The organism is Streptomyces sp. NPDC002054 (assembly GCF_040296685.1).
Taxonomy (GTDB): domain Bacteria; phylum Actinomycetota; class Actinomycetes; order Streptomycetales; family Streptomycetaceae; genus Streptomyces.
Genome location: NZ_JBEOXT010000027.1, coordinates 1 through 113,883, shown reverse-complemented (window position 1 = coordinate 113,883; position 113,883 = coordinate 1). Strand labels below are relative to the sequence as shown.

At 71.6% G+C, this 113,883-nt stretch carries 98 protein-coding genes, 1 other RNA gene and 2 pseudogenes (1 of these 101 only partly in view); 49 read left to right on the top strand and 52 right to left on the bottom strand.

Features of this window, described 5'->3' with window-relative positions; translation table 11 throughout:
- The 4 genes from cydC to ABT123_RS24210 form a co-directional block, all read right to left on the bottom strand.
- On the bottom strand, positions 1-1,068 hold the 5' portion of the coding sequence (gene cydC / locus ABT123_RS24225) for a thiol reductant ABC exporter subunit CydC (RefSeq protein WP_351318186.1). The gene continues 696 nt to the left of window position 1, outside the view; the window shows 1,068 of its 1,764 coding nt (coding positions 1-1,068); its start codon is at positions 1,066-1,068; its stop codon lies beyond the left edge, outside the window.
- Positions 1,065-2,756, bottom strand: a complete 1,692-nt coding sequence (gene cydD, locus ABT123_RS24220; RefSeq protein WP_351318184.1) for a thiol reductant ABC exporter subunit CydD — start codon at positions 2,754-2,756, stop codon at positions 1,065-1,067. Before cydD ends, cydC begins: the two co-directional genes overlap by 4 nt.
- A gap of 33 nt (positions 2,757-2,789) precedes the next feature.
- Complete coding sequence (gene cydB / locus ABT123_RS24215; RefSeq protein WP_351318182.1) at positions 2,790-3,827, bottom strand: cytochrome d ubiquinol oxidase subunit II; 1,038 nt, start codon at positions 3,825-3,827, stop codon at positions 2,790-2,792.
- A 61-nt stretch (positions 3,828-3,888) separates the two neighbouring features.
- Positions 3,889-5,181 carry a cytochrome ubiquinol oxidase subunit I gene (locus tag ABT123_RS24210; RefSeq protein WP_351318180.1) on the bottom strand — a complete coding sequence of 431 codons (1,293 nt, stop codon included), beginning with the start codon at positions 5,179-5,181 and terminating at the stop codon, positions 3,889-3,891.
- Between the two features lie 202 nt (positions 5,182-5,383).
- Between ABT123_RS24210 and ABT123_RS24205 the strand changes: the two genes are divergently transcribed.
- The 12 genes from ABT123_RS24205 (at position 5,384) to ABT123_RS24150 (ending at position 16,607) form a co-directional block, all read left to right on the top strand.
- A complete protein-coding gene (locus tag ABT123_RS24205) occupies positions 5,384-6,298 on the top strand; it encodes a LysR family transcriptional regulator (protein WP_351318178.1) in 915 nt (304 codons plus the stop codon).
- Positions 6,299-6,524: 226 nt separating this feature from the next.
- The gene (locus tag ABT123_RS24200; RefSeq protein WP_351318177.1) at positions 6,525-6,848 is read left to right on the top strand and encodes a 2Fe-2S iron-sulfur cluster-binding protein; all 324 of its coding nucleotides are present in this window, start codon (positions 6,525-6,527) and stop codon (positions 6,846-6,848) included.
- Positions 6,848-8,122, top strand: coding sequence for an NAD(P)/FAD-dependent oxidoreductase (locus ABT123_RS24195; protein ID WP_351318175.1), 1,275 nt, complete (start codon positions 6,848-6,850; stop codon positions 8,120-8,122). Before ABT123_RS24200 ends, ABT123_RS24195 begins: the two co-directional genes overlap by 1 nt.
- A 296-nt stretch (positions 8,123-8,418) precedes the next feature.
- Positions 8,419-8,907, top strand: coding sequence for a PhzA/PhzB family protein (locus ABT123_RS24190; RefSeq protein WP_351318173.1), 489 nt, complete (start codon positions 8,419-8,421; stop codon positions 8,905-8,907).
- Between the two features lie 39 nt (positions 8,908-8,946).
- Positions 8,947-10,122 (top strand): 3-deoxy-7-phosphoheptulonate synthase, encoded by a 1,176-nt coding sequence (locus tag ABT123_RS24185; protein WP_351318171.1) that lies wholly within the window; start codon positions 8,947-8,949, stop codon positions 10,120-10,122.
- 80 nt (positions 10,123-10,202) lie between these two features.
- The gene (locus tag ABT123_RS24180) at positions 10,203-10,826 is read left to right on the top strand and encodes an isochorismatase family protein (protein WP_351318170.1); all 624 of its coding nucleotides are present in this window, start codon (positions 10,203-10,205) and stop codon (positions 10,824-10,826) included.
- Entirely contained in the window at positions 10,823-12,730 is a 1,908-nt protein-coding gene (locus ABT123_RS24175; RefSeq protein WP_351318168.1) for an anthranilate synthase family protein, read from the top strand. Before ABT123_RS24180 ends, ABT123_RS24175 begins: the two co-directional genes overlap by 4 nt.
- Before the next feature lie 162 nt (positions 12,731-12,892).
- Entirely contained in the window at positions 12,893-13,729 is an 837-nt protein-coding gene (locus tag ABT123_RS24170) for a PhzF family phenazine biosynthesis protein (protein ID WP_351318167.1), read from the top strand.
- Positions 13,722-14,411, top strand: a complete 690-nt coding sequence (gene phzG, locus ABT123_RS24165) for a phenazine biosynthesis FMN-dependent oxidase PhzG (protein ID WP_351318166.1) — start codon at positions 13,722-13,724, stop codon at positions 14,409-14,411. The genes ABT123_RS24170 and phzG overlap by 8 nt, the downstream gene beginning before the upstream one ends.
- Before the next feature lie 35 nt (positions 14,412-14,446).
- Positions 14,447-14,953, top strand: coding sequence for a PhzA/PhzB family protein (locus ABT123_RS24160; protein WP_351318165.1), 507 nt, complete (start codon positions 14,447-14,449; stop codon positions 14,951-14,953).
- Between the two features lie 52 nt (positions 14,954-15,005).
- Complete coding sequence (locus ABT123_RS24155) at positions 15,006-16,037, top strand: methyltransferase (RefSeq protein WP_351318164.1); 1,032 nt, start codon at positions 15,006-15,008, stop codon at positions 16,035-16,037.
- A gap of 15 nt (positions 16,038-16,052) precedes the next feature.
- On the top strand, positions 16,053-16,607 hold the full coding sequence (locus ABT123_RS24150; protein WP_351318162.1) for a hypothetical protein: 555 nt from the start codon (positions 16,053-16,055) through the stop codon (positions 16,605-16,607).
- Between the two features lie 231 nt (positions 16,608-16,838).
- Here ABT123_RS24150 and aroC read toward each other — a convergent pair whose 3' ends face one another.
- The 11 genes from aroC to ABT123_RS24095 form a co-directional block, all read right to left on the bottom strand.
- On the bottom strand, positions 16,839-18,023 hold the full coding sequence (gene aroC, locus ABT123_RS24145; RefSeq protein ID WP_351318160.1) for a chorismate synthase: 1,185 nt from the start codon (positions 18,021-18,023) through the stop codon (positions 16,839-16,841).
- Positions 18,024-18,046: 23 nt separating this feature from the next.
- Positions 18,047-19,222 (bottom strand): hydroxymethylglutaryl-CoA synthase, encoded by a 1,176-nt coding sequence (locus ABT123_RS24140; RefSeq protein ID WP_351318158.1) that lies wholly within the window; start codon positions 19,220-19,222, stop codon positions 18,047-18,049.
- A complete protein-coding gene (locus ABT123_RS24135; protein WP_351318156.1) occupies positions 19,219-20,286 on the bottom strand; it encodes a hydroxymethylglutaryl-coenzyme A reductase family protein in 1,068 nt (355 codons plus the stop codon). Before ABT123_RS24135 ends, ABT123_RS24140 begins: the two co-directional genes overlap by 4 nt.
- Positions 20,283-21,374, bottom strand: coding sequence for a type 2 isopentenyl-diphosphate Delta-isomerase (gene fni / locus ABT123_RS24130; protein WP_351318154.1), 1,092 nt, complete (start codon positions 21,372-21,374; stop codon positions 20,283-20,285). The genes ABT123_RS24135 and fni overlap by 4 nt, the downstream gene beginning before the upstream one ends.
- Positions 21,371-22,504, bottom strand: a complete 1,134-nt coding sequence (locus ABT123_RS24125) for a phosphomevalonate kinase (protein ID WP_351318152.1) — start codon at positions 22,502-22,504, stop codon at positions 21,371-21,373. The genes fni and ABT123_RS24125 overlap by 4 nt, the downstream gene beginning before the upstream one ends.
- Entirely contained in the window at positions 22,501-23,547 is a 1,047-nt protein-coding gene (gene mvaD, locus ABT123_RS24120; protein WP_351318150.1) for a diphosphomevalonate decarboxylase, read from the bottom strand. Before mvaD ends, ABT123_RS24125 begins: the two co-directional genes overlap by 4 nt.
- Positions 23,537-24,544 (bottom strand): mevalonate kinase, encoded by a 1,008-nt coding sequence (gene mvk, locus ABT123_RS24115; RefSeq protein ID WP_351318148.1) that lies wholly within the window; start codon positions 24,542-24,544, stop codon positions 23,537-23,539. The genes mvaD and mvk overlap by 11 nt, the downstream gene beginning before the upstream one ends.
- Before the next feature lie 133 nt (positions 24,545-24,677).
- Positions 24,678-25,577 (bottom strand): aromatic prenyltransferase, encoded by a 900-nt coding sequence (locus ABT123_RS24110; RefSeq protein ID WP_351318146.1) that lies wholly within the window; start codon positions 25,575-25,577, stop codon positions 24,678-24,680.
- 438 nt (positions 25,578-26,015) lie between these two features.
- A complete protein-coding gene (locus ABT123_RS24105; protein WP_351318144.1) occupies positions 26,016-26,498 on the bottom strand; it encodes a DUF5959 family protein in 483 nt (160 codons plus the stop codon).
- Positions 26,499-26,576: 78 nt separating this feature from the next.
- Positions 26,577-27,782, bottom strand: a complete 1,206-nt coding sequence (locus tag ABT123_RS24100) for an IS110 family RNA-guided transposase (RefSeq protein WP_351318142.1) — start codon at positions 27,780-27,782, stop codon at positions 26,577-26,579.
- Between the two features lie 238 nt (positions 27,783-28,020).
- Complete coding sequence (locus tag ABT123_RS24095; RefSeq protein ID WP_351318140.1) at positions 28,021-28,548, bottom strand: GNAT family N-acetyltransferase; 528 nt, start codon at positions 28,546-28,548, stop codon at positions 28,021-28,023.
- 101 nt (positions 28,549-28,649) lie between these two features.
- Here ABT123_RS24095 and ABT123_RS24090 point away from each other — a divergent pair, with 101 nt between their 5' ends.
- Positions 28,650-29,030: a hypothetical protein gene (locus ABT123_RS24090; protein ID WP_351318138.1), complete on the top strand. Its 381-nt coding sequence runs from the start codon at positions 28,650-28,652 to the stop codon at positions 29,028-29,030.
- Here ABT123_RS24090 and ABT123_RS24085 read toward each other — a convergent pair.
- Together ABT123_RS24085 and ABT123_RS24080 are read right to left on the bottom strand one after the other, a co-directional pair.
- On the bottom strand, positions 29,027-29,668 hold the full coding sequence (locus ABT123_RS24085) for a class I SAM-dependent methyltransferase (protein ID WP_351318136.1): 642 nt from the start codon (positions 29,666-29,668) through the stop codon (positions 29,027-29,029). The genes ABT123_RS24090 and ABT123_RS24085 overlap by 4 nt on opposite strands.
- 95 nt (positions 29,669-29,763) lie before the next feature.
- Entirely contained in the window at positions 29,764-31,581 is a 1,818-nt protein-coding gene (locus ABT123_RS24080) for a serine/threonine-protein kinase (protein ID WP_351318134.1), read from the bottom strand.
- A gap of 207 nt (positions 31,582-31,788) precedes the next feature.
- Here ABT123_RS24080 and ABT123_RS24075 point away from each other — a divergent pair, with 207 nt between their 5' ends.
- The 4 genes from ABT123_RS24075 to ABT123_RS24060 all read left to right on the top strand — a co-directional run bounded on the left by ABT123_RS24075 (position 31,789) and on the right by ABT123_RS24060 (position 36,347).
- Positions 31,789-32,637, top strand: a complete 849-nt coding sequence (locus tag ABT123_RS24075) for a helix-turn-helix domain-containing protein (protein WP_351318132.1) — start codon at positions 31,789-31,791, stop codon at positions 32,635-32,637.
- The gene (locus tag ABT123_RS24070) at positions 32,597-32,863 is read left to right on the top strand and encodes a DUF397 domain-containing protein (protein WP_351318130.1); all 267 of its coding nucleotides are present in this window, start codon (positions 32,597-32,599) and stop codon (positions 32,861-32,863) included. The genes ABT123_RS24075 and ABT123_RS24070 overlap by 41 nt, the downstream gene beginning before the upstream one ends.
- Positions 32,864-32,948: 85 nt before the next feature.
- Positions 32,949-35,114, top strand: coding sequence for an acyl-CoA dehydrogenase family protein (locus ABT123_RS24065; protein ID WP_351318128.1), 2,166 nt, complete (start codon positions 32,949-32,951; stop codon positions 35,112-35,114).
- 42 nt (positions 35,115-35,156) lie between these two features.
- Complete coding sequence (locus ABT123_RS24060) at positions 35,157-36,347, top strand: lipid-transfer protein (RefSeq protein ID WP_351318126.1); 1,191 nt, start codon at positions 35,157-35,159, stop codon at positions 36,345-36,347.
- 17 nt (positions 36,348-36,364) lie between these two features.
- Here the strand turns inward: ABT123_RS24060 and ABT123_RS24055 are convergent, their stop codons facing one another.
- Positions 36,365-36,721 carry a response regulator gene (locus ABT123_RS24055; RefSeq protein WP_351318220.1) on the bottom strand — a complete coding sequence of 119 codons (357 nt, stop codon included), beginning with the start codon at positions 36,719-36,721 and terminating at the stop codon, positions 36,365-36,367.
- A 228-nt stretch (positions 36,722-36,949) separates the two neighbouring features.
- Here ABT123_RS24055 and chsH3 point away from each other — a divergent pair, with 228 nt between their 5' ends.
- The 3 genes from chsH3 (at position 36,950) to ABT123_RS24040 (ending at position 39,925) form a co-directional block, all read left to right on the top strand.
- Positions 36,950-37,804 carry an enoyl-CoA hydratase ChsH3 gene (gene chsH3 / locus ABT123_RS24050; protein ID WP_351318124.1) on the top strand — a complete coding sequence of 285 codons (855 nt, stop codon included), beginning with the start codon at positions 36,950-36,952 and terminating at the stop codon, positions 37,802-37,804.
- A 71-nt stretch (positions 37,805-37,875) separates the two neighbouring features.
- A complete protein-coding gene (locus tag ABT123_RS24045) occupies positions 37,876-38,952 on the top strand; it encodes a Zn-dependent alcohol dehydrogenase (protein WP_351318122.1) in 1,077 nt (358 codons plus the stop codon).
- 31 nt (positions 38,953-38,983) lie between these two features.
- On the top strand, positions 38,984-39,925 hold the full coding sequence (locus ABT123_RS24040; RefSeq protein WP_351318120.1) for a 3-oxoacyl-ACP reductase: 942 nt from the start codon (positions 38,984-38,986) through the stop codon (positions 39,923-39,925).
- A gap of 4 nt (positions 39,926-39,929) precedes the next feature.
- Here ABT123_RS24040 and ABT123_RS24035 read toward each other — a convergent pair whose 3' ends face one another.
- A complete protein-coding gene (locus ABT123_RS24035) occupies positions 39,930-41,030 on the bottom strand; it encodes a hypothetical protein (protein WP_351318118.1) in 1,101 nt (366 codons plus the stop codon).
- Between the two features lie 624 nt (positions 41,031-41,654).
- Between ABT123_RS24035 and ABT123_RS24030 the strand changes: the two genes are divergently transcribed.
- From ABT123_RS24030 to ABT123_RS24020, 3 genes are read left to right on the top strand one after another with little or no spacing between them, the layout of a single operon-like run.
- The gene (locus ABT123_RS24030; protein WP_351318116.1) at positions 41,655-42,512 is read left to right on the top strand and encodes a Nif3-like dinuclear metal center hexameric protein; all 858 of its coding nucleotides are present in this window, start codon (positions 41,655-41,657) and stop codon (positions 42,510-42,512) included.
- Entirely contained in the window at positions 42,509-43,252 is a 744-nt protein-coding gene (locus tag ABT123_RS24025; RefSeq protein ID WP_351318218.1) for a zinc ribbon domain-containing protein, read from the top strand. Before ABT123_RS24030 ends, ABT123_RS24025 begins: the two co-directional genes overlap by 4 nt.
- Positions 43,252-44,661 (top strand): bifunctional RNase H/acid phosphatase, encoded by a 1,410-nt coding sequence (locus tag ABT123_RS24020; protein ID WP_502971030.1) that lies wholly within the window; start codon positions 43,252-43,254, stop codon positions 44,659-44,661. Before ABT123_RS24025 ends, ABT123_RS24020 begins: the two co-directional genes overlap by 1 nt.
- 79 nt (positions 44,662-44,740) lie before the next feature.
- Here the strand turns inward: ABT123_RS24020 and rnpB are convergent.
- An RNA gene (gene rnpB, locus ABT123_RS24015) (RNase P RNA component class A) lies at positions 44,741-45,142 on the bottom strand.
- Between the two features lie 76 nt (positions 45,143-45,218).
- Here rnpB and ABT123_RS24010 point away from each other — a divergent pair.
- Positions 45,219-45,953 (top strand): MerR family transcriptional regulator, encoded by a 735-nt coding sequence (locus ABT123_RS24010; RefSeq protein WP_351318114.1) that lies wholly within the window; start codon positions 45,219-45,221, stop codon positions 45,951-45,953.
- Positions 45,950-46,615, top strand: coding sequence for a hypothetical protein (locus ABT123_RS24005; protein WP_351318112.1), 666 nt, complete (start codon positions 45,950-45,952; stop codon positions 46,613-46,615). Before ABT123_RS24010 ends, ABT123_RS24005 begins: the two co-directional genes overlap by 4 nt.
- On the opposite strand, the gene ABT123_RS24000 is transcribed toward ABT123_RS24005, so the two are convergent.
- Positions 46,602-48,050, bottom strand: coding sequence for an RNB domain-containing ribonuclease (locus ABT123_RS24000; protein WP_351318110.1), 1,449 nt, complete (start codon positions 48,048-48,050; stop codon positions 46,602-46,604). The genes ABT123_RS24005 and ABT123_RS24000 overlap by 14 nt on opposite strands.
- A 146-nt stretch (positions 48,051-48,196) precedes the next feature.
- Here ABT123_RS24000 and yaaA point away from each other — a divergent pair, with 146 nt between their 5' ends.
- The gene (yaaA, locus tag ABT123_RS23995; protein ID WP_351318108.1) at positions 48,197-48,997 is read left to right on the top strand and encodes a peroxide stress protein YaaA; all 801 of its coding nucleotides are present in this window, start codon (positions 48,197-48,199) and stop codon (positions 48,995-48,997) included.
- 52 nt (positions 48,998-49,049) lie between these two features.
- Here yaaA and ABT123_RS23990 read toward each other — a convergent pair whose 3' ends face one another.
- Complete coding sequence (locus ABT123_RS23990; RefSeq protein WP_351318106.1) at positions 49,050-49,805, bottom strand: bifunctional DNA primase/polymerase; 756 nt, start codon at positions 49,803-49,805, stop codon at positions 49,050-49,052.
- Between the two features lie 228 nt (positions 49,806-50,033).
- Entirely contained in the window at positions 50,034-50,636 is a 603-nt protein-coding gene (locus tag ABT123_RS23985) for a TetR/AcrR family transcriptional regulator (RefSeq protein WP_351318104.1), read from the bottom strand.
- Positions 50,637-50,776: 140 nt separating this feature from the next.
- Here ABT123_RS23985 and ddaH point away from each other — a divergent pair, with 140 nt between their 5' ends.
- On the top strand, positions 50,777-51,592 hold the full coding sequence (gene ddaH, locus ABT123_RS23980) for a dimethylargininase (protein ID WP_351318102.1): 816 nt from the start codon (positions 50,777-50,779) through the stop codon (positions 51,590-51,592).
- 76 nt (positions 51,593-51,668) lie between these two features.
- Here the strand turns inward: ddaH and ABT123_RS23975 are convergent, their stop codons facing one another.
- Both ABT123_RS23975 and ABT123_RS23970 read right to left on the bottom strand, forming a co-directional pair.
- Entirely contained in the window at positions 51,669-52,688 is a 1,020-nt protein-coding gene (locus ABT123_RS23975) for a small ribosomal subunit Rsm22 family protein (RefSeq protein WP_351318100.1), read from the bottom strand.
- A gap of 9 nt (positions 52,689-52,697) precedes the next feature.
- Positions 52,698-54,032 (bottom strand): Bcr/CflA family multidrug efflux MFS transporter, encoded by a 1,335-nt coding sequence (locus ABT123_RS23970; RefSeq protein ID WP_351318098.1) that lies wholly within the window; start codon positions 54,030-54,032, stop codon positions 52,698-52,700.
- A 108-nt stretch (positions 54,033-54,140) separates the two neighbouring features.
- On the opposite strand from ABT123_RS23970, the gene ABT123_RS23965 reads away from it, so the two are divergent.
- Positions 54,141-54,902, top strand: a complete 762-nt coding sequence (locus tag ABT123_RS23965; RefSeq protein WP_351318096.1) for an SDR family oxidoreductase — start codon at positions 54,141-54,143, stop codon at positions 54,900-54,902.
- 961 nt (positions 54,903-55,863) lie between these two features.
- On the opposite strand, the gene ABT123_RS23960 is transcribed toward ABT123_RS23965, so the two are convergent.
- From ABT123_RS23960 to ABT123_RS23945, 4 genes are all read right to left on the bottom strand, one after another.
- A complete protein-coding gene (locus ABT123_RS23960) occupies positions 55,864-57,300 on the bottom strand; it encodes a hypothetical protein (RefSeq protein ID WP_351318094.1) in 1,437 nt (478 codons plus the stop codon).
- Positions 57,301-58,418: 1,118 nt separating this feature from the next.
- Complete coding sequence (locus ABT123_RS23955) at positions 58,419-58,706, bottom strand: DUF6087 family protein (RefSeq protein ID WP_351318092.1); 288 nt, start codon at positions 58,704-58,706, stop codon at positions 58,419-58,421.
- 72 nt (positions 58,707-58,778) lie between these two features.
- Entirely contained in the window at positions 58,779-59,030 is a 252-nt protein-coding gene (locus ABT123_RS23950) for a transposase (RefSeq protein ID WP_502971029.1), read from the bottom strand.
- A gap of 88 nt (positions 59,031-59,118) precedes the next feature.
- Positions 59,119-59,748 carry a hypothetical protein gene (locus ABT123_RS23945; RefSeq protein ID WP_351318090.1) on the bottom strand — a complete coding sequence of 210 codons (630 nt, stop codon included), beginning with the start codon at positions 59,746-59,748 and terminating at the stop codon, positions 59,119-59,121.
- A 1,002-nt stretch (positions 59,749-60,750) separates the two neighbouring features.
- On the opposite strand from ABT123_RS23945, the gene ABT123_RS23940 reads away from it, so the two are divergent.
- Both ABT123_RS23940 and ABT123_RS23935 read left to right on the top strand, forming a co-directional pair.
- Complete coding sequence (locus tag ABT123_RS23940; RefSeq protein ID WP_351318088.1) at positions 60,751-61,608, top strand: PhzF family phenazine biosynthesis protein; 858 nt, start codon at positions 60,751-60,753, stop codon at positions 61,606-61,608.
- Positions 61,605-62,192: a GNAT family N-acetyltransferase gene (locus ABT123_RS23935; protein WP_351318086.1), complete on the top strand. Its 588-nt coding sequence runs from the start codon at positions 61,605-61,607 to the stop codon at positions 62,190-62,192. Before ABT123_RS23940 ends, ABT123_RS23935 begins: the two co-directional genes overlap by 4 nt.
- Before the next feature lie 18 nt (positions 62,193-62,210).
- On the opposite strand, the gene ABT123_RS23930 is transcribed toward ABT123_RS23935, so the two are convergent.
- The 4 genes from ABT123_RS23930 to ABT123_RS23915 all read right to left on the bottom strand — a co-directional run bounded on the left by ABT123_RS23930 (position 62,211) and on the right by ABT123_RS23915 (position 66,708).
- A complete protein-coding gene (locus ABT123_RS23930) occupies positions 62,211-63,215 on the bottom strand; it encodes an SCO2278 family lipoprotein (RefSeq protein ID WP_351318084.1) in 1,005 nt (334 codons plus the stop codon).
- A gap of 92 nt (positions 63,216-63,307) precedes the next feature.
- Positions 63,308-64,153: a heme ABC transporter ATP-binding protein gene (locus ABT123_RS23925; RefSeq protein ID WP_351318214.1), complete on the bottom strand. Its 846-nt coding sequence runs from the start codon at positions 64,151-64,153 to the stop codon at positions 63,308-63,310.
- An 11-nt stretch (positions 64,154-64,164) separates the two neighbouring features.
- Positions 64,165-65,328, bottom strand: a complete 1,164-nt coding sequence (locus tag ABT123_RS23920) for a FecCD family ABC transporter permease (RefSeq protein WP_502971031.1) — start codon at positions 65,326-65,328, stop codon at positions 64,165-64,167.
- Positions 65,329-65,667: 339 nt separating this feature from the next.
- The gene (locus ABT123_RS23915; RefSeq protein ID WP_351318080.1) at positions 65,668-66,708 is read right to left on the bottom strand and encodes a heme/hemin ABC transporter substrate-binding protein; all 1,041 of its coding nucleotides are present in this window, start codon (positions 66,706-66,708) and stop codon (positions 65,668-65,670) included.
- 116 nt (positions 66,709-66,824) lie between these two features.
- Between ABT123_RS23915 and ABT123_RS23910 the strand changes: the two genes are divergently transcribed.
- The 3 genes from ABT123_RS23910 to ABT123_RS23900 are packed head-to-tail and all read left to right on the top strand — an operon-like array spanning position 66,825 to position 70,490.
- Positions 66,825-68,288, top strand: coding sequence for an HtaA domain-containing protein (locus tag ABT123_RS23910; protein WP_351318078.1), 1,464 nt, complete (start codon positions 66,825-66,827; stop codon positions 68,286-68,288).
- Between the two features lie 58 nt (positions 68,289-68,346).
- The gene (locus ABT123_RS23905) at positions 68,347-69,810 is read left to right on the top strand and encodes an HtaA domain-containing protein (RefSeq protein WP_351318076.1); all 1,464 of its coding nucleotides are present in this window, start codon (positions 68,347-68,349) and stop codon (positions 69,808-69,810) included.
- A 29-nt stretch (positions 69,811-69,839) separates the two neighbouring features.
- Positions 69,840-70,490, top strand: coding sequence for a PhzF family phenazine biosynthesis protein (locus ABT123_RS23900; protein WP_351318074.1), 651 nt, complete (start codon positions 69,840-69,842; stop codon positions 70,488-70,490).
- Positions 70,491-70,524: 34 nt separating this feature from the next.
- Here ABT123_RS23900 and ABT123_RS23895 read toward each other — a convergent pair whose 3' ends face one another.
- Together ABT123_RS23895 and map are read right to left on the bottom strand one after the other, a co-directional pair.
- Positions 70,525-71,172, bottom strand: coding sequence for a biliverdin-producing heme oxygenase (locus ABT123_RS23895; protein ID WP_351318072.1), 648 nt, complete (start codon positions 71,170-71,172; stop codon positions 70,525-70,527).
- A 149-nt stretch (positions 71,173-71,321) separates the two neighbouring features.
- On the bottom strand, positions 71,322-72,179 hold the full coding sequence (gene map / locus ABT123_RS23890; RefSeq protein WP_351318070.1) for a type I methionyl aminopeptidase: 858 nt from the start codon (positions 72,177-72,179) through the stop codon (positions 71,322-71,324).
- A 58-nt stretch (positions 72,180-72,237) separates the two neighbouring features.
- Between map and ABT123_RS23885 the strand changes: the two genes are divergently transcribed.
- Complete coding sequence (locus ABT123_RS23885) at positions 72,238-72,480, top strand: hypothetical protein (protein ID WP_351318068.1); 243 nt, start codon at positions 72,238-72,240, stop codon at positions 72,478-72,480.
- 58 nt (positions 72,481-72,538) lie between these two features.
- Here ABT123_RS23885 and ABT123_RS23880 read toward each other — a convergent pair whose 3' ends face one another.
- Positions 72,539-73,144, bottom strand: a complete 606-nt coding sequence (locus ABT123_RS23880) for a hypothetical protein (protein ID WP_351318066.1) — start codon at positions 73,142-73,144, stop codon at positions 72,539-72,541.
- Positions 73,145-73,238: 94 nt separating this feature from the next.
- Here ABT123_RS23880 and npdG point away from each other — a divergent pair, with 94 nt between their 5' ends.
- Together npdG and ABT123_RS23870 are read left to right on the top strand one after the other, a co-directional pair.
- Entirely contained in the window at positions 73,239-73,943 is a 705-nt protein-coding gene (gene npdG / locus ABT123_RS23875) for an NADPH-dependent F420 reductase (RefSeq protein ID WP_351318064.1), read from the top strand.
- A 98-nt stretch (positions 73,944-74,041) separates the two neighbouring features.
- On the top strand, positions 74,042-74,254 hold the full coding sequence (locus tag ABT123_RS23870) for a hypothetical protein (protein WP_351318062.1): 213 nt from the start codon (positions 74,042-74,044) through the stop codon (positions 74,252-74,254).
- On the opposite strand, the gene ABT123_RS23865 is transcribed toward ABT123_RS23870, so the two are convergent.
- The gene (locus tag ABT123_RS23865) at positions 74,244-75,041 is read right to left on the bottom strand and encodes a site-2 protease family protein (protein WP_351318060.1); all 798 of its coding nucleotides are present in this window, start codon (positions 75,039-75,041) and stop codon (positions 74,244-74,246) included. The genes ABT123_RS23870 and ABT123_RS23865 overlap by 11 nt on opposite strands.
- A gap of 74 nt (positions 75,042-75,115) precedes the next feature.
- Between ABT123_RS23865 and ABT123_RS23860 the strand changes: the two genes are divergently transcribed.
- Complete coding sequence (locus ABT123_RS23860; protein WP_351318058.1) at positions 75,116-78,496, top strand: ATP-binding protein; 3,381 nt, start codon at positions 75,116-75,118, stop codon at positions 78,494-78,496.
- Positions 78,497-78,503: 7 nt separating this feature from the next.
- Here ABT123_RS23860 and ABT123_RS23855 read toward each other — a convergent pair whose 3' ends face one another.
- The 3 genes from ABT123_RS23855 to panB form a co-directional block, all read right to left on the bottom strand.
- Positions 78,504-79,361, bottom strand: coding sequence for an ABC transporter permease (locus tag ABT123_RS23855; RefSeq protein WP_351318056.1), 858 nt, complete (start codon positions 79,359-79,361; stop codon positions 78,504-78,506).
- Positions 79,358-80,386 (bottom strand): ATP-binding cassette domain-containing protein, encoded by a 1,029-nt coding sequence (locus ABT123_RS23850; RefSeq protein WP_351318054.1) that lies wholly within the window; start codon positions 80,384-80,386, stop codon positions 79,358-79,360. The genes ABT123_RS23855 and ABT123_RS23850 overlap by 4 nt, the downstream gene beginning before the upstream one ends.
- Before the next feature lie 105 nt (positions 80,387-80,491).
- A complete protein-coding gene (panB, locus tag ABT123_RS23845; RefSeq protein ID WP_351318052.1) occupies positions 80,492-81,355 on the bottom strand; it encodes a 3-methyl-2-oxobutanoate hydroxymethyltransferase in 864 nt (287 codons plus the stop codon).
- Between the two features lie 307 nt (positions 81,356-81,662).
- On the opposite strand from panB, the gene ABT123_RS23840 reads away from it, so the two are divergent.
- Positions 81,663-82,691: an endonuclease/exonuclease/phosphatase family protein gene (locus ABT123_RS23840; RefSeq protein ID WP_351318050.1), complete on the top strand. Its 1,029-nt coding sequence runs from the start codon at positions 81,663-81,665 to the stop codon at positions 82,689-82,691.
- A 12-nt stretch (positions 82,692-82,703) separates the two neighbouring features.
- Here ABT123_RS23840 and ABT123_RS23835 read toward each other — a convergent pair whose 3' ends face one another.
- From ABT123_RS23835 to ABT123_RS23820, 4 genes are all read right to left on the bottom strand, one after another.
- Entirely contained in the window at positions 82,704-84,458 is a 1,755-nt protein-coding gene (locus ABT123_RS23835) for an NAD+ synthase (protein WP_351318048.1), read from the bottom strand.
- A gap of 147 nt (positions 84,459-84,605) precedes the next feature.
- A complete protein-coding gene (locus ABT123_RS23830; RefSeq protein ID WP_351318046.1) occupies positions 84,606-86,087 on the bottom strand; it encodes a DUF4190 domain-containing protein in 1,482 nt (493 codons plus the stop codon).
- A gap of 140 nt (positions 86,088-86,227) precedes the next feature.
- Entirely contained in the window at positions 86,228-87,874 is a 1,647-nt protein-coding gene (locus ABT123_RS23825; RefSeq protein WP_351318044.1) for a multicopper oxidase family protein, read from the bottom strand.
- A gap of 93 nt (positions 87,875-87,967) precedes the next feature.
- Positions 87,968-88,450 (bottom strand): hypothetical protein, encoded by a 483-nt coding sequence (locus ABT123_RS23820; protein WP_351318042.1) that lies wholly within the window; start codon positions 88,448-88,450, stop codon positions 87,968-87,970.
- A 72-nt stretch (positions 88,451-88,522) separates the two neighbouring features.
- Between ABT123_RS23820 and ABT123_RS23815 the strand changes: the two genes are divergently transcribed.
- Positions 88,523-89,209: a DUF998 domain-containing protein gene (locus tag ABT123_RS23815; RefSeq protein WP_351318040.1), complete on the top strand. Its 687-nt coding sequence runs from the start codon at positions 88,523-88,525 to the stop codon at positions 89,207-89,209.
- A complete protein-coding gene (locus tag ABT123_RS23810; RefSeq protein ID WP_351318038.1) occupies positions 89,206-90,117 on the top strand; it encodes an alpha/beta fold hydrolase in 912 nt (303 codons plus the stop codon). The genes ABT123_RS23815 and ABT123_RS23810 overlap by 4 nt, the downstream gene beginning before the upstream one ends.
- 69 nt (positions 90,118-90,186) lie before the next feature.
- Here the strand turns inward: ABT123_RS23810 and ABT123_RS23805 are convergent, their stop codons facing one another.
- Together ABT123_RS23805 and ABT123_RS23800 are read right to left on the bottom strand one after the other, a co-directional pair.
- Positions 90,187-90,900 (bottom strand): DUF305 domain-containing protein, encoded by a 714-nt coding sequence (locus ABT123_RS23805; RefSeq protein ID WP_351318036.1) that lies wholly within the window; start codon positions 90,898-90,900, stop codon positions 90,187-90,189.
- Entirely contained in the window at positions 90,897-91,568 is a 672-nt protein-coding gene (locus tag ABT123_RS23800; protein ID WP_351318034.1) for a thioredoxin-like domain-containing protein, read from the bottom strand. Before ABT123_RS23800 ends, ABT123_RS23805 begins: the two co-directional genes overlap by 4 nt.
- A 604-nt stretch (positions 91,569-92,172) precedes the next feature.
- Between ABT123_RS23800 and glnA2 the strand changes: the two genes are divergently transcribed.
- The gene (gene glnA2, locus ABT123_RS23795) at positions 92,173-93,534 is read left to right on the top strand and encodes a gamma-glutamylpolyamine synthetase GlnA2 (RefSeq protein ID WP_150210155.1); all 1,362 of its coding nucleotides are present in this window, start codon (positions 92,173-92,175) and stop codon (positions 93,532-93,534) included.
- A 75-nt stretch (positions 93,535-93,609) separates the two neighbouring features.
- On the opposite strand, the pseudogene ABT123_RS36765 reads toward glnA2, so the two are convergent.
- A pseudogene (locus ABT123_RS36765) lies at positions 93,610-94,646 on the bottom strand (tyrosine-type recombinase/integrase); the annotation flags it as partial.
- Here ABT123_RS36765 and ABT123_RS23785 point away from each other — a divergent pair.
- Positions 94,570-96,855 (top strand): KAP family P-loop NTPase fold protein, encoded by a 2,286-nt coding sequence (locus ABT123_RS23785; RefSeq protein ID WP_351318212.1) that lies wholly within the window; start codon positions 94,570-94,572, stop codon positions 96,853-96,855. The pseudogene ABT123_RS36765 and the gene ABT123_RS23785 sit on opposite strands and share 77 nt — an antisense overlap.
- A 325-nt stretch (positions 96,856-97,180) precedes the next feature.
- Positions 97,181-97,273, top strand: a pseudogene (locus ABT123_RS36760) (glutamine synthetase); the annotation flags it as partial.
- A gap of 65 nt (positions 97,274-97,338) precedes the next feature.
- On the opposite strand, the gene ABT123_RS23780 reads toward ABT123_RS36760, so the two are convergent.
- On the bottom strand, positions 97,339-99,426 hold the full coding sequence (locus ABT123_RS23780) for a PIG-L family deacetylase (RefSeq protein WP_351318030.1): 2,088 nt from the start codon (positions 99,424-99,426) through the stop codon (positions 97,339-97,341).
- A 665-nt stretch (positions 99,427-100,091) separates the two neighbouring features.
- Here ABT123_RS23780 and ABT123_RS23775 point away from each other — a divergent pair.
- A complete protein-coding gene (locus ABT123_RS23775) occupies positions 100,092-103,103 on the top strand; it encodes a bifunctional [glutamine synthetase] adenylyltransferase/[glutamine synthetase]-adenylyl-L-tyrosine phosphorylase (protein ID WP_351318028.1) in 3,012 nt (1,003 codons plus the stop codon).
- Positions 103,104-103,140: 37 nt separating this feature from the next.
- On the opposite strand, the gene ABT123_RS23770 is transcribed toward ABT123_RS23775, so the two are convergent.
- The 4 genes from ABT123_RS23770 to ABT123_RS23755 form a co-directional block, all read right to left on the bottom strand.
- Entirely contained in the window at positions 103,141-103,725 is a 585-nt protein-coding gene (locus ABT123_RS23770) for a superoxide dismutase family protein (protein WP_351318026.1), read from the bottom strand.
- 161 nt (positions 103,726-103,886) lie between these two features.
- Positions 103,887-104,792 carry a phosphatase PAP2 family protein gene (locus tag ABT123_RS23765; protein WP_351318024.1) on the bottom strand — a complete coding sequence of 302 codons (906 nt, stop codon included), beginning with the start codon at positions 104,790-104,792 and terminating at the stop codon, positions 103,887-103,889.
- A 140-nt stretch (positions 104,793-104,932) separates the two neighbouring features.
- Positions 104,933-105,955 (bottom strand): LacI family DNA-binding transcriptional regulator, encoded by a 1,023-nt coding sequence (locus tag ABT123_RS23760; protein WP_351318022.1) that lies wholly within the window; start codon positions 105,953-105,955, stop codon positions 104,933-104,935.
- A 26-nt stretch (positions 105,956-105,981) separates the two neighbouring features.
- Positions 105,982-107,610, bottom strand: coding sequence for a glycoside hydrolase family 13 protein (locus ABT123_RS23755; RefSeq protein ID WP_351318020.1), 1,629 nt, complete (start codon positions 107,608-107,610; stop codon positions 105,982-105,984).
- Between the two features lie 159 nt (positions 107,611-107,769).
- Between ABT123_RS23755 and ABT123_RS23750 the strand changes: the two genes are divergently transcribed.
- From ABT123_RS23750 to ABT123_RS23730, 5 genes are all read left to right on the top strand, one after another.
- Positions 107,770-109,044, top strand: coding sequence for an extracellular solute-binding protein (locus tag ABT123_RS23750; protein WP_351318018.1), 1,275 nt, complete (start codon positions 107,770-107,772; stop codon positions 109,042-109,044).
- A gap of 7 nt (positions 109,045-109,051) precedes the next feature.
- On the top strand, positions 109,052-110,047 hold the full coding sequence (locus ABT123_RS23745) for a carbohydrate ABC transporter permease (RefSeq protein ID WP_351318016.1): 996 nt from the start codon (positions 109,052-109,054) through the stop codon (positions 110,045-110,047).
- Positions 110,048-110,049: 2 nt separating this feature from the next.
- Entirely contained in the window at positions 110,050-110,940 is an 891-nt protein-coding gene (locus tag ABT123_RS23740) for a sugar ABC transporter permease (RefSeq protein ID WP_351318014.1), read from the top strand.
- 118 nt (positions 110,941-111,058) lie between these two features.
- On the top strand, positions 111,059-112,696 hold the full coding sequence (locus ABT123_RS23735) for a glycoside hydrolase family 13 protein (RefSeq protein WP_351318012.1): 1,638 nt from the start codon (positions 111,059-111,061) through the stop codon (positions 112,694-112,696).
- On the top strand, positions 112,684-113,721 hold the full coding sequence (locus ABT123_RS23730; RefSeq protein ID WP_351318010.1) for a LacI family DNA-binding transcriptional regulator: 1,038 nt from the start codon (positions 112,684-112,686) through the stop codon (positions 113,719-113,721). The genes ABT123_RS23735 and ABT123_RS23730 overlap by 13 nt, the downstream gene beginning before the upstream one ends.
- Positions 113,722-113,883: the final 162 nt, after the last annotated feature.

The window sequence follows — 113,883 nt, the reverse complement described above, 5'->3', positions numbered from 1 at the left end:
GAGGGGCTCGTCGGTGGCGAGAGGGGCCGGGTCGGGTGGGTCGGTGACAGGGGGCGGCGTGTCCAGGAGGTCGGCCAGGCGGCGTGCGGAGACCCGCACCGCGGCGAGGTGGCGGGCTGCGCCGGGCAGGGGTGCGAGAGCCTCGAAGGAGACCAGTGCCAGGACCGCGAGGACGGTGAGGTGCACGGCGGGCAACGCGCCGGAGGCGTGTGCGCGCAGCGCGAGCCAGGTGACGCCGACCGTCGCCCCGCCCTGGAGCAACAGCACCGCGGCCGAGGCCAGCGAGGTGGTCAGGGCCCCCAGGCGCTCCAGCGCGGCGATCCGGGCGGTGGCGTTGCGGACTCGCCGGTGGGCGCGGTTCTGGGCACCGTACGCGGCGAGGTCGGCCGCTCCCTGGGCCAGGTCCAGGGTGGCTACGGCGAGTTCGGCGCGCGCCGCCTTCTCGGCGCGGCCGGTACGGCGGGACAGTACGAGCACCAGGGCGGGCACGAGGAGTCCCGCCACGACCAGGAGCAGCCCGAGCAGCGCGCCTGCCTGCGGCAGCAGCAGCGCGGCCGTCGCGGTGGCGGTCGCGGTGACCGCGTAGGCGGCAGCGGCCGGGATCAGGACCCGCAGCAGCAGGTCCTGGGCGGCGTCGACGTCGTCGACCAGGCGGGTCAGCAGGTCGCCGCTGCGAAAGGCGGGGGTGCCCGCCGGGGCGAGTGGTACCAGCGCCTCGTAGACCCGGGTGCGGAAGCCGGCGACGGCCCGCAGCACGCCGTCGTGGCCGAGGAGCCGGTCGATGTAGCGCAGCGTTCCGCGTCCCAGGGCGAGGGCTCGTACGGCGACGATCGCGAGGCTCACGGCGGCGAGCGGCGGCTGCTGCGCGGCGCGGGTGATCAGCCAGGCGGCGGTGGCCATCAGCGCGGCGGCGGCGAGCTCGCTGCCGGCCGCGGCCAGCGCGGCGGGCAGCAGCCTGCGCCAGTACGGCAGCAGGTGGCGCAGGAGGCGGACGGTGGGGCGGGGCCCGCGCGCGCGGACGGGGGCGTCGGCGCGGGTGTGCGCCGTCATGCGGGTGTGCGTAGTCATGAGGCCACCAGCCCTTCGGTGAAGGCCGGCCGAGGGGGCACGAGACGTCCTGCCCGCACCGTGATGATCCGGTCGGCGTGGGGCAGCAGGCTCGTGCGGTGTGCGACCACGATGGCGGTCCGACCGCGCATGAGCTCGACCGTGGCGCGCGTGACGGCAGCCTCGCTCTCGGGGTCGAGATGGGCGGTCGGTTCGTCGAGGAGCAGCACGGGAGCGTCCTTGAGGAACGCGCGGGCCAGCGCGATCCGCTGGCGCTGGCCGGCGGAGAGCCCGGCGCCGTGTTCGCCGAGCACGGTCTCGTACCCGCCCGGAAGTTCCCCGATGAAGTGGTCGGCCGAGGCGGCGCGGGCAGCCGCCCGCACCTCGGCGTCGTCGGCGCCGGGGCGGCCGAGGCGGATGTTGTCCGCGACGGACGCCGCGAACAGGTGCGGGCGCTGCGGCAGCCACGCCACCTGGGCGCGCCACTCGTCGGGGTCGAGGTCCGCGAGGTCGGTGCCGTCGGCGGTGACCCGGCCGGATTCGGCGGCCGTGAAGCCGAGGAACAGCGACAGCAGCGTGGATTTGCCCGCGCCGCTCGGCCCGACCAGGGCCACGTGTTCGCCGGGACGGACGGTGAGGGAGACGTTCCGCAGGGCCGGAGCCGGGCGGTCCGGGTAGTGGACCGTCACCCCGTCGAGGCGCAGCTGCGCCCTGCGGCCGTCGGGGGTCGGCGCGCGGTCGGCGGCGCGCTCCGTGATCGTGTCCCCGCCGTCGAGAACCGCGAAGACCCGCTCGGCCACCGCGATGCCTTCGGCGCTGTCGTGGAAGGCCGCGCCCGCGGCGCGCAGCGGCAGGTACGCCTCGGGGGCGACGAGCAGGACGGTCAGGGCCGTACGCAGGTCCAGCTCACCGCCGAGCAGCCGCAGGCCGACCGGGACGGCCACCAGTGCCACGGAGAGGGTGGCGACCGTCTCCAGGACCAAGGAGGACAGGAACGCCACCCGCAGCGTCCGCATGGTGGCCCGCCGGTGGGCGTCGGCCATCTCGTGCACCACCCGCGTCTGGTGCCGTTCGCGTCCGAACGCGCGCAGCGTCGGCAGTCCGGCCACCACGTCCAGGAAGTGGCCGCCCAGTCTGGCCAGCAACCGCCACTGCCGGGCGGTGCGCTGGGCGGTGTGCATGCCGACCAGTGCACCGAAGACGGGGATCAGCGGCAGCGTGATGACGATGATCAGCGCCGAGGGCCAGTCGGTCCACCACAGCCAGGCGACGACGGTGAGGGGGACCACTGCGGTGGCCGTCATCGTGGGCAGGTAGCTGACGACGTACGGGTCCAGGGCGTCGAGGCCGCGGGTGACCAGTGTGGCCGTCTCGCCGTGGCGGCGGGTCGTCGGACGCAGCGGGCCGGTGACCCGCAGCCGGCCGGTGATCCGGTTCCGCAGTGTTTCCTTGGCGTCGGCCGCGGCACGCTGGGCGAGGGCCGCGCGGGCCCAGGACAGCAGCGCGCGCAGCGCCATGACGGTGGCCAGCCAGGCCAAGGGCGCGACCCGTAGCGGGTGTCCGGCAAAGCCGTCCGCGAGGACCTTGGCCAGCAGGGCCGCCTGGGCGACCGCGAGGCCGGCGCCCAGCAGCGCCAGCGCCGTGGAGGACGCCATGTGCCGCCGCAGTGCCGGGACTTCCCGCAGCAGGCGGCGTTCGACCGGCTTCATCGTGGGAATCCCCCCTCGTCGCTGGGCAGGGCTTTAGAAGTAGCTGGGATGGCGGTGACCCGTCCGCCCCCGGAAGGCCCACCAGCTCCACGTCTGGTACGCGATGATCGTCGGGATCATCAGGACGCCGAACGCGGAAAGGATCTTCAGGGTGGCGCCGTCGGTCACGGCCTGGTCGATCGTCAGGCCTGCTCCGGCCGAGCTGATCATGAGGTACGGGTAGTGGCCCGCCCCCACGAGCAGCACGGGCAGCAGCGTCGCGCAGCAGGTGGCGGCGAACGCCCCGACGTGGTGCCCCCGGGACAGGTACCACCAGGCGCCGGCGAGCGCCGCCGCGAACAGGGCGGCGATGACCGCCGAGGTCGCACGGTTCGTCATGGAAGCGCCCGCTCCGAAGAGGGTCAGCAGCAGCGGGAGGAGACCGGCGGCACCGGCCGCGCGCACCAGCCCCGCGCCCAGCCGCCGCGCCCTGACGGCGAGTCCGGGTTCCGACCGCAGGGCGACGAAGGCGGCCCCGTGCGCGGCGAAGAGCAGCGCGGTGGTCACACCGCAGCCGAGCACGAACGGCGAGAACACCTCGCCGAACCCGATGTGGAAGCTGCCGTCGGCCCGGCGGGGCATGCCGTGCAGCAGCAGGCCCAGGACGAGTCCCCAGCACAGTGCGGGCACCGCGCCGCCGAACACGATCAGGGCGTCCCAATAGCGGCGACCGCGGGTGCTGTGCGCCCGGCCGCGCAGCTGCACCGCGGCGTTGCCGAGGACAAGGCCGACGAGGATCGCCACGATCAGCGGGTACAGGCCGGACAGCAGGGTGCCCTCCAGGTGCGGGAAGGCTCCGAACAGGACGCCGGCGAAGGCGACCAGCCAGACCTCGTTGCCCAGGAAGAACGGCGCGATGGCGTCGAGCGCGGCGTTCCGGCCGGCCCGCTCCGCCTTCCGGCCGTCCGGGGAGCCGTCCGGGGCGCCGAGGAAGGGGTGCAGCATCTGTGCGCCGTAGTCGTAGCCGCCGAGCACGAAGTATCCGGCGAGAAGCAGGCCGAGCAGGCCCAGCCAGAGGGTCTCCAGACTCATGTCGTTCAACTTTCCGTTTCAGCAGGGAGGTTCGTTCGGGCCTCGGGCCCGTGGCACCGGCTCAGAAGACCGGGACCGCCTGCTTGTCGCCGGCGCCGCTCTGGGGGACCTCGTCGGCGAGCGGCTCGGTGGCACCGAGCTGGGTCGCGTCCGGGCCGAGGCGGGCAAAGCGGGCGATCAGGGTCCAGTTCGTCACCGCGAGAGCGACGAAGACCGCGATGAACACCGCGCAGGACACGGCCAGCGAGGCCCTGCTGACGTGGGAGAGCGCGTCTTCGACCGTCAGCTCGCCGTACACGAGCCAGGGCTGGCGCCCGACCTCGCGGAAGACCCAGCCGCCCACGGCGGCGATGAAGGGGAACGGGATCATGGCCGTCATCAGGTACGCGAGGGGACGCCAGCGCACCAGCCAGTCCTTCCACAGCAGGAAGACGGCGATGAGCATGATGGTGGACACGGTGTTGCCGATGATCGTCATCGTGTCCATCGAGATCCGCAGCCAGTCCTGCGGGGGTACGTAGTTGCCGGGCCCGTGCTCTCTGACGAGCTGCGCCTGCAGCTGGGCGACGCCTTCGTCGTTGAGGGCGGCCATCTTCATGGGCTGGGTCCGGTCCAGCACCGGGACCTGCAGCTGGCCGACGATGATGACGAAGAACGAGGCGAGCATGCTCACCCAGACGCCCAGCCGCAGGGATTCGCGGAACAGCCGGGTCTCCCCGGTGCCCCGGGCGAAGTGGAAGGCACTGACTCCGGCGACGAAGACGCCGCCCGTCGTGAACGCGGCCAGCGTGATGTGGCCGAGGGCTATCAGTGCGTTGGGGTTGGTGAGCAGGGCCCCGAAGTCGGTCAGGTAGGCGGCGCCGTCGCGCACCTCGTAGCCGACGGGGTGTTGCATGAAGCCGTTGGCTATCAGGATCCAGAAGGCGGAGGCGTACGCGGTCAGGGCGACCAGCCAGATGAGCGTGACGTGCACGCCTTTGCGCATGCGCCCCCAGCCGAAGATCCACATGCCGAGGAAGGTGGACTCCGCGAAGAAGGCGATGAGGGTTTCCAGTGCCAGCGGGGCGCCGAAGACATTGCCCGCGAACTTGCTCAGGCCGCTCCAGCTCAGCCCGAACTGGAACTCCATGACGAGGCCGGTGACGATGCCGACCGCATAGTTGATGACGTAGAGCTGGCCCCAGAAGCGGGTCATACGCTCCCGGACGGCTCTCTTGGCGGGATCACGGGTGAACGCGGCCCGGGTGTGCATGATCGCCACGAGGGGGACGAGCCCCATGGTGAGGATCACGAACAGCCAGTGGACGGTGGTCGTGGCCGCGAACTGGAGTCGGGCCAGTTCCGCAGCGCTCATGGTGCGACCTTCCTGAGGGACGGGTGGCCGGGTGGATGTCGGATGGGTGCGGGGCCCCCGCTTCGCGTGTGCAGATGCCGGGCGCCGTTGCCCGCCACCTGTGCGGTGACCTCGTGAAAGACCGTAGAGAGAATTGCTTATGCATTCCAAGACCGGTTTCGCTATGTGTAGATAACCCAAAAGGCATGAGTGAAGGTGGACCGTGGATCTGTTGCAGTTGCGCTACTTCCAAGCCGTCGCCCGCTACGAGCACATCAGCCGCGCCGCGGAGGAACTGCGCATCGCCCAGCCCTCGCTCAGCCGCGCCATCGCGCGCCTGGAGGCCGAGCTGGGCGCGCCGCTCTTCGACCGGCAGGGCCGCCGTATCCGGCTGAACCCGTACGGCGCGATGTTCCTGCGGCACGTCGATCGCGCCCTGAGTGAGCTGGACGACGGCCGCAGGGCCGTCCGTGAGGCCCGTGACACAGGGCTCGGCCGGGTCAGCGTCGCCTGCGAGACATTGCTGACGATCAGTCCGCTGCTCGGCAGCTTCCGGGCTGCCCACCCCCGTGCGGACGTCCGGCTCTTCCAGTCGGACGCGGACGAGATGGACCGCCAACTTCGGGCCCGGGAAGTCGACTTCTGCGTGGCCTCGCAGTCGTTGACCGGCACTCACCTGGAGTCGGTCGAACTCGTCCGCGAGGAGGTGCTGCTCGGGGTGCCGCACGGGCACTGGCTCGACGGTCGCGACAGCGTGACCATTCCCGAGGTCGCCGACGAGCCCTTCGTCACCACCCGGCGCGGCTGGCAGCGAGCGCTGCTCGACCGGCTGTTCGCGTCCGAGGGCCTGACGCCGGTGTTGTCCTGTGAGGGTGACGAACCGGGCGCCAGCGGGGACCTGATCAGCGCCGGCCTCGGCGTCGGCCTCATCCCCGCGATGTCCCGCCAGGTCGGTACGCGCATCCCGCTGGCCTGGGTGCATGTGGACGCGCCCGACTGCTACCGGGTGCTCCGGCTGGTGTGGAACAGGGACTCCCACCTGTCCGAAGCGGCCCTGAAATTCAGGGAGTTCATCACCAGCAAGCCGTTCATGACCCACCGCCTGCCCGACCGGCCCGGCGCCCGCCATTCGTCCTAGCGCGCCGGGAACTCCTCTGCTACGCTCCAGCGCGCTGCCATAACCCTGGTCGAGGACGTCGCGTGTCCGAACGGCCGGTATCCGATGGCGGGTCGACAGGGGTGTCGCGTCCCCCGACGACCTCCGGCGGCGCCATCCACATGTTCTGATTCCCCGTTTTCCACTTGACCGGTGTTCGCGTCACAGCGCGCCCTCGCGCGCTCAGATGCCATCGAGGAGTTCCACCATGCCCAAGATCACATATGTTGCCGTCGACGGAACCGAGAGTGCGATCGACGTCCCTGTCGGCACGAGCGTCATGCGCGGCGCCGTCTTCAACGACATCGACGGCATCGTCGCCCGGTGCGGCGGCAACGCGCAGTGCGCCACCTGCCACGTCTACGTGGACGAGACCACCCTGGACAGGCTGGAGCCGGTACAGCCGAACGAGAACGAGATGCTCGACTACACCGCCTGCACGCGCCGGCCCAACAGTCGGCTGAGCTGCCAGCTCAAGGTGACCGAGGCCCTGGACGGTCTGATCGTCCACCTTCCCGAGCGGCAGAACTGATGGCGGACACCGCACAGCCCGCGTCCGTCGTCATCGTGGGGGCCGGACAGGCCGGCTACGAGACGGCGGCGTCCCTGCGCGAACTCGGGTACCCGGGACGCATCACGCTCATCGGCGCCGAGGACACCTTGCCGTATGAGCGTCCGCCCCTGTCCAAGGAGTACCTGAAGGGCGAGGCGCACTTCGGCGACGAACAGCTGTGGCTGCGGCCCGTGACGTACTACCCGCGCCAGTCGATCGACCTGGTCAGCGGCACCGTGCGGGCGATCGACCGGATCACTCGCACGGTCCACCTCGCCGACGGCTCCCGGTACGAGTACGGCCACCTCGTCCTGGCCACCGGGGCTCGGGCGCGCACGCTCGACGTGCCGGGGGCCGGGCTGCGCGGTGTGCACACCCTGCGCACCGCGCAGGACGCCGCCGCGCTGCGGGCGGCCCTCGCTGCCGCCCGGCGCGCGGTGGTGGTGGGGGCCGGGTTCATCGGTCTCGAATTCGCCGCCGTGGCGCGGGAATCCGGCTGTGAGGTGACGGTCGTCGAAGCGCTCGACCGCCCGCTCGCCCGGGTGAAGTGCTCGGCGCGGACCGCCGAGCACGTCACCCGGCTGCACCGGAGGGCGGGCACCCGGTTGCTGTTCGGCCAGGGCCTCGCCGCCCTGCACGGGAACCTCCGCTCGGCGCTGACGGCGGTGGAGCTTGCCGACGGCAGCCGGCTGCCGGCCGACCTGGCCCTGATCGGCGTGGGCGTCATCCCGAACACGGAACTGGCCGCCGAGGCCGGCCTCGCGGTGAGCAACGGCATCACTGTCGACTCCCGCCTGCTGACCGACGATCCGTGCATCTCCGCCATCGGCGACTGCGCGGCCTTCCCTCAGGTGCGCTCCGGGAACCGGCTGCGGCTCGAATCGGTGCAGAATGCCGTCGGCCACGCCCGGCTGGTTGCCGAGCGACTGACCGGAATGCCCCGTGCCTACGACGAACTGCCCTGGTTCTGGAGTGACCAGTTCGCCACGACTGTCCAGATCGCGGGTCTTGACGAGGGGCACGACACCGAGCTGGTGCTCGGGGACGATCCCGACGCGTTCTCGGTGCTCCTCTTCCGCGGGGAGGAGCTGCAGGCGGTCGAGTCCGTCAATCGTCCCGCGGACCACCTCGCGGCCCGCCGGCTCCTCGACCGGGGCATCGGCCTGACCCCCGACGAGGCGGGCACACCGGGCTTCACGCTGAAGGGCCATCTCGCAGGTCGACGGGAGGGCTCCGCCGTACCCGCCGGCTGAGAGCGGTCCGGCCGCCCAGCCCCGCCCCGCGCCGACGTGGCGCGGGGCGGGGCGCCGCGGCGCGCGCACTGCACGCTTTCCCGTTATTGCCCGAAACGTAGTTTCGTCATACAGTCAACTGCTTTTACGGGTCGCGATCAGGATTCGGCCAAATCGCTGCGACTTCCCGTGTTAAGGCCTTGAAAAAGATTCAACGATTGCTCTTGCAAGGGCTTGCTTCGTGCGGCAAGGTTTGTGATGATCGCTTGGGCAACGCTGATCGAAATCATCCAAAGAAATCACGGACGGGGGACACCGTGTCTGAATCCGTCAATCCTCGGGGATTTGGCGACGAGGCGGAGCTGCGTCGCATCAACCGCGCCACCGTAGAGCGCTACATGAATACCAGGGGCCAGGACCGGCTGCGCCGGCACGAGCTGTTCACCGAGGACGGCATCGGCGGCCTGTGGACCACCGACACCGGCGAACCGGTCGCCACCCACGGCCGGGACCGGCTCGCCGAACACGCGGTCTGGTCGCTGGAGTGCTTCCCGGACTGGGAGTGGTACAACATCCAGATCTTCGAGACCCAGGATCCCAATCATTTCTGGGTGGAGTGCGACGGGCGCGGAAAGATTCTCTTCGGCGACTATCCCGAAGGGTATTACGAGAACCACTTCCTGCACTCGTTCGAGCTGGAGAACGGAAAGATCAAGAGGGAGCGGGAGTTCATGAACCCGTTCCAGCAGTTGCGTGCCCTCGGCATTCCGGTTCCTGAGATCAAGCGTACCGGGATACCTACTTAACATAAATTAAACAGTAATACCGCTGGATCGGAGTGCGTCTTGGAAGACGTAAAACGGGAGATTCGTATCCGCGGGGCATTACAGCAACCCGACTGGAGTGACCTTTTACAGGTCAGTCGGGTAGGCGAGTCACTCGCCACACGCCCCACCCTCGTACAGGCCGACGACCTGGTCACGCTGCGGACTCTGCTGGGCAAGGTGGCGCTCGGCGAAGCCGTGGTGCTGCAGTCCGGTGACTGCGCCGAGGACCCTCAGGAATGCACACGCCACCACGTCGCACGGAAGATCGCCCTGCTCGACCTGCTCGCCGGGTCACTCGGTCTGATCACCGGCAAACCCGTCCTGCGGGCAGGACGTGTCGCGGGGCAGTTCGCAAAGCCCCGTTCCAAACCCACCGAAGTGATCGACGGCGTCGAACTCCCCGTCTTCCGGGGACATATGGTCAACGGCCCCGAGCCCGACCCCGAGAGCCGCCGGCCCGATCCCCTGCGCATCCTCACCGGCTACATGGCCGCCTGTGACATCGTCGAGCACCTGGGCTGGCGCGACCGCGCCGCAGGGCGCGAGGTCGTGGAGCCCCTGGTGTGGACCAGCCATGAAGCGCTGCTCCTCGACTACGAGGTGCCCATGCTCCGCATGGACGACAAGGGCCGGATGTTCCTGGGCTCGACCCACTGGCCCTGGATCGGCGAACGCACCCGCCAGGTCGAAGGCGCCCACGTGGCCCTGCTCGCCGAGGTGAGCAACCCGGTGGCGTGCAAGGTCGGTCCCACCATGGAGCCCGACGAGCTGCTCTCCCTCTGCGAGAGGCTCGATCCGTGGCGCGACCCCGGGCGGCTCACCCTCATCGCACGGATGGGAGCCAACGCCGTCAGCGACCGGCTGCCCCGCCTCGTGGAAGCCGTACGCGGTGCGGGCCACCCCGTCATCTGGCTCAGCGACCCCGTGCACGGCAACACCATCACCGCGCCCGGCGGCCACAAGACACGGCTGGTGGAGACCATCTCGCTCGAGGTCTCGCGTTTCGTCCAGGCCGTGCGCGCCGGCGGCGGCATCGCCGGCGGACTCCATCTGGAGACCACCCCGGACGACGTCACCGAGTGCGCCCTCACCGAGGCCGAACTCGACTCCGTCGGGGACCGCTACACCTCTTTCTGCGATCCCCGCCTCAACCCGTCGCAGGCCCTTTCCGTGGTCTCTTCCTGGACCGCCTGAACCGCCTGATCCGACGACTTCTCTCTTTGTTCCACTCTGCGCGCACGGAGCGCACGCGCATCACGCCAGGAACTGGAGCCATGACCGGTATTCCCCCCATACCCCCGTACTCGTTACCCGCCGAGGGAGACCTTCCCCCGGCCGTGGTGTCCTGGAAGGCCGAACCCGACCGGTCCGTCCTTCTGGTCCACGACATGCAGCGTTACTTCCTCAAGCCCTTCCCCGACCCCCTGCGCCAGGAGCTGGTCCGCAACGCGGCGCACCTGCGCGACCGCTGCGCCGAACTCGGCGTCCCGGTCGCCTACACCGCCCAGCCGGGTGGCATGACCGACGAAGAGCGCGGACTGCTCAAGGACTTCTGGGGCCCCGGCATGCGTGCCGAGCCCGCCGACCGCCAAGTGGTCGACGCCCTCGCCCCGGCCGAGCACGACTGGCAGCTCACCAAGTGGCGCTACAGCGCCTTCTTCAACACCGACCTGCTCCAGCGGATGCGCGCCGAGGGCCGCGACCAGCTCATCCTGTGCGGCGTCTACGCCCATGTCGGCGTGCTGGCCACCGCCGTCGACGCCTTCACACACGACATCCAGCCGTTCTTCGTCGCGGACGCCACGGCTGACTTCTCGGAGGACTACCACCGCTCGGCGCTCACCTATGCCGCCGAACGCTGCGCCCTCGTCGCCACGACCGAGGCGTTGTTCTCATGACGTACGAGACGGCCGTCGACCTGCTCGACCGGGTACTGAAAGACCCTTCGCAGCCGTTCGCCCTGCTGCACCGGCCCGGCACGACCGGTCCCGACCTCGTGGAGGTCCTGACGGGCTCGGTGTCCCTGCCCGCCACGCTGGCCGACATCCCGCTGCCCGCGGAACCGGACCCCGGCGCCGGTGCCCGTCACGAGGTCCTCGTCGTCGTCCCCTACCGGCAGCTCACCGAGCGCGGCTTCGCCTGCACCGACGACGGGACGCCGCTGGTGGCGATGACCGTCACCGGCCAGCAACGGCTGCCGCTCGGCGAGGCACTGGCACGCATCCCCGACGCGCCGACCCCGCTGACGGGCGGAGACTTCGATGCCGACGACGAGGCGTACCAGGACGTGGTGCGCCGCATCGTGAAGGAGATGATCGGTACCGGGGAGGGCGCGAACTTTGTCATCAAGCGCACCTTCGTCGCCGACATCACGGACTACGGGCCGCACAGCGCCCCCGCGCTGTTCCGCCGGCTCCTCGAACGCGAGACCGGTGCCCACTGGACGTTCCTGATCCACACGGGCACCCGGACCCTGGTCGGCGCCTCGCCCGAGCGGCACGTCAGCCTCCAGGGCGGTACCGCCGTGATGAACCCCATCAGCGGCACGTACCGGTATCCGCCCTCGGGCCCCACGCTGTCCGGCGTGCTGGAATTCCTGGGCGACCGCAAGGAGACCGACGAGCTCTACATGGTCCTCGACGAGGAGCTCAAGATGATGGCCCGGATCTGTGCGACGGGCGGACGCGTCGTGGGTCCCTACCTCAAGGAAATGGCCAGGGTCGCGCACACCGAGTACTTCATCGAGGGAAGCACCGACCGCGACGTGCGCGACATCCTGCGCGAGACGATGTTCGCCCCCACGGTCACCGGCAGCCCGCTGGAGAGCGCCTGCCGCATCATCCAGCAGTACGAGCCGGGGGGCCGCGGCTACTACAGCGGCGCCGCCGCGCTCATCGGGCGGGACGCCGCCGGGGAGCGGGTCATGGACTCCGCGATCCTCATCCGCACCGCGGACATCACCCCCGAGGGCCGCATCGGCATCAGTGTGGGCGCCACCATCGTGCGGCACTCCGACCCCGCCTCCGAGGCCGCGGAGACCCGCGCCAAAGCGGCCGGACTGGTCGCCGCCTTCAAGGGAGACGAGAAGGGACGTTTCTCCGAGCATCCGCAAGTGCGCCGGGTACTGGAGCTGCGCAACGAGTCCATCGCCGGCTTCTGGCTCTCCGACGCCGAGGCACGCACGTCGGCGCTGCCGGAACTGGCCGGGCGCAGTGTCCTCGTCGTGGACGCCGAGGACACCTTCACCTCGATGATCGACCAGCAGTTGCAGTCCCTGGGACTGCGGGCGACGGTCCGCCGGTACGACGAGGAGTACGACTTCGACGGCTACGACCTGGTCGTCATGGGTCCGGGGCCGGGCGACCCGCAGGAGGCCGCACACCCCAAGATGCGGCACCTGCGCACGGCGATCGATACCCTGCTCGGCCAACGCCGGCCGTTCCTCGCCGTGTGTCTCAGCCACCAGGTCCTCGGTCTCCGGCTCGGCCTGCCCTTGCGCCGCAGGGCGGTGCCCAACCAGGGGGTGCAGAAGGAGATCGACCTGTTCGGCACCGCCGAACGCGTGGGCTTCTACAACACCTTCGCCCTGGTCAGTGAGCGGGACGAGTTCGACGCGGACGGCATCGGCCCGGTCCGCGTGAGCCGGGACCCGGCCACCGGGGAGGTGCACGCACTGCACGGTCCGGGCTTCGCCTCCCTGCAGTTCCACCCCGAGTCCGTGCTCACCCGGGAAGGGCCCCGCATCGTGGGCACCGTACTGGCCGGCCTGCTGGCGCAGGCCCGCACCCCCGACCCGGCCTGACCGCGGCCGGCGAACCGGATCCGCCCGCGTAGGCCGGATCCATCCCCAGGACCGCCGGGCCGGCGAACTTCCCCCGCCGCCGGCCCGGCTCCTCCTGCCTGCCCTGACACCGATCTCTCGGTGCGGCACGCCGCAATGCCCCTATGACCAGTGGGAGAACCCATGCACAGCTATGTCGTGGTCGACGCGTTCGCGAAACAACCCCTGACCGGCAACCCGGTGGCGGTGTTCTTCGACGCCGACGACCTGAGCGCCGAGCAGATGCAGCGCATCGCCCGGGAGATGAACCTCTCCGAGACCACCTTCGTGCTCGCCCCCGAAAAGGACGGGGACGTCCACGTACGGATCTTCACCCCTGTCAACGAACTCCCCTTCGCCGGACACCCGTTGCTCGGCACGGCCATCGCACTGGGCCGTCGCACCGACGCGGACCGGCTGAAGATCGAGACCGCCATGGGTGTCATCCCCTTCGAGCTGGAACGTGAGGACGGCAGGGCCGTCTCGGCGCGCATGCGCCAGCCGGTGCCCGTGTGGGAGCCCTTCGACCGCGCCGAGGAGCTCCTTGCGGCGCTGGGCGTGGTCGAGTCGACGCTTCCTGTGGAGATCTACCGCAACGGCCCCCGGCATGTCCTCGTCGGCTTCGAGAGCGTCGAGGCCCTGTCGAAGGTCGAGCCCGACCACCGGGCCCTGGCCCGCTTCCCGGACATGGCGGCCAACTGCATCGCCGGCTCCGGGCGGCACTGGCGCAACCGCATGTTCTCGCCCGCGTACGGAGTCGTGGAGGACGCCGCCACCGGCTCCGCCGCCGGACCCATCGCGATCCACCTCGCGCGGCACGGCCTCGGCCACTACGGGCAGGCCATCGAGATCACGCAGGGCGTCGAGATGGGCCGCCCCTCTCCCATGGGCGCACTCGTGCACGGGGAGGGCGACCGGGTCGACTCCGTCGAGGTTTTCGGCCATGGGGCCGTCGCGCTCGAAGGGGTGCTGCATGTCTGACCCGACCCGGTCGAACGGAGCCCCGGGCAGCCATGTCCCGGGCAGCCGTTCGGAGACGCTCACCGGCACCGTCGAGGTGGCCTTCCCCGAGTTCCTCGCGCCGCCCCCCGAGCCGATGGGGCTGCTGACCTCGTGGCTGGAGCGCAGCGTCGCCCACGGGGTGCGGGAGCCCCGGGCCCTGGCCCTGGCCACCGCCGACGCCAGGGGCCGCGCATCCTCCCGTGTCGTGGCGGTCAATTCGGTGACGGACGCCGGGATCGTCTTCATCACCCATGCCGACAGCCAGAAGGGCCGGGAACTCGCCGAGAACCCCTGGGCGTCCGGCGTCCTGTACTGGAGGGAGACCAGCGAGCAGATCACGCTGGCGGGCCCCGTGCACCGGCTGCCCGACGCGGAGGCGGAGATCCTGTGGTCCGCGCGGCCCGTCTTCACCCATGCCATGAGCGCCGTCTCCCGGCAGAGTCAGCCGCTGGACGGCATCGACCACATTGCCGAACTACGGGCCAGAGCCCGGGAGCTGGGCGAACCGCAGCGGCCCCTGCCCCGTCCCGAGTCGTTCGCGGCCTACCAGGTCGAGCCCGCGAGCGTCGAGTTCTGGGCCAATGGCACCGACCGGCTGCACGAGCGACTGCGCTACGACCGCGACGGCGGCGGCTGGAAGATCAGCCGGCTCCAGCCCTGACCACCGTCCTCACCCTCACTCCTGTGGGAGGTTCCATGACCCCGCCCCTGTCCACCGAACCGGGCGCCCAGGCCCCGGTGTTCACCGATCACCACGATCTGCGGGCCCGCAACCGGCGCGCCGTGGAGCAGTACATGGAGACCGGCGCCGAGGCCCGACTGCGCAGGTACACCCTCTATGCCGACGACGGCACCGCGGCCCTGTTCAACACCGACATCGGCCGGCCCATCGTCGTCAAGGGCCGGGAGAAGCTGAAGCGGCACGGCGAGCTCTCCCTGGAGGTGCTGCCCGACTGGCAGTGGTCCGAGGTGCACATCTACGAGACGCAGGACCCGTCCGTCATCTGGGTCGAGTGCGACGGAGAAGGAACGATCCGGTTCCCCGGCTACCCCGAGGGCCGCTACAGCAACCACTTCATCCACGGCTTCACGCTGAGCGACGGCCGCATCGTCTCCAGCCGCGAGTACACCAACCCGATCGAGCACATGCGCGCCCTCAGTATCCCGACGCCGCACATCAACCGGGACTGGATCCCCTCCTGACCGCCGCCCCCGGGCGACACCGGTCCCGCCAGTCCCCAGGAAGGAACAGTGCATGAGCACCGACATCGACCCCGGGGCGACCCGGACCGCCCTGGACCTCGTTACCGCCGCCTGGCGCGCCCAGTGCGTGTACGCCGCGGTCAAACTGCGTCTGCCCGATCTTGTCTCGGCCGGGCACACCCGCGCACCCGACCTCGCCCGGGCCGCCGGCGCGGACGAGGACGCCGTACGGCGCCTGCTGCGGCTGCTCGTACGCCTCGGCGTGTTCGAGGTGCGGGACGGCGGCGGCTACGGCACCACCGCGGTGGGGGAGCAGCTGCGGGACGGGCCGGGCTCGCTGCGCGACCTGTGCCTGCTGTACGGCGAGGAGTTCTACCAGGCGTGGGGGCAGGCCGGCGAGACGTTCCGAACCGGCAGGCCCGGGTTCGAGGAGGCGTACGGGCAGACGTTCGACTCCTACCTGCGGGACGACGCCGACGCCGCGCAGCGGTTCCAGCGGGCCATGCAGGCGCAGGCGAACGGCCTGTCCTTCGACGCGATCGCCGAGGAGATCGACTTCGGAGCCGACCGGCACGTCGTCGACATAGCGGGCGGCAGCGGCCGGCTGCTGTCCACCGTGCTGCGCGCGGCGCCCGAAGCCCGGGGCACCCTCCTCGACCTGGAGCACATGCTTCCGGTCGCCCGCGCCCACCTGGAGCGGACCGTGGGCGCCGACCGGGCCGCGGTCGTCGCCGGGAACATGTTCACCGACCGGCTGCCCGCCGACGCGGACACCTACCTGCTGTCCCGGGTCCTCGGCGACTGGCCGGATGCCGACTGTGTACGCCTCCTGCGCAAGGTGCGCGAGGCCATGGCGGAGCATTCCCGGCTTGTGGTCATCGAGCTGGTCGTCCAGGAGGACCACGACGGGCTGTTGGCCCCCCTGTGGGATCTGCACCTGATGGTCGTCAACGGAGGCCGCCAGCGCACCCTCGGCGAGTACCGCGCCCTGGCCGCGCGCTCCGGTCTGAGCGTCGAGCGCCTGGTGCCCCTGCCCGCGGAAGTCACGGCATTGGTGCTGTCGCCCCAGGCCGGAGAAGCATGAGGAGGAGACCATTCAATGGATGTCAGACAGCTGGAACGCCGTTTGCGTGCACTTCCCGATCTCCATCAGGAATGCCTGCACCACATATTGGCGACATCCCGGCGAAGGAACCCGACGAAGGTGTCGGGAAGCCGCAGGCGGGATTACCTGAACACGTCCGCGCTCGACGCCAGAAACGACGTGCTCACCATTCTCGAGTCCTGGTCGAATCTCGTCGCGGAAAAGCTCGGAACCGTTGCCCCGGCCCGCTCCGTCCCCCAACTGGCGCGCTTCCTCGTACGCCACCTGGAGTGGCTCACCGCCCAGCCTCCCGCTGCCGACTTCGCCGCCGAGATCGAGGACCTCCACGGTGAGTTGATGTGCGCCATCGACCGAGACCGGACAGATCTCCGGTCACCCTTCGTCGAGTGCGTCATGGACGACTGCACAGGGACGATCGAGGCCGCACCGCAGCTGACCGGAAACGCGGAAAAGAGCAGCATCGGCTGTTCTGCCGGACACATATGGGAGATACGGGAATGGCTTACGCTACGGCACCTCATGGATCGCCGGCGAAAGGGCGTCGCATAAACAAGCCGCCGCGCCACAGGCTGGTGCCGACGAACGTGGCCGCCCTTGCTGTGGGCGTATCCGAAGCGACGATCCGAAAATGGGTGAGCCGCGGGAAGATAACACGTTACGGCACACCGGGCCGCTCGGAGTTCGACATAGAGGAACTCGCCGACATAGCGCTGCGTCGGCCCTGACCCGGTAACCGTCCCCTCTGCCGAGGAAGCCGGCAGAGGGGACGGTGCTGTGGGCTCACCGGATCGGCAGGTTGTCGAGGTACGACTGCACGTTGCGGCGGGTCTCGGTCACCGAGTCGCCGCCGAACTTTTCCGCGACGGCGTCCGCCAGGACGAGCGCGACCATCGCCTCGGCCACGATGCCGGCCGCCGGGACCGCGGACACATCCGAGCGCTGGTGGTGGGCCGCCGCCGCCTCGCCGGTCGTCACGTCGACGGTCGCGAGGGCGCGCGGCACGGTTGCGATGGGCTTCATGGCCGCCCGTACGCGCAGCAGCTCGCCGGTGGTCAGGCCGCCCTCGGTGCCGCCGGCGCGGCCGGAGGTCCGCTTGAGGCCCTCGGGGGTGGAGACGATCTCGTCGTGGGCCTGGGAGCCGGGGACCCGGGCGAGCTCGAAGCCGTCGCCGACCTCCACACCCTTGATGGCCTGGATGCCCATCAGTGCACCGGCCAGGCGGGCGTCGAGACGGCGGTCCCAGTGCACATGGGAGCCGAGGCCGACCGGCACGCTGTAGGCGAGGACCTCGACCACACCGCCGAGGGTGTCGCCGTCCCTGTGGGCCTGGTCGATCTCGGCGACCATCGCCTTCGACGCGTCCGCGTCCAGGCAGCGCACCGGGTCCGCGTCCAGCCGCGCCACGTCGGCGGGCGTGGGGTACACGCCCGCCGGGGCCTTCACGGAGGCCAGCTCGACCACATGGCCGGCGATCTCGATCCCGGTCGTCTCCTTCAGGTATGACCGGGCCACCGCGCCCAGCGCGACCCGGGCCGCCGTCTCCCGGGCGGAGGCGCGCTCCAGGACCGGCCGGGCCTCGCCGAAGCCGTACTTCTGCATACCGGCGAGGTCGGCGTGGCCGGGGCGGGGCCGGGTCAGCGCCGCGTTCCGGCCGGTGTCCTTGAGCAGCGACGGGTCGACCGGGTCGGCCGCCATGACGGTCTCCCACTTGGGCCACTCGCTGTTGCCGACCATCACCGCGACCGGCGAGCCGAGGGTCAGCCCGTGCCGGACACCGCCGATGAAGGTGACCTCGTCCCGCTCGAACTTCATGCGCGCACCGCGGCCATGACCGAGCCGGCGCCTGGCCAGCTGGTCCGCCACCATCTCCGTGGTGATCGGCACGCCGGCGGGAAGGCCCTCCAGCGTCGCGACGAGTGCGGGACCGTGGGACTCGCCCGCGGTCAGCCAGCGCAACCTGCTCAACGGTGCTCCTTTGTCAGGGCGCTTCAACGCCGTTCGTAGACGCGCTTGTGATCGCGGAGCCCGGCCATCCGGAAGGGACCGGTGGTCTGCGCGGGGGTGGGGTGCTCGCCTCCGTCGGCCGGGAACGTCCGCTCGTGCAGTGCGCGGTAGCCGGCGTGGTCCACCGGCCGGCGCCGGTCGATCGCCGCGCGGTGCGCCTCGGTCCGCAGGTGCTCCCGGTAACCGGGTACGACGGTCCCGGCGAAGAACTCGGCAACACTGCCGGACCCGTAGCTGAGAAAGCCGATAGACCGGCCGGTCAGATCGTCCGCCTGGTCGAGCAACGCGGCGAGGGCGAGGTACACCGACGCGGTGTAGCTGTTGCCGACCACCCTGTTGTAGGCCGTGGTCAGCCCGATGGCCCGCGCGATCTGTGCCTCGTCGGTGACGTAGCCGCAGAAGTTCAGCAGGTGGCGGTGCGCCTTGTAGGCCATCTTCGTGAACGGCTGGTGGTAGCAGAAGGCGCTGAACTCGTTGAGGGAGCGCCCGCCCTGCTCCACGTAGTCCTTCCAGGTGCCCTCCACCGCCTGAAGGTAGGCGGTGATGGACTCCTGCCCGTCGACCAGGGCGGTGTCCCGGTAGTTCGGACGCCAGAAGTCCATGACGTCGGCGGTGAACAGGCCCGAGGGTCCCTCGATGCGCACCAGCGCGGGGTCCGCGCCGACCAGCATGGCCACCGCCGCCGCTCCCTGGGTGGCCTCGCCCGGGCTGTCCAGGTCGTACTTGGAGACGTCGCTCGCGATCACGAGGACCTGCTGGGCGGGGTCGCGCTGGACGAGGCCGATGGCGAACTGCAGGGCCGCCGTCGCCCCGTAGCAGGCCTGCTTCAGCTCGACGACCCGGGTGGCCGACGGCAGCCCGAGGAGCGAATGGACGTACACGCCGGCCGACTTGGCCTGGTCGATCGAGGACTCCGTCGCGAACACGACCGTCCGGATGCGATCCGTGCCGTGCCGGGCGACGAGGGGCGCGGCGGCGGCAGCGCCCATGGTCACGATGTCCTCGTCGGCGGCGGGCACGCTCATCGACTGCTGGCCGATGCCCACGTGGTACTTGCCGATGTCGGTGCCGGTGTACCAAGCGAGCGCCGTGTGCGGCAGAAAGAACTCGGTCGTTGCGAAGGACAGATCGTGAATGCCTGTCGCGGTGTCGCCGGTCATGCCTGAACACCCACCTTTTCCGTCGTGCTGCCGCGTTCCAGCTGGACGTGCGCGCGCATGAGTTCGCCCGGGTTCGTCTGTGCCGCGAGAAGGGAGAGTTCACCGCACAGCACGGTCGCCGCCGCGATCACGGCGAGCCTGCGCGCGTTCTCGCCGGGGGCGCGCTCGGCCCTGCAGCCGAGCCGGGCCAGATTGGTCTCCACGAACGGGAGCCCCTTGCCGTTGCCCACCGTGCCCACGATCAGGTTGGGCAGCGTGCAGGCGAAGTAGAGGTCGCCGTCGCGGTCCTCGGTCATGACGACGCCCTGCGATCCTTCGACGATGTTGGCCGCGTCCTGGCCCGTCGCCAGATAGAACCCGAGCAGCATGTTCGCGAAGTGGGCGTTGGCCGAGCGGATGCCACCGGCGAGCAGAGTGCCGAGCATGTTCTTGCGCAGGTTCAGCCGGGCGATCCGGGCGGCCGTCGTGTGCAGCACGCCCTCCACCACGTCACGCGGCACCAGAAGTTCCGTGACCACGTTCTTGCCGCGGCCGAGGATGCCGTTGATCGCGGTCGCCTTCTTGTCCGTGCAGTAGTTGCCCGAGATCGATCCGTAGGAGATTCCCGGGATGGTCCGCAGCAGATGCTGCAGCAGTGCATCGGACGCCAGCGTCGCCATGTTGTGCCCGGAGGCATCGCCGGTGGTGAACTCGAACCGGACGAACAGCAGGTTGGCGTTGATCTCGTGCCGGATGCCGATCAGCTCGGCGAACCTGCTGCAGCCGCGGACCACCTCCTGCAGCTCGCCCAGCCGGGCGTCGATGGACCGTGCGGCCATGTAGGCGGTCTGCGCGTCCGTCGCCTCCACAAGCACCGAACGGGTCATCCGTTCGTCCACGAGGGTGGCGACGATGCCCTGCTCCACGAGCATGGAGACCTTCGCCCCACGGCCCACCGAGGGCCACAGCGGCGACTCGTAGGTGGCGAGCGGCACCTCGGTCTCGAGGTCGGCGACGTTCCCCGAGATCCGCAGGGGTCCCACCCACTTCATCGGGACCCCGGCGATTGCGTGTGCCTCGGTCATCGGGTGCTTCCCGTCATCCGGGTGAGGGTGTTGAAGCCCCCGGAGCGCCGGGCGTACTGCCCCGTCTCGATGCCCCGGTCGGTACAGAAGTCTCGGAGGGAGCCGTGGATCAGCAGGTCGCAGTGCGTCAGCTCGGCCGGGGTACGCGCGCCGAGCATGGTCATCAGCGCGGTCAGCTGGTCGAGCCAGGTCGAGATCTGCGCGATCAGCGCCGGCACACCGTCGTCCATCAGGGTGCGGAGGAACCCGCCGGACACTCCGACGCCGGACGCGCCGAGCGCCAGCGCGCGGGCCACGTCGAGCGGATTGCGGACGCCGCCGGAGGCGAGCACGGGCAGGCCGGCGCCCTGCGCGTCCAGGAGGCAGGCGGCGGTGGACTGGCCCCAGCCCTCGAGGAACGCGTAGTCGCCGAGTGCCCGCCTGCCGTTCTCGATACGGGCGAAGTCCGTGCCGCCCCGGCCGCCGAGGTCTGCCACCTGCACGCCCAGGTTCGCCAGCATCAGGACGGACTCCCGGCTGAGGCCGAAACCGACCTCCTTGACGATCACGGGTACGTCGACCGCCGCCGCGATCCGCTCGATCTGCGGAACCCAGGCCGAGAAGGACCGGTCACCCTCCGGCATCACGGTCTCCTGCGCCGTGTTGATGTGAATCTGCAGGGCATTGGCCTGGAGCAGGTCGACGGCCCGCTGCGCCTTCTCGACCGAGGCCGTCGCGTTGATGTTCGCCAGGACGAAACCGTCCGGGTTCTTCTCACGGATCACACGGAACGTGTCGGCGCACGACGGATCCTTGAAGTACGCGCTCATGGAGCCGGACGCGATGGGCACGCCGGTCTCCTGAGCGGCGATGGCCAGGTCCCGGTTGATCTCACCGGTCTTGGTGCTGCCGCCGGTCATCGCGTTGATGTACAGCGGAACCTGCCAGGCGATACCGGCGAAGGTCGTGGCCAGTGACACGTCCGGACGGTCGATGCCGGCCAGGGCGTGGTGGACGAACGACACCTCGTCGAACTGGTTGCGTCCCACGTGGCCGTGCTGCTGTTCGACAGCGAGCCGGACGTGGTCGTCCTTGCGTTGAGAGATCATTCCTCGTTCCCTTCCATGGCGGGACGGATCAGCAGGGGTCGCACCCCGGCCGTGGCCCACCGTTGCCGTAAGTGAGAGATGTCCTGCGCCGCTTCGGCGTCCAGCAGGGCGATGCCGCAGTCGCCGCCCCCCGCGCCCGAGGGCTTGGCTGCGCCGCCGAGGGCTTCGGCGGCGTCGCACAGTGCCGTCAGCTCGGGCGTGAAGATGCCCAGTCCGACCTCGTCGTCCAGCCGGGCCAGCTCGCGCCGGGCGCGCCGGATCTGGCGCAGCAGTTCTTCGCGGTCGCCTCGCTCGAGTGCGGAGACCGAGGCGCGCACACAGTCGGTGGTGGTCTCCGTGAACCTCTGGTGGGACGCGGTGCCCCGCCAGGTCCGCCGGTTCAGGCCGGACACCAGGGATGCGGTGGAGGCGGGCGTTCCGGTCCAGCCGACCTCCAGGGAGAGGCCGTGGGGCGGGGGCAGCCGGCGTACGCCGAAACCCGGCCAGGGGGCGCGCAGTGCCTCCTCGACGCCCCGGCGCCGGGCCAGGTCGAGCACGGCGGCCCGGTCGGGTGCCTGATAGGCGATCCAGCCGCCCCAGGTGCTGGCGGCGAGATCACCGCCGGAGGCCTTGGCATCGATGCCGGCCGTCGCGAGCATCGCCAGGCGGAACAGGCTGTCGGGCGACAGCCGCAGGCCGCAGAAGGACGCCACGGCCGCGACGGTCGCCACGGTCACCGCGCCACTGGAACCCAGGCCGAACTTGGTGCCGTTGTCGTGCAGACGGCTGCTGATCGAGACCTCGAGCGCGGGTGCGGGCCGCCCGCGTTCGGCCAGCAGCCGGCCCACCACCTCGACGGCCGACACCACGTGTGGCAGGCCGGCGCGGGCGCGCTGTTCGTCGGCTGCACTGTCTCCGCCGAGCCCGCCGAGCCCGCCGAATCCGCCGTCCTGCCAGCGCATGCGCACCGGCCGCGCGGCGAGGTCGGAGGAGATCACGACGCCGGCTTCGACGGGGGACACGGTGGCGGTGACGTGCCGGTCGACCGCGACCAGAAGTGCCGGGTTGCCGGGCTCCACCACCGCGTACTCGCCCGCGATGAACAACTTGCCCGGCGCACGCCGGACGACGGTTTCCGGGCGGGAGGTCATGGGGACCCGTCGAGGAGGTGGGCGCCCTCGCCCGGCCCGGCGATGTGCACCGAGCCCCCCGGGGCGGCTGCGTGCACGGCCCCGGCCACCCGGTGCGCGTCCGCACGACGGCAGAGCACCTTGACGTTCGGCCCGGCGTCCATGGTCGCGTACGCCGCCACGCCGTCCCGCCTGAGCTGCAGCACGCTGTCGAGCACGGTGAGCGTGGCCGGTGACAGGTACCGCACCGCCGGGCGCGCCGCCAGCATCGTCGCGTGCATGCCGAGCGCGTTGCGTTCCGCGATCTCCCCGACCGCGTCGAGGTCGGCCCGCAGCAGCGCCCGCTGCATCTCGGCGAGGTCGTCCTCGCTGGAGGCGGCCCACGGCTGGTACAGCGGCGAGGTCTCGACGGTCCGCCGCATGGCCTCACGGCTGGAGACGGTCTTGGGCCCCGCGTCGACCACCGCGACGACCAGCGCCGGGTCGAGGTCTCCCGCGGGCACCGGCTTGGCATAGGAACCGAGGTCCGGGTCCGGGTCGGTGTCCCGGCCGGCGTGCCAGACCACGAAGCCGCCGAAGATCGACCGCGACGCCGACCCGGAACCGCGCCGGGCCAGGCGGGACAGCGAGGCGGGATCGAGGTCCAGCCCGTACGCGGCGGCTGCCGCGACGGCGAGAGCCGCGAACCCGCTGGCCGAGGATGCCAGGCCCGCCCCGGTGGGAACGGTGTTCTCGGTTTCCACGACGGCCCGTTGGGGAAGTCCGGCCCGCTCCCGCACCAGTTCCAGGAAGGCGACGACCCGGCGCCGCGCCTCGCCCTCCGCGGGCACGCCGCCGAGCGTCACCTCGTCGTGCAGTGCCTTGGGAGCGAGCCGGACGCGGGTGGTCGTCGGGAAGATGTCCAGGGTCAGCGACAGGCTGTCGGTCCGCGGAAGCACGAGCCGCTCGTCGCGCTTGCCCCAGTACTTGATCAGTGCGATGTTCGGGTGCGCCACGGCGGTGGCGCACCCCTCGGTGCCCGGTTCCCGATGTCGGACGGCAATGGTCCGGTATTCAGAGCGCATGGTCGGCGTGCCCCCTCAGTGGTACGTCCCAGGTCTGCACGGCGCCGGCTTCCCTCAGGCGCCGGGTGACCTCCCTCGCGTGCTCCGGCCGGGTCAGTGCGATCACGCAGCCGCCCATGCCCCCACCGGTGATCTTGGCTCCGAGGCTGCCTGCCGCGAGCGCGGCCTCGACCAGCGCGTCGATCCGGTCGGTACTGAGGCCGGCCGTGCGGAGCAGTTCGTGGTACGCCGTGAGCCGCGCGCCGAGCTGCGCCGGCTCGCCGTGGGCGAGGGCTTGCCTGGCCTCGTCGGTGAGTTCCGACGCCCGGCGCACGAACCTCTCCTGCGCCCCGGGATGCCGCTGGAACCCGGCACGCAGCAGCTCGACCGCGTCCTTGGTCCTGCCCACCTCGCCGCTGTCCGCGATGATGAACAAGCCGTCACAGCCGATGGGCAGTTCCCGGCCCTCGCCCGCCTGGAACAGCAGCGGGGCGGCGGCACCGACGGTCAGGGCGTCGACGCCGCTGGCCCGGCCGTGCGCCACGTTCTCGGCCGTCTGCACCAGATCGAACGCCGTTCTCGGCGATACCTCGCGGCCGAAGAGATCGGCCAGCGCGAGGACGACCGCGCGCGCACACGCCGCGCTGGAACCGAGCCCTCGGCCGGCCGGGATCGCACAGTCGATGACCAGGTCGAGGTGCAGCCGTTCGGTCAGACCCATGGTCGACCGGAACTCGGCAGTCAGCCGGCGCAGGCCGTCGGAGGCCTGCGTCTCCTTCGGCCGTGCCGAGGAACCGGTCATCGTGAGGGTCACATCACCCGTGTCGCCCGGTGTTTGGGTGGACCACCCGGCGCTTGCCGTGACGGCCAGTTGCGGAACCGGAAGGGCGAGCGCCGGGGCTCCGTACACGACCGCGTGTTCGCCCAGCACGATGGCCTTGGCATGAGCGCGGCCGGTTCCGGCCGAGCGAGCCCGGCAGCTTCGGGATGTCCCCTCCGCTGAGGTCGGTAGAGTCAACGCACTCAGCCCCCATTGTCTTTATTGTCTTCTTCGGAGTACGCAAAAGGGCTTGCAGGGAATCGTCGTGCTCCCTGCAAGCCCTTGGTTTCGTGCGACGGTCGGCGGCCAGCGGCCGGCGGCCGGCAGCCTGTCAGGCGTCGACAGGCTCCAGCATCGACACCACCCGGTCGTGCCACTGGTAGTACGACTGGATCTTGTGAGCCTCGCCCTTGGGAGTGGCCGAGATGCCGTAGACGAACTGCCGGCCCGTGGTGTCGTAGGGAGCCTCTTTCACCAGCCGCTGGAGGCTCGGGTCCATGTCCACCGGCAGCCCCAGCGGATCCACGGTCCTGGCGGCGAAAGTGACCCGCTCGACCTTCGAGCTGTCCCAGCTCATGGTGGTGTAGACACCGAACGCCTGCTCGGAGAAGTGCAGCAGCTCCTCGCTTGCCGCAGACATGCCGGCGTCGCGGAGAATCGCCTGGATGCCCTCGGGTGCGAAGGCTTCCGCCGACGGCCGGGCGAAGTACAGGTTCACCGTTCGCTTCGCGTAGTCGATCCCGACCGTGTTCACCAGGTCCGCCAGGCCGTGCCGCGCGAAGAACTCGAGGTTCTCGGACACGCTGCGCGGCATCGACGGAAGGTCGCCGAGCGCCGCCACCGAGTGCGGGGCAGCCGCGTCGAAGAAGGACCAGGTCTTCTTGAAACCGCCGGCGACTCCGAAGTCGAAGCCGTAGCCGTTGACGGGAAACTGCCGGTGGATCTCCCCCGGCAGGGTGCCGACGGGGTGGTCCGTCTCCGTGGTGAGGCCGGCGGACAGAGCGACGGCGTACGGATCGAGGTCCTTGGGAAGCATCGTCCAGCGGCAGTCGAGATCTCCGATGCCGCGCGGGCCGGTCTGCGCCCGGAAAGAAATCACGGCCGGGGCCATCACGTGCTGGTACGCGGTCAGGACGGGCCAGACCTGGGCACGTGAACACGCTACGCCCATCACCTGGGCGGTTCCCTCGATGGCCGAGTAAAGGTCCGTCAACTCAACGGATTCGGGCATGGTTCCTCCGTTTGTCGATCTCGACGTACAGGCATGAGCGATGCGAGAACGCAACGCAACGCAACACAGCGCGACGTCGTAAGCGGCGATGGATACCGATGCGGGAAAACGGGAAAAGGGGCCGGCCTCGGTGATGCACCGATTAGGGCGCGGCCGTACCCGTACGGATCGGCGGTTCGATGCTCAACCCGCAGTGCCTGAACGGCATTTGGGCAGGGTTGGCGTGCAGGAATAGTGACACGGCCGCCGCTTCTCCACCAACAGCCCCTCGACGTGACGTGCGTCACGCCGAGGGGAGCTGCGCTGGATCCGCGAGGCGACCAGCCGACCCCGGGGCGGGTGGTCGTCGGGGGTGCTTGCGGCAGAAGTCAGCTATGACTGATTCCCAATCGTCGTTGTCAAGCAGTCGGAGTGTGGTGCGGGAGGGTGAGCTCGCGGTCAGGAGCGCGCACCGTGGTGATCCTCTGTGCTGATGCCGAGAGCGGCTCGGGCCGCCGCCAGACGTTCCCTGGATTCGGCTATCCACTCTTCGCCCATGTCGAGCGGTACTGAGACGACGATCTGGGTGCTGGTTCCGTCATGGACTTCGACCACGTAGGGGTCTTCGGCAATGAATCGGAGGTAGGCCGTGCGGCCTGATTGGGGCCAGTCCGCAGTAAACGGCTCGTCGAGGTCGGCCTCCTGCTCGTCCTCCTCGATGGCGTCCAGAAGCCGGCCCCAGTCTGTGAGGTCCTCGGAGTCGAACCCGAGGTAGACCGTTCCATTCACGAAGCCGCTGGTCACGACGACCTCCGCGTCGTAGTACCGGACGCCCAGGCTTTCGAGGGTCGGCTCGGTCGAACGCAAACGAACGGTGACGCTCTGGCTGGAGTCGGCCAGCCGGATCAGCTCAATCACATCGGGCTGTGTGTTCGTGTCCATGGCCGGGAACCTACGGCAGTCGCTCAGGAACGAGTCCGACGGGTGTACGTTCCGCGCCCGCTGACAGGCACGTGATCGTCATGCGGCGGCTGGTTCCGGTTGAGGTGGCTGGGCTGTCCATTGACGTTGGTCGCGGATGAGTGCCCACAGAACGTCGAGGCGGCGGCGTGCGAGGGCGAGGATCGCCTGCTTGTGGCTCTTGCCTTCGCCTCTCTTGCGGTCGTAGAAGGTCTTCGAGGTGCGGCAGAACCGGGCGGCGATCTGGGCGGAGAGGTAGAAGACGCGCAGGAGTCGGCGGTGGTAGCGGTGTGGTCGGCGCATGTTGCCGCTGATGCGACCGGAGTCCCGTGGGACCGGTGCGAGACCGGCGACTCCGGCGAGTCGGCCCGAGCTGCCGAAGGCGTCCATGTCACCGCCGGTGCAGGCAATGAACTCCGCCCCCAGCAACGGGCCCATGCCAGGCATGCTGAGGACCACTTCCGCGTCCCGGTGCTCTCGAAAACGAGCCGCGATCCGAGCATCGATGTCAGCCATCTCCCCGTCCAGAGCCAGGACAGACCGGGCCAGGGTGTTCACCACGGCGGCGGCCGTACTCTCCCCGGCCACGGCGGTGTGCTGGGCCTGTGCCGCGGCGACGGCAGCCTCGGCCATAGCCTGGGCACCACGGACTTTGCGGTTCTTCAGCCAGGTGGCGAGCCTGCTCGGGCCGACCCGGCGCAGGCCGGCTGGGGTCTGATAGCCGGTCAGCAGGACGAGGGAGGCCTTGGAAGCGGCGTAGTCGAAGGCCCGTTCCAGAGCGGGGAAGTACTCCAGCAGCTGGGCCCGCATCCGATTGATGGCGCGGGTGCGGTCGGCGGCCAAGTCGTAGCGGCGGGCGGTCAAGATCTTCAGGTCCACCGCGATCTCGTCCCACTCCTGCAGAGGTTGCAGGTCCCGACGCATCCGTGCCTGATCGGCGATGACATAGGCGTCCTTCGCGTCCGTCTTGCCGTCCCCGCGGTAGCCACGGGAGGCATGGTGAACGGTTCGGCCGGGAATGTAGAGCAGGCGCTGACCATGGGCGGTCAGGAGAGCGATAAGCAGAGCGCCGCCGCCGGCATTCAGGTCGACAGCCCAGGTCACCGGGCTGTCCTCGGCCAGTGCGAGGACATCACCTATCAGCTCCAGGAGCTCGGGCTCGTTGTTGGGAACCCGGCGCGAGAGCACCTTCGTCCCGTCCGTGTCGATCACCGTGCAGTGATGCGCGGCCTTGCCGGCATCTGTCCCTGCCCAGAGCTCGGGCACCCGAGCCTCCCTCGTCGTCCGGTTGACTGGTCCCTGCAGACGACCACGCCGACGTGTCCTTACAAAGCGATCTCTGTTCGCTCATCCCAATGAGTGGCCGTGTCGTCGCGGGGCACTGGGCGGCCAATCAGTCAAAGCCACAACCACGGCATGAGCGCTCTAAAGCCACACCCAGGCCCCTGGGTCTCCCGATCGTACGAAGGACCGGAATCAACCCGCCAACAAGGTAAGGAGCGCTTCAGCGGGCGGGAGATGGTGAAAGTCCCTCGTGAGTCGCTCGCTCGTATTCGACCTGGTCAAGGGGGTTCCCATCGCCAAAGTCGAAGGTGCGTGCGGTGCCGCGCTCGGTGAAGCCGCACTTGGTGTAGAAGCGACGGGATTGTGGGGTGTCACGCAGTGTCCACAGGTGTACCTGGACGTACCCGTCGTTGCGCACGCGGCGCAGCGTCTCGGTCATCAATATGGCGGCGACGCCACTACCCCAGCTGTCGGGGTGGCTGTAGAAGGTGTGGATCTCGGCGAGACCCGGCCGGGTCGAGGACGGGCTGAAGGCGGACAGTGCCAGAGGGCGGCTATCGACTTCGGCCAGCAGGATCGTCGCCGCGCCCTGCGCGATTCTTTCGTGCCATCGCGTCCGCCTGCTCTGGATCGCACGTGCGGCGAACTCCGGAGCGAAGAAGGGGGCGTAAGCCGCCTCCCAGGCTGCGGCGTGGATCTCACCGAGGACGTCCCCGTCGTACGGGCCGGCGCGACGAACTTCGAACATCCGATCACCCTATCTGCAACGCCTTCCAGACCGCCTCGGAATTCAGACGGAGCACTTGAACCGGCAGGTCCCGCCAAGAAGTGCCAATCAGGACGGCGGGTGTGCGTGCGCAGAGGTCCCGCCCGACGGCCGGCACCTCCCCGGACCGCCAGAGCGTCAGCACGTTGGAGCTGGACGCCGCGGCTGATGACGATGGTGGGCGGGTCGGTGGCATGACCGACCCGCAGTCGCAGGCCGGAGAGGTGGTAGAGGATCATGCGGCCGGTGGGGCGGACTGTCTGGTTGCCGGGATACAGCCCGGGCATCTTCTGGTCGCCCCCGAGGGCCCGGCGGACCTGGCGCTCGATCAGGCAGAACACGAGCAGGGCCAGGCAGCCCGTGCCCTGCTGGCCCTTGTGGCGCCGCAGCACCTCGGCGGCATCGGCCTGCTCGGAGGTGAGGGTGGACCAGCCGATTCGGTCACCCGCGAAGTACGGAGCTAGATGCCCGGGCGGGTGCGGCGCAGGACGCGGAGGGAGTCGGTGACGGAGATCTCCTCGAAGGCGCCGGAGGCCAGCGCGCGGAGGTAGATGCGGTACGGGGCCTGGCCGCCGTCGGCCGGGTCCGGGAACACGTCGTGGATGACCAGGACGCCACCCTCGGCCAGGTGCGGGGCCCAGCCCTCGTAGTCGCCCGTGGCGTGCTCGTCCGTGTGCCCGCCGTCGATGAACACGAAGCCCAGCGGCCCGCCCCAGGCCGCGGCGACCTGCGGGGACCGGCCGACGATCGCGATCACGTGCTCCTCCAGGCCCGCCTTGTGCAGGGTGCGCCGGAAGGTCGGCAGGGTGTCCATCAGCCCGATCTCGGGGTCGACCACCGTCGGGTCGTGGTACTCCCAGCCCGGCTGCTGCTCCTCGCTGCCCCGGTGGTGGTCCACGGTGATGGCGGGCACGCCCGCCTCCCGGGCCGCGTCGGCCAGCAGGATCGTGGAGCGCCCGCAGTACGTGCCGACCTCCAGCAGCGGCAGGCCCAGCCGTCCGGCCTCGACGGCCGCCTCGTACAGGGCGAGCCCTTCGCGTACGGGCATGAACCCCTTGGCGGCCTCGAATGCGGCGAGGGTGTCCGGCTTGGGGGTGGCCATGGTTCCTCCGGCGGTGATCGTGTGTGGCGGCCCATGGTGCCTTACCCGCTGGTAGGACGCCACGGCCGGGGGTGCGCTCGTACGCCGCCGCCCGGTCAGCGGCCGAACAGCCGCGACAGGCCGCCCGCCCCGCCCGTCCCCTCGGCCCGCCGCTGTTCCCGTACGGCACGCCGGAAGTCCGCCCGGGTGTCGGAGACCTCCTGGGCCAGCCCCTGCATGCCGGAGAGGAAGGGGAGCCGGTGCAGCAGCAGGTTCATGTGCGCCAGGGCGCTCGCCGGATCGCCCGCCTCACCGATGGTGCGGAGCACCCGGTGGGCCACTTCCGGATCGCCGTACTCGGCGAGTTCGGCGAGGTCGGGGAAGAGCCGCCAGTACAGGAGCGCGGCGCCGGCGACGTCACCGACCAGCCAGGCGTCGTGGGCCAGCCTCCGCCGTACGTCCAGCAGGAGGGGACTGTCGGCGGTCAGGGCCCACTCCAGGTCGGGCAGCAGCGGCCCCAGCCAGGCGCGTTCGCTCAGCGCGCGCTCCCGGCCGCGCGCGTCCCACTGGTTGTCGCGGGCGTGGGCGCCCCGGTGCATGGCCGACGCGAGGTGGTAGCGGGCGGTCAGCGTGACCAGGGCGTGCGTGCCGAACACCCGCGTCGCCTGCTCGACGATCTCGCGCAGCTCCTGCTCGTGACGGCGGCCGTCCCCGGGCCCGAAGGCCGCCGCCTCGCCGACCCAGGCGGCGCGCCCGGTGATCGTGTCCGGGTGCTCCAGACCCAGCACCCGCACCATGCGCGGCAGCAGGCGTTCCAGATCGATCGTCCTGGACGGCCCCGGGACCCGCATCACGCGGTGGTAGGCGGCCCGCACCGTCAGGGCGTCCTGCGCGCCGAGCTCCTCGGTCAGGTCGTCGGTCAGCATGCGCAGCCGCTCCACCACGTCGGCCGGTTCGTCCTCCAGCAGCTGTGTCAGCCTGCGCTCCAGCATCGCGCGGACCGGATCGGCGGCCGTGGTGTGCACGGTGGGGGCGTAGGACGGCGGGGGCGGGAAGGACACCGCCGGTGCCGGTACGGGTGCGGGTGCGGGGGCCTCGCTCCGGGCGATCTCCGCCAGCCGCCGGGACACCTCGGCCGCGTCCGCGGGCCGGTCCGCCGGGTCCTTCGCGAGCAGCTCCCGTACGAGGGAGTCCAGTGGGGCCGGCAGCCCCGCCCGCAGCGAACTCGGCGCGGGCGGCTCGGTCGTGAGGTGCTGGGCGAGCAGCTCGTGCATCTCGCGCGCGGCGAAGGGACGGGTGCCGGTCAGCAGCTCCATCAGTACGCAGCCCAGGGCGTACAGGTCGGCCCGCCCGTCGACGGGCACGCCGTTCGCCCCGCCGGTCCACCGCTCGGGAGCCATGTACGGGAAGGAGCCGATGATCATGCCGGTGGCCGTCAGCCCCGTCGTGGTGGTGGCGGCGCCGGTGCCGCCCCCGGCCTTGGCTATGCCGAAGTCGAGCACCTTCGTCAGCCCGCCGTCGGTGACCATCACATTGGCCGGCTTGACGTCCCGGTGGACGATCCCGGCGGCGTGGGCCGCCCCCAGCGCGTCCGCGATGCGCCCGGCCCACTCCAGTGCGTCCGCGAGCGGCGGTACGCCGGCTTCCAGCACGTCGGCCAGGCTGCGGCCCCGGAGCAGCTCCATGACGAGGTAGACGGCGTCGCGCCCCTCGCGTTCGGTGCGACCGAAGTCGTGGATGGTGGCGATGTTGGGGTGCGCGAGGTTCCCGGCGAGGCTGGCCTCCCGCTCGAAGCGGCGGGTGTCCTCCGGCGTCTGCGGATATCCGATCTTCACGGCGACCTGGCGGCCCACCCGGCTGTCCTCGGCCCGCCACACCTCGCCGAAGCCGCCCCGGCCGAGCAACTCGGCCAGCGCGTACCGGTCTTCGATCACTTCCCGCACCTGCCAGGCCCCCGTCACCGCAAGATCAGTTCGGCAGAGCATTATCGCCGCATACGCGCGGAGCGGCTGCCGACCGCTTCTGTCCGACCGTGACCGATTGTGTGATTCACGCCACCGGAGCGCATCCGGCTGATTACGCTCGGCTACAGAGCGAAACGAACGCCGAACGCACAGCGTGAGCTTGGGGGTGACCGTCCCATGGTCCGTGTCCGAGACCTCGATCCCAGCGCATCGCCGCTGGACTACTACGGATCCGAGCTGCGGCAGCTGAGAGAAGAGGCGGGGCTGAAGCAGTCGCAGCTCGGGGACATCGTTTTTTGTACGGGCTCGCTGATCGGGCAGATCGAGACGGCGAGAAAGGTGCCGACCCGGGACTTCTCGGAACGGGTGGACGTCGCGCTGGAGACCCGCGGGGTGTTTTCGCGGCTGGTGGGGTTGGTGCTCCGGAGCCAACTGCCGGCCTGGTTCCAGGCGTATGCCGAGATGGAAGCCAAGGCGGCGTACATCTCCACCTTCCAGCCGCAGCTGGTCTATGGGCTGTTGCAGACGGAGGAGTACGCGCGGGCCGTGCTGGGCGTACGGAAGGGGGGCGACCTCGATGCGAGGGTGGCCGCGCGAATGGATCGGCAGCGCCTCCTGGACCGCGAGAACCCGCCACTGATGTGGGTGGTGATGAGCGAGGCCGTGCTGTACCAGCAGATCGGCGGCCGGGAGGTCATGCGGAACCAACTCGCCCATTTGCTGGCCCTGAAGGAGCGGGAGTGGGTGCAGGTGCAGATCCTGCCCTTTGAGGCGGGCGCCCATGCCGGGCTGCCCGGCTCGTTCACCCTCCTGCGGTTCGACGACGACCCGGACCTTGTCTATACCGAGGACTTTGTCCAGGGCCATATGACGGCCAATCCTCAGGCTCTCAGGGAAGGTTCGCTCCGTTACGATCACCTCCAGGCTGCCGCGCTCTCCGTGGAGGACTCGGCGGCGCGGATCGCCCGCGTAATGGAGGAACGTTATGGACACCAACCAGTACCTGACGGGCGCGCAGTGGCGTAAGTCCTCGTACAGCTCCGACACCGGCGGCGAGTGCGTCGAGTGCGCCCCGCTCGGTGCCACCGCCTGGCGCAAGTCCACCTACAGCTCCGACACCGGCGGCGACTGCGTCGAAGTCGCCGCCCAGCCCTGTCTCGTTGCCGTCCGGGACTCCAAGAACCCCGACGGCCCCGCCTTCACCGTGAGCCCGGAGGCTTTCGCCGCGTTCGTCGGGGCCCTGTCGGCATAGCGCCGGCGCCTAGCGGAGGCGGCCTGTAAGAACACGTTCCAATCTGACCTTCCGTCAGAATGGAACGTGTTCTACCCTGCCGCGCATGGGCATCGGAATCACTGCGGAACAGCGGGAGTTGGCCGAGGCGGTGCGCGGTTGGGTGGCGCGGGTCGTGCCACCCGAGGAGGTTCGCAAGCTGCTCGACAGCCCGCCCCGGGCGGGAGTGCGGCCTGCCTGGTGGGATGCGATGGCCGCGCAGGGCCTGCTCGCCCCGCACCTGGAGGGCGGCACCCTGCTCGACCTCGCCGTGGTGGTGGAGGAGGCCGCCCGGGGCACCCTGCCGGGGCCGTACCTGCCGAGCGCGCTGGCCTCCGTATTGCTGGACCGGGCCGGGGCCGGGGCGGAGGCCGGTGAGCTTGCCGGGGCGCTGGCCGACGGGTCCCGGATCGGGGCCGTGGCACTCGGCCCCGGCAGCCTGACCGCCGTCGCCGTCGAGGGCGGCGGGCACCTGCTCGACGGGACGGCGCCGCCCGTGCTCGGCGCCGGCGAGGCGGACCTGGTGGTCCTGGCCGCCGAGGCCGCGCACGGCACGCTCTGGTTCGCGGTGGACGCCGCCGCGCTGGACATCCGTACGCATGACAGCGCCGACCCCACCCGGCCCACCGCCGAGGTGCGGGCCCGTGGGACGGTCGTCCCGGCCGGGCGGTTGCTGGAGCTCGACGCCGCGCTCGTACGGGACCTCGCCTGCGCCCTGTTCGCCGCCGACGCGTGCGGCACCGCGGCATGGGCGCTGCACACCGCCGCCGAGTACGCGAAGGTGCGCGAGCAGTTCGGCCGGCCCATCGGGCAGTTCCAGGGAGTCAAGCACCTGTGCGCGGACATGCTGGTGCGCGTCGAGCAGGCCCGCGCCCTGGCCTGGGACGCCGTACGGGCCGCCGCCGACGGCGCCCCCGAGGTGCGGGGCATGGTCGCGGCGCTGGCCGCCGGGACCGCGCTCGACGCCGCCTGGTCCTGCGCCAAGGACTGCGTACAGATCCTCGGCGGCATCGGCTTCACCTGGGAGCACGACGCACACATCCACCTGCGGCGGGCCCTGGTCGCCCGGCAGCTGCTCGGCGCCGGGGACGGGCACCGGACGCGGGCGGTGCGGCTGGCCGCGGGGGGCGTGCGGCGGGAGCTGCGGCTGGAGCTGCCCGAGGAGGCGGAGGCGTACCGGGCCGCCGCCCGCGAGGCCATCGGGGACGCCCGCGGGCTGGACCCGGCCGCCGCCCGCCGGGTCCTCGCCCCCACCGGCTACGCCGCCCCCCACCTCCCGCCGCCGTACGGGCTCGGGGCCGGGCCCGTCGAGCAGCTCGTCGTCCAGGAGGAACTGGCGGCGGCCGGGGTGAAGATCGCCGAGCTGGGCATCGCCACCTGGGTGGTGCCCTCGCTGCTCGCCCACGGGACCGCCGAGCAGCAGGAGAGATACCTGCTGCCGACCCTGCGCGGTGACCTCACCTGGTGCCAGCTGTTCTCCGAGCCGGGCGCCGGCTCCGACCTGGCCTCGCTGCGGACCAAGGCCGAACGGCAGCCGGACGGCGGCTGGCTGGTCAACGGGCAGAAGGTGTGGACGAGTTCCGCGCACACCGCCGACTTCGGCATCCTGCTCGCCCGGACCGATCCGGCGGCCCCCAAGCACCAGGGCCTCGGCTATTTCGTGGTCGACATGAAGCGGTCCGCCGGGATCGACCTCCGCCCGCTGAAGGAGCTCACCGGCGAGGCCCTCTTCAACGAGGTGTACTTCGACGAGGTGCGGCTCCCGGCGGACGCCCTGGTCGGGGAGCCGGCCGGGGGCTGGAAGGTGGCTCGCAACACCCTCGGCAACGAGCGGGTCCACATGGCCGGCCAGATGACCTTCGACACCGGCCTGGAGGCGTTGATCGCGCGGTCTGCCGACCTGGACGGGGCGCAGCGGGCCCGCATCGGGGCGCTGGCGGCCGAAGCGCACGCGCTGGCCTGCATCGGGCTGCGGACCACCTTGCAGCAGGTGTCGGGGCTGGAGCCGGGCGCCGGGGCTTCCGTACGGAAACTCGTCCAGACCCCGCACCAGCAGCGGACCGCCGAGCTCGCGCTGGAACTGCTGGGGCCGGCGGGCGCGGTGCGGGAGGGGGTGGGGGAGCGGGCGGTGCACGGGGTGCTGATGTCGCGCTGCCTCACCATCGCCGGGGGCACCACGCAAGTGCAGCTGAACGTCGTCGCCGAGCGGATCCTCGGCCTCCCCAGGGACTAAGGGACTAAGGGACTAAGGGACTAAGGGACTAGGAGTCCTCGCATGAAGTCGTACATCGTGGGCGTCGGCATGACGAAGTTCGAGAAGCCGGAGTCGCGGGACTGGCAGTACTGGGACATGGCGAAGGAGGCCGGTGAGGCGGCGCTCGCCGACGCGGGAGTGACCTACGACCGGGTGGAACAGGTCCCGGTCGGCTACTGCTTCCAGGCGTCGACGGCCGGGCAGCGGGCGGCGTACGAGCTGGGGCTGACCGGGGTGCCGGTCTACAACGTCAACAACAACTGTGCGACCGGGTCGACGGCGCTGATGATGGCGCGGCAGTTCGTGGCGGGCGGGATCAGCGACTGCGTGCTGGCGCTGGGCTTCGAGAAGATGAAGCGCGGGGCGCTCGGCGGAGGCGCCGACGGCGGCGACTTCAAAACCTCACCGGTCGCCCGGCACTACGGGATCATGGCGGCCGGGCACGGCTTCGAGATGTCCCCGCCGACCGCGCAGATCTTCGGGAACGCGGCGCGCGAGCACATGGACCGGTACGGGACGACGGCCGCGCAGCTGGCGGCGGTCGGGGCGAAGAACCACCGGCACTCGGCGAACAACCCGAACGCCCAGTTCCAGGACGTGTACACGGTGGAGGAGATCCTGGCGGCGAAGGAGATCCACCGGCCGCTGACGAAACTCCAGTGCTCGCCGACCTCGGACGGCGCGGCGGCGGCGCTGGTGGTGTCGGAGCGGTTCGTCGTCGAGCACGGGCTGCACGACAAGGCGGTGGAGATCGTCGGACAGGCGATGACCACGGACACCCCCGACTCCTTCTCCTCCGGCTCGTGCATCGACGTGGTCGGCAAACCGATGACGGCCGCCGCGGCGCAGGCCGTGTACGAGCAGTCGGGGCTCGGCATTGAGGACGTGGACGTCATCGAGCTGCACGACTGCTTCTCGGTCAACGAGCTGCTGACGTACGAGGCGCTGGGCATGTGCGAGGAGGGCGCCTCGGGGAAGCTGGTCGAGTCGGGCGCGACCACGTACGGCGGCCGGTGGGTGGTCAACCCCTCGGGCGGACTGATCTCGAAGGGGCACCCGCTGGGGGCGACCGGGCTGGCGCAGGCGGCGGAACTGGCGTGGCAGCTGCGGGGCGCGGCGGGCGCCCGGCAGGTGGCGGGCGCGCGGGTGGGCCTGGCCCACAACATCGGCCTGGGCGGCGCGGCGGTGGTGACGATGCTCCGGCGCGGGTAGGCGGCGGCTCCGGCCGGTCAGACCTCGAGTGCCGGGTCGATGACCGTCTCGCCCATCGAGGCCTGCCGGAGGGCCTGCGCCAGGTCCTCGACCGGGCCGTCGCGGAGGACCAGGCCCGCCGCGCCCGCGGCGAGGGCCGCGTCCAGCAGGCCCGGGTGGGCCGAACCGGCGGTGAGCAGGACCCGGCACTCCGGGTCCTCCTCCGCCAGGGCGGTGACCGTCGGCACCGAGTCGACCAGGGCCACCTGCGGACGCTCGATCGAGGAGGACACCACCTCGATGTCCGGCTGCAGGCCGAGCAGTATCGCCAGGGCCGGGTCGGGCGGGACCAGCAGGACCCGGAGGGACTTGGCAGGACGGTGGTCCCGGGGCATTTCGTCCACGTCGTCAGGGTAGGTCAGGACCGCTCCGGTTGCCTGATCTGACATGACGTCAGGAGTCTTCACAACTACCGGGGCGTGCGTTATACATTCCCTCACCGGAGCAGATAGAACGCGTTCTAGAACGTGTCCGCCGACTCCGGTCCGCATACGACCTCGGTGCGGCCGACGGTGCGGACGGTCGCGCCGAGGTCTTCCAAAGGAACAAGGAGCAGCATCCTCATGCCGATCGATGCCGCAAAGGCCCTTGCCGCCGAACCTCGCCGCAGCGAGATCGAGTGGGACCACAAGGACATCCAGCTCTACCACCTCGGGCTCGGCGCGGGTGTCCCCGCCACCGACCCCGACGAGCTGCGCTACACCCTCGAATCCAAGCTCCATGTGCTGCCCAGCTTCGCGACCGTCGCGGGCGCCGGGATGGCCATGCTCGGCGGGCTCGGCGCACCGGGGATCGAGGTCAACCTCGCGGCGGTGCTGCACGGCGGGCACTCCATCGAGCTGCACCGCCCCATCCCCGTCAAGGGCAGCGCCACCTCCAGCTCCAAGGTTGCCGCCGTCTACGACAAGGGCAAGGCGGCCGTCATCGTGCTCCGCTCCGAGGTCGCCGACGCCGACGGTCCGCTGTGGACCTCCGACGCGCAGATCTTCGTACGGGGCGAGGGCGGGTTCGGCGGCGAACGCGGGCCCTCCGCCAAGGCCGAGCAGCCCGAGCGGGCGCCCGACCGGACCGAGGAGCGGCTGATCCGCGAGGAGCAAGCGCTGCTCTACCGGCTCTCCGGGGACTGGAACCCGCTGCACGCCGACCCCGAGTTCGCCAAGCTGGCCGGCTTCGACCGGCCGATCCTGCACGGCCTGTGTTCGTACGGCATGACCCTCAAGGCCGTGGTCGACACCGTCCTGGGCGGGGACGTGTCCCGGGTTCGGGCCTACCGCACCCGCTTCGCCGGGATCGTGTTCCCCGGCGAGACCCTGCGGATCCGGATGTGGCAGGAGGAAGGCCGCGTCCTGGTGTCGGTGACCGCCGTCGAACGGGACGACGCGCCGGTCCTCGCCGACACCGTCGTCGAACACGGGTAAGGAACACGCGCAAGGACACGCGTAAGACGCGTAAGGACACGCAAGACCGACCGACCCCAAGGAGCCGCACCGTGCGCGCAGCACTGCAGAGCGAGATCGGCCAGGACAAGCTCGAAGTCGTCGACGACATGGAGACCGTGGGCTTCGGCCCCGGCAAGGTGAAGATCCGGATCAAGGCGACCGGGTTGTGCCACTCCGACCTCTCCGCGATGAACGGCGTGCTGCCGCAGCCGGCCCCCTTCATCCCGGGCCACGAGGGCTCCGGCGTGATCACCGATGTGGGCGACGGGGTGACCGCGCACAAGGAGGGCGACCGGGTTCTGGTCTGCTGGCTGCCGCCCTGCGGGCACTGTCCGGCCTGCAAGCGCAACCAGGGGCACCTGTGCCTGGAGAGCTTCGCCAACGTGGCCACGCCCAACTTCCGGCGGTCCGGCGGGGACATCTTCGGCTTCGCCGGCACCGGCACCTTCGCCGAGGAGATGGTGGTCCCGGCCGGGTGCGCGATACCGATCCCGGACGACGTGCCCTTCGACATCGCCGCGCTGATCGGCTGCGGCGTCACCACCGGGCTCGGCGCGGCCATCAACACGGCCAAGGTGGAGGCCGGTTCATCGGTGGCCGTCATCGGCTGCGGCGGGGTCGGGATCTCCGTGATCCAGGGGGCCAAGGTGCAGGGCGCCTCCCAGATCATCGCGGTGGACCCGGTGGCCTCCCGGCGCGAGGCGGCGCTGCGGTTCGGCGCCACCGAGGCGGTCGCCCCGGAGGCCTTCGGCGACGCCAAGAACCGGATCACGGCCGGCGAGGGCTTCGACTACGTCTTCGAGGTGGTCGGCAAGTCCGCCACCACCCAGACCGCGTACGAGATGACCCGGCGCGGCGGCACGGTGTGCGTGGTCGGCGCGGGCGCGCTGGACGACAACTTCCAGATCAACATGTTCTCGCTGTTCTTCGACGAGAAGCGGATCCTGCCTTCCATGTACGGCGGCGGGGACGTGCTGCGGTCCTACGAGCGGACCATCTCGCTCTGGCGGGCCGGCCGCATCGACCTGGCCGGCCTGATCACCCACCGGGTGCAGCTCGCCGAGATCAACGACGCCCTGGACCAGATGCGGACCGGCGTGGCCCTGCGCACCTGCATCGAACTCTGACTCTGACCCCGAGCGGAACGGAAACGGCTTCATGGCACTGCCACTCGATGGACTCTCCGCCGTCGTCACCGGCGCCGGCCGCGGGCTCGGCCGGGCCGAGGCGATCGAGCTCGCCCGGCTCGGCGCGAGCGTGGTCGTCAACGACTTCGGCCAGCCCGGGCGGGACGGCTCTGGTGCGGCCTCGGCCGCACCGGCCGAGGAGGTCGCCGCGGAGATCCGCGCGGCGGGCGGCAAGGCGGTGGCCCACCTCGGTGACGTGGCCGACTTCGACCAGGCCCGCGAGCTGATCGAGCTGGCGGTGAGCAGCTTCGGGAAGCTCGACATCCTCGTCAACAACGCGGGCATCCTGCGCGACCGGATGGTCTTCTCGATGTCCGAGGAGGAATGGGACTCGGTGATCCGGGTCCACCTCAAGGGCCACTTCAACACCACGCACTTTGCGTCCGTGCACTGGCGGGAGCGTTCCAAGGCGGCGGGCGGCCCGGTCTACGGCCGGATCGTCAACACCTCCTCGGAGGCCTTCCTGGGCGGATCGGCCGGCCAGCCGAACTATGCGGCGGCCAAGGGCGGCATCGTGGGCCTCACCACCTCGACCGCGCTCGCCCTGGCGAAGTACGGGGTCACGGCCAACGCGATCTGCCCGCGGGCCCGCACCCGGATGACCGAGGACGTGTTCGCCGGCTTCCAGGTCCCGGAGGCGGGCAAGCTCGATCCGCTGGCCCCCGAGCACGTGGCCCCGCTGGTCGGCTACCTGGCCTCACCGGCCTCGGCCAAGGCCAACGGGCAGCTGTTCGTCGTGCACGGCGGGATCGTGGTGGTCATGGAACGCCCCCGGGTGGCGGCCAAGTTCGACACCTCGAAGGAGGCGTTCTCCTTCGAGGAGCTGGACGAGGTACTCACCCCGCACTACGAGTCCCGCCCGGCGGGCGAGACTTTCGCGGCGGCGGAGGTACTGAGCCTCAAACACGGGTGAATCGTCAGGCCCGGGCGGCGAGGGGGGCCTGTTGCAGGGGGACCGGGCGGGTGACGGCCGGACGCGGTTCGGGGGCCAGCCGGACCGGGGGCGGCGGGGCCTGGGGGATGGTCAGGCCGGCGACGCCGCAGGGGACGTCGGGGGTTGCGTACGGCAGCCTCAGGCGGCCCTCGCGGGTCCACAGGCCGGCGCCGCCCAGCCAGCCCGGCGGCCCGCTCAGCCGGAAGACGCGCCGGTCGGCGGGGCGCCACAGCGCCAGCGCCTCGCCGGCTCCGGCTGCGCCGGGGAGCCGTAGCGCGACCGCGCAGCTCTCCGGCATCAGGGCCTGCCCCGGCTGCACCGCGAACGGCACCGCGGTGGCGCCTTCGGCCCGCAGGCAGTCCGGGAAGCGGACCGGGCGGGAGCTGCCCAGGACTCCCCAGCCGAGCCGCTGTTCGCCGGGGGCGTCCGAGCGGATCAGCAGCAGGCCGCTTTCCGGGTCGGCCAGCAGCAGCCGGTCGTCGCTGGCCTCGGCGATCTGGAGCAGCGGCGAGATCTCGCCGGCGCGTCCCAGGTCCACGGCGATGGCCTTGGTGCGGCCGTCCTGTTCCCGGTCCAGGGCCAGCAGCCGGCCGGTGCGGTCCAGCCAGACGCCGCCCGTGCAGCGGCCCGGGATCCGGGCGACCTGCTGTGGTCCGCCTCCGCCGCCGGCCACCCGCCACACCACGGTGGCGGCGGCCGTCACGGCCAGGGCGTAGGCGCTGCGGCCGTCGGGTGACGGCGGCAGCAGGGAGACGTGCAGGCCTTCGGCGGCCTGGACCGAGCCGAGTGGGAGTTCGCCGGTCCGCGGGCCGGTGGGGTAGAGCAGGGCGAAGGCGTGCCGGTCGGCGACCCGCCGGTGGATCAGCACCCGGCCGTCGGTGAGCGGCAGCACCTCACTGTCCGCCTCTTCGGGCTGCTCCAGCGGCAACGGCACCGCGTAGGGCTCGGGCCCTCCGAGGGTCCAGCGTTCCGGATAGCGGGCGTCTCGGTCCCCGGCGAGCCGGGCGGCGTACGACCCGTCGGCGGCGATCGTGAACGGCGCCGTCCCGGTTTCCACAGCAGTAGCCACAGCACAGGCAGTCATCTGTGCGTCACCTCCGGTGAGGAAGCTAGTTTTCGCACTTCCTGCCGAACAACATGTGCAACGCGGCTTCACACATAAGGGTGGCGGCCCGGCGATTCTCCTGTGAATGGGGAGGCGACTGTGCCATGCCTGCGGCGGCACACCCGCCGAGGCAGCCCCGGCCGCCCAACCCGAGCCGGCCCGGCCGACACCCCGGCCCCTGCCCGGCCCGGCCCCGGCACCGGCACCGGCGCCCGAGGCCGCCCCGGCCGCGCAGCCCGAGCGGCCTGGGCCGGGCCCGGCCGACGCCCCGGCCCGGCCGCGGCCCTGGCCGGCACCCTGGCCCCGCCTCCGGCTTCGGCCCTGGTCGGCGCCCAGGCTCTGACCCCGGCCCCGGCCCCGGCTTTGACGCCGCCTCCGGCGCTGCCGCCGACCGCCTACCCCGAGCCAGCCAGCCCGAGCCGGCTTGGCCGACGCCCCGGCCCCTGCCCGCCCCGGCTCCGGCGCCCGAGGCCGGCCCCGGCCCCGGCCGAGGCCCGAAGCCGACGTCGGCTCCGCGGTCTCGGCGTCACCGCCGCGGTGTGGCCGGGGCGGCAAGGGGCTGGTCCGCGGTGGGTTGGGTGTGGTGGGCGGTAGCCTTGGCCTGTGCCCCGTCTCTCTGAAGTCATCTCTGCGCTCGACGCCCTCTGGCCCCCCGCCCGGGCCGAGCAGTGGGACGCCGTCGGAACCGTCTGTGGTGACCCCGATGCCGAGGTCTCCCGCGTCCTGTTCGCCGTGGACCCGGTCCAGGAGATCGCCGACGAGGCGGTGAAGCTGGGTGCCGACCTCATCGTCACCCACCACCCCCTCTACCTGCGCGGCACCACCACGGTCGCGGCCGACACCTTCAAGGGCCGGGTCGTCCACACGCTGATCAAGAACGACATCGCGCTGCACGTGGCCCACACGAACGCCGACACCGCCGACCCCGGCGTCTCCGACGCCCTCGCCGGCGCGCTCGACCTGCGGGTCGTCGGGCCCCTCGTACCCGACCCCAGCGACCCGGCGGGCCGCCGAGGCCTGGGCCGGATCTGCGAGCTGGACCGCCCCGAGACCCTCCGCGAGTTCGCCGCCCGGGCCGCCGCCTGGCTGCCGCCCACCGCGCAGGGCATCCGCGCCGCCGGCGACCCGGACGCGCTGATCCGTACCGTCGCCGTCAGCGGCGGCTCCGGCGACAGCCTCTTCGAGCAGGTGCGCGCCGCCGGTGTGGACGCCTTCCTCACCGCCGACCTGCGCCACCACCCGGTGTCCGAGGCCCGCGAGCAGAGCCCGCTCGCCCTCGTCGACGCCGCCCACTGGGCCACCGAGTGGCCCTGGTGCGAGCAGGCCGCGGCCCAGCTCGACGCCATCTCCGAGCGCCACGGCTGGGGCCTGCGGACCCATGTCTCGCGCACGGTCACCGACCCCTGGACGGCCCACGCGCCGTCCGCCATCTCACCCTCTATCTCTGGAGCCCCCAACTGAACGCCGAGCCCGCCGACCAGATCCGACTTCTCGACGTCCAGGCCCTGGACACGCGGCTGTCGCAGCTCGCCCACAAGCGCAAGTCGCTGCCCGAGCACGCCGAGCTCGACTCCCTCACCAAGGACCTCACGGCGCAGCGCGACCTGCTCGTCGCCGCGCAGACCGAGGAGAGCGACACCGCCCGCGAGCAGACCAAGGCGGAGCAGGACGTCGACCAGGTCCGTCAGCGCGCCGCCCGCGACCAGCAGCGCCTGGACTCCGGCGCGGTCTCCTCGCCGAAGGACCTGGAGAACCTCCAGCGCGAGGTGGTCTCCCTCGCCAAGCGCCAGGGCGACCTGGAGGACGTGGTCCTGGAGGTCATGGAGCGCCGCGAGTCCGCGCAGGAGCGGGTCGCCGAACTGACCGAGCGGGTCTCCGCCCTCCAGGCCAAGGCCGACGACGCGACCACCCGCCGGGACGCGGCCACCGCCGAACTCGACGCCGAGGTCGCCTCGGTGACCAAGGACCGGGAGGTCATCGTCGGCTCGATCCCCGCCGACCTGATCGCCCTGTACGAGAAGATCCGCGCGAAGCAGGGCGGTGTGGGCGCGGCGAAGCTGTACCAGAAGCGCTGCCTCGGCTGCCAGCTGGAGCTGGACCTCTCCGAGATCAACGAGGTCAAGTCCGCGGCCCGGGACAAGGTCGTCCGGCACGAGAACTGCGGTCGCATCCTGGTCCGTACGGCCGACTCGGGTATCTGATGCGGCTGGTGGTCGAGGCGGACGGCGGGTCCCGGGGCAACCCGGGGCCGGCCGGCTACGGCGCGGTGGTCCTGGACCCGGTCACCGGCGAAACCCTCGCCGAGCGGGCCGAGTTCATCGGCATCGCGACGAACAACGTGGCCGAGTACAAGGGCCTGATCGCCGGACTCAAGGCGGCCAAGGAGCTGTCCGCCGACGCGTCGGTGCTGGTCCGGATGGACTCCAAGCTCGTCGTGGAGCAGATGTCCGGCCGCTGGAAGATCAAGCACCCGGACATGAAGCCGCTCGCCGCCGAGGCCGCCCGGATCCTGCCGGCCTCGCAGGTCCGCTACGAGTGGATTCCGCGGGAGAAGAACAAGCACGCGGACCGGCTCGCCAACGAGGCGATGGACGCGGGCAAGCGCGGCAAGCAGTGGTCGCCGTCCGACTCGGCGGCAGCCCTGGACCGCGGCGCGGCCCGCTCGCTGGCCACCCCGCCGCCGTCCGGCCCGCCCGGCGACCACGCAGCCGGCGCGGCAGCGGCCCGCGCAGCTCTTGCCGGTGCCGGTGCCTCCGGCCGTACGCGGACCGCTTCCGGTACGGCCGTCCAGGCCGAAGCCGCCTTCGCCGAGGCGGAGGGCGCCCTGTTCGGCGCGGCAGCGGCAGCCGCCGCGACGGACCTGGACCGGGATGCGGCTCGGGCGGCCGGGGCGCAGGTGCCCGGGGTCGCGAACGGGATCGGGACCGGGGCCGGGGCCCCCGCGGCGGGCGCCTCGCCCGGTGTCGGCTGGGCCGCGCCCGATCTCGGGACGCCCGCCACCTTCGTGCTGCTCCGGCACGGCGAGACCGCGCTCACCCCGGAGAAGCGGTTCTCCGGCAGCGGCGGTACCGACCCCGAGCTGTCCCCGGCCGGGCGCCGCCAGGCCGAGGCCGTCGCCGCGGCCCTGGCCGCCCGTGGCACCGTCCAGGCCGTCGTCACCTCCCCGCTGCGCCGCTGCCGGGAGACCGCCCAGGCGGTCGCCGACCGGCTCGGCCTGCCGGTGACGGTCGAGGACGGCCTGCGCGAGACCGACTTCGGCGCTTGGGAGGGCCTGACCTTCGCCGAGGTCAAGGACCGCTTCCCGGCGGACCTGCAGGCCTGGCTGGACTCCCCGAAGGCCGCCCCGACCGGCGGCGGCGAGAGCTTCAGCCAGGTCACCCGCCGGGTCTCGGCCGCCCGTGACCGGCTGCTGACCGCCCATGCGGGCCGTACGGTCCTGCTGGTCAGCCATGTCACCCCGGTGAAGACCCTGGTCCGGCTGGCCCTCGGCGCCCCGCCGGAATCCCTGTTCCGGATGGAACTGGCCGCGGCCTCCCTCTCGGCGGTGGCCTACTACGCCGACGGCAACGCCTCGCTGCGCCTGCTCAACGACACCTCCCACCTGCGATAAGAGCGGGAGAACGGGAGAGCGGGCGAAATGGCTCGGGCCCCGCACACATCGTGTGCGGGGCCCGAGCCATGTCTGGCGCAGAACAACCCGAGCTGTACGCCGGGTTCTGTCACCCGGTGACCTCGCGGTCGCCGGGGAGACGGCCATCCATCTAGGACCGGTGTTGCCACCGGCCTCGTGCGGTCTACCCGCGGACTCGGGCGGGCAGCCCTCGATCGTCCGCGCAGGGCCCTCCGAGGAGGACCCCTCTTGACCTTGCTCCGGGTGGGGTTTACCTAGCCGCCTGGGTCACCCCAGGCGCTGGTGGTCTCTTACACCACCGTTTCACCCTTACCGAAGGCCGTGAGGCCCCCGGCGGTCTGTTTTCTGTGGCACTGTCCCGCGGGTCACCCCGGGTGGGCGTTACCCACCACCCTGCCCTGTGGAGCCCGGACGTTCCTCGGCAGGGCCGAAACCCTGACGCGGCCGTCCGCTCGCGTTGTTCTGCGAACGACCATGCTACCCGGCACGGCGGCGCGGCTTGACCTTGACGCAACGGCAACGTTTCTACTGAACTCATGCGGATCGGAGAAATCGCCGCGCTCGTCGGGGTCACCACCCGGGCGATCCGGCACTACCACCACGTCGGACTGCTCCCGGAGCCGGAGCGCCGCGCCAACGGATACCGGGCCTACACGGTCCGGGACGCCGTGCTGCTGGCCCGGGTCCGGCGGCTGACCGAGCTCGGGCTCAGCCTGGACGAGGTCCGGGACGTCCTCGCCGACGACGCCGGCCGCGAGCTGGCCGACGTACTGGCGGAACTGGATGCGGACCTGGCCCGGCAGGAGGCGGAGATCCACGAGCGCCGGCGGCGGCTCGCGGTACTGCTGGCCGCGCCGCCCGGCGAGGTGGAACCCGTCTCGCCCGCCCTGGCCGCGCTGCTCGCCCGGGCGCCGGAGACCGGTTCGGTGACGGCCCGCAAGGACCGGGAGCACCTGGAGCTGCTCGACGCGACGGGCGAGGGCGAGGGCGTGTACGCGCTGCTCGCCCCGCTGGCCGCCGACCCCGCGGTCCTCGCCCTGTACGAGCGGCTCGACGAGCTGCACGGCGCGGCGGTGGACGACCCGCGGATCCCGGCCCTGGCCCGGGACCTGGTGGCGGCCGTACCGGACGAGGTGTTCGCCGGGATCCCGGCCGACGGCGGCCCGGTGGCCCCGGGCTTCAAGGAGGCCCTGCTGGCCGAGTACAGCCCCGCTCAGGCAGAGGTCGTCCGGCGGGTCATGGAGGCGTTCATGGAAAGGGGACGGGGATGAGCGGGCTCCGTGCGGAGGTCCGGGCCGCGGTCCGGACCGCGGTCCAGGCCGTGGTGCCGGTGCAGGTGCGCCGGCTGCTGGTGCACGAGCGGAGGGCCGTTGCCTCGCTGGGGCTGTGGATCGCGCGGCGCCGGCACGGGCTCGGGAAGGGCGATCTGGCCGCCCCGTACACGGAACCGCAGACGGCGATGATGTACGGGATGGTCTTCGTCTCGGTGATCGAGACCGTGGCCCTGGCCTATCTGATTCCCTGGCCGGCCGTGCACCGCGTGGCGCTGGTGCTCGACGTCTACGGGGTGCTGCTCGTGCTCGCGATGCACGCCGCCTGCGTGACCCGGCCTCATCTGGTCCGCGCCGACGGGGCGTTGCGGGTGCGGTACGGGGCCCTGTTCGACCTGGATGTCCCGGCGGACGCGATCGCCTCGATCCGGGTCGAGCGGCGCTTCCCCGAGGGCCGGCTGGTGCAGCTCGGCGAGAACGGCGTACTGGATCTGATCGTGGGCAGCCAGACCACGGTCTCGGTGGAGCTGACCCGGCCGCTGCCCTTCGTCCGGCCGCTGGGCGCACGCGGCGAGGCAACCGGCCTGCGCTTCCACGCCGATGACCCGGCCGCCCTTGTCGCGGCGGTGCGGGCCGGCCGGGAGGCCGCTACGGCAGGGTGAAGAGGACCTTGTCCTCTTCGGAATGTGCGGGGTCCGCCCGCTCGAGGGTGACCCGGACGCTCTCGCCGAGCACGAGATCCCGGTCCGAGGTCACCTTGCCGATGACGGCGGGGTCCGCCAGGTGCACCTGGCCCTCGTGCGGCTTGTTGAACTCCTTGTCGGTGTTGATGACCGTGGCGCCGAAGACCTCGCCCACCCGGTTCTTGAGCATCGCGGCCTCGGCCAGGTCCACGGAGCGCCGGTCCGCTCTGCTCCCCTTCCCCCGCGTCATGTCGCACGGCAGGCCGTACAGGGCCGTGAGCACCCAGTCCGGCGGTGCCTGGTCCGCGCAGGAGGCCACGCACAGCTCGCCGGTGTACCGGTCGATCAGGCGACGCAGCGGAGCCGTGCAGTGCGTGTACGGGGCCGCGATCGCCGCGTGGATCGTGTGCTCGGGGATGTGGTGGTCACGGAAGGGCGTGTACTCCGCTTTGAGCAGCATGGCGGTGGCCTCGCTGAGGAAGGCCATGTGCTTCTGGTTGTCGGGATTCAGGGAGCGGACCAGGTCGGCGTACGAGACATGGTGCAGCCAGTCGATGCCCAGGGTCCGGGCGATCTGGCGCACGCGGTCGACCACGTTGTTCTTGGCCGGCTTCTGGGTCCGCAGGATCCCCGTACCGCTGTCCAGCATCATCCGGGCCGCGGCCATCCCGGTCATCAGGGAGATCTGCTCGTTCCAGCCCTCCACGGGCAGCGATGCCACGTAGGTCAGCCGGAACGATCCGGCATCGAGGGTGACCTCCTGATCGGGCAGGGTCACGGAGACGCCGCCGCGGGCGATCTCGACGGCTTCCCGCAGCTTGCCGATCTCGCGCAGCAGGGTGACGGACTCCTCGGCGGTACCGGCGTCGATGTCCTGCTGGACGCCCGCGTAGTTCAGCTTGGCCCGGCTGCGGACCAGGGCCCGCCGCACGTGGGAGTGCGTGACCTCGCCGGCGGCGTCGAGGTCGTGCTGCCACAGCAGGGCGGGGACGGTCCGGTCCGGCAGCAGGCTGCCCGCGCCCTCGGAGATCACGGGCGGATGCAGGGCCACCTTGCCGTCGGGGAAGTACAGCGTCTCGACCCGCTCGTGGGCCTCGGCGTCCAGCGCGCCGCCGGGCGTGACGAAGGCGGCCACATCGGCGATGGCGTAGTGGACGCGGAAACCGCCGCCGGGCCGCCGCTCCAGGTACATGGCCTGGTCGAGGTCCTTCGACGACGGCGGGTCGATCGTGAAGAACGGCAGGTAGGTGGCGTCCTCGTCGGGCAGGTGGGGCGCGGCCACGGCCGCATCGGCCGCTTCGAGCACATGCGCCGGGAAGGCCGGCGGGACCTCCAGCTCCGTCCGGAGTTGCTTCAGGGCCGTGCGCAGGGCGGCCTCGGCGTCGGCGGACAGGTGCATGGGGTGACGGGGCATGTTCCGAGCGTAGGTCGGCGGCAGGGGAGCGGCGCGGCGAGCGGGGCCGGGGGAGGCCGCGGGAGGGGAAGGGTGCCCGCGGGAGGGCCTAGGCTGGCGTGTCGGGGCCGCACCCCCGCGTTCGTACGCGAAGAAGGAGAACCACCGTGCTCGTGCTGCTGCCGCCGTCCGAAGGAAAGGCCGCCGGCGGCTCCGGCGCACCCCTGAAGCCCGAAGGGCTCTCGCTGCCGGGGCTGGCCGCGGCGCGGGCCGCGGTCCTCGAGGAACTGGTCGAACTCTGCACGGGCGACGAGCTCAAGGCCCGCGAGGTGCTCGGGCTCAGCGAGGGCCTGCGCGGCGAGGTCGCCAAGAACGCGGAACTGCGCTCCGCGGTCGCCCGCCCGGCCGGGGAGATCTACACCGGTGTGCTCTACGACGCCCTGGGCCTGGCGGACCTGACCCCGGCGGCCAGGACCCTCGCGGAGGAATCGCTGCTGGTCTTCTCCGGCCTGTGGGGAGCGGTGCGGATCACCGACCGGATTCCGTCCTACCGCTGCTCGATGGGCGTGAAGCTGCCCGGGCTGGGCGCGCTCGGCGCCCACTGGCGTACGCCGATGGCCTCGGTGCTGCCGGCGGCGGCCGGGGACGGGCTGATCCTGGACCTGCGGTCCTCCGCGTACGCGACGGCGTGGAAGCCGAAGGGGGAGCCGGCCGGGCGCACGGCGACGGTGCGGGTGCTGCACGCACAGCTGGTCGACGGGGTGGAGAAGCGCTCGGTGGTCAGCCACTTCAACAAGGCGACGAAGGGCCGGCTGGTACGGGACCTGCTGCTGGCCGGGGCGAACCCGGCCACCCCGGCCGAACTGGTCGCGGCCCTGCGGGACCTGGGCTACGTGGTGGAGGCGCAGGCCCCGGCGAAGCCGGCCAAGCCGTGGGCCCTGGACGTGGTCGTCACCCAGATCCACTGACGTCCGGCCGCCCTCTGCCTGTGGTCAGCGGGCAGAGGGCGGCCGGACGTGGTCAGCGGCTGAGGGGCCAGGCGATGGCGGCGGCCGGGTCGTGGTCGGCCGAACCCGCGTACAGGGCGCACGCGTCCGTGAGGGTCTCCAGCAGGGTCAGCGGGTCCGGGAGCGGGTGCTCCATGCCGCGCAGCCAGGAGACGGACAGGTCACCGGGGAGCGCGGCCGGCGGGACCAGCACATAGCTGCCGCGGCAGTGCCAGCGCAGGCCCGGGTGTTCGTCCATGGTCTCGGGGTGGCAGTCCAGCTCGCACGGCCACCACTCGTCCTCGTCCTCGGGGGTGCCGCGGGTGGCCGTGAAGAACAGCATCCGGGCCTGGCCGGCCGGTCCGCCGACGCCGGATTCGGCGACCGGGCCGACGGAGATCCCGGCGGCGAGCAGCCGCTGCAACGCGTCGTGGCCGGCCTCCAGCGGGACGTCCAGGACGTCGTGGAGCATGCCCGTCGCGGTGATGAAGTTGGCCTGGGGCTGGTTGCGTGCCCAGCGCTCGATCTGCGCGCGGTCGGTGGTCGACTGGGTCTGCCAGGCGAAGGACAGGGGATGTCGTGCGGGGGTGGGACACCCGATGCGATCGCACGAACACCGGTATCCGGCGGGATGGGCCGCGGGGGCCAGCGGCAGGCCCGCGGCGGCCACGGCGAGCAGCAGCGCCTCGCGCTCGCGTGCGGGATCCTCGGCCTCGGGTTTCCGCCGGCGCAGCCAGCGGGAAATCCTGCTCTGCTCACCGCGTTTGAAGCGGCCGGACTCTGACCCCATGTATCCCCTCAACCTCACCGTTGGCCCCGGCAGTCCTTCACATGCTCCCACCATCCTGCGCCCCGGGTGACCGTACTCCTCAACCGGGGGCCTTCGGCCGAATGGGCGAGGGCCGCCATAAACCGGCACATAACCGCACTTCTCGAGCGGGTGGTTCCGGCCGGGGAGGGGCGGTGACTTTGCTCACCGGGGGTGCCGGGCGGCTAGCGAGGGGCGGTCACCGAGGGGTCACCGGGGGGCGAGGCCGGCCAGGACCCGGTCCACCAGCGCGTCGGTGAACGCGTGCGTGAGCGGAGCGGTCCGCAGTAGCCACCGGTACGTCAGCGGCCCGAGCAGCATCTCCACCGCCAGCCGCAGATCAGTGTCCTCGGCGAGCTGGCCGGCCTCCCGGGCCACCCGCAGTCGCTCCTCGTACAGGGCGAGCTGAGGCTCCAGCAGCTGCTCGGTGAAGCGGGCCCCCAGCTCCGGGTCGGTGGCCCCGGCGGCCGTGAGGGCCCGGGCCGGCGCTTCGTACTTCTCGTCGTTGAACTCGTCGACCGTGGCGCGGAGCACGTACTTGAGGTCGGCCGCGAGGTCCCCGGTGTCCGGGAACCCGGTCCACTCGCCCTCCTCCGCCGCGTCCCCGGCCAGCGCGAGCGAGGCGTCCAGCAGCACCGCCGCCTTCGACGGCCACCACCGGTAGATCGTCTGCTTGCCGACCCCGGCCCGGGCGGCGATGGCCTCGATGGTCAGCTTGTTGTAGCCGACCTCGCCGACCAGGGCGAGCGCCGCGTCCAGAATGGCCCGGCGGGAGCGGTCGCTGCGACGCGAAGCGTCAGGAATCTTCCCCATGCTCCCAGCCTATCAATCCGAGACGTCTCGTCTCCGGCTGCTTGAGAATCCCATGGTCAGGTAAACCACCCGAACAGTTCACTGCATGGTGCCGCTTGAGGAGAGACGATTCTCTTCACCATCTTCGTGAGGAGCCTTCTTTGCGCAGAGACGCCACACCCCGGCGGTACCTGATGTGCCCACCCGTGCACTTCGAGGTCACGTATTCCATCAACCCGTGGATGGACCCCACGAAACCGGTGGACCTGCCCCTCGCACTCACCCAGTGGGAGGACCTCCGCGACCGCTACCGCTCGCTCGGCCACACCGTCGAGATCCTCGAACCCCGGCCGGACCTGCCCGACATGGTGTACGCGGCGAACGGTGCGACCGTGGTCGACGGCCGTGTCCTGGGCGCCCGGTTCGCCTTCCCGGAACGCGCCGCCGAGGCCGAGGCGCACCTGGACTGGTTCCGGGCCCACGGCTATGCCGAAGCCGATGTCCACGAGCCCTCCCACATCAACGAGGGCGAGGGCGACTTCGCGGTCACCGAGAGCTGGCTGCTGGCCGGCCGGGGCTTCAGGTCCAGCCCGCTCTCGCACGACGAGGCGCAGGAGTTCTTCGGCCGCCCGGTGATCGGCCTGGACCTGGTCGACCCCCGCTACTACCACCTGGACACGGCGCTGAGCGTGCTCGACGGCGATGAGGTCATGTACTACCCGGAGGCCTTCTCGCCGGGCAGCCGGGCGGTGCTGCGGCGGCTCTTCCCGGACGCCCTGATCGTCAACCAGCAGGACGCGGCGGTGCTGGGCCTGAACGCGGTCTCGGACGGCCGGCACGTCATGCTCCCACAGGCGGCGACCGGGCTGTTCGAACCCCTGCGGGCCCGCGGCTTCGAGCCGATCGGCCTGGACCTGGGCGAACTGCTCAAGGGCGGCGGCAGCGTGAAGTGCTGCACGCTGGAGCTCCGCGAGTGAGCTGAGCCGAGCTGAGCTGAGCGAGCTGAGCTGAGCCGCGCGGAACCGTGCCTACGGTCTGCCGTCGGCCGGGGTGTCAGTCCCCGGCCGGCGGCGGCCAGGCGTCGCCCCACTCGGCGTCCCGCGCCGCCCGGTAGGCCTCGCCGTGCCGCTTGCTCACCGTGGTCCGGCCGAGGCCCTCCGACTCCGGACCGCACAGGTCGAGCAGGACCAGACCCTTGCGGATCTGCGGCTTCCGGGTGATCCGGGAGGCCGCCGGGGCCACCGGGAACCGGACCGCCGCCACATAGCTGAACTTCTCGTCCTCGTACGCCAGCGAGCCGCCCTTCACCTGCCGGTGCAGGGAGGACCGGCTGACCCGGGCCGAGAAATGGCACCAGTCCTCGCCCGGCACGATGGGACAGGTCCCGTCGTGCGGGCACGGCGCCGCCACCGTGAACCCGGCCGCGATCAGCGCGTCCCGGGCCTCCCGGATCCGCAGGTAGCCCTCCGGGGTGCCCGGCTCGATGACGACCACGGCCTGCCCGGTCCGGGCCGCCTCGGCCACCACGGCCCGCCGCGCCTCCGCGGTGAGTTCGCCCAGTACGTACGAGACGGTGACCAGCTCCGCCTCCGGCAGCGCGAGCCCCGCCCCGATGACCGCCTTCCGCCACTCGGCGCCGCGCAGCACCGCGGAACCGGCACCGGCCGCCAGCTCCCGGCCCAGGGCCAGAGCGGGCTCCGCCCAGTCCAGCACCACGGTCTCGCGCGGCCCTTCCCAGGTGGCGTCCACCGCCCAGGTGGCCGCCCCCGTCCCGCCGCCCACGTCCACGTGCGAGGCGGGCGCCCAGTTGGGCGCGGCGGCGGCCAGCCCGGCCAGGGCCGCCCGTACCGCCTCGAAGGTGGCCGGCATCCGGTACGCCGCGTACGCCGCCACGTCCGAGCGGTCCCGCAGCACCGGGGCGTCCGTCGGGGTGCGCCCCCGGTAGTTGCTGATCAGCCGCTCCACCGCGGCGGCGGCCTGCTTCGGCGGCAGCCCGTCGAGCAGACCGGCCAGGGCGGCCCGCAGGCTCTCGGCGGTGGTGGGTTCGGACGGGGCCGGGGCGAAGGCGTTCACCTGCGAAGTTTACGGCGCCGGCGGGGTGGGCTGGGGCGTCTGAGTCGGCTGGGTCGTGACCGCAGCCTGCCGCCAGGGCCGGCACATGCCCGCGAAGCAGGCCACGGCCAGTAGCGCGCACACCAGCTGCACCACGGCCATCGGCACCGCCGTGTCCTCCCCGGCGATCCCCACCAGCGGCGAGGCCACCGCGCCCACCAGGAAGGAGGAGGTGCCGAGCAGGGCCGAGGCGGAGCCGGCCGCGTGCGGGGTCCGCATCAGCGCCTGCGCGTTCGTATTGGGCAGCACCACGCCCATGGCGGACATCAGGACGAACAGCCCGGCCGCGACCGGCGTCAGCCCGACCTTCCCGAACACCCCGGTCGACATCAGCAGCAGCGCAGCCGCGGCCACCGTGATCACGGCCAGGCCCACGGCCAGCACCTTGTCCAGGCTGACCCGGCCGACCAGCAGCTTGCCGTTGATCTGGCCGGCGGCGATCAGCCCGACCGAGTTCAGGCCGAACAGCAGCGAGAAGGTCTGCGGGGAGGCCCCGTAGATCTCCTGGATCACGAACGGGGAGGCCGAGATGTAGGCGAAGAGGGTCGCGAAGGCGAAGCCGCCCGCCAGGGTGTAGCCCGCGAACACCCGGTCGGCGAGGAGCCCGCGCATGGTGCGCAGGGCCGCGCCGACCCCGCCGGTCTGGCGCCGCTCGGGCGGCAGGGTCTCGCCGAGCCCGCGCCACATCACCACGGTGAGGACCGCGCCGATGGCGGCCAGGACGAGGAACACGCCGCGCCAGTCGGAGAAGCGGAGCACCTGGCCGCCGATCAGCGGGGCGATGATCGGGGCCACGCCGGATATCAGCATCAGGGTGGAGAAGAAGCGGGCCATCTCGACGCCGTCGTACAGGTCGCGGACGACGGCCCGCGCGATCACGATCGCGGCTGCCCCGGCCAGGCCCTGGACCAGCCGGAAGGCGATGAGCAGCTCGGCGGTGGGGGCGAGCGCGCAGACGGCGGTGGCCAGCACGTACATGACCATGCCGATGGTCAGGGGGCGCTTGCGGCCCCACTTGTCGCTCATCGGGCCGATCACCAGCTGCCCCAGGGCCATGCCGGCGAGGCAGGCGGTGAGGGTCAGCTGGATGGTCGCGGCCGGGCTGCGGAGGGAGGTGGTGACCTCCGGCAGTGCCGGCAGGTACATGTCCATGGACAGGGGCGGGAGGGCGCTGAGCCCGCCGAGGATGAAGGTGACGAGCAGGCCGGTGCGGCGCGCCGCGGCGGTGGAGCCGGAAGGGGTGGAAGGGGCGGGTGTGGGGACGGTGGCGGAGGAGGATGCCTCGGTGGGGCCTCTCTCTGGCATGGACGGCTCCAGTCTTCTCATCGTCTCTTCGCACCCCTGGCCGACCCATGTTCTCAGCTGTCGGAACGTCCCGGGTCCTGCGCGCGGTGTGACGTACTCTCCGGCCTCATGAACGCAAGCGGGAACAAGATCGCTGTTGTGACCGGTGCCGGTTCCGGCATCGGCCGTTCCGTCGCCCTGGCGCTCGCCGAGGCGGGCTGGTCGCTGGCCGTTGCCGGCCGCCGGACGGAACCGCTGGTGGCCACCGCGGCGGCGGCCGGGCCCTCGGCCGAGGTGCTGTGCGTACGGGCGGACGTCAGCGATCCGCAGGACGTGGCCGCGCTCTTCGCCGCCACCCGGGAGCGCTACGGGCGCCTCGACCTCCTCTTCAACAACGCGGGCACGTTCGGCCCGGCCGGGGTCCCGCTGGAGGACATCGGGTACGAGGAGTGGAAGCAGGTGGTGGACGTCAACCTGACCGGGGCGTTCCTGTGCGCGCAGGCGGCCTTCCGGATGATGAAGGAGCAGGACCCGCAGGGCGGCCGGATCATCAACAACGGCTCCATCTCGGCGCACGTGCCGCGGCCGAACTCAATCGCCTACACGGCGACCAAGCACGCCATGACCGGCCTGACGAAGTCCCTCTCGCTCGACGGCCGTCCGTACCGGATCGCCTGCGGCCAGATCGACATCGGCAACGCGGCCACGGAGATGACGGAGCGCATGCAGACGGGCATCCTGCAGGCCAACGGGCAGCTGGCGGTGGAGCCGGTGATGGACGCGGCGGACGTGGCCGGCACGGTCCGCCACATGGCGGAACTCCCGCTGGAGGCGAACGTGCAGTTCGCAACGGTCATGGCCACGGCCATGCCATACATCGGCCGCGGCTGAGGGGGCGGGGGCTCCGGGCGGGGGCCCGCTCCGTCGCCCGTGCGCGGGTGTACGGGGCTCCTGGCGCGGGCCCGCTCCGTCGCGTTGCTCGGGTGCACGGGGCTCCCGGCGCGGGCCCGCTTTCTTGCCCCCCTCTCGGGACCGGGGCGGGGCGGGGTGTCCCGCCCGCCCCCCGCAGGCTTCGGTCGGACGGAGTCCGGTGGCGGGGCGGGGACCTTCGCCTCCGCTGGACGGAGCCCAGAGCCGGAGCCGCGGCTCCGGGGCCCGCAGCGCGGGCCTGCTGGCCGGTTGAGCGGAACCCCGCCCTGCCGACCACGCGCGCTCGGGCGCGGGCTCCGGGGCAGAGCCCCGGTTTCGGGAAAGGGCGGGGCCAGGGGTTGGGCGCTTTCTCCTGGACGGGATCAGGTGGTGTCCGGGGGCTGCCCGTCAGTCCCAGTGTCGTTCCGTGTCGGCCGTCGGCCTCAAGGGCGCTCCTTCGTCGCGTCGCTTCGCGATTCCGCTGCGCTCCACCCTTGACCCCGCCGTCCGCCCCGGAAAGACAAGGACTGTCGGGAAGCCCCCGGGGGGAGGGCCGGCATGGGGGACGTGTCCCAGATGCGGCCATGCCCAAGGGGCTGAGCAGCGGCTGCCGCCCGACCGGCCGCCCTTGCGGGCGGAAAGCTCCGCTTCCCCGAAGCCCGAACCTGTTTGGCGGGGCGGAGCCCCCGGTCGCAGCAGATCGCTACGCACTCCGGCTGGTTTGGTGGCTCGCGGCCGTCCTTGCGGGCGGAGAACTCGGTTTCGCCGAAGCCCGGGCGCATTTGGCCGAGCGGAGCCCCAAGGCGCCCCACATCGCCGCCCACTCCGGCCGGTTTAGCGTCCCAAGACCGCCCCACCAGCCATCCGGAGGTAGGTGTAAGGCGGCGGGCGGATCGTTTGTGGCTGGACGTCGAATGGCGGGGAGACGGAACTCGGAGCAGGGTCAGCGGCCGAGCGCGTAGCCGAACGGGCTGCCGGCCGGGAGGGAGCTGAAGGTGCCGGCGAAGAGGTTGCGGGCACCGGTGGTCGTCGGGCCGGTGGCCGAGCCGCGTACGAAACTCACCATGCCGTCCCCGTAGTACGGCCACTCCGTGCTCGTGTTGTTCTCACCATTGGCGGAGACGGTCAGCTCGGCCAGCTTGTCCTTCGTGTAGTCCACGAGGCCGACCTGGTAGCCGAACTTGTCGTGGGTCTCCGAGACACCCGGCATCCCTGCCGTGTCCTGGGTCAGGAGCATTCCGCCGGTGGCCGTCACGATCCCCGTTGCGCTGCCGCGCAGCACGGTGACCGAGCCTGCGTCCTGGATCGTGCCCTGGTCCTCGCCCATGGCTCCGATGGCGAGTTCCGGGTGCCCGTCCCCGGTGACGTCGCCGATCGCGACGGACGAGCCGAACTTGTCGTAATCCTCCGCGACTCCCGGCACTCCCGCGGTCGACTGCGTGATCACCTTCTGGGGCTCGTCGGTGATGCCGCCGACGCGGCCCTTGTAGATGGCCACCTCGCCGCCGGGCGCTTCGAACTCGTTGGTCGGGCGGCCGATCACGATCTCGGCCTTGCCGTCCTTGTCCAGGTCCCCGACGGCCGCGTCGCTTCCGCCCTGGTACGGGCCCCCGGGCCACCAGGTCGCGGAGCCGTCCAGCTTGCCCTTTGCGCCGTGGTAGACACCGAACATCGGCACACCGCCCAAACCCGTGTACTGGAACACGACATCGTCGCGCCCGTCCCCGTCCACGTCACCGGCAGCCAGACCGTGCGTGCCGAACGTGGTGGCGTCCGTCGTGCGCGTCAGCGTCGTGGCGGAGGCCGCCACGGTGAAACGACGCATACCGCCTTCGGGCGTCGACCGTTCGGTTGCCACGACATCGGGACGGCCGTTGCCGTCCATGTCGGCCGCCGTGACGGCCAGGCCCAACTGTTTGGTGGTCCCCATCAGGCGGGAGGCCTTGGCAAGACCCATGGGGCTGCCGAAGAGGACCGTCACCGATCCGGGCGCCTGGTCGAGGGCGACCGCGCCGACGCGGTCCCAGGGGGCGCCCACGGCCAGGTCGGAGAAACCGTCGCCGTTGAAGTCGCCGACGGCCAGGGAATATCCGAAATAGTCGTTGCTGTCGGGATCACCCGGGATGCCCGTGCTCGACTGGGTGATCACCCTGCGCTGGGCGGTGACCAGCCCGTCCGGGCCGCCCGGCATGACCGCCACATAGCCGGCGCCTGCCTTGCCGCCGACCGCCGCCCCGGGGGCACTGGTGACGAAGTCGTTGTACCCGTCCCCGTTGAAGTCGCTCTTGTGTACACCCGACGCGTCGGCCGCGGCGGCAGGACCCGCCGAAACCACCGTTGCCGCGACCGCGAGCACCGCCCATCCCTTGCGTATCCGCACAATCCCACCTGATCTGTTCGACGTCCGCCTACCGGCAGTGCGGACAGACTGTAGGGCACCGGTTCCGGCCGATTGCCGCCGACCCCTGTGCGGCCACGGCCATCCGTCAGCCGCCTGACGACCTGTGTCAGAAGTGGCAGTTGGCGGCCTATGTTCGACCATGGGCGGCCCGGGGACGCCGAGGCGGCCGGAGCACGTAGTGGCCGATGGGGCGGGGGCCCGGGCACGCTCCGTCGCGTTGCGCGCGTGTACGGGGCTCTTGGCGCGGGCCCGCTTCTTCGCCCCCCTCTCGGGACCGGGGCGGGCGGGTTTCCCGCCCGCCCCCTGCGGGCTTCGGCCGGACGGAGTCCGGTGGCGGGGTGGGGTACTTCGCCTCCGCTGGACGGAGCCCAGAGCCGGAGCCGCGGCTGCGGGGCCCGCAGCGCGGGCCGGCCGACCCGCTGGGGCGGAGCCCCCCACACGGTGGAGCCGCGATCAGGTACTGCGGGAGGGGGGTGGGGGACGGCCTGCCCGGGCTGTGGCCTCATCCGGTTGCGGGGCGGGGTCCGAAGGGTGCTGGGTTTCGCTTGAACGGAATCAGGTGTCCGGGGGCTGCCCGCCAGTCCTCACTGTCCTTCCGTGTCCGTCCGGTCCCTCAAGGGCGCTCCTTCGTCGCGTCGCTTCGCGATTCCGCTTCGCTCCACCCTTGACCGACCGGCCGGCCCCGGAAAGACAAGGACTGTCGGGAAGCCCCCGGGGGGAGGGCCGGCATGGGGGACGTGTCCCAGATACGGCCGAATCCGGGAGAGCGGGGCGGCGGCTGCCGCCCGACCGGCCGCCCTGTCGGGCGGAAAGCTCCATTTCCTCGAAGCCCGGGCCCATTTGGCCGACCGGAGACCCAGGGCGCCCCAAATCGCCACGCGCTCCGGCTGGTTTAGCGTCTCCGGACCGGCCGTGGCTGGACATAAGCCGCCAACGACCGTTATTCGCTCCGGCCGTCTCAGCGTCTGCGGACCATCCGTGGCCGGATACAGGACCCGACCGACCACCGTGGATTCTGGTGGTCTGGCGGCTATAGGGCGGTCCCCCCTCAGACTTGCCGGCCTCCTGGCGACGGAAGCGCAGCCGTCGGACACCAGTCAGGAGGCATTGCGCAGTGGTGTCCGTTCCCATGCGCGCGCAGCAGCCAGGTTTGCTGCGGTGCCGACGAGAGCGTAGGTGTATCCGTCCCACTGTTGCAGGAGTCGGGCTTCATCGGGCCGAAGGTGAGCGGCCCCGCCGTTCACCGGTCTGTGTCGCCGGGAGATGCCCATCGGCGGCCGACGCCGCTCCTCGAACGCGGCCAGTGGGTCCGTCGGATCCGACTCGGGCAATGACTGCGATTCTGAAGGTGTTCCGGGGCGGCGGTGTCTGCCCAAGGTGGTCACCTCCTCTGGCCCGTCGGCACGCTCATTCCCGGGCTGTCCAACCACGGAGTATGCCGTCCGTCGGGGTGATCGTCATGCCGTACCGGTCAATGGTGGGCCTGCCCGCATCCTGCCACCAGCTGTGGGCCGTGGCGACCTCGTCCCAAAGGCGGCGTGGGCCGTACCGTTTGGGCAGGTCATGCCACTGCACGCGGTCTGTACCCGGTGCAGAATCCCGTTGATCACTTGTCGGTGATCCCGCCACCGGCCGCAACGACCATTACTGAATGGCAGGAACGGCCGAAGCCGCTCCCATTCGGCATCTGTCAGGTCACCCCGCCCCATGACCGCGTGAACGACTGGGCAATGGAGTAGTCACGTGATCAGCTGGACAGCGACAACCTTGTCGGCCTCGGCCACCGGGGTCGCGTGGTCATCGTTTGGAACGGCTGACATCACTTGGTGCGCGGCCCGCGAGCCAGACAGCGATCCGCTCCTGCAACTCGCGGTCGGAGCTGTCCTTCCACGACGCGAACCATTCCAACTGCCGCAGGATGTTCGCCGAGCGGTCCGGGTGGCCCACCGCGACTACGTCGACGCCCCTCTCACCCGTCGAGCAACTGAGGTACACGCTGCTGTCGAGCGCCATCATGCCGAAGCCCGGATGGCCCGCGCGGATGCCGAGGAACGCCGATGCCGCACCCCGGCCCATGATGTCCCAGCGCTCCAGGAGCCGGACCTTAGTCCAGACCGCCGGTGCGGCGCGGCGGCCCCAGTGCAAGTCCTGCAAGAATGCGCCGTGTGTACGGGTGCCCTCTGGAAGCAGGACGAGGAACTCGCGCCGCTGGTCGAAAAGGCCAGAGGAAGCAGCCAGGTCGTACCAGTCCTCGTTGAGACGCTCGACAAGCCGTGGGGTCTCGTACCGGTGAGAGAAGCCACCGACGATGTCCTCGGGAGCGTATCCGAAGACGAACGGCATCGTGCCGTCCGGCACGGCGTTCGGGATCACCTCAAGGCCGGCCCGCCGCAGCGGCCGATGTATCTTGCGTTCGCGCTCCTGCATACCCACAGGTCAGTGTTTTACCAGGCCCGGCGCGACGAAGTTCCCCCGGTCAGCGCTTCCGTTTCCCGACCTCCCAGACGAACTAGTGCTCGGATCAGCCGCGTGATCGGCCGGACAAGTCCTAACACCTCTTACACCAACTATCTGCAGTCGCCCGCCTGATGGCGGGAGCGCGTGGCGATCTGAGGCGGCCTATGTCCGGCCACGGGCGGTCTGGGGACGCTGAGACGGCCGGAGCGGGTAGCGACGCGGGGCGCCCTGGGGCTCCGCCTCGCCAAATAGGTCTGGACTTCGGGGAAATGGAGCTCTCCGCCCGCAAGGGCGGCCGGTCGGGCGGGAGCCGCTGGCCGGGCACCCTCGCGGGCCCGTATCTGGGACACGTTCCCCATGCCGTCCCTCCCCCGGGGGCTTCCCGACAGTCCTTGTCTTTCCGGGACCGGCCGGTCGGTCAAGGGTGGAGCGAAGCGGAATCGCGCAGCGACGCGACCGAAGGGAGCGCCCTTGACAGGGCGGACGGGCACGGAAGGACAGTGAGGACTGACGGGCAGCCCCCGGACACCACCTGATTCCGGCCAGGAGAAAACCCGCCCCCCTGGGACGCCGCCCGGCAGCCGGACGGGGTCGGGGCTCGGGTAAGCCGTCCCTCCACCCCGCGTGGTCTGCAGGGCGGGGGTCCGTCCCAGTCGGCCCAGTGGGGGTGTTGCTCAACCGGCCGGCGGGCCCACGCTGCGGGCACCGCAGCTGCGGCTCCGGCTCTGGGCTCCGTCCAGCGGAGGCGAAGTACCCCGCCTCGCCACCGGACTCCGTCCGGCCGAAGCCTGCGGGGGGCGGGCGGGACACCCCGGCCCGCCCCAGTCCCGAGAGGGGGGCGAAGGAGCGGGCCCGCGCCGGGAGACTCGTACATCCGGGCAACGCGACGGAGCTGGCCCGCGCTCGGAGTCCCGTACAACCGTGCAGGCGGCCACCGGGAATGAGCAGCCAGGGAGCGGAGTTGGGGTGGGCATGACTGATGTGTTGAGTTACACCGCCTTCTCTGCCGACCCTGACGGTGGCAATCCGGCCGGGGTTGTGCTGGATGCCTCCGGGCTTGACGAGGCCGCCATGCTCGGCATTGCCGCCGAGCTCGGCTACAGCGAGACCGCCTTTCTGACCGCGCCCCCGGAGGGGCTGGGCGGGGAGGCCGGGCGGGCCTTTGCCGTGCGGTACTTCAGCCCCAAGGCGGAGGTCCCGTTCTGCGGGCATGCCACCGTGGCCACCGCCGTGGCGCTGGGCGAGCGGATCGGCCCCGGTGAGCTGCTGTTCTCGACCCAGGCAGGGCCGGTTCCGGTCTCGGTGGTGGCCGAGGGGGACGGCCTGCGCGCCACCCTCACCAGCGTCGAGCCGCACATCGACGACATCGGCGCCGCCGATCTCGCCGAGGCGCTCGCCGCGCTGGACTGGCCCGCCGCCGACCTGGACCCGGAGATTCCGCCGCGGATCGCCTACGCGGGCGCCCGGCACCTGGTGCTCGGCGCCGCCACCCGGGCCCGGCTCGCTGACCTCGCGTACGACTTCACGCGGCTGGAGGAGCTGATGCGGAGGCTGGACCTGATCACGGTCCAGCTGGTGTACCGGGCCGGCCCGGACGTCTTCCACGTACGCGATCCGTTCCCGGTCGGCGGGGTCGTCGAGGACCCGGCCACCGGTGCAGCCGCCGCCGCGTTCGGGGCGTACGCCCGGGAGCTCGGGCTGGTCGGAGCCGATGCCGTGCTCACGCTCCACCAGGGCGAGGACATGGGGCGGCCCGGCGTGCTGACCGTCGAGCTGCGCGCGGGCGATCCGCGCGTACGGGTGGGTGGCGCGGGCGCCAGGATCGGGTGACGGAGGATCGGGTGACGGGCGTACGGGTTTGGGCCGAGGCCGAGGTGCCCGCCGGGATTGCCCGGCAGATCGCGGAGCTGGAGGCGGAGGCCTGGCCCGGGGCCACCCCGGGCCACGATCCGGCGCTCGCGCCACGGGTGATGGCGCTGGTCGACGAGGACGGGACGGTGGCCGCCTCGCTGGCGCTGCTGTTCAAGGACATCCGGCACGCGGACCGGACCTACCGGGCCGCCGGGCTCAGCGCGGTCGTGACGCGGAGCAGTCTGCGCGGGCGCGGGTACGGGGCCCGGCTGGTAACTGCCGCGCGCCAGGAGATCGTCGGTTCGGCGGCGGCCGATGTCGTGCTGTTCAGCTGTGACCGGCCGCTCGTGCCGTTCTACAGCGCGGCCGGGTTCACCCCGCTGCCCGGCAGCGTGCTGGTCGGCGGGACCCCCGAGGACCCGCTGACCACCGCCGATCCCGGGTTCGACAAGGTGGTCCTCGCGGCGGTCCCGGGGCCCCGGTCTGAAGGCGCGGTGGATCTTCGTCTGTTCACCGGTGTGCGGATCGCGCTGTATTCGGGGGCCGTCGACCGGCTCTGGTGATCCGTTCACCGGCCGGTTCTACGAAGCCGTTGCCGCGACCACGCCCTGCGCCTGGGCGACGAACGCCGCGCCCCGGCCCGGGGCGGTTGCCGGCGGCAGCACCACCGCCTGGGTGGACACCGACTCGCGGGTCAGCGTGTCGGTGAACTCCCCGCGCATCAGGGCGCGGACGCCCGTGGTCAGCGGGGAGACCGCGCCCTCCGCCGTCGGGTCGAGGGTCAGCCGGTCGATGTGGCGGGAGGCGAAGAAGGCCAGTGCGCCGCCGTTCTCGGTCCGCAGTGCCACCGGCGCGTACGCCCCTTCGTCGGCCGGCCGGTCCTCGAACCGGGCCGTCAGGCCGGGCTGTTCGGCATCCCGTGCCCGGACGGCGCGGCGGCCGGTGGTGGCGCTGCCCGGGGCGAAGCCGTCCAGGGTGCCGTCGGTCAGCAGGCGGGCGTAGCGGCGGCTCAGTTCGGCGGGCGGGACCGATACGTCACGGGCGTCCGGGGCGACGGCTTCCGCCCAGCCGGCCGGGGTCAGCCGGAACGCCGGGAGGTCCGCCCGCCCGATCACCGAGGCGTACGCGACCCGCCAGGCGCCGGCCCGGTCCGGCCGGGTGAACACCAGCACCACCCGGCTGTCCGCCCGGTCGGTGCCCTCGTCGCGGTTGCTGTCGGTGTGCACCACGAAGAACCCGCCGTGTTCCGGAATCGCGAACTGCGGGTCGGTCAGGCGCAGCGGCTCCGACTCGGGCGGCCCGGCCGGGGCGAGCGCCCGGTTCGCCCGCAGCCCGGCCTTCTTCGTCTCGGCGTACGGACCGGTGGCCACCGGGTCCAGCAGGGACTCGTCGGAGGACTGCTCCGCACGGTTGTACGCGGCGAGGAAGCCGTCCAGTGCCACCCGGGCCGCGCGCTCCGCCGCGGCTCTCGGCGACGGGGTGCGGTCCGGCTCGGCGTCCGCCGCGCAGCCGGTGGCCGTCGCTGCTGCCGCCGTCACCAGCGTTGCCGTCATCAGGGCCGTCATCAGCTGCCGCCTGCTGCACATGGCTCCTGCTCTGCCCCTCGCCCCGCCCGTCCCCACCGACCGTGTGAACCCTATCGGGGGCCTCGGGCCGCTCGGCGCTCAGGCCCGTACGCTCAGGCCCGTACGGGGACCACCAGGGGTGCGCCGGTCCGCGGATGGGCCAGCACCTCCACCGGCTGCCGGTAGACCCGGCTCAGCAGCCCGTCCTCGAACACCTCGGCGGGCGGTCCGGCCACGGCGATCCGTCCGCCGTACAGGACGGCCGCCCGGTCCGCGTAGGCGGCGGCCAGCCCCAGGTCGTGGAGGACGACGACCACCGCGTCGCCCGCCGCGGCCCGTTCCCGGCAGACCCGCAGGACCAGCTCCTGGTGGCGCAGGTCCAGTGCGGCGGTCGGCTCGTCGAGCAGCAGCAGCGGGGCCCGCTGGGCCAGCACCCGGGCCAGGGCCACCCGGGCCCGCTCCCCGCCGGACAGCGCGGAGAAGGGCCGGGCTGCGAACCCGGCGACCTCGGTGGCGGCCATGGCGGTGGTTACGGCGTCCTCGTCCTCGTCCTCGTACGGGGTGCCGGCCCAGGGGGCGCGGCCCATCCGGACCACCTCCGCCACCTCGAACGGGAAGGACAGCGCGGCCGACTGGGGGAGTACGGCACGGCGCAGCGCGAGCTCGGCGGCGGACCAGTCGCCGACCGGGCGTCCGTCGACCCGTACCTCGCCGGCGGCGGCGGGCAGGTCCGCGGCGAGCGCGGCCAGCAGGGTGGACTTGCCGGCGCCGTTCGGCCCGACCAGGGCGAGCACCTCGCCAGCCCGCACGGCCAGGTCGACCCCGGCGAGCACCTCCTGCTGTCCGAGCCGGATGTGCAGGCCGGCGGTCTCGGCGAGGAGGGTGCCGGGTGCGGTGGGGCCGGGGCCCGGCAGGTTCCGTCGGGCGCGGGTGGGCAGCAGCCCGCCGAGCTGCCTCATGCCGAGCAGCTTCATGCCCAGCCTCCTTGCTTACGGCGGGTCCGGCGCAGCAGCCAGAAGAAGAACGGGCTGCCGAGCAGGGCGGTCAGCACGCCCAGCGGCAGCTCGGCAGGCTGGGCGAGGGTACGGGCGGCCAGGTCGCCGGCCACCAGCACCAGGGCTCCGGCGAGGGCGCTGCCGGGCAACAGGAAGCGGTGGCCCGGGCCGTTGGCCATCCGCAGCAGGTGCGGCACCAGCAGGCCGACGAAGGTGATGACGCCGGCGACGGCGACGGCCGCGGCGGTGAGCAGGGCGACCAGCAGGATCAGCGCGAGGCGCAGCCGCTCCACGTCCACGCCGAGGTGCCGGGCCGGGCGTTCGCCGAGGGCGAGCAGGTCGAGCCGGCGGGCGTGGAGCGGGGCGAGGAGCAACCCGGCGAGGGCGCAGGGGAGTACGGCGAGCACCTTCGCCCAGGTGGCCTGGGCGAGTGAGCCGAGCTGCCAGAAGGTGATCTGGTTGACCTGGCCGCTGTCGGCGAAGAAGACGAACAGGCCGATCAGGGCGCCGGCGAAGGCGTTGACGGCGATGCCGGTGAGGATGAGGGTGACGACTTCGGTCTTCCCGCCGCTGCGGGACAGCAGGTAGACGGAGCCGACGGTGACCAGTCCGGCGGCGAACGCGCAGGCGGTGACGGTCCAGTTGCCGAGGAAGGACAGCCCGAATGCGATGGCGGCGACCGCGCCGACGGCGGCGCCCGCCGAGATCCCGATGACCCCGGGCTCGGCGAGCGGGTTCCCGAACACGCCCTGCATGAGCGCGCCGGCGCAGCCGAGACTCGCGCCGACGAGCAGCGCGAGCACCACGCGGGGCAGCCGTACGTTCCACAGCACGCTCTCGGCGACCCGGTCGAGCGGAGCTCCGCCGAGGCCGAGGCGGTACTGGACGGAGCTCAGGACGTCGGCGGTGGGGATCCGGTACGCGCCATGTCCTGCGGACAGCAGGGCGAGGAGAAGCAGGGCGGCGAGCATGCCGAGGGCGAGCCCGGTGCCACGCCGAAGCCGCGTGCGCGCCTTCGGCTCCGCCGGGGTATCGGCCTCGGGTCCCGCCGGGGTCCCGGCCCGGTTCCCGGGCTGAGGCCCCGCCGTGGCGCCCGCCGGGACGCCGGGCTTGGGCGCTGCCCCGGGTCCCGCCGGGATGCCGGCCCGCGGATCCGCTGGGGTTTCGGCGCCGGGTTCCGCCGATGTTCCGGCCTCGGGGCCCGCCGGGTTTCGGGCCGTGGCGCCGGGCGTGGCGCCGGGCTTGGGTGCCGCCGTGGGCCCCGCCGGGGTTCCGGCTTTGGGCCCTGCCGGGGTCCTTGCCGGGGCTCCGGCCGTAGTGCCCGTCGGGGTTTCTGCCTCGGGTCCCGCCGGGGTCCCGGTCGGGTTCGCCGTCGGGGTTCCGACCCCGGGTTCCGGCGGGGTGCCCACCTCGGGTTCCGTCGGGGTGTTCTCCGGCGATTGCGCCGGCTTGGTCGGGTCGTAGGGGAGGGTCACCGGTTATGCCTTGTCGGGGTGGTGGAGCTGGGCGATCAGGGAGGTCAGGACCTGGTCCGTGCGGGGGCCGTAGTTGAGGAGGATTCCGTCGTCCACGGTGACCACCCGGCGGTCCATCCCGGCCGGGGTCTGGGCCACGCCCGGGATCTTGACCAGGCCGTCGATCCCGCCGACCGACTCCAGGCCCTTGGCCATGACCAGGATCGCGTCGGGCGCGGCGGCGGCCAGGGCTTCGCTGGTGATCGGGGTGAAGTCCTTGGCCAGGCCCGACTCCTTGCCCGCGTCCACCGCGCCGGCCGCCTCCAGCAGCGAGGCCGCGCCGGACTGGGCGCCGCCCAGCATGTACACGGAGGCGGTGCCGCGCAGGTAGAGGAAGGCCACTCGGGGCTTCTTCGAGGTGTTTGAGTCTGTTGCTGCGGGGATCTCCTTGGCGGCGGTGGTGATCCGGTCGGCGGTGCGCTGCCTCAGCTGTTCCCCGGCCTGTGGCACGCCCAGCGCCTGCGCCACCGCGCCGATCCGCTGCGGTACGTCGTCCAGGGACTTGGCCGGGGCCACCACCAGCAGCGGGATGCCCGCGTCGCGGATCTGCTGCACCGCCTCGGCCGGGCCGGTGGTGGTCTCCGCGAGGACCAGGGTCGGGCGCAGCGAGAGCACGCTCTCCGCCGAGACGTCATGGGCTCGTGTCACCACCGGCAGCTGCGCGGCCTGTTCGAAGGTGGTGGTGATGTCCCGGGCCACCACCTGCCGGCCCAGACCCAGCGAGTACACGATCTCGCTGAGGCTGCCGGTCAGCGGAACGATCCGGTCCGCCGAGGTGACGGTGACCTGCCGGCCGTCGGCCGAGGGGACGGTCGCCGGCAGCGCCGGCACCGGCACCGATGCGAGCGGCTCCACCCGGTCCGGTGCGGCGGCCGGCCGGGCCGATGGGCCCGGGCCGGCGGCGTTCCCTGCGCATCCGGTCACCGCCAGGGCCAGTGCGGTCACTGCGGAGGCCAGCACAACAGCCAGGCGGGGAAGGCGGGTTGAAGCGGCGGGCGTAGGCACGAAGGCACCGTCCTGTCGTCCGGCTGAGGTTCTGGGAGCCGGGGTCTTGCCAAACCCGGGCGGGTGAAGCTTAGGTTAGCCTAACCTCACTTGCCAGACCTTGGAGGGGACTTTCCATGCCCGTCAGACCTGCCCGTGCGTTCGCAGTGTCCGCAGTGTCCCCGTCGCCGCGGCGGAGTGTCCTGCCGCCGGCCCTCTCGGTGGTTCTGCTCGCGGCACTGCTGGGCGTCCTGCTCCCCGCCGCCCTCGCCGCCCCCGCCGAGGCGGCGGGCCGTACAGTGCAGGGCGGCCGGCTCGACTGGGGCATCAAGTCCTCGTTCCAGAGTTATGTCACCGGGCCCATCGGGAAAGGCGCTTTCCGGCTGAAGAGCGGAGCCGCCACGGTCGGCGGCAGCCTGTTCCGCTTCCACTCCGCGGCCGGCTCCTACGACCCCGATGCCGGATCCCTCGACGCCGCCTTCACCGGCGGGGTCCAGTTCCAGGGCCACGCCAAGCCCGACGGCTCGTACGAACTGGACCTCACTCTCAGCCGGCCCACCGTCCGGATCGCGGGCGGCAAGGGCACCCTCCACGTGGACGTCACCGGCAAGGCCAAGGACACAGGAACGGTCACCACCCGCTCCCAGGTGCCCTTCGCCGCACTGTCCCTGGGCGGCATCCGGATGACGGGCGGCGGCAGCCCCGTCGCCCTGAACAACGTCCCGGCCACCCTCACCGAGCAGGGCGCCGCCTCCTTCGCCGGCTACTACCCGGCCGGTACCCGGCTCGACCCGGTCTCGCTCTCCGTCGACGTACGGGACGGAGCCGCCGGCCCGCCCACCTCGCCCCCGGCCGCACCCCCGAGCAGCCAGGCCGCGCCGGGCTCCTTCGCCGACGCGGCCGTGGACTGGGGGGTCCGCCGGACCTTCCGCGAGTACGTCACCGGCTCGATCGGGCAGGGCAAGTGGACGCTCGCCGGGGGCGCCCAGGACGGCGGGGCACTGTTCCGCTTCCCGCAGGGCAAGGGCGCGTACGACGGCCGGAAGGGAACCCTTGACGCGGCCTTCGCCGGGACCGTCCACTTCACCGGGGCGCACCTCGACCTCCTGCTCGGCAAGGTCGCCGTCCGGGTCGAGAACGGCAAGGGCGTCCTCGCCGCCGACGTGACCACCGCAGGGGCCACCCAACCGGCGGTCCCCCTGGTGGAGTTCGACGCCAAGGGCCTGAAGACCGAGGGGCAGCTCGCCGTCCTGACCGAAGCCCCCGCCACCCTCACCGAGGCGGGCTCCAAGGCCTTCAACTCGATGTACAAGGCAGGGACGGAGATGGACCCGGTGTCCCTCGCCGTCGCGCTGGACCCGGCCGCAAAACTGCCGGCCCTGCCCGACCTCGGCTCCACCGGCTCGCCGACGCCCGCCCCCGCCCCGGACGCGAGCAAGGCCACCGCGCCCGCCGCCCCGAAGACCGGGCAGGCCGGGCAGGCCGAGGAGACCTCGTCCACCGGGCTGTACGTCGCCCTCGGCGCCGCCCTCCTGGTCCTGGCCGGCGGTGCCGCGTACCTGATCGTCCGCAAGCGCCGCGGTTCCGTCCCACAGGACTGACCGATCTTTCTCGCCTCACACCCACCCTTTTCCGGCCATGTTCAGGAGAACTCCAGCCATGTCCTCGTCCCACCGCCACCCGATCGCCGTCGCGGCTGCCACCCTGACCGCCGCCACCCTGACCGCCGCCGCCCTGGGCGCGACCGCCCTGATGCTCCCGGCGGTCGCCGCGGAACGGCCCGCCGCCCCGGTGAAGAAGATCATCAACGGCACCCTCGACTGGGGCGTGAAGGAGAGCTACCGCAATTACGTGACGGGCATGGCGGCCGGAAAGATCACGGTTGCGGACGGGGCCGCGCGGAACGCCGACGGCACCTTCCGGTTCGGCTCGGCCACCGGCCAGTACGACCCGGCCACCAGCGTGGTGAAGGCGGCCTTCAAGGGCAGCGTCACCTTCTTCTCGCCGGCCCCGCCCACCGGCCACGGCTTCGAGGTCAAGCTCTCCGACTTCCGCATCGACTCCGGCACCAAGAAGGTGACCGCGGACGTCACCAAGGGCGGCAAGACCGACCAGGACGTGCCGCTGGCGACCGTGGCCTTCACCGGGCCGGCGATGGACAAGCTGGCCACCACCCTCACCAAGCAGGCGGCGGACGCCCTCGGCTCCGCCTCGTACGAGAACAAGGCCGGCGACCCGCTCACCGTGCAGCCGGAGTACGAGAAGCCCAAGCCGCAGCCCTCGGGCTCGCCGTCCACGAAGCCGAGCCCCTCGGGCGCCCCCACCAAGCCCGCTCCCACCAAGACCGCCACCGCGACCCCGACCAAGCCCCCGGCGCAGACCACCAAGCCGGCCGCCGACGGCCCGCAGAAGATCCTCAGCGGCAAGGCCACCTGGGGCATGAAGGAATCCTTCCGCCGCTATGTGCAGGGTGCGGGCGGCTCGGTCACCCCGGCCGGCGGGGCCGTCAAGAACGGCGAACTCTTCGACTTCGCCCTCGGCAAGGGCGAACTCGACGCCAAGAACAAGAAGCTGACCGCCTCGTTCAACGGAAGCCTGCGCTTCCTCTACGCCGCCCACGGCATCGACATGACCTTCAGCAACCTGCGGGTCACCGCGGCCGGGAAGACCGGCACCCTGGTCCTCGACGTCAAGACGGCCTCCGGTACCCGCACCGGAGTGCCGTTCGCCACCCTCGACCTCTCGAAGGCCGACTACCGGACCAAGGGCGGGGTGCTCACGCTGAACTCCGTGCCGGCCGCCTTCACTTCGGAGGGCGCGGCCGTGTTCGCCAACGGCGCCAGCGGCTCGATGTACCAGAAGGGTCAGGCGGTGGACCCGCTGACCCTCTCGGTGGCGGTGGACCGGGACGTCAACCTCCCGTCCGGCACCGCCGGGGGCAGCGGCGGGACCGGCGGCAGCGGCAGCGGCAGCGCCGGAGGGGCCGGTTCCGTCGGCGGCAACCTGGCCGCCACCGGCGCCGAGATCCCGGCCGGCAGCCTGCTCGCGGCCTCCGGTGTGGTGGTTGCGGCCGGCGCGGGTGCGGTGTTCGCCGCCCGTCGGCGCCGGACGTCCGGCGTCTGACCGTCGTCTGACCGTGTTTCAATGCCCGCGTGAACGATCTCGATGTGCTCAAGGTCTTCTGTGCGGGCGACGGGCGGCACGGCAACCTGCTGGGTGTGGTGCGGGATGGGCGGAACTGCCCGGACGACGCGGCCCGGCAGGCCCTTGCCGCCGAACTCGGCTATAGCGAGACGGTGTTCGTCGACGATCCCGAGCGCGGGGTCGTCGACATACGCACGCCCGGTACCCGGATGTCCTTCGCGGGACACCCGCTGGTCGGGGTCGCCTGGCTGCTGGACATCGAGGAGCTCAACCCGCCGGCCGGGCCGGTGTGGGCGCGCGACGACGGCGAGTTCACCTGGATCACGGCCCGCCCCGAGTGGGTCACGGCCAAACACACCCGGCAGTACGGCAGTCCTGCCGAGGTCAACGCCCTGCCGGCCCCGCCGCCGGGCGAGGGCTGGCTCTACGCATGGGCGTGGGAGGACGAAAGGGCGGGGCGCGTCCGCGCCCGCGGGTTCCCGCGGCGGGCGGACGGCATCATCGTGGAGGACGAGGCCACCGGCTCGGCGGCGCTGCTGCTCACGGCGGAGCTGAACCGCGCCCTGAACATCACCCAGGGCGCCGGCTCCCAGATACTCACGGCTCCCGGGCCGGACGGCACCGTGGAGATCGGCGGCCGGGTCCGCTTCGCCTCCTGACCGGTACGCGGCGAGAAGACGAAGCGGGGAGGGTTCAGGCGGACTGGGGGAACTGGTCGCCCAGTTCGCGGAAGACCGCGCCGTTGAAGTCGAAGGCCCGCTTGCACTCGTCGATGATGCGCTGCTTCTCCAGGTCGTCCGCGGCGATCGCGTCCAGCAGCTCCCGGTAGGTGCGCTTGAAGGCCGCGGGGTTGGCGATCGACTCGAAGACGTAGAACCGGACGCCGTCGCCCTTGCGCTCGAAGCCCCAGGTCCGCTCCGCCTTGTCGCGGATGATCTGGCCGCCGGAGAGGTCGCCGAGGTAGCGGGTGTAGTGGTGGGCCACATAGCCGCCGGGCCAGCCGGCCGCGCATTCCGCGACCCGGTCCGCATAGGCGCGGGTGGCGGGCAGGGCGGCCAGGGTCTCGCGCCACTGCGGGCCGCGCAGGTGTGCCAGGTCGCGCTCGATCTCGGCCAGCCGCATCAGCTCCGGCCGGATGAACGGGCCGGCGACCGGGTCGTCCCTCAGGGCCTCGGCGCCGTCCTCCAGGGCCTGGTAGACGAACCACAGCTGCTCGGTGTAGCGCGCGTACGCGTCCACTCCGAGCCGGCCGCCCAGCAGATCGCTCATGAAGGTCGAGGTTTCGGCCTCGGTGTGCTGTTCGTGCGACGCGACGCGGATGACCGTAGAGAAGGCGTCCAAGACAGGACCTCCAGAGGAAGGCGAACCAGGCGTGGCGGCAGCGCCGCCACACCCGATCCTGCTACTTAGGCTTACCTAAGTCAATGTGTTCCCGACGCTCTGTCGGTAAAACTTGTTCCCGACTCCGCGTTGGTAAAACCTCGAAAGACCTACGGGAGTGTGAGGATTTCCGTCCCGCTGTCCGTCACCACCAGGGTGTGCTCGAACTGCGCCGTCCGCTTCCGGTCCTTGGTCACCACGGTCCAGCCGTCCGCCCACATGTCGTACTCGTGCGTGCCCAGGGTCAGCATCGGCTCGATGGTGAAGGTCATCCCGGGCTCGATGACGGTGGTCGCGTGCGGGCTGTCGTAGTGCGGAATGATCAGACCGGAGTGGAAGGACGAGTTGATGCCGTGCCCGGTGAAGTCCCGCACCACGCCGTAGCCGAAGCGCTTCGCGTACGACTCGATGACCCGCCCGATGATGTTGATCTGACGGCCCGGCTTGACGGCCTTGATCGCCCGGTTCAGCGCCTCCCGGGTGCGCTCCACCAGCAGCCGCGACTCCTCGTCCACCTCCCCGCACAGGTAGGTGGCGTTGTTGTCCCCGTGGACCCCGCCGATGTACGCCGTGACGTCCAGGTTCACGATGTCGCCGTCCTGCAGCACCGTGGAGTCCGGGATGCCGTGGCAGATGACCTCGTTCACCGAGGAGCACAGCGACTTCGGGAAGCCCCGGTACCCCAGCGTCGACGGGTAGGCACCGTGGTCGCACATGTACTCGTGCGCCACCCGGTCCAGCTCATCGGTGGTCACCCCGGGTGCGATCAGCTTGGCGGCCTCCTCCATCGCCTGAGCGGCGATCCGGCCGGCGATGCGCATCGCCTCGATGGTCTCGGGCGTCTGCACCTCCGGCCCCTGGTAGGGAGTGGGCGCGGGCTTCCCCACGTACTCGGGCCGGCGGATGTTTCCGGGAACGGAACGGGTGGGAGAGAGCTCCCCTGGTACGAGCAGCGACTGGCCAGACATGCAAGCGAGTGTATCCAGCGGGTTTCGGGCAGCATGGCGGCAGAGGAAGGAGCACCGGATGGCCCTGTTCAAGAAGCGCCAGGTCGGCAAGGCGGGCGAGTGGTACTACTGCCTGGTCCACCACAAGGTCGAGGAGGGGCCGGAGTGCCCGGCCAAGGACCGTTTCGGTCCGTACGAGACCCCGGAGGAGGCGGCCCACGCCATGGAGACCGCGCAGGAGCGCAATCTGGAGTGGCAGACCGACCCCAAGTGGAACGACAAGTCCGGCGAGGAGGACGAAGGCACCGGGACGTCGTCGTAGGACCCGTCCGTGGTCGTACGGGTCCTGCGGGTCCTACGGGTCGTCCGCGGCAGGGGCGCTACCAGCGGCTGGGCGGCGGCGCGGTCAGCTGATCGGCCAGCCGCGCCAGCCGGTCCCGGAACCGCCGCGGGCCGCTGCGCTGCACCGGCAGGGTGTTCTCCCCGGCCGCCGCACCGACCAGGTGCTGCACGGTGTCCAGATCCAGGTCCGCGTCCGCCGGCACCGACAGCGCCTCGTGCGCGAGGCTCCCCAGCTCCCGGTCGCCGCCGTCCAGGGACAGCACCGTGGCCCCCGCCCGGCGCGCCCCGTGCACCCGCTCCAGCAGCCCCTGCCCGGGCTCCTCCGGCGCGACCACCAGCAGCGTCGCCCCGCGCCCGGCCGCCTCCAGCCGCCCCAGCCCGACCGACAGGTGCGGCGGCTCCCCGGGCAGCACCCGGTGCCGCACCAGGGTCGGGGCCAGCTCCGGCAGCCCGGACCAGGCCGCCTCGTCCACCAGATGCGCCGCCAGGTGCCAGGGCTCGTACGCCTCGGTGCCCACCAGCAGCAGCCGGCCGCCGGAGGGCACCACGGATCGCCGCAGCGACCCGGCGAACTGCCGGGCGGCACCCGGCCACTCGGTACCGGCGAGCACCTCGCGCAGCAGCGCGACCCTGACGGCATCCATGCGCCGCATCCTGCCCGACGCCCGGCGCACCCGGGACAGGTTCGCGCCGCCTCACCCGTTCGGCCTTGCGCTACCCGGCAGTACCCTCGCCCCCATGACCTCCACAGACAGCAACAGCAAGCCGCCGGCCAAGGACCCCTGGGACCTCCCGGACGTGTCCGGCCTGGTCGTCGGCGTCCTCGGCGGCACCGGCGACCAGGGCCGCGGCCTCGCCTACCGGCTCGCCCGGGCCGGCCAGAAGGTGATCATCGGCTCCCGGGCCGCCGAGCGCGCCCGGACCGCCGCCGATGAGCTCGGCCTGGGCATCGAGGGCGCCGACAACGCCGAATGCGCCCGCCGCAGCGATGTCGTGATCATCGCGGTGCCGTGGGACGGCCACGCCAAGACCTTGGAAGCGCTGCGCGGGGAACTCGTCGGCAAGCTCGTGATCGACTGCGTCAACCCGCTCGGCTTCGACAAGCAGGGCGCCTACGCCCTCAAGCCGGAGGAGGGCAGCGCCGCCCAGCAGGCCGCCGCCCTGCTGCCCGACTCCCGGGTCACGGCGGCCTTCCACCACCTCTCGGCCGTCCTGCTCCAGGACGAGTCCATCGAGGAGATCGACACCGACGTGATGGTCCTCGGCGAGTCCCGCGCCGACACCGATCTGGTCCAGGCCCTGTGCGCCCGCATCCCGGGCATGCGGGGAGTCTTCTCGGGCCGGCTCCGCAACGCCCACCAGGTCGAATCCCTGGTCGCCAACCTGATCTCGGTCAACCGCCGCTACAAGGCCCACGCCGGCCTGCGCGTCACGGACGTCTGAGCGAAAGCGCAGGGAGGCAGGGGCTTACAGGATCCCTGCGGGGGATGGGGGACACTGGAGGGGCATAACCCCCCAGTGTCCCCGAGGAGCCTCATCCCATGCCCCGCCTTGCCGTGTTCGCCCTTGTCGTCTGCGCGCTCTCCGTGGCCGCGGCCGTGGTCGCCTTCGTGGAGGGCAGTTTCCTCGGGATCATCTGGGTGCTGATGGCCGGGGTGACCTCCAACCTCGCCTACTTCTACCTCCGCAAGGCGAAGGCCGAGAAGGCCGCGCAGGCCGCCCAGGCCGGGGGAGCCGCGCGGATCACTCCGTGACCTGGCAGATCTCCGGGGCGTCCTGCCAGAAGCGGTAGAGGTCCCAGCCGCAGTAGGACTCCAGGTCAGAGACACCGAGCCCGCTCAGCAGGCCGTGCACGAAGTCGAAGAAGAGCCGGTTGACCTCCGGGATCCACAGCAGCGCGAAGACGAGGAGCAGGCCGAACGGCGCCAGCGGCTCCACCTGCCGCCGCACCGAGTACGACAGCCAGGGCTCGATCACCCCGTAGCCGTCCAGGCCCGGCACCGGCAGGAAGTTCAGGATCGCCGCCGAGACCTGGAGCAGGGCCAGGAAGGCCAGCGCGAAGCGGAAGGCGTACGGCACCCCCTCCAGCGCGTCCAGCCAGAACGGCGCGGTGCAGATTGCCGCGAAGGCCACGTTCGTGAGCGGGCCCGCAGCCGAGATCAGGCTGTGCTGCCAGCGCTTGCGGATCCGGCCGCGCTCGATGTACACCGCCCCGCCGGGCAGGCCCAGACCGCCGAGGATCACGAACAGCACCGGCAGCACGATGCTCAGCAGCGCATGGGTGTAGGCGAGCGGGTTGAGCGTCAGGTACCCCTTGGCGCCGACCGTCAGATCGCCGCTGTGCAGCGCCGTGCGGGCATGCGCGTACTCGTGCAGGCAGAGCGAGACGATCCACGCCGAGGTCACGAACAGGAAGATCGCGAGACCGGCGCTGCTGGCATAGCCGGTCCAGACGGCCCAGCCGGTCACGGCCATGATCGCAACGATTCCGAGGAAGACCGGACTGATCTGCCGCTCGCTGCGGCGCGCCGAATGACCCATGCGCCGCAACATACCCGGACGGCCCAGGCTGATATTCACAGGGGCACTGCCGCCCGGGCGGTGACAATGGGTCGGTGCGTTATGCGATTCTCGGGACAACCCAGGCGGAGCGGGACGACGGAAGCCCCGTCGCGCTCGGCGGTGCGCGCCTGCGGGCCCTGCTGACCGCGCTGGCGCTGCGGCCGGGGCGGGCGGTGCCCGCCGAGGTGCTGGTGGCCGATGTGTGGGGCGGGGAGGGGGACGCCGACCCGCCCGCGGATGCGGTCGCGGCGCTCCAGGCGCTGGTCGGCCGGCTGCGGCGGGCCGTCGGGCATGCGGCCGTGGCCTCCGGCGGGCGGGGCTACCGGCTCGCCGCCGACCGCGAGGACGTCGACCTGTTCCGCTTCGAGGACCTGGCCCGCGCCGCCGGCCGCGCCTTGGCGGCCGACGACCCGGGCCGGGCCGAGGAGCTCTACCGCGAGGCTCTCGCGCTCTGGCGGGGCCCCGCCTTCGCCGATCTGCCGGCCGCGGGCCATGAGGCCGCGCGCTGGGAAACCGTACGGATGGACGCCCGCCGGGGCCGGCTCACCGCGGCCGTGGCCCTGGGCCGGGCGGACCGGGTCCTCCCCGAGCTCACCGCCCTCTGCGCGGAACGCCCCCTGGACGAACCCCTGCAGGCCCTGCGGATCAGGGCGCTGCGCGAGACGGGGCGCCCGGCCGAGGCCCTCGCCGCCTACGAGGAGGTCCGCCGCGACCTGGCCGCCCGGCTCGGCACCGACCCCGGCCCGGGCCTGCGCGAGCTCCAGACGGAACTCCTGAACCCGGCCGGCCCACACGGGCCCGCCATACCGGCCGCACCGGCCGCACCGGCCGAAGCGGGACCCGGCGGCTCCGCCGCGCCCGCCGGGAATCTGCGGGCCCGGCTCACCACTTTCGTCGGCCGGGAGGACGACATCCGGCTGATCGGGCAGGACCTCGCCCGGGCCCGCCTGGTCACCCTGCTCGGCCCCGGCGGGGCCGGGAAGACCCGGCTGTCGCAGGAGGCCGCCGAGGCGCACGGCAGCGGCGGCACGACCGGGGGAGCCGGCTGGCCGGACGGGGTGTGGCTGGTCGAGCTCGCGCCGGTCGACGACCCCGACGACGTCGCGGAGGCCACCCTGGCCGCCCTCGGCGCCCGCGAGACGAAACTGCGCGGCAGCGCCGCCGACGAGCTGCGGGCCCTGACCGACCGGACCGGCGACGATCCGCTGGAACGGCTCGCCGAGTTCTGCGCCGGCCGCCGGCTGCTGCTGCTCCTGGACAACTGCGAGCACGTGATCGGCGCGGCGGCACGGCTGGCCGAGGAGGTGCTCGTGCGCTGCCCGGGGGTGCGGATCCTGGCCACCAGCCGGGAGCCCCTCGGCGTGCCCGGCGAACTGCTGCGGCCGGTGGACCCGCTGCCCGACCCCGTCGCCCTGCGGCTGCTCCAGGACCGGGGGGCGGCTGCCCGGCCCGGATTCAGCGTGGCCGACGACCCGGCCGCCGCCGCGGAGATCTGCCGCCGGCTGGACGGACTGCCGCTGGCCATCGAGCTGGCCGCGGCCCGGCTGCGGCTGCTCTCCCCGCGGCAGATCGCCGACCGGCTCGACAACCGGTTCCGGCTGCTGACCAGCGGGAGCCGTACGGTACTGCCCCGCCAGCAGACCCTGCGCGCGGTGGTCGACTGGTCCTGGGACCTGCTGGACGAGCACGAACGCACCGTGCTGCGCCGGCTGTCGGTGTTCGCCGGCGGCTGTGACCTGGCCGCGGCCGAGGCCGTCTGCGCGGACCCGGCCACCGGGGGAGCGGGTGCCGCCGCCGGTGCCGCCGCCGACGTGGCCGGGCAGCTCGGCGCCCTCGTCGACAAATCCCTGGTCGTGGCCACCCCCGCGGCCGAGGGGGAGATGCGCTACCGGCTGCTGGAGACCGTCGGCGAATACGCCGCCGAGCGGCTCGCCGAAACCCCCGGGGACAAGGCCGACACCGAGCACCGGCATCTGGTCCACTACCGGGAACTGGCCCGGACCACCGAGCCGTTGTTCCGCGGCCGGCGGCAGCGCGCCGCCGCCCGGACCATCGCCACCGAGTACGAGAACCTCCGCACCGCCATGCGCCGCGCCATCGCCGCGGAGGAGGCGGACGAAGCCCTCTGCCTGGTGCACAGCCTGGTCTGGTACTGGCACATGCACGACCTCCGCACCGAATCCCGGCACTGGTCCGAGGCCACCGCCGCCCTCGGCCCCGACCCCTTCCAACAGCCGGTGGTCCCGGCCCTGCCGGTCTACGACCGGATCGTCGACACGCCCCCGCCCTATACCGGCGAGCTGCTCACCGAGGCCTGGCGCGGCATCCAGATGATCCGGCTCGCCTCCCGCGACCAGAGCAAGGCCGACTGGAACGCCCCCGATGTACGGGTCCAGCTGGACGGGATGCTGGAGGCCTACGTCCCCGGCATGCCGCAGACCTGCCGGGCCCCCGCCGCACTGTGGGTCTTCGCCGTGATGATCGCCGGGGATACGGTGCTGCTCCAGCAGGTCATCAACGCCACCGTGGACACCGCCCGGGGGCTCGGCCACCGCTGGGAGCTGGCCTCCGCGCTCCAGCTGCGCGCCAATGTGATGTCCAACCGGGCCGACTGGGCCGGGAACGTGGCCCGCGACGCCGAGGAGAGCCTGGCGGTCTTCCGGGATCTCGGTGACGACTGGGGCTGCGCCGAGGCGCTCGCGGCCCGCGCCGAATCGAGGGAGAAGCGGGGGGAGTACGTCCGCGCCGCCGAGGATTTCCGGGCCGCCATCCGGCACGCCGAACGGCTCGGCGCCCAGGGCCAGGTCACGGTGCTGCGGGTGCGGCTGGCCGGGGCGCTCTCGGAGCAGGGCGAGAGCGAGGCGGCGGAGGGGGAGGAGATCCTCACCGAGATCGTCGGCGGACGGCAGCGGTTCGGCAACGAGGCCATGCCGGCCGCCCGGATGTTCCTCGCCACCCGGTTCGGCCGGACCGGCCGGCTCGCCGAGGCCCGGGCCCAGCTGGAGCTCCTGACCGAGGAGTTCTCGTACGGCGTGTACGCCGTGTTCGACGCCTACGTGTTCGCGGTGACGGCCTGGCTGAACAACCAGGAGGGCGCGTACGAACACACCCGTACGGTGCTCCGGCAGGCCCTGGTCACCATGCGGGACCCGCTCGCCCTGCTGGTGGCCCCGCAGATGCCGGCGGTCTTCCTGATGATGGGAGCCGCGGCGCTGGCCGGGCTCGGGGGGCCGGAGCGGGCCGCCGATGCGGCCCGGCTGCTCGGCGCCTACCGGGCCCTGCTGCCGGAGCGCCATGTGCCCGTCGTCACCGAACGGGAAGACGCCGCCCGGGCCGAGGAACTGGCCCGGAAGGCGCTCGGCGACACCGCGTACGAGGCGGCGTACGCCGAGGGCGGCGGCCTCACCCTGGAGGAGGCCACCGCCCTCGTCTGACGCGAGGTCAGGTCTTGCTGCGGAACTTGCGGACCGCCAGCGGGGCGGTGACCGCGGTGATGCCGACCGCCCAGGCCAGGGTGATCAGCACCGGCTGGGCGACGGCGCCCTGGTCGTTGATCAGGGCGCGGGCCGCGTCGGCCAGGTTGGACAGCGGGTTGACGTCGGTGAAGGCCTGCAGCCAGCCCGGCATCGAGGTGGTCGGGGCGAAGATCGAGCTGCCGAACTGCAGCGGCATCAGCACCAGCATCGCCATGCCCTGGACCGCCTGCGGGGTCTTCATGGCCAGACCCAGCAGGATGAAGATCCACATCAGCGAGGCGCCGAAGACCATGGACAGGCCCACGGCGGCCAGCAGCTGGAACACCGAGCCGTGCAGGGTCAGGCCCAGGATGAAGCCCATGATCAGCAGGACGGTCATGGCGACGAGCATCCGGCCGATCTCGACCACGATCTTCGCGATCAGCACCGAGGAGCGGGCGATCGGCATGGCCCGGAACCGGTCCATCACGCCCTTCTTGAAGTCGTCGTTGACGCCGGTGCCCACCGCCATCGCGATGTTCATGCCCATCATGGCCATCAGGCCGGGGATGAGGTAGTTGACGTAGACGTCCTGGTTGCCCGGGCCGGCGATCGCGCCGCCGAACACGAACACGAACAGCAGCGTGAAGATGATCGGCATGAACAGGACGTCGAACATCGACTCGGGGTCCTGCTTGATCTGCAGGGTGTTGCGGCGCGCCAGCGCGCCGATGTGCCGCAGATGGGCCCGCAGCCCGAGCCGGCCCTCGGTGGCCGGAGCCGCCGCCGGGGAGGCCGCGGGAGCGGCGTCGGCGTCGGTGCGCGTGGTGGTGACGGTGCTCATGCCGCGACCTCCTTGAGGGGCTCGGTGGGCTCGATGGACTCGGCCTTGTGGCCGGTGATGGACAGGAAGACCTCGTCCAGGCTCGGCAGGTAGGTGCCGAGATCGGCGATCGCATACCCGCGGGCCGCCAGCAGGCCGACCACGGCGGTCAGCTGCTCGTCGCTCAGGATCGGCACCAGCAGGACGCCCTCGTCCGGGACGGCCTGGGAGCCGGCCACCCCGTCCAGGCCGGCCTCGGCCAGCGACCGGGCCATGCCGGGCAGGTCCGACGGGTCCACCGGGCGGATCCGCAGGGTCCGGCCGCCGACCCGGGCCTTGAGCTCGTCCACCTTGCCGTTGGCGATGACCCGGCCCTTGTCGATCACGGTCAGCTCGCTCGCGAGCTGCTCCGCCTCCTCCATGTACTGGGTGGTGAGCAGCACCGTGGCCCCCTCGGCCACCATCCGCTGGACCTCGTCCCAGACCTCGTTGCGGGTCCGCGGGTCGAGGCCGGTGGTCGGCTCGTCCAGGTAGAGCACCGCCGGGTTGCCGATCATGGAGGCGGCCAGGTCCAGGCGCCGGCGCATACCACCCGAGTAGTTCATCGCGGGCTTCTTGGCCGCGTCGGTGAGCGAGAACCGCTCCAGCAACTCGTCCGCCCGGCGGCGGGCTTCCTTGCGGGGGAGATCGAGCAGCCGCCCGATCATGTACAGGTTCTCCCAGCCGGAGAGCTTCTCGTCGACCGAGGCGTACTGCCCGGTCAGGCCGATGGTGCGGCGCAGCTGCCGCGGCTGGCGGACCACGTCGTAGCCCGCGACGGTCGCCCGGCCCGCGTCCGGGACGATCAGGGTGGACAGGCAGCGCACCAGGGTGGTCTTGCCGGCGCCGTTGGGGCCGAGCACGCCGAGGACCGTGCCCTCACGGACATCCAGGTCCACGCCGTCCAGTGCTTTGGTCTCGCCGTAGTGCTTGACCAGTCCCCGGACCTCCACGGCGTTCGTCACGCCGCTCTGGGGGTTCTTGTCGATTCGCGTCATGCCCCCCATGAGAACAGCCGCCACCGACAACGCACCGACAGGCTGCCGACAGCCCTCCGACGCGGAGATGTCGGAGGGCTGTCGGACCCGGTCGGAGCTATGGAGCTATCGGAGCTAGTGGACGCTGTGCTCTTCCAGGGGGAACGTTCCGCCCACCACGTCCTCGGCGAAGGCCCGGGCCGCATCCGTCATGGTGCCGCGCAGATCGGCGTACTGCTTCACGAACCGCGGCATCTTCCCGCCGGTCAGGCCCATCATGTCGGTCCACACCAGCACCTGGGCGTCGCACTCCGCGCCGGCGCCGATGCCGACCGTCGGGATGTGCAGCGATCGGGTCACCTCGGCGGCCAGCTCGGCCGGAACCAGTTCGAGGACCACCGCAAAGGCGCCCGCGTCCTGCGCCGCCTTGGCGTCCCGCAGCAGGCGGTGCGCAGCCTCGTCCCCGCGGCCCTGCACCCGGTACCCCATGGCGTTCACCGACTGCGGGGTCAGGCCCAGGTGGGACATGACCGGGATGCCGGCCTGCACGATCAGCTCGGTCTGCGCGAGCGAGCGCTCGCCGCCCTCCAGCTTGACCGCGCCGACCCCGGCCTCCTTGACCAGGCGGGTGGCGCTGCGCAGCGCCTGCACCGGGCCCTCCTGGTACGAGCCGAACGGCATGTCGCCGATGACCAGCGCCCGGCTGGTGCCGCGTACAACCGCCGCCGACAGCATGGTCATCTGGTCCATGGTGACCGGGACGGTGGTGTCGTAGCCGAGGTGGCAGTTGCCCATCGAGTCGCCGACGAGGATGACCGGGATGCCGGCCTCGTCGAACACGGACGCGGTCATCGCGTCGTAGGCGGTGAGCATGGGCCACTTCTCGCCGCGTTCCTTGGCGAGGGTGAGGTCGCGGACGGTGATGCGCCGGGAACCCTTTCCTCCGTAGAGGACGGGCCCGGAGGTCTCGCGCGCAGGCGAAACGGAGGCATGCGTCATTGCAACTGCTCCTTGTGTCATCTCGAGGCACCCTGACGGTGTCCCCGGACTCACCCACCATGGTTGCACCCGCCCGGGCCGGGGCGGAAGTGGCCGTGGGCCGTGCGCCGGACACGGGGGGCCACTCGCGCCCATACGGCGGCACGCGCGGGTGAATGTGCGCGTTTCGTGACAAGGGGAACCCTTGTGCCAGGGCCCTTCGTCCTCCCGGTCGTAGGAACCGGAACGGACGGCACGAACAGCTCCCGGTATCGCCTAGGGTCAAGGGGCGTAAACGGAGCGCGAGCACGGCAGTGAGGGCAGTGGCATGGCACAGGCGTATATGACGGACACCGGGAACGGCGGCTCGGAGCCCGAGCCCTCCGGATCCCGCGTCCGGCGCCGGCTCGCCGAACTGCGCCGGGACCCCGGAATCTGGCGGCGGGGGCTCCTCCTCGCTTCGGTGGCCGTACTGCTGTCGCTGGTGATGCTCTTCCACGCCCACCTGCCGAACGACATCGGCAACCTCGGCAGCCTCATCGAGACCTTCCTCCCCTGGCTGGGCCTGGCCGTACCGCTGCTGCTGGCGGGCGCGGTCTGGCGGAAGTCGGCGACCGCGCTCATTGCGATACTGCTGACCGCCGTCGTCTGGGTGAACCTGTTCGGCGGACTGGTCACCGACAAGTCCGGCGGCGGCGGGAACCTGACCGTGGCCACCCACAACGTGGACGCCGACAACGCCGACCCGCGCGGCACCGCGGAGTCGGTCGCGACCTCCGGGGCCGATGTGCTGGCCCTGACCGAGCTCAAGGCGAGCGCGGTGCCCGTCTACGAGCGCGCGCTGGCCGCCACGTACCCCTACCACGCCGTCGAGGGCACGGTCGGGGTATGGAGCAAGTACCCCCTGACCAGCACCCTTCCGGTGGACATCAAGATGGGCTGGACCCGGGCGATGCGCACCACCGTGAAGACCGAGCAGGGGCAGGTGGCGGTGTTCGTCGCGCACCTGCCCTCGGTACGGGTCAAGCTGAACGCCGGCTTCACCGCCAACCAGCGCGACAACAGCGCCGAGGCCCTCGGTCAGGCCCTGGTCTCCGAACCGCTGCGGAAGGTCATCCTGCTCGGCGACCTCAACGGCACCATGAACGACCGGGCCCTGTCCCCGGTGACTTCGCAGATGCGCTCCACCCAGGGCGCGGCCGGCGACGGCTTCGGCTTCAGCTGGCCGGCCGAGTTCCCGATGGCCCGGATCGACCAGATCATGGTCCGCGGGATCAAGCCGGAAGCCTCCTGGACCCTGCCGCGCACCAGCAGCGACCACCTGCCGATCGCCGCCCGCCTCACGCTGAAGCCGTAGGCATAGACCTCGCTACGGGCGCTCGCGCCAGCCGTTGGTGATGGGCAGCCGGCGGTCCTTGCCGAAGCCCTTCGCGGAGATCTTGGTGCCCGGCGGGTACTGCCGGCGCTTGTACTCCGCCGTGTCCACCATGCGCAGGGTCTTCGCCACCAGCTCCGCGTCGAACCCGGCCGCCACGATCGCGGCCATCCCCTGGTCCCGGTCGACGTACCGCTCCAGGATCGCGTCCAGCACCGGATAGTCCGGTAGCGAGTCGGTGTCCACCTGGTCCGGGCGCAGCTCGGCGCTCGGCGGCTTCTCGATGGAGCTCTCCGGGATCGGCGGGGTCTCGTCCCGGTCCGCGGCGGCCCGGTTGCGCCAGCGGGCGAGCCGGAAGACGTCCGTCTTGTAGACGTCCTTGATCGGTCCGTACGCGCCGACCGAGTCGCCGTAGAGCGTGGAGTAGCCGACCGCCAGCTCGGACTTGTTGCCCGGGGCCAGCACGAGGTGGCCCTCCTGGTTGGAGACGGCCATGAGCAGGGTGCCGCGCAGCCGGGACTGGAGGTTCTCCTCGGCGAGGCCGGTGAGCCCCAGCGATCCCATGTACGCGTCGAACATCGGCTCGATGGAGACGGTGCGGAAGTTCAGGCCGGTCCGGCGGGCCAGCTCGGCCGCGTCGTCCCGGGAGTGGTCCGAGGAGTACTTGGAGGGCATCGAGATGCCGTACACGTTCTCTGCGCCGACCGCATCGCAGGCGAGGGCGGCGACCAAGGCGGAGTCGATACCTCCGGAGAGCCCGATCAGGACCGATCGGAAGCCGTTCTTCCGGATGTACGCGCGCAGGCCCACGACCAGCGCCTCGTACACCTCCTCCGCGTCGTCGAGCCGGTCGGCGTAGCCGCCCGTGACGACCGGCTCGTACGGGGCCGGGGGCTCCGCGGAGAGCACGACCCGGTCGATCCGCAGGCCGTCGTCGACCACCCCCTCGGGGGCGTCCGGGGCGGCGGCCGGCAGGTCCAGGTCGATCAGCACGCAGCCCTCGGAGAACTGCGGGGCGCGGGCGAGGACCTCGCCGTCCCGGTCGACCACGATCGAGTCGCCGTCGAAGACGAGCTCGTCCTGGCCGCCCATCATCGCCAGGTAGGCGAGGGTGCAGCCGGCCTCCTGGGCGCGTTTGCGCACCAGTTTCAGGCGGGCGTCGTCCTTGTTCCGCTCGTACGGCGAGGCGTTGACCGAGATCAGCAGCCCGGCCCCGGCGGACCGGGTGGCCGGGACCCGGCCGCCGTCCTGCCAGAGGTCCTCGCAGATGGCCAGGGCCACGTCCACTCCGTGCACCCGGATCACCGGCTGGGTGTTGCCGGGGACGAAGTAGCGGAACTCGTCGAACACCCCGTAGTTGGGGAGGTGGTGCTTGGCGAAGCGCAGTGCGATCCCGCCCCGGTGCAGGACGGCGGCGGCGTTCTCGGGGGCGCCGGCCGGGCGGCCGAGCCGGGGCTCGGCGCGCTCGGCCCGGTCCAGGTATCCGACGATCACCGGGAGTTCCCCGAGCCCCTCGGTGGCGAGCCGCCCCGCGAGCTCGCGCAGGGCGGTCCGGGAGGCTTCGACGAAGGATTCGCGGAGGGCGAGGTCCTCGACGGGGTAGCCGGTCAGCGCCATTTCGGGGAACGCCACCAGGTGGGCGCCCTGCTCGGCGGAGTGCCGGGTCCAGTGCAGGATCGAGTCGGCGTTGGCCGCGATGTGGCCGACGTGCGCGTCGATCTGATTCAGCGCGAGGCGAAGTTGAGGCACGGATCCAGTGTAATCGTCTTTCTGACGCGATGTCCTGGGATCCGTGCCGTGCGCCTGGCGGCGGGCCGGGCCTTGGCTGCTTGGCCAGGGCCTGGCCGGGCGCGCCCGGCCCGGCGGGCCTGGCTGGGCGCGCCTGGCCGGGCGGGCTTAGCTGAGGGGGCCGGACCAGATGGCGGCCTTGTACTCCGCGGGGCCCGGGTCGATCTCGAACTGGAGGCTCTTGGAGTCGTCGGGCAGGCCGTAGCCGAACACGCCGGTGGCGGACTGGCCCGGCAGCAGCGAACCGTCGAAGGGCTTGTAGACCTCGGCGTCGTACATCCGGGTCGCCTCCAGGCCCTTGTCGTCGCGGGCGGAGGGCAGGGCGAGCCGCACCTCGATCCGCTTGTCGGAGTTGTTGGTGATGGTGACGGTCACCTTCGCCGCGAACTTGGGGCGGTCGGGCAGGTACCGGTTGGGCTCCGGCTTGTAGCCCTTGGCTTCGTTGACGGTGACCTGCACCCCGTCGTCGTAGCGGAAGGTCTGACCGAAAGCGAGCGGCTTGGTCTGGCCGGGGAGGTCGCTGGGGGAGGGGGAGGCCGTCGGCTCGGGGGTGCCGTAGTCGTAGTCGTACTCGTCGTCGTACGGGTCGTTGATGCTGTGCTCGTATTTGTCGGAACGTTCCTCCAGCTCTTCCGCGATCTGGACGGTGAAGAAGATGCCGCCGGCCGCGGCGGGGAGGGCGAGCACGCCGAGGACGATGCCGGCGATGGCCATGCCCTTCCGCGGCGCGCCGCGGCGGGCCTTGACCACGCCGGCGATGCCGAGGCCGATGGCCACGGGGCCGACGGTGAGGGCGAGGGCGAAGACGAACGGGACCAGGGCCGTCAGGACGCCCAGGATGCCGAGGACCAGGGCGCCGACGGCCAGACCGTTGGTGTCGGTGGGCGGCGGGAAGGCCGGGGCCCCGGGGACCGGGCCGCCCGGGTAGCCGGGGTAGCCGTAACCGGGGGGCGGGCCCCAGGGGTTGCCGGGGCCGCCGGGTGCGGTGGCGCCGGGGCCGCCGGGAACGCCAGGTGCGGCGAAGGCTGCGGCCGGCGGGGCGGTGGGGGAGGGTGCGGCGAAGGGGTTCGGCGGCGCGAAGGCGGCGTGCTCCGCGGGCGGGGCGTCCACCGGCTCGGGCGCCGGGGCCGGAGCCGGGGTGGGGGCGTCGGCCAGGGTCGGCGCGGGCGCGGGCGCGGGCGCGGGGGCCGGGGCCGGGGTCGGGGCGTCGGCCAGGGTCGGCTCGGGCTGGGCGGGCGGTGCCGACTCGGGCGCGGGCGCCGGGGCTTCGGCCGCGGCGGGCTTGTCCAGCGAGAGGGTGGCCGGGGCCGGAGCCGGGGCCGGCTCGGTGGCGGGCGCGGACTCGGGCGCCGGGGCTTCGGCCGGGGCGGGCTTGTCCAGCGAGAGGGTGAGCGGAGTCGGCTCCGGGGCTGACTCGGTGGCGGGGGCCGGGGTTTCGGCCGGGGTCGGCTTGTCCAGCGACAGGGTGGCCGGGGCCGGGGTTTCGGGCTGGTCGGAGGGCGGGGTCGGGCTGGGTATGGAGGTGCCCTCGGGTTCCGTCGGCGGGCCGGCGGGCGGGGTGTCGCTGGGCGGGTTCGAGGGCGTACTCATGCCTGAGGGAAGTCCTTACGTGGCTGAAACCGGGCTGATGGCCACCCAGCTTTTCATGCCGCGGGGCCGCCTGACACCACGTTTGCCGGCGGACCGCCCCGGGGCCCCGGGAGCGGTGCCCCGGAGCCCCGTACGCCCCCTTATGTCCGGCGGTAGCCCAGCACCGTCATCATCCCGGCCTCCGCGTGGTACACGTTGTGGCAATGCACCATCCACAGCCCAGGGTTGTCGGCGTCGAAGTCCACCGTCAGGGCCCCGTTCGGCAGGATCACCGCGGTGTCCTTGCGGGCCCCGCCCGGCCGCCCGCCCAGTGCGAAGGTGTGCCCGTGCAGGTGGAGCGGGTGCCACATGGTCGTCGAGTTGGCGAACACCAGCCGGACCCGTTCGCCCGCCTTCACCTCGTGCCGCCGGTCCGGTGCGTACGGGCGGCCGTCGAAGGCCCAGTCGTACTTCGCCATGCCGCCGGTCAGCTTGATCTTCACCGTCCGGTCCGGCTCGCGCGCCGCCAGCGCCGCCGCCCCGGCCGCCTTCAGCCGGTCCGCGGTCAGCGGTACGCCGTCCAGTTCGGCGGGCCGGGTCGCGGCCGTGGGCGCCGTCCCCGGCCCGGTGCGCAGCAGGGCCAGTGCCGAGGCGTTCTTGCCCTCGGCCAGCGCGGTCAGCGGGAACACCCCGGCCCCGGCCGTCACGAGCACGTCGCAGCGCTCGCCCATGCCCAGCAGCAGTGAGCGGGTCCTGGTGTGTTCCACGGGGTAGCCGTCGGTGTGCGTCACCGTCAGTTCGTGGCCGCCCAGGGCGATCCGGAAGGCGGTGTCCCCGCCCGCGTTGATGATCCGCAGCCGGATCCGGTCGCCGGGCCGGGCCTGGAACGTCGACGGGTCCTCCGCCACCCGTCCGTTGACGAGGTAGTGGGGGTAAGCGACGTCGCCGGCGTCGGGGCCGAGGATGTCGCTGTCGAAGCCCATGCCGATCCGGGACGGGCCGGAGCCGGAGCCGGATCCGGGGCTCGCGGAGGCGCTTGCCGGGCCGTGCCCGCTGCCGTGCTGCCCTCCGTGTCCGCCGCCGCTCGTGGCCATGCCCATGCCCTTGCGGAGCTCGGCCAGGACCGCGTCCGGGGTGGAGCCGTCGACCCCGTCGAGCCAGTCGTCGAGGACGACCACCCACTCCTTGTCGTACGAGAGGGGCTCCTTCGGGTCCTCCACGATCAGCGGGGCGTACAGCCCGCGGTCCTGCTGGACCCCCGAGTGCGGGTGGAACCAGTACGTGCCCGGGTGGGGGACCGCGAACCGATAGGTGAAGGACCCGCCGGCCGGGATGTCCCGCTGGGTCAGGCCGGGCACCCCGTCCATGTCGTTGCGCAGGGCGAGGCCGTGCCAGTGCAGGGAGGTGGCCTCGGGCAGGTGGTTGGCGAGGGTGAGCGCGAGGGTTCCGCCGGCGGTGACCCGTACCTCGCGGCCGGGGAGCGCGTCCCCGTACGCCCAGGACCGGACGGTCCGGCCGCCGCCGAGGTCCAGCGGGGTGGCGGTGGCGGTCAGGCGGACCTCGCGGACCGGCCCGGTGGCCTTGCGGGCCCGTTCGGCGGCCTGTACCTCGGGTCCGGCCGGGTCGACGAAGCCGCCGGGGGCAGCGGCCCCGGCGCCGCCGTGGTTCATGCCCTCGTGGCCGGTGCTGCTGCCGGCCCCGTCACCGGTGGAACAGGCGGTGAGCAGTCCGGATCCGGCGACGGCGAGCCCGGCGCCGAGCACGGTGCGACGGGTGGGGGACGGGTGTCGGGTGGGAAGAGAGCGCATGGTGCACCTCGTGGTGTGGTGAGGCGAGCAGGTGGGCACGTCTGCTGCCGGCCACCCCGTGGTCCGGGGGCGCGACGGCAGCCGGGCCCGCGCCTATACGCGCAGCACCGCCAGCCGGGCGAGGAGCTCACGGCCGGCCGGCGGATCCGGCCCGCCCCCGGTCCGTACGGCCGGCCCGCACCCGGCCGCGCGCGCGGCCGGGTTGCGGACGCCGAAGGTCCGCCCGAGCAGGAACAGGGTCAGCCCGGCCAGCACGGCCAGGCAGACGGCCATCGGGTCCATCCCGGTCCCGGGGACCGGCGCCTCGGCACGCAACCCGGCTGCGGGCCCGGCCCCGGGCTCCACCAGGGGGAGGGGCTCCGGCTCGGTCATCGGGTGGTCCGGCTGGTGCCGGTCGTGGGACGGCGGGGCAACGAAATGGGCCCCGGAGCCGTCCTTCCCCATGGAAGACGCGTGTGACTCGTCCGGATGCCCCAGCGTGTGCATGGTCACGATGCCCAGCAGAACGGCCGCGAGCAGCAGCATCCGGGGCCACCGGGCGGCTCGCGGGACCGTGCGCAGGGCAGGGCGCGTCATGAGCCGAACCCTACCCCGGGTGGGTATCCGATCGTCGTATTGGACCACGCCCTGCTTAGGATGAGTCACATTATGTCCACCAAAGGTACGCGGTTGATCGCCGCCTTCCTCGGCCTGAGCGCTGCGGCGTACACCGCCTGGGTGCTCGAAGTCGTCCTCTCCACCGGGCTGAACCCCATCGAGACGTACGTCAGCGAGCTCGCCGCGCAGGACCAGCCGCTCGGCGGCCTGTTCCGGGCCACCGACTTCACCGCCGGCGTGCTCGCGTTCACCGGCGGCCTGCTCGCCCTGATCCGGCTCGCGCCGCACCCCGAAGCGCGCCGGGCCTGGACCGTGATCGGCTGGCACGGGGTCGCCCTGTTCGGCGCCGCCACCGCCGCCGACGCCTGGCTTCCGCTCAGCTGCAAACCCACCGTCGACCCCGCGTGCGCCTCCCGGGAGACCGCCGGACTGGTCCCCGCCACCCACCAGGCCCATGCCATCAGCAGCAGCCTCGCCATGTGCGGGGCCCTGGTCGCCATCGTGGCGCTCACCGTCGCCGCCCGCCGCTACGGGTGCTTCGCCCCGCTCGCCCGGTACGGACCGGTCCTGGTCATCCTCGAGCTTGCCGCCACCGTCTGGACGCTCAGCGCGATCGCCCTGTTCACCGCGGGGCACGGCACCTGGGCGCTCGGCATCGGCCAGCGCCTCCAGGTGCTGCTGGTGGCCGTCTGGCTGGGCGTGCTCGCGTACTCCGTCTGGACGGAACGCCGCACATGAGCGCGGGCCGCCCCGGCTTCGAGGGCTCGGCGGGCTCGGCGCGCTTCGAGGCGTTCGAGGGGTTCGTGCGGGCCGGCAGCGACCGGGTCCCGCTGCACGTCCGCGTCGAGGGCAGCGGCCCGGTCTGCGTCCTCAGCACCGGCCTCGCCATGAGCTGGTTCGACTGGGACCCGGTCGTCCCGCCGCTCCTCGCCGCGCACCGCACGGTGGTCCGCTTCGACCGCCCCGGCCACGGGCTCAGCGCCGCCCCGGCCGCGCCGCCCACCGTCGCCGGGGAGGCACACCGGATCGCCGCCCTGCTCGACGCGCTCGGCCTGCCCGGACCCGTCACCCTCGCCGGGCACTCCCTCGCCGGATTCCACGCCGAGGCCTTCGCCCGGCTGTACCCGGACCGCACGGCCGCCCTGATCCTGCTCGACAGCAGCGTCGAGGAGACCGCCCCGGCCCCCGCCCCCGGCACCGCCGCCCTGCGCACCGCCGCCGCCCGCGCCCTCGGGCGGGCCGTCACCGCAGCCGGGCTGCCCGCCGCGCTCGGCCCGCTGCTGCGCCGCACCGCCGTGCGCGTCGGCCGCACCGGCGGCCCCGACCCCGCCCCGCGGGAACTCGTACGCCGCTGCTACCGCACCGGCCGGGTCTGGCAGGGCGCCCTCCTGGAGAACGCCCGCTACCCGGACATGGCCGCCGAGCTCCTGGCCCTGCGCGCCACCCGCCCGCTGACCGCCCCGGCCACCGTCCTCGCCGCCCACGACGGCTCCGGCCGCCCGGCCGCCCTCCGCTGGCTCACCCGCCAGGCCGGGCTGGCCGACGCCCTGTCCGCCCGCTTCCAGGTCGCCGAACCGTCCGGCCACCTGGTCATGCTGGACCGCCCGCAGGAGGTCGCGGCGGCGGTACTGGCGGCCGGCGAGTAAGCCGGCCCGTACGACCGGAAGCGGCCGTACGGGTAAACCCGTACGGCCGCTTTTAATTGTGTCTGCCGGTCAGCTGCGCGGGGCGGCCCCGCGCTGCTTCAGAAGGTCGGCCATCAGCAGCAGCTCCGACTGCTGGGCGTCCGCCATCCCCTGGGCCAGCTGCCGCTCGACCGGGACCTCGCACAGCTTCGCGCAGCCCTCGGCCATGGCGACCCCGCCCTTGTGATGGTCGGTCATCAGCTGCAGGAAGAGGACCTCCGCCGCCCGGCCCTCCAGGGTGCCGAGCTCCGCCAGCTCCGCCTTCGTCGCCATGCCCGGCATCAGCGCGCCCGGCTTGGTGGTGACCCCGCCCATGGCATGCCCGCCGTGCTCGCCCTTACCGCTGTGCTCGCCGTGGCCGCCGTGGCCGCTCCCGCCTCCGGAGCCCTCCTCGGCCATCCAGGCCATCGGCTCCTGCCCCGGAGCCACCTTCGGCAGCCCCCACATGTCCAGCCAGCCCAGCATCATGCCCCGCTGGTTGGCCTGGGTGTTGGCGATGTCGTAGGCGAGGTTCCGGATCCCCTCGTCCTTCGTACGGTCGCGCACGATGAAGGACATCTCCACCGCCTGCTGGTGGTGCACCGACATGTCCCGGGCGAAACCGGCGTCCGCCGAGGTGGCCTCGGGACGGCTGTCCCCGGAGTCCGAGGATCCGCTCGCGGTGGCCACCGTGGCCGCCGCCGCGAGCAGCAGCGCGAGGACGACGGCGCCGAGCGCCGCTGCGTACGTACGGGTGCGGGTCACTGTGCGGCCAGCCCCTGCGTGCAGGCAGCACCCGGCTCCGGGGTCTGCGGGCCCTGCACGTACTTGCCGAAGAACTGGTCCACCCGCGGGTCACCCGCACCGTCCACGGTGACCTGCTTGCCCCACGCGCTCAGCATGATCGCGCCGGACTGCTCCTTCACCGGGCTCATCAGCGTGTACGGGGTCTTCTTCACCTTCTCGGCGAGCTTGTCGACCTCGGCCTTGGGCGCCTTGTCGCTGTACGTCACCCAGACCGCGCCGTGCTCCAGCGAGTGCACCGCGTTCACCTCGGGGACCGGGGCGGTGTAGACGTCCCCGTCGCAGTTCATCCACCGCTGGTGGTGGTCGCCGCCCACCGGCGGGGTCATCTCGTACTTCACCGGAGTGTCGACGTGGTTGCGGCCGAGCTTCTTCGCGTCCCAGACCTGCTCGCCGGAGACCGGAGCCTTGATCGCCTCGTCGCGCTTGCGGTCCTTCTCGTTCTGGTCGTTGATCACATACGCGCCGAAGCCGGCCAGGGCGACGATCACGACCGTCGAGGCGGTGATCGCGAGGATCTTGTTGCGGCGGTCGCGGGCCTGCTCGGCCCGGCGCATCTCGGCTATGCGGGCCTGGCGGGAGTTCTCGGGACCGGGGTTCTTGCCGTTGCGGCCGGTCTTGGTAGCCATCTCGGTATGCCTGTCCTTCTGCTGAGGGGGGTGAGGTGATGCGTCGTGGTCATCGATGAACCGGACCGGTCAGGTCCGCAGCACTCGAAGGACATGGAGATCGGGCGCCCGGGCCGCGGGCTGCGGAGGCCGCACCGCCCCGGCTGAACCCGCCACGCGCGCGGCGGGCGGTTCGGCCCGCGGCGCGGTCACGGCGGGTGGCGGGGCGGGCAACACACCCGGGGTCACATGGGAGAGGGGGGAACAGCGGGGCTGGTCGTGCGGGCACGCGTACTCCGGATGGCCGACCGCCACCGCGGAACCCGCCGGGTGCACCCGGAGCGGACCCTCGCCCCCGCCGGCCCGCGCACACAGGTACAGCGCGGCCACCAGCGTGCCGAAGGCACACAGCAGTGCCGCTCGGCGCACTCTGCGCCCGCGCTGCGTGTGCTGCCGGCCCCCCATGGGCGCAGATGGTAATGCTCATGCCGGGCAAGAGGTCAGTGCGGGGTGCCACCGGACTTCCGGGGTGCGTAATCTGGCGGAAACCACAGCCCGCGATACTGGGCCCGGCGGGCCCCGGCGCAACTGGTGCACAGGCCGTCTGAACTGCGAGGATGAAGGCATGGACAAGCAGCAGGAATTCGTCCTCCGGACGCTCGAGGAGCGCGACATCCGCTTCGTGCGCCTGTGGTTCACCGACGTACTCGGCTTCCTCAAATCGGTCGCGGTCGCCCCCGCCGAACTCGAGCAGGCCTTTGACGAGGGCATCGGCTTCGACGGCTCGGCGATCGAGGGCTTCGCGCGGGTCTACGAGTCCGACATGATCGCCAAGCCGGACCCGGGGACCTTCCAGATACTGCCGTGGCGCGCCGAGGCCCCCGGCACCGCCCGCATGTTCTGCGACATCCTGATGCCGGACGGCTCCCCCTCCTTCGCCGACCCGCGCTTCGTCCTCAAGCGCATCCTGGCCAAGACCTCCGACCTGGGCTTCACCTTCTACACCCACCCGGAGATCGAGTTCTTCCTGCTGAAGGACAAGCCGCTGGACGGCTCCCGTCCGGTCCCCGCCGACAACTCCGGCTACTTCGACCACACCCCGCAGAACGTGGGCATGGACTTCCGCCGCCAGGCGATCACCATGCTCGAATCCATGGGCATCTCGGTCGAGTTCAGCCACCACGAGGGCGCACCGGGCCAGCAGGAGATCGACCTCCGCTACGCCGACGCGCTGTCCACGGCCGACAACATCATGACCTTCCGCCTGGTCATGAAGCAGGTGGCCCTCGAACAGGGCGTCCAGGCCACCTTCATGCCGAAGCCGTTCTCGGAATACCCCGGCTCGGGCATGCACACCCACCTCTCCCTCTTCGAGGGCGACCGCAACGCGTTCTACGAATCGGGCGCCGAGTACCAGCTCTCCAAGGTCGGCCGCTCCTTCATCGCGGGCCTGCTCCGCCATGCGGCGGAGACGGCGGCGGTCACCAACCAGTGGGTGAACTCCTACAAGCGCATCTGGGGCGGCTCCTCCCGCAGCGCCGGCGCGGGCGGCGAGGCCCCCTCGTACATCTGCTGGGGCCACAACAACCGCTCCGCCCTGATCCGCGTCCCGATGTACAAGCCGGGCAAGACGGGCTCCTCCCGCGTGGAGGTCCGCTCGATCGACTCGGGCGCCAACCCCTACCTCACCTACGCGGTGCTCCTGGCCGCGGGCCTGAAGGGCATCGAGGAGGGCTACGAACTCCCGGCCGGCGCCGACGACGACGTCTGGGCGCTCTCCGACGCGGAACGCCGCGCGATGGGCATCGAGCCCCTCCCGCAGAACCTGGGCGAGGCCATCTCCCTGATGGAACGCAGCGAACTGGTCGCCGAAACCCTCGGCGAGCACGTCTTCGACTTCTTCCTCCGCAACAAGAAGCAGGAGTGGGAGGAATACCGCTCGGAGGTCACAGCCTTCGAACTCCGCAAGAACCTCCCGGTCCTGTAAGGGCAGGTCAGAGCCCCATCGGGGCATGCACGACACTCTGGGCCGACGGTCACTGACCGCCGGCCCAGGGCCGTCTCACCGGCCCTGGGCCGTCTGTGGGCCGTCCGACGGGGAACCCGAGGCCTTGTTAGACCCAGTCCACGGCCTTCCGGGTCCGTCCCTCGCTGCTCGGCATGAGATGCGTGTAGGTCCGGAGCGTGAAGCCGGGGTCACCGTGCCCCAGGTACGTGCTGAGCGCCTTGACGTTCTCGCTGGCGTCCAGGAGCACCGACGTGTAGAAGTGCGCGTGCATCCCGTGCTCCCGAGCGGCCTTGTGACGCTCGCCGGACTTCGGTTCCTCCAGCACCCCAGCAGCGACGAGGGCGGGCTTTCACACGCGGGTGTTGAAGTCGGTCCGTTGCACGGCCCCGCCGCCGACGAGCAAGAACAGGAGCCGCTTCGTGACGAGCGGCCCGTCCGGCCGGAGCCAGGGGAGTGTGACGTCCACGGGCGGGAACTCCTCGCTGCTTGAACACATGGGCCACGCTGTCCGGAAGCGGTACGTCCCGCTCCTTGCCGCGCTTGGGCGGTGAGAACACGAGGTGTCCGTTGACCACCTTCACCTGGCAGTCCACGTGGACCCACCCTGTCTCGCCGTTCACCGCGCCCACGGTGAGCCCGAAGATCTCGCCCTGCCTCAGCCCGCAGCCGCCGCCGACATCGGCCATCGTTTGGTACCGCGCGGGGAGCGCGGACCGCACGGTGAAGACGCGCTCCGCGGTCCACGGACGTACACGGGGCGTCGCGGCCAGGGGAGCGCGGACCGAGGTCGCGCGGCGCGGGTTCTTGAGCAGGTGCCCGTCTTCCACGGCCGCGGTCAGCACGGCCGACACGGTGTTGAAGATGGCGCGCCGGTAGGAGGACTTGGGGAGCAGGTTCTCCAGCACGCCGAGCCACTCCCGAATGTGCTCGGGCTTGAACGAGCCCAGGGGCCGGGTGCCGATGTGCGGGAACGCGTGGAGCCGGAGCTGCACCTCCACGGTGGTGCGGGTGGTCATGTCGGTGGTCTGCGCTGCGATCCACTTCTCGCCGTACTGGCGGAAGGTGGTCCGGCCGACGGCCGGGTCGACGTGGGACAAGTACCTCGACTTCTACCACATGGCGCGAAGCCCACCTCTAGGATCCTTCTATCGCGCTACGGAAGCTGGTGAGGTCATGACTGATTCGCACGAATCCCCCCACAGACAAGATGCGTTGTTCGCCGGCGACGACCCGATTCTTGATTCAGGGAGCGATCTTCTAAATCGCCAACGCTTGGCTCGCGCGCTGGCCGAAGAAGTGCAGGGGATGAACGCGACGCGCGGTGCAGTTGTTGCAATCACCGGAAAATGGGGTTCAGGGAAAACTTCACTCTTGAATCTCGCTGCTAACATTTTGCAAGATACTGAGCACGTGCGGGTGGTCGATTTCAACCCGTGGTTCTTTTCAGGTACCGACCATCTAATTCGCTTCTTCTTTGATGAGATGGCGCGGCAGCTGAGTAGCGAGAGAGGCCGAAAGAAGCGACTTCAGGATTCCATCGCAGGAGTCGCAGAGCGGTTCAGTAAGTACTCGGCCTCACTGTCACCGCTAAAGTTCATTCCCGGCGTTGGGGCGGTAATTGACTCCGCAGAGAAAACTGCGGAGGGTGTCAATCAAGCACTCAGTTCCAGCATCCACGAGCAGCGCATCGAGATAGCTGCAGCTCTGGAAGGGATGAATGGCAGGATTGTCGTACTGATCGATGATATTGATCGCTTGACGCGTCAGGAAATCAGAGACCTGTTTCGACTGGTTCGCCTGAACGGATCATTCCCAAATGTGGTCTATCTCCTCTGCTTTGACAGGAGTGTCGTCGAAAGAGCCCTAGGAGAGGATGGGCTGGATGGCGCAGCCTATCTCGAGAAGATCGTGAAAACTTCCGTCGAAGTTCCGCCCGCTGCCGATGAGGCGCTGGCATCTATTCTTCAGCAGGGTATGCTTGGAGCGCTTCAGGGTGTCGCGACCGGCCCGGCCGACGAGGATCGCTTGCCAGACGTATTTTGGCAGGTAGTGCGCCCTCTGTTCGGAACCGTCCGGGACATCAAACGGTTTCTATCATCACTCACTCTGGCAGCGCGTTCCGTAGGCGAGGAAGTGTCTCTGCCTGACCTGATGGCGCTGGAGGCGATCCGTGTTCTACGGCCAGCTGCGCATGACCTAATCGCCGAAAATCTTGGGGCGCTTACCACGACGCACGGATGGCAGTCAGCAAACCGGAATCAATCTGCCGTCTCGGCAGGCGCAGAAGTAGTAACGGCGCTTATAGAAAAACTGCCAAGCGGTGTAGGGCGAGCCCTCGTAACGTATGTCTTCCCTGCAGCTCAATGCCATACGGAGAATCTGTGGCACGGGACGGACTACCTTGCCACTTGGCGGCGCGACCGTCGAGTAGCCCACCCGGAAGTTCTGCGATACTACCTGCACAGAGAGCTGCCGAGTGGAACCGCGCTCGGAAGTCAAGTCGATGCAATTCTCGAGGCCTCGAACGATACGGCCACACTTCGACATGCCCTGCTTGCGATTCCGGACGTTCAATTCGAAGATGCTCTGGACCGATTCCTCGCATATGTCGATCTAGTCGAGGTCGAAGGCATTGGTGGCGCCGTCACAGTCTTTCTGGAGATGTTTCCTCGCGTAACAGAAGACCGCCCTGGAATGTTCGACTTCGGGGGCGATCTCTTGATCCTGCGACCAGTAATCAGGCTCATGAGGCGCGTGGATGCGGGTGACGTCGACCAGGTGGCTCGGTCGGTGTTTGACGCAACCCAAAGCCCTCATGCCCGCCTGAGATTCATCTCCCTTATCGGGCATCGGGATAACGGAGCAGAGGCTCCCCTAATTTCGTCTGAGCTTGAAGCTGAACTTCGATCAAACCTCGGCCGACAGTTGACGTCCTCGTCTCCAGAGTCACTGGTCGGAGAGAAGGAGCTGCTACGCACTGTAGTTCAAGCTATCGACTGCGATCCGACTTCCGGAAATCTCGCTTTCCAGGCAGCGGGCGCGCCGACGGTAGTGGCTCAACTCTTGGAGACAGCTCTTTCCACGTCGAAAAGTAATTCACTGGGAAGCGTGGTGGTGCGGCACGAGGACAGGCTTGCCTGGGATGCGCTGGTATCCGTGTATGGCGGGGAGGAGCGCTTCCATGCCGCTGTCGGAGAAATGAAGAATTCAATAGCGGAGAGTGATCGAAGTCCTCGCCTTACCCGCGCGCTTGTCGCATACGAGCGATATGCAGGCGGCTGGCGCCCCAGGACGTTTTAGCTGAATCCGCCGTTTCTGGGGTGCTGATGCCTCTGCCGGCGTGCTCAGGGCTCCGTAAGGCTGCCATCCACGCGGCCCATTCGTGGGCGGATAAGGCGAATCGGCAGCGATCTTATCCCCTGACTTGCCGAAACATCTGAGAAGCACGGGCCCCTCCGGAGCCGTGTGCTGAAGCCGTCTGAGGCCGCAGTCGTGACACGGCTGGGGCCGTCTCTGAGCCGTCGGAGGGTGGCCAGGGGTCACCGGCGATGACCAATGACGGCCTCTCAGATGCGGGTTGAGATGGGGTCGGTAGCAGATCCGCTTGGCAGGCTGAGGCGGACATGACTTCCTCCGCAACAACAAGAAGCAGGAGTGGGAGGAATACCGCTCGGAGGTCACCGCCTTCGAACTCCGCAAAAACCTTCCGGTGCTGTAGCCGCAGGACGGCAGAAGGCCGGGGCGCCCAGTGGGTGTCCCGGCCTTCTTTTTGCTGTTCCGCTGTCAGTCGGTGGCGCGGTACCAGGCTGCCAGGGGTGGGGTCGAGGTGGTGGAGGTCGGGGTGGGCTGGGTGGGGGACGTGGTGGTGTGGAGGCGGGCGTCGAGGCCCAGGACCGCCGTGGTGGTGGGGCCGGCGGACTCCAGGACGCCGGCCGGGGCGCCCGCGTAGAGCATCTGGGACTGGGACCAGGCCGCCGGGCTGTCGAGGCCCGTGGTGGCGATGGTGCCCTTGTCCGAGCGGCCCGAGAGGAGGCGGCCCGCGGCGCTCACCGCGCCGTAGCCGGCCCGGCCGCCGGATTCGGTGACGGCGGAGACCTGGGGCTTGCCGGGGCCGGCCGTGACCAGGGCCGAGCGGACCATGCCCGAGTCCGGGCGGCGGAAGTACAGGCGGATGCCCTGGCCCTCGGGGGCCGCGGACAGCGGCACCGTGGTCGCCGGCAGGCCGGTGGCGAAGGGGCCCTGGAGCGGGGCGCCCGGGGTGGCGCGGGTCCAGGCCAGGACGGTACGGCCGGTGGAGGCGAAGACATGGGTGCGGCCGGCGGCGTCGGTCGAGGTCACCGGGTCGCTCTGCAGGTCCCCGCCGCCCAGCTGCTGCCAGGGCCCGAAGCCGCCGGCCGGGAGCTGGGTGCGGGCGCGCAGGCTGCGCTTGGCGTCGCGGACGTAGACGGTGAGGAGGCCGTTCCGGTCCACCGCGACCGCGGGTCCGCTGATCGCCGAGGTGCCGTCGGAGTCGGCGGCCTCCGGGGTGCCGGCCGACTGCCATGCGCCGAAGGGGCCGTTGGGGGCGGACTGGACGGCGTACACGACCTCGCGCCGGTAGTCCTGTGCGCGGCTGCCCAGGGTGGTGCGGGTGCCGAAGACGGCGATCCGGCCGTCGGGCAGCCGGGCGGCGGAGGCGCCCGGGTCCATGCCGGTGCCGGGGAGCAGGACCGGTCCGGTCCAGGAGGCCTTCGGGCCGGTGCCGGTACGGGTCCAGTGGGCCATGTGCCCGTCCAGGGCGGCGAAGGCCCAGAGCCGGCCGCCGGTTCCCTCGACCAGCCAGGAGGTGTTGTCGGCGCGGGTGTAGCGGATGCTGTGGGCCCAGATGTGGCCGGACGGGAGGTTGCCGACCTTGCGGTCGCCGCAGCCGGCGGGGCTGCCGCAGTGGTTCTGCCGGTCGGCCCAGCCGTACGTCCGGAGGTAGCCGACCTTGGCCTGGACGGTGACCGCGTCGAGGCTGCGGGGCAGGACGCCGTTGTGGTAGCCGAGGTAGTTCTGCACCGTGAAGTGCGGGCGGTTCTTGACCTGCGCGTAGCGCTCGGCGGCGGCCTGCGTGAAGCGGGCGCCGAACATGTGGTCCTGGTGGTCGTCCGGGGTGCCGCTCTTCGGGTGCTTGCCCGGGGTCGGGTCCTGCATCCGTATCGTCGTCGGCTTGTACCGCTCGATCACGCCCGCGATCGTGGCGATGACCTGGTCCTTGGTGTACGTGAAGGGCTGCTTGACCGGGCTGCCGGCGCTGAGCTGGGACTCCAGGCCGGGTATCTTGCCCTCCCACAGGCCGCGCAGGCTGTGGGGGCGGTGGGCGCCTATGTGACCGGCCTCACGCAGCTCCAGCCAGACCAGGTTCACCTGGGGCTTGGCCACCAGGGTGTCGACCTCGGCCTGGCCGCCGCCGGCGGTGGGTATCGCGATGCGCTGCCAGGGGCTGGTGCGGTCGCCGGTGGCCATCTGGGCGTAGGCGGCGCGTATGCCGTTCTGGCGGGCCTCGGCGTAGCCCGGCTTGTCGGCCGGCGGCTTGGGGCCCTTGCCTGCCGCGTTGATGCCGTCGGACTCGCCGGAGGTGAGGTAGGTGGTGGTGAGCTTCGTCCCGGAGACCAGGGTGCGGCTGAGGTCCGGGTTCATGAAGAACAGGTCGTCGTCGGGGTGGGCGACGATCTGGAGGACCGAACCACCGTTGGTCGCGGCGGGGCGGACTGCTGCCTTCCGGTCACTGGGTTCAAACCCGGCGTCCGCGCCGGTCTCCTGGCCGTAGGCAACGGCAAGGACGCCGGTGGCGCCGGCGGTGATCACGGTGAGCAGGGCCGCGAGGCGGATGCGCAGGGCAGGAAGCATCAGTCACCCCTGAATGGTCGGTCCGGTGCGGAAACTCCGCCGAGCAGTCAGATAGAGGTCAATACGGGGAACTTGGTTCACCGCGTTTGCCGATGACTCCACTGATTCCGGTTACGACCGGTTCCGATTGTGCCCTGTGCATTTGTGAAAGGAAAAATCGCCCAGGATCCGGACGTTGAGAGTCCGTCAGTATGTCCAGGGTCGGGATAGATGATTGTGGCTTGATGGTATTAGTGCTGGATTGTCCGGTTTCTTGGGTTGGGTGTGGGGGTGCGTGGACTGCCGTGGCGTGGGGTTCCCGTCCTGTCGTCCGGTGTGGAGCTTCGGCGTGCAGCCAGGGTGACCAGGTCTTTTGTGGCCCGCAGGGCTGACGGGGTGTCGGTTGCCGGTGGTGGCGAAGGGATCCTGTGGCGGCCGACACTGCCGCGTTCGGTCGCGTCCGGCGCGTACGGGTCGGGCGCCGTGGCCGGGCGGTCCGCCCTGACTCTGTGACCTTGGACACTTCCCAGGTGGAGGCGGTCCCGCACACCCCACTCATGTGATGCCGGTCACCGCATGCGGCGATGTGACGCACCGTGAGGCGCAACACATGCCGGGCCGGAGGGTACGGATAGGCTCGGCCGGGGCAGGGCACTGGCGTGGACGGACGCGGGAGGCAGAGCGGGATGACGGTCCCCGGACGCAGGAGCAGCACCTTCATCCGGCTGCTGCGCAGCGGGTTCACGGACCCCTCGGCCGCCGCCCGGCTGCTGGACTCCGACGCGCTGGCCGCCGTACGCACCGATCCGGTGCTCCTCGACGCGCTCGGCGTGACCGCCGACCCGGACCTCGCCCTCCTCGGTCTGGTACGGCTGGCCGAGGCGCAGAGCGAGGCGGAACGGCCCGCCCTGCTGTCGACGCTGATCAGCGCCAAGCCGCTGCGGGACCGGCTGCTCGGGGTGCTCGGCGCCTCCGAGGCCCTCGGCGACCACCTGGCCCGCCATCCGCAGGACTGGCAGGCCCTGGTCACCTACGAGGCCACCGACCTGCACCCCGGGCTCGCCGAGTTCGAGGCCGGGCTGGCGGAGGCCCACGACCCGGTCGCGCTGCGGATCGCCTACCGCCGCTGCCTGCTGTCCATCGCCGCACGCGACGTCTGCGGCACCACCGACGTCGCCCAGACCGCCGCCGAGCTCGCCGACCTGGCCACCGCCACCCTCCGCGCCGCGCTGCGGATCGCCTCCGCCGCCGCCCCCGAGGACGCCGCCCTGTGCCGGCTCGCGGTCATCGCCATGGGCAAGTGTGGGGGCAACGAGCTCAACTACGTCTCCGACGTGGACGTGATCTTCGTCGGGGACGCCACGAGGGACGCCACGAAGGACGCCGCGAACGGGGCCGACGAGGGCAAGGCCCTGCAGGCCGCCACCCGGCTGGCCTCCCACCTGATGCGGATCTGCTCCGAGACCACGGTCGAAGGGACCATCTGGCCGGTCGACGCGAACCTCCGCCCCGAGGGCAGAAACGGTCCGCTGGTCCGCACCCTCGCCTCACACCTCGCCTACTACCAGCGCTGGGCCAAGACCTGGGAGTTCCAGGCCCTGCTCAAGGCCCGGGCGGTGGCCGGCGACGAGGAGCTCGGGGACGCCTACATCGAGGCCATAACGCCCATGGTGTGGCAGGCCGCCGAGCGCGAGAACTTCGTCGCCGACGTACAGAAGATGCGCCGCCGCGTGGTCGACAACATTCCCGCCGCCCAGGTCGACCGCGAGCTGAAGCTCGGCCCCGGCGGCCTGCGCGACGTCGAGTTCGCCGTGCAGCTGCTCCAGCTCGTGCACGGCCGCAGCGACCCCGCCCTCCGCTCCGGGACCACCCTCGACGCCCTGCACGCCCTCGCCGCCGGCGGGTACGTCGGCCGCGCCGACGCCGCCCAGCTCGGCGACGCGTACCGGTTCCTGCGCGCCATGGAACACCGCATCCAGCTCTACCGGCTGCGCCGCACCCACCTCGTCCCGGAGGACGAGGCCGACCTGCGCCGCCTCGGCCGCTCCATGGGCCTGCGCACCGAACCCGTCGTCGAGCTCAACAAGGCCTGGCGGCGGCACGCCTCGGTGGTCCGGCGGCTGCACGAGAAGCTGTTCTACCGGCCCCTGCTCGACGCCGTCGCCCAGCTCGCCCCCGGCGAGACCCGGCTCTCCCCGCAGGCGGCCGGCCAGCGCCTGGAGGCCCTCGGGTACGCCGATCCGGCCGCCGCCCTGCGCCACCTGGAGGCCCTCGCCTCCGGTGTCACCCGCAAGGCCGCCATCCAGCGCACCCTGCTGCCCGTCCTGCTGGGCTGGTTCGCCGACTCCGCCGACCCGGACGCCGGCCTGCTGAACTTCCGGAAGGTCTCCGACGCCCTCGGCAAGACCCCCTGGTACCTGCGGCTCCTCAGGGACGAGGGCGCGGCGGCCGAGAACCTGGCCCGGGTGCTGTCCGCCGGCCGGCTCGCCCCCGACCTGCTGATGCGCGCCCCGGAGGCGGTGGCCCTGCTCGGCGACCCCGAGGGCCTGGCACCGCGTACCCACGAGGCCCTGGAGCAGGAGGTGCTGGCCGCGGTCGGCCGGGCCGAGAACGCCGAGGCCGCCGTCGTCGCCGTCCGCGGGGTCCGCCGGCGCGAACTCTTCCGCACCGCCGCCGCCGACATCATCGGCTCGTACGGTACGGAGGACCTGCCCGCCGAGGAGGACCCCGGCGCCCTGGTCGACCGGGTCGGCGACGCCGTGTCCGACCTCACCGCCGCCACCGTCGGCGGCGCCCTGCGCGCCGCCGTCGGCGGCCACTGGGGCGAAACCCTCCCCACCCGGTTCGCGGTGATCGGGGTGGGCCGGTTCGGCGGCCACGAACTCGGCTACGGCTCCGACGCCGACGTCCTCTTCGTCCACGAACCCCGCGAGGGCGTCGACGAACAGGAGGCCGCCAAGGCCGCCCAGACCGTCATCGCCGAAATGCGCCGGCTGCTCCAGCTGCCCACCGCCGACCCGCCGCTTCTGATCGACGCCGATCTGCGGCCGGAGGGGCGCAGCGGCCCGCTGGTCCGCACGCTCTCGTCCTACGCCGCCTACTACAAGCGCTGGTCCCTGGTCTGGGAGAGCCAGGCCCTGCTGCGTGCCGAGCCGGTGGCCGGCGACGAGGAGCTCGGCCGCCGCTTCACCGAGCTGATCGACCCGCTGCGCTACCCGATGGAAGGGCTGGGCGAGGACGCCGTACGGGAGATCAGGCGGCTCAAGGCCCGGATGGAAGCGGAACGCCTGCCGCGCGGCGCCGACCCGACCCTGCACACCAAGCTCGGCCGGGGCGGCCTGAGCGACGTCGAGTGGACGGTGCAGCTCATGCAGCTGCGCCACGGCTGGGCCGAACCGGGGCTGCGGACCACCCGCACCCGCCAGGCCCTGGCCGCCGCACAGGCGGCCGGCCTGATCCCCACCGAGGAGGCGCAGATCCTGGACGAGGCCTGGGTACTGGCCACCCGGGTCCGCAACGCGGTGATGCTGGTCCGCGGCCGGGCCGGCGACACCTTCCCGTCCGAGGCCCGCGAACTGGCGGCGGTCGGCCGCTACCTCGGCTACGGCGAGGGCCGGGTCGGCGAAATGCTGGACGACTACCGCCGCATCACCCGCCGCGCCCGCGCGGTGGTGGACGACCTCTTCTACGGCGCCTGACCGGGCCTGACCGGGCCCGGCCCGGCGCCGTGTTCGGTCAGAAGGGGACCGTCAGGCAGCCGTGGCGGGCTCCGGCCGTGCCGGCCTTGCCCGTCGGGCCGGTCATCGTGTGGTGGTCGTGGATGATCACGGAGCCGGGGCGCCGGTCGTCCGGGAAGCGCCAGTCGACGACCGCGCGGGCGGTGGCGTTGCCGTGGGCGTCGGTGGTGAAGTCGAGCCAGATCTCGTTGGCCGCGTTGGCGTACGCGGGGTCCGTCGACGGCTGGACCGGGTCCTGCGCGTGCTGGAAGTGCCCGCCCGCGGCGGTCGGGTCCGTCGCGCCGCAGGCCGCCTTGTGGGCATGGGCGCCGTACGCGCGGTTCGGTACGAGGCCCCAGACGCGCAGCTTCACCACCGTCCTGCCGTCCTTGCCGTGGGCCCGGACACGGGCGGCGCCGTCCGGTGGCACGAAGGTCGCGTGGTACGAAAGCAGCGGCTGCCGACCGGTGTCGACCCGGCCGGACCTGCCGTCCGTGGTCGATCCGGTGGTCGATCCCATGGCCAGTGGTGCGGCCGGGCCGGCGAGCAGGGCGGCGGTGAGGCCGCCGGTCGCGAGAATGCGGCGAGTGCGGCGTGTGTTCATGGGGTTCCCTCTCGAACGGGGCTCGGGCCGGAGCCGTCCGGCCCCTGGCAGCCCCCGGTCCACCACCCTGCCCCATGCCGGCGCCACCGGCGCGTGGGCCGCGCAAACGGGTGACCCCGCCGCGATCACTGCCGTCGGCCCGTCGCTCCGCCCCGCCGTGCTCAGCTGGAGCTAAAGCGTGTCTTCAGGTAGGCCATGGCCGGGTGCGGGCTGTCGTCCTGGGGGAGTTGGGGGAGGCGGTGCGGGAGGGAGCCGTACCAGGCGTACGTGACCGCGTAGCCGAAGGCCAGGCAGATCATCCCGCCGACCGCGTCCAGCCAGAAGTGGTTGGCGGTGGCCACGATCACCACCAGGGTGGCCATCGGGTACAGCAGACCCAGGATCCGGGCCCAGGGCGCGGAGGCGATGGCGAAGATCGTCAGCCCGCACCAGAGCGACCAGCCTATGTGCATCGAGGGCATGGCCGCGTACTGGTTCGACATGTTCTTGAGGTTGCCGGAGGCCATCGAGCCCCAGGTGTGGTGGACCAGCACGGTGTCGATGAAGTTCTGGCCGTTCATCAGCCGGGGCGGGGCCAGCGGGTACAGGTAATAGCCGACCAACGCCACACCAGTGGTGGCAAACAGGACGAATCGGGTGGCGGCGTACCGGCCCGGGTGCCGGCGGTAGATCCACACCAGCACGCCGATGGTCACCACGAAGTGCAGCGTGGCGTAGTAGTAGTTCATGCCCACGATCAGCCAGGTGACCGAGTCCACGGCGTGGTTGACCGATTCCTCAAAGGCGAGGCCGAGCGAGCGCTCGACGCTCCAGATCCAGTCGGCGTTCCGCAGCGCGGCGGCCTTCTGTTCGGGCACGGCGTTGCGGATCAGCGAGTAGGTCCAGTAGCTCACCGCGATGAGCAGGATCTCGAACCAGATCCGCGGCCTGCGCGGAGTCCGCAGCCGTTCCAGCAGCGCACCGCGTCCGCTGCCCGGTCGGCTGCTCTCGGCGGTCGCACTGTCGGGCAGGCTGGGCGACGAGAGGTCCGTCCGGGTTACCAGTGTCTTCACGCTCGATTCACCCATGAGGACAGAGTCTGCCAGATGGCTCGCCGACTCCGATCATCCCTCGGTACGGTCTTGACCGCTCCGGGATACGCCCTGTGGAGGACTTCGAATCCGATTGGCACCCCACCCGCACCTTCCCCCTCACCACTACCCTCGCTTCACCCGCGGCCCGGCCCGGAAGCCGTGGAGCCGCGCACCACGAGTTCCGGCATGAAGACGAACTCGCTGTGCGGGGCCGGGGTGCCGCCGATCTCCTCCAGCAAAGTCCGGACCGCCGCCTGCCCCATGGCCTGGACCGGCTGCCGGATCGTGGTCAGCGGCGGATCGGTGAACGCTATGAGAGGGGAGTCGTCGAAGCCGACCACCGAGACGTCCTGGGGGACCCGGAGGCCCTGCTGCCGGGCGGCCCTGATCGCGCCGAGCGCCATCATGTCGCTCGCGCAGACGATCGCGGTGCAGCCCCGGCCGATGAGCGCGGTGGCGGCGGCCTGCCCGCCCTCCAGGCTGTAGAGGGAGTGCTGGATCAGCTCCTCCGCCTCCGCCTCGGTCCGGCCGAGCCGTTCCTGTACGGCGGCCAGGAAGCCCTCGATCTTGCGGAGCACCGGCACAAATCGCTTGGGGCCGACGGCCAGCCCGATCCGGGTGTGGCCCAGGGCGGTGAGATGGGTCACTGCGAGGTGCATGGCGGCCCGGTCGTCGGGGGAGACGAAGGGGGCCTGCACCTTGTCGGAGAAGCCGTTGATGAGGACGTACGGCACGCCCTGCCCGCGCAGTTGGTCGTAGCGGGTCATATCGGCGGTGGTGTCGGCGTGCAGTCCGGAGACGAAGATGATGCCGGAGACCCCGCGGTCGACGAGCATCTCGGTGAGCTCGTCCTCGGTGGAGCCGCCGGGGGTCTGGGTGGCGAGCACCGGGGTGTAGCCCTGCCGGGTCAGCGCCTGCCCGATGACCTGGGCGAGGGCCGGGAAGATGGGGTTGTCGAGCTCGGGGGTTATCAGCCCGACGAGGCCGGCGCTGCGCTGGCGCAGCCGGACCGGCCGCTCGTACCCGAGGACGTCGAGGGCGGCCAGCACTGATTCGCGGGTGCCCGCGGCCACACCGGGCTTGCCGTTGAGCACCCGGCTGACGGTGGCTTCGCTGACCCCCGCCTGAGCTGCGATGTCGGCAAGCCGCGCGGTCATGGGACTGGACCTTACCGGTCGCCCGTTCAGGATGCCCACCACGTGCACGAATCCGGCGGCAGCAGCACGGTACGGGCACCCGGCTCGACGGGCGTGCTGGAGAGGACCGGCCGACCCGGGGCGGGCAGTTCGACCGGGTTCGGGAGGGTGTTCACGGTGCAGGTGAACCCGGGCCGGGTGAAGACGAGCACCCCGTCGGGTGCGGGCGACCAGCGCAGCGGTCCGGCGTCCGGGGAGCCGAGGCCGGGCAGGGCCCGGCGGAGCTCGAGCGCGGCCCGGTACAGCTCCAGCGTGGAGTGCGGGTCCCCGGTCTGCGCGGCGACGGTCAGGCCGGCCCAGTCGCCGGGCTGGGGGAGCCAGCTGCCGCCGGGCCCGAATCCGTACGGCGGCTCGGTACCGGACCAGGGCAGCGGCACCCGGCAGCCGTCGCGGAGGCCGTCCTGGCCGGCGGTGCGCAGGTAGGCGGGGTCCCGGCGGGCCTCGTCGGGCAGGTCCTCCACCTCGGGCAGGCCGAGCTCCTCGCCCTGGTAGAGGTACGCCGAGCCGGGCAGCGCCAGCATCAGCAGGGCGGCGGCCCGGGCCCGGCGCAGGGTGCCGTAGCGGGTGCGGTGGCGGACCACGTCGTGGTTGGACAGCACCCAGGTGGTGGGCGCGCCCACGGCATCGGTCGCGGCCATCGACTCGTCGATCACCGTGCGGATGGCGGCGGCCTCCCAGGGGCACTTCAGGAACCGGAAGTTGAAGGCCTGGTGCATCTCGTCGGGGCGGACATAGAGAGCTAGCCGCTCCGAGGTCGGGGCCCAGGCCTCGGCGACCCCGATCCGCTGGTCCCCGTAGCTGTCGAGGAGGGTGCGCCAGGAGCGGTGGATCTCGTGGACCTCCTCTTGGTCGAAGAAGGGGAGCGGCTGGCTGCCGATCAGGGTGGCCTGCTCGGCGGCGCCCACATCGGGCAGGCCGGTGGCCTTGACCATGCCGTGGGCCACGTCGATCCGGAAGCCGTCGACCCCGAGATCCAGCCAGAAGCGCAGTACGGAGGCGAACTCCTCGGCGACCGCCGGATGGTTCCAGTTGAGGTCGGGCTGCTCGGGGGCGAAGAGGTGCAGGTACCAGTCGCCGTCGGGGACCCGAGTCCAGGCCGGGCCGCCGAATACCGATTCCCAGTCGTTGGGGGGCTCGGCCCCGTCCGGGCCGCGGCCGGGGCGGAAGTGGTACCGGTCCCGGTGGGCCGGTCCGGCGAGCGCCTGCCGGAACCAGGCGTGCCGGTCGGAGGTGTGGTTGGGGACCACGTCCACGATCACCTTGAGGCCGAGGGCGTGGGCGGCCCGGACCAGGTCGTCGGCGTCCGCGAGGTCGCCGAAGAGGGGGTCGACGGCCCGGTAGTCGGCGACGTCGTAGCCGCCGTCGGCCTGCGGGGAGACATAGAACGGGGTGAGCCAGACGGCGTCCACACCCAGCCGGGCCAGGTGCGGCAGCCGCTCGCGGATCCCGCGCAGGTCCCCGATCCCGTCGCCGTTGCTGTCCGCGAAGGAGCGGACGTACACCTGGTAGATGACGGCTTCGCGCCACCAGCCGCCGCTTGCGGTGGCGTTGCCGGAGGCCGCCTTTGCAAGGCTGGAAGGGCTTGCAAGGCCGCGGTCGGTGAGCTCCTGGGTCATACCGGGTCAACGCCGGGAGCACCGTCCGGACACGCGGATGTAACAATCGCCTCCGCTTGCAGAAAATTGCCGCAAGGTCTTTCGGTCTTCTTTCAGCCTTGTTACGTTCCTGGCAACTCGGGACCGCGCGGCGCGGCCGGGATCATCGAAGGAGTTCATATGCGGCGTGGCATAGCGGCCACCGCGCTGGTCGCGGCCCTGGCGCTCGCGGCGACGGCTTGCGGCGGTGACGACAAGGACGCGGGTGGCGACACGAAGGCGGGCGGGGAGCTTTCGGGCACCGTCACCTGGTGGGACACCTCGGGCGACGCCGAGAAGGCGACCTTCCAGAAGATCGCCGAGGCGTTCACGGCCAAGCACCCCAAGGTCACCGTCAAGTACGTCAACGTGCCGTACGGCGACGCCCAGAACAAGGTCAAGAACGCCTTCAGCAGCGGCTCCTCCGCACCCGACGTGATCCGCGCCGACGTCGGCTGGGTCGCCGACTTCGCCTCGCTCGGCTACCTCGACGAGGTGCCGGCCGAGACCGCGAAGAAGGTCGACGCCGAGTTCCTGAAGCAGGCGGCGGCCAGCGGCAAGTACGAGGGCAAGACCTACGCGGTCCCGCAGGTCATCGACACCCTCGGCCTCTTCTACAACAAGAAGATGCTCGCCGACGCCGGGGTCCAGCCCCCGAAGACCCTGGAGGAGCTGAAGACCGCGGCTGCCGCGATCAAGGCCAAGACCGGCAAGACCGGCCTCTACCTCCGCGGCGACGACTCCTACTGGGCGCTCCCCTACCTCTACGGTGAGGGCGGCGACATGGTCGACGCCAAGACCAAGACCGTCACCATCGACAACGAGGCCGGCGTCAAGGCCTTCAAGGCCGCCCGCGAGCTGGTCACCTCCGGTGCCGCGACCACCAACGCCACCGACGGCTTCACCAACATGCAGACCGCCTTCAAGACGGGCGAGGTCGCCATGATGGTCAACGGTCCGTGGGCGGTGGCCGACACCTATGCCGGCGAGCAGTTCAAGGACAAGGCCAACCTCGGCGTCGCCGCGGTCCCGGCCGGCTCGGCCGGCCAGGGCGCCCCGCAGGGCGGCCACGACCTCGCCGTCTACGCCGGTTCCAAGAACCGCGCCGCCGCGCACGCCTTCGTCGAGTACCTGACCTCGCAGGAGGTCCAGGTGCAGACGACCAAGGAGCTCAGCCTGCTGCCGACCCGGACCGCCGCCTACGAGCAGCCGGACGTCAAGGGCAACGAGATGGTCACCTTCTTCAAGCCGGCCGTCGACAAGGCCGTCGAGCGCGCCTGGATCCCCGAGAACGGCAGCCTCTTCGAGCCGCTGAAGATCGAGTGGACCAAGGCCGTCACCGGTGCATCGAGCCCGGAGGACGCCGCCAAGTCCGCCGGCACCTCCTTCCGCAAGATCCTCAAGGGCTGGAAGTAACAAGCGAATGGCTGCTGCTGACACCAGCCAGCCGGTGGCGAAGGCCGCGGGTGAGAACCTCACCCGCGGCCGGAGCCGCGGCCGGCTCCGCCGCGCACTCGGCACGCACTGGTACGCCTGGACGATGGTCGCCCCCGTGGTGCTAGTCCTCGGAGTGATCATCGGCTGGCCGCTGGTCCGCGGCATCTACCTGTCGCTGACCGACGCCAACGAGCGCAATGTGGGCCGCACGATCGGCGCCAACCACATCGAGGCCACGTACGAGTTCGTCGGACTCGACAACTACACGGCCGTGCTCGGCGACCCGGTGTTCCTGCAGCGGCTCGTCTGGACGGTGATCTGGACCGTCGCGTGCGTGTCCGTCACCTTCACCCTGGGCCTGGTCCTCGCGAACATGCTCAACCGGAACTTCCGGGGCCGCGGGTTCTACCGGATGGCCCTGATCCTCCCGTGGGCGGTCCCCGGCTTCGTCTCCGTGTTCGCCTGGCGGTTCCTCTTCAACCGCGACAACGGCATCCTCAACAACCTCCTGGAGGGCGGCGGCATCGCCGGCGTGCCCTGGCTGGACGACCCCACCTGGGCCAAGTTCGCGGTCATCACCGTCAACGTCTGGCTCGGCGTCCCCTTCATGATGGTGGCCCTCCTCGGCGGCCTGCAGTCCATTCCCGGCGAGCTCTACGAGGCCGCCGAGATGGACGGCGCGAGCGCCTGGCAGCGGTTCCGGCACATCACCCTGCCCGGCCTGCGGGCCGTCAGCATGACGGTGATCCTGCTCTCCACCATCTGGACCTTCAACATGTTCCCGGTGATCTTCCTGCTCACCCGGGGCGGTCCCGGCGACGCCACCGAGATCCTGGTGACCCAGGCCTTCCGCGAGGCTTTCGTGGAAAGCCCGCGCGATTTCGCCGGCTCGGCCACCTGGGGCGTGCTGATCCTGCTGCTCCTGATGATGTTCGCGCTGGTCTACCGGCGTTCGCTGCGCAAGCAGGGAGAGGTGTGGTGACCATGACCACCGCCGAAACCACCGCCGCCGGAACCACCACACGTACGGTGGGGCGTTCGCCGCGCAAGCGGGGGGAGCGGAGCCCGCTCGCCTCCGTCGGGCTGCACGCCACTCTCGTGGTCGCCTCCGTCGTCGCCGTCTTCCCGGTGCTGTGGGTCCTGCTGACCTCGCTCAAGCCCGCCGACCAGGCGCTGACCACGGACTTCGTCAAGGACACCACCCTCGACAACTACCGCAACCTGGTGGACGACACCCACTTCTTCACCTGGTTCGGCAACTCCGTGCTGGTCGCCGGCATCACCACCGTCCTCGGTGTGTTCATCGCCGCCACCACCGGCTACGCCGTCAGCCGCTTCCGCTTCCCCGGCATGCGCCCGCTGATGTGGACCCTGCTGATCACCCAGATGTTCCCGGTGGCCATCCTCATCGTGCCGCTCTACAACCTGATGGGACAGCTGGGCCTGCTCAATCAGCCGCTCGGCCTGATCATCACGTACCTCACCATCGCGGTGCCGTTCTGCGCCTGGATGATGAAGGGCTTCTTCGACACCATCCCGGTGGAGATCGACGAATCCGGCCGGGTCGACGGGCTCAACCCCTTCGGCACCTTCTGGCGGCTGATCCTGCCGCTGGCCAAGCCGGGCCTCGCGGTCACCGGCTTCTACTCCTTCATCACCGCCTGGGGCGAGGTCGCCTACGCCTCCGCCTTCATGGTCGGCGAGGAGAACCTCACCCTGGCCGGCGGACTCCAGACCTTCGTCACCCAGTACACCTCCAACTGGGGTGCGATGACCGCCGCCTCGGTGCTCATTGCCATCCCAGCGGCGGTCTTCTTCGTCTTCGCACAGCGCCACCTGGTCGCCGGCATGACGGCCGGCGCCACCAAGGGCTGACCCGCCCGAACGCGCTGGCCCCCGCCGGCCCCCGCTCGCCCGACGTACGTATCCGTCCCAGCACGGCGCCGCCCCCGACCACGGCGGCGCCGTCCCACCCCGAAACCTCAGGGATGACATGACCCAGCACCTCGCTGCCCCCGCCGCACCGACCACCGGCACGCACACGGGATGGTGGAGAGACGCGGTGATCTACCAGGTGTACCCGCGCAGCTTCGCCGACAGCAACGGCGACGGCATGGGTGATCTCGAGGGCGTGCGCAGCAGACTTCCCTACCTCAAGGAGCTCGGGGTCGACGCCGTCTGGCTCAGCCCGTTCTACGCCTCCCCGCAGGCCGACGCGGGCTACGACGTCGCCGACTACCGGGCCATCGACCCCATGTTCGGCACCCTGCACGACGCCGACGCGCTGATCCGTGAGGCCCACGACCTGGGCCTGCGCATCATCGTGGACCTGGTGCCCAACCACTGCTCGGACCAGCACGAATGGTTCAAGCAGGCGCTGCGCGAGGGCGCCGGCTCCCGGCTGCGCGAGCGCTTCCACTTCCGCCCCGGCCGCGGCGAGAACGGCGAACTGCCGCCCAACGACTGGGAGTCCATCTTCGGCGGCCCCGCCTGGACCCGCGTCGCGGACGGAGAGTGGTACCTGCACCTCTTCGCGCCCGAGCAGCCCGACTTCAACTGGGAGCACCCGGCCGTCCAGGACGAGTTCCGCTCGATCCTGCGCTTCTGGCTCGACCTGGGCGCCGACGGCTTCCGGGTCGATGTGGCCCACGGCCTGGTCAAGGCCCCCGGCCTGCCCGACATCGGCGGCAAGGACCAGCTCAAGCTGCTCGGCAACGACGTTATGCCGTTCTTCGACCAGGACGGCGTCCACGAGATCTACCGCTCCTGGCGCCGGATCCTCGACGAGTACGAGGGCGGGCGCGTCCTGGTCGCCGAGGCCTGGACCCCGACCGTCGAACGCACGGCCCGGTATGTGCGCCCCGACGAGATGCACCAGGCCTTCAACTTCCAGTACCTGACCGCCGACTGGGACGCGGCCTCGCTGCGCGAGGTCATCGACGGCTCGCTGGCCGCGATGCGCCCCGTCGGCGCCCCCACCACCTGGGTGCTGTCCAACCACGACGTCACCCGGCACGCCACCCGGTTCGCCAACCCCGCCGGGCTCGGCACCCAGCTGCGCGAGCAGGGCGACCGCGAGCTGGGGCTGCGGCGGGCCCGGGCGGCGACGCTGCTGATGCTCGGGCTGCCCGGTTCGGCGTACGTCTACCAGGGCGAGGAGCTGGGCCTCCCCGATGTGACCGACCTGCCCGACGAGGTGCGCCAGGACCCGTCGTTCTTCCGCGCGGCGGGCCAGGACGGCTTCCGCGACGGCTGCCGGGTCCCGATCCCGTGGTCGGGTACGGAGGCCCCGTACGGCTTCGGCACCGGCGGCAGCTGGCTCCCGCAGCCGGACTCCTGGGCGGAGCTCAGCGTCGAGGCGCAGACCGGAGACCCTGCCTCCACCCTGGAGCTGTACCGGGCGGCGCTGCGGCTGCGCCGGGAGCACGCGGACCTGGGCGCGGGCGAGGCGGTCGAGTGGCTGGACGCGCCCGAGGGCGTGCTCGCGTTCCGGCGCGGCGGCTTCGTCTGCACCGCGAACACCACCGGTGCGCCGGTACAGATACCCGTGCCCGGCACGGTCCTGCTGGCCAGCGCCCCGCCCGCGGACGGGGTGCTCGCGGCCGACAGCACGGTGTGGTGGCAGGTGTGACCTCACCGTTGAGGCTGACGGACATCGCCGCGCACGCCCAGGTCAGCGAGGCGACGGTCAGCCGCGTCCTCAACGGCAAGGCGGGCGTGGCGGCCGGCACCCGGCACAAGGTGCTGGCCGCCATGGACCTGCTCGGCTACGAGCGCCCGGTCCGGCTGCGGCGCCGCAGCAACGGCCTGGTGGGCCTGATCATCCCCGAGCTCACCAACCCGATCTTCCCGGCCTTTGCGCAGGTCATCGAGCAGGCGCTGGCCGGACACGGGTACACGCCGGTGCTGTGCACGCAGACGCCGGGCGGGGCCACGGAGGACGAGCTGGTGGAGCAGCTGGAGGAGCGGGGCGTCACCGGCATCGTGTTCCTCTCCGGCCTGCACGCGGATTCGGCCGCCGATCCGTCGCGCTACCAGGGGCTGGTGGCGCGACAGCTCCCGTTCGTCATGATCAACGGCTTCAACGAGCATGTGAACGCGCCGTTCGTGTCGCCGGACGACCGGGCGGCGGCGAGGATGGCGGTACGCCATCTCGCCGACCTGGGCCATGAGCGCATCGGGCTGGCCATCGGCCCGACCCGGTACGTGCCCTCCGCCCGCAAGGCGGAGGGCTTCACCGCCGCCCTGGCCGAACTGGGCCTGCCGTCGGACGGGGCGGACATCCAGCGCACCCTGTTCACGGTCGAGGGCGGCCATGCGGCGGGCGGCGCGCTGCTGGAGGCCGGCTGCACCGGCATCGTGTGCGGCAGCGACCCGATGGCGCTCGGCGTGATCCGGGCGGCGCGGGAGAGGGGGCTGCGGGTGCCGGAGGAGGTCTCGGTGGTCGGCTTCGACGACTCCCCGCTGATCCCGTTCACCGACCCGCCGCTGACGACCGTGCGGCAGCCGGTGCGGGCGATGGCCACGGCGGCGGTGGGGGCGTTGCTGGAGGCGGTCGGGGGGACCCCGGTCCAGCGGACCGAGTTCGTCTTCCAGCCGGAACTTGTCGTACGCGGCTCCACCGCGCAGGCGCCACCCCGCTTGCCGCGGACCTGAAGCTCGGGGCTCCTCCCCGAGACCCGCCAGGCGCCACCCCGCTTGCCGCGGACCTGAAGCTCGGGGCTCCTCCCCGAGACCCGCCAGGCGCCGGGGCCCCGTCACGGGGCCAAGGTCGAGGCGGGCGGCCACCAGGTCGGCGAGAAGGGCTACTTCTACGCC

Excerpts from the sequence above, each read along its gene's own strand:
- map (WP_351318070.1), bottom strand. The coding sequence starts at position 72,179 with ATGTCTGGCCAGTCGCTGCTCGTACCAGGGGAGCTCTCTCCCACCCGT.
- ABT123_RS23800 (WP_351318034.1), bottom strand. The coding sequence starts at position 91,568 with ATGGCTACCAAGACCGGCCGCAACGGCAAGAACCCCGGTCCCGAGAAC.
- ABT123_RS23950 (WP_502971029.1), bottom strand. The coding sequence starts at position 59,030 with ATGGGGCGGGGTGACCTGACAGATGCCGAATGGGAGCGGCTTCGGCCG.
- ABT123_RS24180 (WP_351318170.1), top strand. The coding sequence starts at position 10,203 with ATGACCGGTATTCCCCCCATACCCCCGTACTCGTTACCCGCCGAGGGA.
- ABT123_RS24075 (WP_351318132.1), top strand. The coding sequence starts at position 31,789 with ATGGTCCGTGTCCGAGACCTCGATCCCAGCGCATCGCCGCTGGACTAC.
- ABT123_RS23825 (WP_351318044.1), bottom strand. The coding sequence starts at position 87,874 with ATGCGCTCTCTTCCCACCCGACACCCGTCCCCCACCCGTCGCACCGTG.
- npdG (WP_351318064.1), top strand. The coding sequence starts at position 73,239 with ATGACCTCCACAGACAGCAACAGCAAGCCGCCGGCCAAGGACCCCTGG.
- ABT123_RS23930 (WP_351318084.1), bottom strand. The coding sequence starts at position 63,215 with ATGTGCAGCAGGCGGCAGCTGATGACGGCCCTGATGACGGCAACGCTG.
- glnA2 (WP_150210155.1), top strand. The coding sequence starts at position 92,173 with ATGGACAAGCAGCAGGAATTCGTCCTCCGGACGCTCGAGGAGCGCGAC.
- ABT123_RS24155 (WP_351318164.1), top strand. The coding sequence starts at position 15,006 with ATGAGCACCGACATCGACCCCGGGGCGACCCGGACCGCCCTGGACCTC.
- ABT123_RS24135 (WP_351318156.1), bottom strand. The coding sequence starts at position 20,286 with ATGACCGAGGCACACGCAATCGCCGGGGTCCCGATGAAGTGGGTGGGA.
- ABT123_RS24125 (WP_351318152.1), bottom strand. The coding sequence starts at position 22,504 with ATGACCTCCCGCCCGGAAACCGTCGTCCGGCGTGCGCCGGGCAAGTTG.
- ABT123_RS24175 (WP_351318168.1), top strand. The coding sequence starts at position 10,823 with ATGACGTACGAGACGGCCGTCGACCTGCTCGACCGGGTACTGAAAGAC.
- ABT123_RS23770 (WP_351318026.1), bottom strand. The coding sequence starts at position 103,725 with ATGAACACACGCCGCACTCGCCGCATTCTCGCGACCGGCGGCCTCACC.
- ABT123_RS24200 (WP_351318177.1), top strand. The coding sequence starts at position 6,525 with ATGCCCAAGATCACATATGTTGCCGTCGACGGAACCGAGAGTGCGATC.
- ABT123_RS24210 (WP_351318180.1), bottom strand. The coding sequence starts at position 5,181 with ATGAGCGCTGCGGAACTGGCCCGACTCCAGTTCGCGGCCACGACCACC.
- ABT123_RS23905 (WP_351318076.1), top strand. The coding sequence starts at position 68,347 with ATGTCCTCGTCCCACCGCCACCCGATCGCCGTCGCGGCTGCCACCCTG.
- chsH3 (WP_351318124.1), top strand. The coding sequence starts at position 36,950 with ATGCCGATCGATGCCGCAAAGGCCCTTGCCGCCGAACCTCGCCGCAGC.
- ABT123_RS23755 (WP_351318020.1), bottom strand. The coding sequence starts at position 107,610 with ATGACCCAGGAGCTCACCGACCGCGGCCTTGCAAGCCCTTCCAGCCTT.
- ABT123_RS24170 (WP_351318167.1), top strand. The coding sequence starts at position 12,893 with ATGCACAGCTATGTCGTGGTCGACGCGTTCGCGAAACAACCCCTGACC.
- ABT123_RS24035 (WP_351318118.1), bottom strand. The coding sequence starts at position 41,030 with ATGACTGCCTGTGCTGTGGCTACTGCTGTGGAAACCGGGACGGCGCCG.
- ABT123_RS24110 (WP_351318146.1), bottom strand. The coding sequence starts at position 25,577 with ATGCCCGAATCCGTTGAGTTGACGGACCTTTACTCGGCCATCGAGGGA.
- ABT123_RS23840 (WP_351318050.1), top strand. The coding sequence starts at position 81,663 with ATGGCACAGGCGTATATGACGGACACCGGGAACGGCGGCTCGGAGCCC.
- ABT123_RS23775 (WP_351318028.1), top strand. The coding sequence starts at position 100,092 with ATGACGGTCCCCGGACGCAGGAGCAGCACCTTCATCCGGCTGCTGCGC.
- ABT123_RS24095 (WP_351318140.1), bottom strand. The coding sequence starts at position 28,548 with ATGTTCGAAGTTCGTCGCGCCGGCCCGTACGACGGGGACGTCCTCGGT.
- ABT123_RS23945 (WP_351318090.1), bottom strand. The coding sequence starts at position 59,748 with ATGCAGGAGCGCGAACGCAAGATACATCGGCCGCTGCGGCGGGCCGGC.
- ABT123_RS23810 (WP_351318038.1), top strand. The coding sequence starts at position 89,206 with ATGAGCGCGGGCCGCCCCGGCTTCGAGGGCTCGGCGGGCTCGGCGCGC.
- ABT123_RS23865 (WP_351318060.1), bottom strand. The coding sequence starts at position 75,041 with ATGGGTCATTCGGCGCGCCGCAGCGAGCGGCAGATCAGTCCGGTCTTC.
- ABT123_RS24020 (WP_502971030.1), top strand. The coding sequence starts at position 43,252 with ATGCGGCTGGTGGTCGAGGCGGACGGCGGGTCCCGGGGCAACCCGGGG.
- panB (WP_351318052.1), bottom strand. The coding sequence starts at position 81,355 with ATGACGCATGCCTCCGTTTCGCCTGCGCGCGAGACCTCCGGGCCCGTC.
- ABT123_RS23765 (WP_351318024.1), bottom strand. The coding sequence starts at position 104,792 with ATGGGTGAATCGAGCGTGAAGACACTGGTAACCCGGACGGACCTCTCG.
- fni (WP_351318154.1), bottom strand. The coding sequence starts at position 21,374 with ATGATCTCTCAACGCAAGGACGACCACGTCCGGCTCGCTGTCGAACAG.
- cydB (WP_351318182.1), bottom strand. The coding sequence starts at position 3,827 with ATGAGTCTGGAGACCCTCTGGCTGGGCCTGCTCGGCCTGCTTCTCGCC.
- ABT123_RS24000 (WP_351318110.1), bottom strand. The coding sequence starts at position 48,050 with ATGCCCCGTCACCCCATGCACCTGTCCGCCGACGCCGAGGCCGCCCTG.
- ABT123_RS24005 (WP_351318112.1), top strand. The coding sequence starts at position 45,950 with ATGAGCGGGCTCCGTGCGGAGGTCCGGGCCGCGGTCCGGACCGCGGTC.
- ABT123_RS24010 (WP_351318114.1), top strand. The coding sequence starts at position 45,219 with ATGCGGATCGGAGAAATCGCCGCGCTCGTCGGGGTCACCACCCGGGCG.
- ABT123_RS24140 (WP_351318158.1), bottom strand. The coding sequence starts at position 19,222 with ATGACCGGCGACACCGCGACAGGCATTCACGATCTGTCCTTCGCAACG.
- ABT123_RS23965 (WP_351318096.1), top strand. The coding sequence starts at position 54,141 with ATGAACGCAAGCGGGAACAAGATCGCTGTTGTGACCGGTGCCGGTTCC.
- ABT123_RS23820 (WP_351318042.1), bottom strand. The coding sequence starts at position 88,450 with ATGACGCGCCCTGCCCTGCGCACGGTCCCGCGAGCCGCCCGGTGGCCC.
- ABT123_RS23785 (WP_351318212.1), top strand. The coding sequence starts at position 94,570 with ATGTCGGTGGTCTGCGCTGCGATCCACTTCTCGCCGTACTGGCGGAAG.
- ABT123_RS23780 (WP_351318030.1), bottom strand. The coding sequence starts at position 99,426 with ATGCTTCCTGCCCTGCGCATCCGCCTCGCGGCCCTGCTCACCGTGATC.
- ABT123_RS23880 (WP_351318066.1), bottom strand. The coding sequence starts at position 73,144 with ATGGATGCCGTCAGGGTCGCGCTGCTGCGCGAGGTGCTCGCCGGTACC.
- ABT123_RS23850 (WP_351318054.1), bottom strand. The coding sequence starts at position 80,386 with ATGGGGGGCATGACGCGAATCGACAAGAACCCCCAGAGCGGCGTGACG.
- mvaD (WP_351318150.1), bottom strand. The coding sequence starts at position 23,547 with ATGCGCTCTGAATACCGGACCATTGCCGTCCGACATCGGGAACCGGGC.
- ABT123_RS23940 (WP_351318088.1), top strand. The coding sequence starts at position 60,751 with ATGACTGATGTGTTGAGTTACACCGCCTTCTCTGCCGACCCTGACGGT.
- ABT123_RS23740 (WP_351318014.1), top strand. The coding sequence starts at position 110,050 with ATGACCACCGCCGAAACCACCGCCGCCGGAACCACCACACGTACGGTG.
- ABT123_RS24085 (WP_351318136.1), bottom strand. The coding sequence starts at position 29,668 with ATGGCCACCCCCAAGCCGGACACCCTCGCCGCATTCGAGGCCGCCAAG.
- ABT123_RS24060 (WP_351318126.1), top strand. The coding sequence starts at position 35,157 with ATGAAGTCGTACATCGTGGGCGTCGGCATGACGAAGTTCGAGAAGCCG.
- ABT123_RS23870 (WP_351318062.1), top strand. The coding sequence starts at position 74,042 with ATGCCCCGCCTTGCCGTGTTCGCCCTTGTCGTCTGCGCGCTCTCCGTG.
- ABT123_RS24105 (WP_351318144.1), bottom strand. The coding sequence starts at position 26,498 with ATGGACACGAACACACAGCCCGATGTGATTGAGCTGATCCGGCTGGCC.
- ABT123_RS23910 (WP_351318078.1), top strand. The coding sequence starts at position 66,825 with ATGCCCGTCAGACCTGCCCGTGCGTTCGCAGTGTCCGCAGTGTCCCCG.
- ABT123_RS24195 (WP_351318175.1), top strand. The coding sequence starts at position 6,848 with ATGGCGGACACCGCACAGCCCGCGTCCGTCGTCATCGTGGGGGCCGGA.
- ABT123_RS24055 (WP_351318220.1), bottom strand. The coding sequence starts at position 36,721 with ATGCCCCGGGACCACCGTCCTGCCAAGTCCCTCCGGGTCCTGCTGGTC.
- ABT123_RS24065 (WP_351318128.1), top strand. The coding sequence starts at position 32,949 with ATGGGCATCGGAATCACTGCGGAACAGCGGGAGTTGGCCGAGGCGGTG.
- ABT123_RS24040 (WP_351318120.1), top strand. The coding sequence starts at position 38,984 with ATGGCACTGCCACTCGATGGACTCTCCGCCGTCGTCACCGGCGCCGGC.
- ABT123_RS23745 (WP_351318016.1), top strand. The coding sequence starts at position 109,052 with ATGGCTGCTGCTGACACCAGCCAGCCGGTGGCGAAGGCCGCGGGTGAG.
- ABT123_RS23760 (WP_351318022.1), bottom strand. The coding sequence starts at position 105,955 with ATGACCGCGCGGCTTGCCGACATCGCAGCTCAGGCGGGGGTCAGCGAA.
- ABT123_RS24160 (WP_351318165.1), top strand. The coding sequence starts at position 14,447 with ATGACCCCGCCCCTGTCCACCGAACCGGGCGCCCAGGCCCCGGTGTTC.
- ABT123_RS23985 (WP_351318104.1), bottom strand. The coding sequence starts at position 50,636 with ATGGGGAAGATTCCTGACGCTTCGCGTCGCAGCGACCGCTCCCGCCGG.
- ABT123_RS23815 (WP_351318040.1), top strand. The coding sequence starts at position 88,523 with ATGTCCACCAAAGGTACGCGGTTGATCGCCGCCTTCCTCGGCCTGAGC.
- ABT123_RS23830 (WP_351318046.1), bottom strand. The coding sequence starts at position 86,087 with ATGAGTACGCCCTCGAACCCGCCCAGCGACACCCCGCCCGCCGGCCCG.
- ABT123_RS23925 (WP_351318214.1), bottom strand. The coding sequence starts at position 64,153 with ATGAGGCAGCTCGGCGGGCTGCTGCCCACCCGCGCCCGACGGAACCTG.
- ABT123_RS23735 (WP_351318012.1), top strand. The coding sequence starts at position 111,059 with ATGACCCAGCACCTCGCTGCCCCCGCCGCACCGACCACCGGCACGCAC.
- phzG (WP_351318166.1), top strand. The coding sequence starts at position 13,722 with ATGTCTGACCCGACCCGGTCGAACGGAGCCCCGGGCAGCCATGTCCCG.
- ABT123_RS24150 (WP_351318162.1), top strand. The coding sequence starts at position 16,053 with ATGGATGTCAGACAGCTGGAACGCCGTTTGCGTGCACTTCCCGATCTC.
- ABT123_RS23990 (WP_351318106.1), bottom strand. The coding sequence starts at position 49,805 with ATGGGGTCAGAGTCCGGCCGCTTCAAACGCGGTGAGCAGAGCAGGATT.
- ABT123_RS24070 (WP_351318130.1), top strand. The coding sequence starts at position 32,597 with ATGGACACCAACCAGTACCTGACGGGCGCGCAGTGGCGTAAGTCCTCG.
- ABT123_RS23970 (WP_351318098.1), bottom strand. The coding sequence starts at position 54,032 with ATGCCAGAGAGAGGCCCCACCGAGGCATCCTCCTCCGCCACCGTCCCC.
- ABT123_RS23750 (WP_351318018.1), top strand. The coding sequence starts at position 107,770 with ATGCGGCGTGGCATAGCGGCCACCGCGCTGGTCGCGGCCCTGGCGCTC.
- cydD (WP_351318184.1), bottom strand. The coding sequence starts at position 2,756 with ATGAAGCCGGTCGAACGCCGCCTGCTGCGGGAAGTCCCGGCACTGCGG.
- ABT123_RS23885 (WP_351318068.1), top strand. The coding sequence starts at position 72,238 with ATGGCCCTGTTCAAGAAGCGCCAGGTCGGCAAGGCGGGCGAGTGGTAC.
- ABT123_RS23855 (WP_351318056.1), bottom strand. The coding sequence starts at position 79,361 with ATGAGCACCGTCACCACCACGCGCACCGACGCCGACGCCGCTCCCGCG.